48 protein-coding genes are annotated in these 81,767 nt (G+C 50.7%); 33 read left to right on the forward strand and 15 right to left on the reverse strand.

The genetic code is table 11. The features are described 5' to 3' along the window. Window positions 1–179: 179 nt before the first annotated feature. The 3 genes from ACSHX2_RS11180 to ACSHX2_RS11190 all read right to left on the reverse strand — a co-directional run bounded on the left by ACSHX2_RS11180 (window position 180) and on the right by ACSHX2_RS11190 (window position 4,201). A complete protein-coding gene (locus ACSHX2_RS11180; protein WP_435693033.1) occupies window positions 180–1,244 on the reverse strand; it encodes a TIGR00341 family protein in 1,065 nt (354 codons plus the stop codon). 166 nt (window positions 1,245–1,410) lie between these two features. Continuing rightward, window positions 1,411–3,114, reverse strand: coding sequence for an ATP-binding protein (locus tag ACSHX2_RS11185; protein WP_435693034.1), 1,704 nt, complete (start codon window positions 3,112–3,114; stop codon window positions 1,411–1,413). A gap of 7 nt (window positions 3,115–3,121) precedes the next feature. Continuing rightward, the gene (locus ACSHX2_RS11190; protein ID WP_435693035.1) at window positions 3,122–4,201 is read right to left on the reverse strand and encodes a CNNM domain-containing protein; all 1,080 of its coding nucleotides are present in this window, start codon (window positions 4,199–4,201) and stop codon (window positions 3,122–3,124) included. 282 nt (window positions 4,202–4,483) lie between these two features. Here ACSHX2_RS11190 and ACSHX2_RS11195 point away from each other — a divergent pair, with 282 nt between their 5' ends. The 6 genes from ACSHX2_RS11195 (at window position 4,484) to alaS (ending at window position 10,948) form a co-directional block, all read left to right on the forward strand. Further along, on the forward strand, window positions 4,484–4,750 hold the full coding sequence (locus ACSHX2_RS11195; RefSeq protein WP_435693036.1) for a DUF4212 domain-containing protein: 267 nt from the start codon (window positions 4,484–4,486) through the stop codon (window positions 4,748–4,750). Window positions 4,751–4,791: 41 nt separating this feature from the next. Further along, the gene (locus ACSHX2_RS11200) at window positions 4,792–6,615 is read left to right on the forward strand and encodes a sodium:solute symporter family protein (protein ID WP_435693037.1); all 1,824 of its coding nucleotides are present in this window, start codon (window positions 4,792–4,794) and stop codon (window positions 6,613–6,615) included. A 97-nt stretch (window positions 6,616–6,712) separates the two neighbouring features. Then, a complete protein-coding gene (locus ACSHX2_RS11205) occupies window positions 6,713–7,264 on the forward strand; it encodes a hypothetical protein (protein WP_435693038.1) in 552 nt (183 codons plus the stop codon). A gap of 22 nt (window positions 7,265–7,286) precedes the next feature. Next, window positions 7,287–7,418 (forward strand): GYF domain-containing protein, encoded by a 132-nt coding sequence (locus ACSHX2_RS11210; protein ID WP_435693039.1) that lies wholly within the window; start codon window positions 7,287–7,289, stop codon window positions 7,416–7,418. Next, window positions 7,415–7,996 (forward strand): hypothetical protein, encoded by a 582-nt coding sequence (locus ACSHX2_RS11215; RefSeq protein WP_435693040.1) that lies wholly within the window; start codon window positions 7,415–7,417, stop codon window positions 7,994–7,996. The genes ACSHX2_RS11210 and ACSHX2_RS11215 overlap by 4 nt, the downstream gene beginning before the upstream one ends. A 126-nt stretch (window positions 7,997–8,122) precedes the next feature. Continuing rightward, complete coding sequence (alaS, locus tag ACSHX2_RS11220; RefSeq protein WP_435693041.1) at window positions 8,123–10,948, forward strand: alanine--tRNA ligase; 2,826 nt, start codon at window positions 8,123–8,125, stop codon at window positions 10,946–10,948. Window positions 10,949–11,139: 191 nt separating this feature from the next. Here alaS and rnr read toward each other — a convergent pair whose 3' ends face one another. Together rnr and ACSHX2_RS11230 are read right to left on the reverse strand one after the other, a co-directional pair. Then, a complete protein-coding gene (gene rnr / locus ACSHX2_RS11225) occupies window positions 11,140–13,302 on the reverse strand; it encodes a ribonuclease R (RefSeq protein WP_435693042.1) in 2,163 nt (720 codons plus the stop codon). Between the two features lie 694 nt (window positions 13,303–13,996). After that, window positions 13,997–16,078 carry a M3 family metallopeptidase gene (locus ACSHX2_RS11230; RefSeq protein WP_435693043.1) on the reverse strand — a complete coding sequence of 694 codons (2,082 nt, stop codon included), beginning with the start codon at window positions 16,076–16,078 and terminating at the stop codon, window positions 13,997–13,999. A 282-nt stretch (window positions 16,079–16,360) separates the two neighbouring features. Here ACSHX2_RS11230 and ACSHX2_RS11235 point away from each other — a divergent pair, with 282 nt between their 5' ends. Further along, complete coding sequence (locus tag ACSHX2_RS11235) at window positions 16,361–17,908, forward strand: glycogen synthase (protein ID WP_435693044.1); 1,548 nt, start codon at window positions 16,361–16,363, stop codon at window positions 17,906–17,908. A gap of 8 nt (window positions 17,909–17,916) precedes the next feature. On the opposite strand, the gene ACSHX2_RS11240 is transcribed toward ACSHX2_RS11235, so the two are convergent. Next, entirely contained in the window at window positions 17,917–19,281 is a 1,365-nt protein-coding gene (locus ACSHX2_RS11240) for a mechanosensitive ion channel family protein (protein WP_435693045.1), read from the reverse strand. A 260-nt stretch (window positions 19,282–19,541) separates the two neighbouring features. Between ACSHX2_RS11240 and ACSHX2_RS11245 the strand changes: the two genes are divergently transcribed. The 3 genes from ACSHX2_RS11245 (at window position 19,542) to ACSHX2_RS11255 (ending at window position 22,621) form a co-directional block, all read left to right on the forward strand. Further along, complete coding sequence (locus tag ACSHX2_RS11245) at window positions 19,542–20,255, forward strand: GDSL-type esterase/lipase family protein (RefSeq protein WP_435693046.1); 714 nt, start codon at window positions 19,542–19,544, stop codon at window positions 20,253–20,255. Window positions 20,256–20,329: 74 nt separating this feature from the next. Beyond that, window positions 20,330–21,178: a GH25 family lysozyme gene (locus ACSHX2_RS11250; RefSeq protein WP_435693047.1), complete on the forward strand. Its 849-nt coding sequence runs from the start codon at window positions 20,330–20,332 to the stop codon at window positions 21,176–21,178. An 84-nt stretch (window positions 21,179–21,262) separates the two neighbouring features. After that, window positions 21,263–22,621, forward strand: coding sequence for a sulfatase family protein (locus ACSHX2_RS11255; protein WP_435693048.1), 1,359 nt, complete (start codon window positions 21,263–21,265; stop codon window positions 22,619–22,621). A 91-nt stretch (window positions 22,622–22,712) separates the two neighbouring features. On the opposite strand, the gene ACSHX2_RS11260 is transcribed toward ACSHX2_RS11255, so the two are convergent. Together ACSHX2_RS11260 and ACSHX2_RS11265 are read right to left on the reverse strand one after the other, a co-directional pair. Beyond that, the gene (locus ACSHX2_RS11260) at window positions 22,713–23,375 is read right to left on the reverse strand and encodes a response regulator (RefSeq protein WP_435693049.1); all 663 of its coding nucleotides are present in this window, start codon (window positions 23,373–23,375) and stop codon (window positions 22,713–22,715) included. Between the two features lie 10 nt (window positions 23,376–23,385). Next, the gene (locus tag ACSHX2_RS11265) at window positions 23,386–25,419 is read right to left on the reverse strand and encodes a histidine kinase (RefSeq protein WP_435693050.1); all 2,034 of its coding nucleotides are present in this window, start codon (window positions 25,417–25,419) and stop codon (window positions 23,386–23,388) included. Between the two features lie 686 nt (window positions 25,420–26,105). Between ACSHX2_RS11265 and ACSHX2_RS11270 the strand changes: the two genes are divergently transcribed. The 12 genes from ACSHX2_RS11270 to ACSHX2_RS11325 all read left to right on the forward strand — a co-directional run bounded on the left by ACSHX2_RS11270 (window position 26,106) and on the right by ACSHX2_RS11325 (window position 43,840). Further along, window positions 26,106–27,605, forward strand: a complete 1,500-nt coding sequence (locus ACSHX2_RS11270) for a DUF1254 domain-containing protein (protein ID WP_435693051.1) — start codon at window positions 26,106–26,108, stop codon at window positions 27,603–27,605. Between the two features lie 124 nt (window positions 27,606–27,729). Then, the gene (locus ACSHX2_RS11275) at window positions 27,730–28,434 is read left to right on the forward strand and encodes a neuromedin U (RefSeq protein WP_435693052.1); all 705 of its coding nucleotides are present in this window, start codon (window positions 27,730–27,732) and stop codon (window positions 28,432–28,434) included. Window positions 28,435–28,530: 96 nt separating this feature from the next. Next, entirely contained in the window at window positions 28,531–29,955 is a 1,425-nt protein-coding gene (locus ACSHX2_RS11280) for a DUF1254 domain-containing protein (RefSeq protein ID WP_435693053.1), read from the forward strand. A gap of 21 nt (window positions 29,956–29,976) precedes the next feature. Further along, window positions 29,977–31,401, forward strand: a complete 1,425-nt coding sequence (locus tag ACSHX2_RS11285) for a DUF1254 domain-containing protein (RefSeq protein WP_435693054.1) — start codon at window positions 29,977–29,979, stop codon at window positions 31,399–31,401. Between the two features lie 101 nt (window positions 31,402–31,502). Beyond that, window positions 31,503–33,014: a DUF1254 domain-containing protein gene (locus ACSHX2_RS11290; RefSeq protein WP_435693055.1), complete on the forward strand. Its 1,512-nt coding sequence runs from the start codon at window positions 31,503–31,505 to the stop codon at window positions 33,012–33,014. 98 nt (window positions 33,015–33,112) lie between these two features. After that, window positions 33,113–33,787 carry a tetratricopeptide repeat protein gene (locus ACSHX2_RS11295; RefSeq protein ID WP_435693056.1) on the forward strand — a complete coding sequence of 225 codons (675 nt, stop codon included), beginning with the start codon at window positions 33,113–33,115 and terminating at the stop codon, window positions 33,785–33,787. A gap of 140 nt (window positions 33,788–33,927) precedes the next feature. Then, on the forward strand, window positions 33,928–35,424 hold the full coding sequence (locus ACSHX2_RS11300; protein WP_435693057.1) for an arylsulfatase: 1,497 nt from the start codon (window positions 33,928–33,930) through the stop codon (window positions 35,422–35,424). Window positions 35,425–35,812: 388 nt separating this feature from the next. Then, window positions 35,813–37,282, forward strand: a complete 1,470-nt coding sequence (locus tag ACSHX2_RS11305; protein ID WP_435693058.1) for an alpha/beta hydrolase — start codon at window positions 35,813–35,815, stop codon at window positions 37,280–37,282. Between the two features lie 44 nt (window positions 37,283–37,326). Then, complete coding sequence (locus ACSHX2_RS11310) at window positions 37,327–38,775, forward strand: patatin-like phospholipase family protein (protein ID WP_435693059.1); 1,449 nt, start codon at window positions 37,327–37,329, stop codon at window positions 38,773–38,775. A gap of 28 nt (window positions 38,776–38,803) precedes the next feature. Beyond that, complete coding sequence (locus ACSHX2_RS11315) at window positions 38,804–39,748, forward strand: SphA family protein (RefSeq protein ID WP_435693060.1); 945 nt, start codon at window positions 38,804–38,806, stop codon at window positions 39,746–39,748. A 79-nt stretch (window positions 39,749–39,827) separates the two neighbouring features. Continuing rightward, complete coding sequence (locus ACSHX2_RS11320) at window positions 39,828–41,408, forward strand: arylsulfatase (protein ID WP_435693061.1); 1,581 nt, start codon at window positions 39,828–39,830, stop codon at window positions 41,406–41,408. Window positions 41,409–41,494: 86 nt separating this feature from the next. Beyond that, window positions 41,495–43,840 carry an arylsulfatase gene (locus ACSHX2_RS11325; protein WP_435693062.1) on the forward strand — a complete coding sequence of 782 codons (2,346 nt, stop codon included), beginning with the start codon at window positions 41,495–41,497 and terminating at the stop codon, window positions 43,838–43,840. A gap of 115 nt (window positions 43,841–43,955) precedes the next feature. On the opposite strand, the gene ACSHX2_RS11330 is transcribed toward ACSHX2_RS11325, so the two are convergent. Next, complete coding sequence (locus ACSHX2_RS11330) at window positions 43,956–44,504, reverse strand: hypothetical protein (protein ID WP_435693063.1); 549 nt, start codon at window positions 44,502–44,504, stop codon at window positions 43,956–43,958. 515 nt (window positions 44,505–45,019) lie between these two features. Between ACSHX2_RS11330 and ACSHX2_RS11335 the strand changes: the two genes are divergently transcribed. The 5 genes from ACSHX2_RS11335 to ACSHX2_RS11355 all read left to right on the forward strand — a co-directional run bounded on the left by ACSHX2_RS11335 (window position 45,020) and on the right by ACSHX2_RS11355 (window position 52,331). Beyond that, window positions 45,020–46,753: an MbnP family protein gene (locus ACSHX2_RS11335; protein ID WP_435693064.1), complete on the forward strand. Its 1,734-nt coding sequence runs from the start codon at window positions 45,020–45,022 to the stop codon at window positions 46,751–46,753. 375 nt (window positions 46,754–47,128) lie between these two features. Then, window positions 47,129–48,166 carry an SIR2 family protein gene (locus ACSHX2_RS11340; RefSeq protein ID WP_435693065.1) on the forward strand — a complete coding sequence of 346 codons (1,038 nt, stop codon included), beginning with the start codon at window positions 47,129–47,131 and terminating at the stop codon, window positions 48,164–48,166. After that, window positions 48,163–49,914, forward strand: coding sequence for an ATP-binding protein (locus ACSHX2_RS11345; protein WP_435693066.1), 1,752 nt, complete (start codon window positions 48,163–48,165; stop codon window positions 49,912–49,914). The genes ACSHX2_RS11340 and ACSHX2_RS11345 overlap by 4 nt, the downstream gene beginning before the upstream one ends. A gap of 277 nt (window positions 49,915–50,191) precedes the next feature. Then, complete coding sequence (locus tag ACSHX2_RS11350; protein ID WP_435693067.1) at window positions 50,192–50,851, forward strand: HAD family hydrolase; 660 nt, start codon at window positions 50,192–50,194, stop codon at window positions 50,849–50,851. 277 nt (window positions 50,852–51,128) lie between these two features. Next, window positions 51,129–52,331 (forward strand): putative glycoside hydrolase, encoded by a 1,203-nt coding sequence (locus tag ACSHX2_RS11355; RefSeq protein ID WP_435693068.1) that lies wholly within the window; start codon window positions 51,129–51,131, stop codon window positions 52,329–52,331. Between the two features lie 18 nt (window positions 52,332–52,349). Here ACSHX2_RS11355 and ACSHX2_RS11360 read toward each other — a convergent pair whose 3' ends face one another. From ACSHX2_RS11360 to ACSHX2_RS11385, 6 genes are all read right to left on the reverse strand, one after another. Further along, window positions 52,350–55,910, reverse strand: a complete 3,561-nt coding sequence (locus ACSHX2_RS11360) for a sulfatase-like hydrolase/transferase (RefSeq protein ID WP_435693069.1) — start codon at window positions 55,908–55,910, stop codon at window positions 52,350–52,352. 172 nt (window positions 55,911–56,082) lie between these two features. Beyond that, window positions 56,083–56,886 (reverse strand): PEP-CTERM sorting domain-containing protein, encoded by an 804-nt coding sequence (locus ACSHX2_RS11365; RefSeq protein ID WP_435693070.1) that lies wholly within the window; start codon window positions 56,884–56,886, stop codon window positions 56,083–56,085. Window positions 56,887–57,290: 404 nt separating this feature from the next. Beyond that, on the reverse strand, window positions 57,291–58,091 hold the full coding sequence (locus ACSHX2_RS11370; protein WP_435693071.1) for a PEP-CTERM sorting domain-containing protein: 801 nt from the start codon (window positions 58,089–58,091) through the stop codon (window positions 57,291–57,293). A gap of 830 nt (window positions 58,092–58,921) precedes the next feature. Further along, a complete protein-coding gene (locus ACSHX2_RS11375) occupies window positions 58,922–59,716 on the reverse strand; it encodes a hypothetical protein (RefSeq protein WP_435693072.1) in 795 nt (264 codons plus the stop codon). Between the two features lie 175 nt (window positions 59,717–59,891). Next, window positions 59,892–60,527: a response regulator gene (locus tag ACSHX2_RS11380; protein WP_435693073.1), complete on the reverse strand. Its 636-nt coding sequence runs from the start codon at window positions 60,525–60,527 to the stop codon at window positions 59,892–59,894. Window positions 60,528–60,633: 106 nt separating this feature from the next. Beyond that, complete coding sequence (locus ACSHX2_RS11385) at window positions 60,634–62,838, reverse strand: sensor histidine kinase (RefSeq protein WP_435693074.1); 2,205 nt, start codon at window positions 62,836–62,838, stop codon at window positions 60,634–60,636. Window positions 62,839–63,181: 343 nt separating this feature from the next. On the opposite strand from ACSHX2_RS11385, the gene ACSHX2_RS11390 reads away from it, so the two are divergent. The 6 genes from ACSHX2_RS11390 to ACSHX2_RS11415 all read left to right on the forward strand — a co-directional run. Then, on the forward strand, window positions 63,182–65,629 hold the full coding sequence (locus ACSHX2_RS11390; RefSeq protein WP_435693075.1) for a glycoside hydrolase family 95 protein: 2,448 nt from the start codon (window positions 63,182–63,184) through the stop codon (window positions 65,627–65,629). A gap of 405 nt (window positions 65,630–66,034) precedes the next feature. Further along, window positions 66,035–69,010 (forward strand): carbohydrate-binding protein, encoded by a 2,976-nt coding sequence (locus ACSHX2_RS11395; RefSeq protein ID WP_435693076.1) that lies wholly within the window; start codon window positions 66,035–66,037, stop codon window positions 69,008–69,010. A 319-nt stretch (window positions 69,011–69,329) separates the two neighbouring features. Next, window positions 69,330–72,737, forward strand: coding sequence for a LamG-like jellyroll fold domain-containing protein (locus tag ACSHX2_RS11400; RefSeq protein WP_435693077.1), 3,408 nt, complete (start codon window positions 69,330–69,332; stop codon window positions 72,735–72,737). Window positions 72,738–72,828: 91 nt separating this feature from the next. Beyond that, entirely contained in the window at window positions 72,829–77,889 is a 5,061-nt protein-coding gene (locus ACSHX2_RS11405) for a LamG domain-containing protein (RefSeq protein ID WP_435693078.1), read from the forward strand. A 115-nt stretch (window positions 77,890–78,004) separates the two neighbouring features. Next, the gene (locus ACSHX2_RS11410; protein WP_435693079.1) at window positions 78,005–81,109 is read left to right on the forward strand and encodes a LamG-like jellyroll fold domain-containing protein; all 3,105 of its coding nucleotides are present in this window, start codon (window positions 78,005–78,007) and stop codon (window positions 81,107–81,109) included. A 202-nt stretch (window positions 81,110–81,311) separates the two neighbouring features. After that, the coding region (locus tag ACSHX2_RS11415) for a right-handed parallel beta-helix repeat-containing protein (protein ID WP_435693080.1) at window positions 81,312–81,767 on the forward strand (456 nt) is incomplete at its 3' end.

An 81,767-nucleotide genomic window follows, 5' to 3' on the forward strand; every position in this document is an offset into this window, starting at 1 on the left:
TGGAGTGATTTCCTGGTCAATCAAGGCGTGACGAAGGAGCGGTGCGAGCACCGTGACTGAGGAATAACGCAGATTCATCAGGATAGCGCCCAGCCTTCACTTCTTCCGCATCGCGCTATTCCCCAAGCTTCAGTAAAATCACATTTGTCTCTTTTGGAACTCAGTCTGGTATAAGCCCCTTACCTCACTATGCCAGGCATCTCCCGAGGTACGCGAGTAGACGAAATGATCGGCGCACTCTGGGCCGCACGTACTGTGAGCTGCGTATCCGCGCCCATGTGATTTTTCACCATCTTTTCTAGATCATCAATTAACACCTGACGCACAGGTCTGTCTGCTAACAAAAAGATCTTCACCTCAACAATCCCGAAATCCCCGGTACGTAGACCACGTATCAAATCCACACCCTTTTCTTGTTCAGCGCGCTGATAGAGAGCTGACCAGAGCTCCTCAGGCAGCGGGTAAGAAGCTGGTCTACTCTGACCTATTTTGACCTGATCTATCAGGCGATAGGCCAAAGGAGCCATGCCGAGAACCCCAAGCACAACCAAGCCAGTAATAATCCGCTTCATGCTCAACGCCACTTTATGATCTAGATCCTTCGTCTTCAGACCGTGCAGGCGAAACACCATTGCACTCCCTAACACGATCATCACTACATTGGTAAGAAGCAGAATAAATGCACCCAAAGCCACGGACCAATCCTGCGATCCCAAGGCGATACCCGACGCTGTCAGCGGAGGTACTAAAGCCACTGCAATAGCCACTCCTGGCAGAGCCCCTGACATTTTAGGTCTCGCTAGTGCGTAAGCAGCAGCCACACCTGCAAAAAATGCGATGAACAGATCGAGGATATTCGCTGAGCCCCTACTCGCCACTTGTTGGGTAAGTTCACTCCCGGGAATCAACACGCGCAGTAAAAAACCTAAAACTAAGCCCACGACCACCCCGCGCCACATCGACTGCAAAGCAGTCCTCAGCAGATCATAATTCCCCTGCACCAAACCTAGTCCAATCGCAATCAGCGGGGTCATTAAGGGAGCTACCAACATTGCTCCGATCACCACCGCTACAGAATCTTGCAGCAACCCCAGCCCCGCGAGCAAAACGGAGCAACCTAGCATCACGCCAAAGTTCACGCTCCACGCCGAGCCATCTCGCAACTGCTCCTCCAACCCCACTCGCTCGTCATCTGACAAAGAAGGAAAGAGTTCCATCATACTCATAGCTTTAATAATGGACATTTTTCGGGGTGTTTCTTCCATGAAGGCACAGACACTAGGGACACTAATGTCACAGTCAAGCAATGCCCTCTCAGAAGGCATCACAGAGATTTCATGATTTTACGCGCCCAGTTTGGGAGCAACCAGCGCACCTCAACCGGCACTCATACCATCCCAGAGCACCCCCCTAATTCCCCATTCCCAGCCCTTCTGGGATCAGACTCGCATCGGTCGCTTCGTCAGCGGCGATCTGCATTTGGAAGCGCAGGATCTCGAGCGACACGGGTGGCCGGTACTCTTTGAGGCAAGAAAGCAGAGCCTCCATATCGCTCAAGTTCTGAGTCTTTTTGATTCGATAAGCCTTCACAGCAAGTGTCTCAGCTGCTCCAGGAGTGAGTAATTCAGGCACGTATGCTTCTAGCTCTTCGTAGTCACTGTCGGCTATTGTTAGCTTGCGGCGCTTGCAGAGGGCCTGGATTAACTCAAAGCCCTCCTTGGCATTGAGCGATGGAAAGAGCGGGATCTTCACATCTATACGCCCAGGGCGTTTGAGATCTACTTCGATCAGGTCCGGTCGACTCGACGCGAGAACCCACATGATTTTCCCTCGATTGCGCGTGTTCGACATTTCCTTCGCCATCATCGAATAAACACGCGACGAGACACCCGAGTCGCCCGACCCGCTCTCACGCTTGCCGAGTGCCTGGTCTGCCTCATCGACAAACACAATGCAGCGCCCGAGCGCATGCAGCAGGGAAAATATTTTTTCTAAATTCGCCTCAGTCGAGCCCACCCACTTATCGCGGAAGTTGCGCATGGTTACCACCGGGACGCCAGCCTCCCCAGCCAAGCATTCAGCAAGGTAGGTCTTCCCAGTGCCCACTGGCCCACAGAATAGGTACCCCATTGGCAGAGCTTCTAACTCACCCTGCTTCCAGAGTGAAATATCTTGGCGCAGCCATTGTTTCACACCATCGAGGCCCACGATATTTTCAAGGGAACGATCGGGCTCGACAAAGTCGATCAGCCCCTTGTTCTCGCGCTCCACGAGCTGCTTTTTCAGCATGGAGAGCCGCCCCTCACTCAGGGCTTCGCCATCATGTTGGGCACGTAATAATAATTGCTCTATCGCTGTACCGCTTGCCCCTAACAACCTCTCAGCGACCAATCCAGTTTCCCCCTCATATTGCTCGAGAGGCTTTGGGCATTTCACCCGCAAAAAATCTAACAACCCGACAATCTGCCCAGAGTCTGGCAATGGCACCTCGACAGCACTCACGCGGCTACTTTCTGCCACTAAGGGATGTAAGCCGTTAAGGTTTTCAGAAATAAGGAATGCGGCCTGACCGAACTCTTGAAGACGAGCTTCTGACGCCCAACCTCGTAACAATGAAGCCATCGAGCTGAGATCGTAATTCAAGAGATTAGGAATCGCTGGGCACACAAGATGCGCTTGTTTTACAATGACCGCTACCCGCGGCGCCCTGCGCCCCATGATTTGTAAGTTACGACAATACTGTAAATAATGCGTGATGAAGCGCACCGCTTCTAGTGGCTCGTGTGGCATTTCTGGAGTCTCCTCTAACGAGGGCCATTCGCGAAACTTCTCTCCACCTCTCTCTATTCTCAAACCAAAGCCTAAGTCATAACTGAGCACCACCTCAAACTGCGGGACTAAAGTCTCCTGCACGAAGTCGCTCAAACTGCCCAACTTTATCTTCCGCCCACCATGCCCTAACAGCAGACGATCATTCACATTGCCATGTAGCACAAAGCAACCAGCCGTCCTACTCTCGTAGGACGCTATCACCTCTTTTGACCAAGTAGGAAGTTCCATCACCCCTACAAGCTCACCGATCTCCCCCCCTCTCGGCAACTCTATTCTAACCAATTTTAGATTAGTTCACTTCCTTTGTCGCGTCATCCTCTATGCCCATAGCTTTAGAACGCTGGGCCCATAGCTTACGAGCGAGAACCTGCATGTCTTCATTCCGGTCTCCCTCATCGACTATTTCCATCCCGAGCAATGTCTCTACGACATCTTCCATAGAAACCACACCTTCCATCCCGCCAAACTCATCCACTACGAGCATGAGATGCTGCCTCTGCTGTGTCATCACTTTGAAAACCTGATAAATCGAATCCTGACTAGAAGTCGCATTTATAGGACGAATATAATCCACGAGAGTTTTGTTAGCGTCCTCGTTTTTAAGCTTTGCCGACATCAGGTCACTTTTTAAGACAAATCCAGTAATGTGATCTCTGTCCTTATCAAAGACTGGCACGCGGGAAAAAGGCTTCGACATCGAATCTGCTAGGAAATCATCCACCGAGTTCGATTGACGCATAGCATACACCACCGTACGCGGAGTCATCACGTCTCTCACCTTGGTCGACTGAAACGAAAGTAAATTTTTAAGAATGAGGCTTTCCTCATTCTTAAGCTCTCCCGACTGGCTCACAATATCAGCCATCGCAGCCAATTCAGCCTTACTCACTGCAGCACCATGCCCACTTCCCCCGAACATCTTCGTGATCATCTTTAGCACTGGCAGTGGCCACGGCGGAAGATAGGTAAGCACCCAGATCATAATACGTAAGACATAAGTCGTAGGAGATGCCAACGTACGCCAGAGTCTAGCACCCAAAGTCTTCGGGATAATTTCAGAGAGGATCAAGACTAACAGCGTAAGTACACCGGCAAAAATAGCTTCACCTGTATCATTATAGAGCACTTTCCACTGCGCACCCGCACCTGCAGCGCCCATCGTGTGAGCAATGGTATTTAAAGTGAGAATAGCTGAAAGCGGTTCATCCACCTCCTTCTTCATCTTGGCTAGCCGCACAGCGTACTTCTTCCCTGAAGTCAGCTCATGCTGGATAAAACCCGGAGTGATCGAAAGCAACACAGCTTCCAGAACAGAGCACAAAAAGGAAACCCCTAAGGCTAAGACAACATAAAATACTAACAGTCCCATTTTGGTAAGTTATAGAATAACGTTAGAGGTTACTTGAAACGAGCTAACGAAAAAATGCTGAGCTAGATTAAAGAGATTAGAAATCGGTTTGGAAAGTTGACTCACAGTGATTTGGTTGATCTGGCGGAAGATAGCACGGGCTCCACTCGACTCAAGTTTAAAGGATTCACTCCCTTTTTTTGCAGGAAATCATAAACACCTATTTAAATTCCTTCATTTCCTTCCTTGTCACGGATTCCCCTAACACTTAAGAGTTCTGGACTAACTTCTAAACAAATCCTTATGAAAGCTGACCACCCACGCAGGCACCGCGCCGCTTGCTTACGCCTCGTCCTCACACTTCTCGCTGTGTGGTTTTTTGTCAGCCTAGGTTGCGGAGTTCTCTTCCGTGATTGGTTAGACGCCAACATGCCTAGTGTAGGTACTGCTCCATTCGGCTTCTGGATGGCTCAGCAAGGCTCCATCATCGCCTTCATCCTCATTCTATTGGTCTATGCTTGGGCCATGAATAAGCTCGATGAAAAACACGGTTATACCGAAGAAGACTAATAGCTACTTCGAAGCTCACACTCTTTACCTACCAACTAGCCATGTCCCAAGACACACTAAATTTCATCTTCATCGGCCTTACCTTCGCGGTCTATGTCGTCATAGCCGTGCGCTCGCGCGCTTCTTCCACTAAGGAATACTACACTGCAGGTGGAGGCGTCTCCCCCTTCGCTAACGGTATGGCTACCGCTGCTGACTGGATGTCTGCTGCGACCTTCATCTCCATGGCTGGCGGCATTGCCGCATCGGGTTATGATGCTTCACGCTTTCTTATGGGATGGACTGGCGGTTTCGTGCTCCTCACTGTTCTCATGGTTCCTTACCTCCGCAAGTTCGGTAAAGCCACTGTCCCAGATTTCCTAGGTGACCGATACTACTCTAAGCTAGCACGAGGAGTCGGCGTCATCTGTGCCATCTTTATCTGCATGACCTACATCATGGGACAGATGAATGGTGTGGGCGTGGTATTCTCTCAGCTTTTTGGCATTTCACTCACTAAGGGCGTGCTCATCGGTGGCTTCATCGTTTTCTTCTACGCCGGCCTCGGCGGCATGAAAGGAATCACCTACACACAGGTCGCCCAGTACTGTGTGATGGCATTTGCCTACACCATCCCAGCCGTCTTCATCGCCATCGCCATGACTAACAACGTCATCCCTCAGTTCGGACTCATTGGCGAATACACCGCTGGCTCTGGGGATCCCGTCCCTTTCCTTCAGAAGCTCGACTCGCTCAATACCGAGCTTGGATTTGACCGATACACCGAAGGGAAAATGAGCACCATAGACATGTTCTGTGTCACAGCAGCGCTCATGTTTGGCACCGCAGGACTTCCCCATGTCATCGTGCGTTTCTTTACCGTAAAAAATGTAAAAGCTGTGCGTAAATCCGCCTGCTGGACACTACTATTCATCGGAGTCATCTACCTCACAGCTCCAACTATCGGCGCATTTGCCCGCGTCAACCTCATCGAGTCACTCCACCAGACCCCCTACAAAGAAGCTCCAGCATGGCTCAGCGACTTTGAACAAACTGACCAAATGGCATGGGTCGACAAAAATGGCGACGGTAAGATCCAGTACTATGGACCTGCCAAATCTGACTCTGGGAAAAATAGCGTATTCCAAGCAAAAAAACCTATCTACCCTGCTGACTCCGCACCTCTGGAACAACGCATTGGAGTGAATGGCGAACGCCTCCTATCCGTCAAAGCAGACATGACCAACCCGAACGAACTCTGGTTCGGTAAAGACATCATGGTCATGGCTAACCCACAGATGGCGGGTCTCCCGAAATGGGTAATCGCCCTTCTCATGGCTGGTTGTATCGCGGCAGCCCTCTCCACAGCAGCAGGCCTCTTACTCGTTCTTTCCACCTCCATTTCTCACGATTTGATGAAGAAAATCGTTAAGCCGAATCTCAGTGACAAAGAAGAAGTTAGATATGCACGTATCGCCTCCTTCGTTGCCCTCTCAATAGCTGCCTGGTTCGGGATCAACCCACCATCCACCTTCATTGCTGAGACTGTAGCGCTAGCATTCGGCCTCGCAGCATCCTCGTTCTTCCCGACACTGCTCATGGGTATCTTCTCCAAGCGGGTTAACAAAGAAGGAGCCATTGCAGGCATGATCTGTGGTATCGGATTTACTATCGGCTACATCATTTACTTCCAGTTCCTTGATGCTCCAAAGGACCAGCTCTTACTAGGCATAAGCCCTGCGGGTATTGGCTTCGTCGGAATGCTTATTAACTTCGCGGTGACCTTCATCGTCTCAGCTTTCACCCCTCCTCCTCCAAAAGAAGTACAGGAAATGGTAGAGAGCATTCATATCCCTAGCGGCGCCAGTGAAGCCAGCCACCACTAACAGTGGCGTTCATTTTTTATTCGACAAAAAGATGTCAACTTATTAGCCCTATTTCTAACAATTCACCTCGAGTTGTTAGAACGTGTGATCTCCTGCTATGGCTAAATGTAACTATTGTAATACCTCCACATTCATAGGTGGAAAGCGTGACGGCAAACTCTTCTTTTGTGACCAGTCATGTAATACATCCTATTACCTCATGCCCTATGCGGACTCTGTCCCCAAAGAAAAAATGCATGAAATGGTAATGGCTGTGTATAACGGTAATTGCCCTCGCTGTCGCAAAAAAAATGGACCTGTAGATGTACACAAAGCCTATCGAGTCTGGTCAGCAATCTTACTCACGTCCTATAGCACCCATCCCGTCCCAACCTGTAAGAGCTGCGCAGTCAAACGCCAGCTCGGCTCCATAGCTTTCTCTGGCTCATTGGGATGGTGGGGATTTCCAAGTGGCCTCATAATGACGCCCATCCAGCTACTCAAGAATACTGCAGCTATCTTTCAGAACCCCCAGAAAAATGGCCCTACTGAAATGCTGACGAAACACGTCAAATGGACCATCGGCGAGAGAATAGCTCTTGAGCAAGCACAGCAGCCAAGCCCACCACCACTCCCATCAGCTAGGCCATCTCCGCCACCATTACCCTAAAAACTTCTACTATTTTTTTCTCATGCAAGCGAACCCATGGTTCTACACGCACACAGGCCAGCGCCAAGGCCCTGTGTCTGACGATGAAATCCGCCAACTCATCATTGAGCGTAAATTCAGCCTGACTCCTGTTCACTCTGGCAGAATGACATGAGTTCCTGGGTAGCCATCAAAGACATCGAAGCCTTCCGGCCAACTTTCGAGCTGATTGAAGGACTCAAGGAGCAACCCCAAGCTCAGCCACAAAAATCCTACTGTAGTATAGGCGCCTTACTCGATGCACGGAGAGAAAGTAAGCAAAAGATTAGCATCTTCTACAAACACCCATCACTGGCATTTTTCTTAAAAATAAGCATAGCACTCTCTGCAGCTACTCTCACCTGGGCATGGTTCAACGAATACAACAAAACCCCCTACTGGAACGCCTCACTTCTCTCTATCTTCGTCACTTTACTGTTTGCTGGATCATGCACTGACAGGCCCTTAAAAGAACGTAGTTTTGCTGGATCTTTATGCGCCCTGAGCTTTGTCGTTGCCTGGTATCTAGGATACCTCACTAACCATGGAGCGAAGGTAGGTGAATCTCTCATTAGCTCAATGTTCGTCAACAATCCCTTCTCTTTTATAATACACCACATCGATGCTAGTAGAGCCGCCATTATACTCGTCACCTTTGCCTTCCCATATCTATACTTGGGTTTGATATACAAACTCCCATGGCGCTACCACTAGTTCGGTGCTATCCCCCCAGAAAACCCTTGAAACTCAGCCGCTGAGACCCTACTTCCTCGGGCACCAAATCGACAGACGAGCACGGCTCGGCTGCTCGCCATTATTCATCTATAGATAAGGGACATCATGACCGCTAACGAAATCCGCCAATCATTCTTCGACTTTTTCAAGGAGCAAAAGCACACTGTTGTGCCTTCCGCCTCCTTGCTTCCACAGTCTCCTGGCCTGCTCTTCACCAATGCGGGGATGAACCAGTTTGTCCCTTATTTCCTCGGTACTGAGAAAGCCCCCTATGATCCTCCGCGTGCTACGGACACTCAGAAATGCATCCGTGCAGGTGGCAAGCACAATGACCTCGATGATGTCGGCTACGACACTTACCACCACACCATGTTCGAGATGCTAGGTAACTGGTCATTTGGTGATTATTTTAAACCTGAAGCTATCCAGTGGAGCTGGGACTTGATCGTAGAGCGTTGGGGCTTCCCCGCTGAGCGCCTCTATGCATCGGTCTACCGTCCTGATAAATCACTCGGAGATCCGTCCGAATTCGACCAAGAAGCATACGACCTCTGGGCTAAGCTTTTTAAATCAAAAGGGCTCGATCCAGTGAAGCACGTTGTCGACGGCAACAAAGCGGACAACTTCTGGATGATGGGTGAGACGGGTCCATGTGGACCATGTTCAGAACTCCACGTAGATCTCACACCAAATGGCGACTCCGAAGGCAAGCTCGTCAACATGGACTCTGATCTCTGCATCGAGATATGGAACCTCGTATTCATTCAATACAATGCGGAAGCAGACGGAACCTTCCGCAACCTTCCTGCGAAACATGTCGACACAGGAATGGGCTTCGAGCGCGTTTGCTCGATCTATCAAGGCACCAACGGATTCAAGGATTTCTCCAAGAAGCCAACAAACTACGCTACCGACGTCTTCACCCCACTCTTTGCTAAGCTCGAAGAAATTTCTGGCAAGAAGTACCAAGACATTTACCCAGAGTCTGTCGAAGTAGATAAATCCATACTCTCTCAAGAGATGAAAGAGGCGATCGCTTTCCGCGTCATTGCCGACCACATCCGTACACTTTCCTTCTCTATTGCCGATGGCATCCAGCCAGGAAACACCGGCCGTAACTACGTGCTCCGCCGTATCTTGCGACGCGCAGTTAGATACGGTCGCACGCTCGGCTTCACTGGAGACTCCCTCTTCCTTACTCAGCTTGTCGACACGCTCGTCGACCAAATGCAGCACATCTTCCCTGAAATGGGCACTCGCCGCGAAGCAATCAAAGAAACGCTCACGCGCGAGGAAGAATCCTTCAACCGCACCCTCGACCGCGGACTCGGCATCTTCGACAAAGAAGCTGGAAAAGGAAAGATTTCTGGCGACTTCGCCTTCGAACTCTATGACACCTATGGCTTCCCGATCGATCTCACCGAACTCCTCTGTCAGGAGCGCAAACTCGAGATCGACATGGCTGGATTCGAGAAACGCATGGACGAAGCTCGCACACTTTCCCAAGCATCTCAGAAAAAAACCATCGTTCGCGCCCTCGACATTTCCTCAGACGTAGAAACCGAATTCACTGGCTACGATGAAGACTCTAGCGAAGCGAAAGTACTCGAAATCTACGAGAGCGGTGACGCTCTGCTAGTGATCACTGATCGCTCACCATACTACGTAGAAATGGGTGGCCAGCTCGGCGACAAAGGGATTCTTACACCATTCAAGGACGGTGAATTTGGCACAGCTATCGAAGTGAACTCTGTTCAAAGAATCGGCCAAGCCATCGCTCACGAGATTCCTAAATCCGAAATTCAAGTGGGTGACACTGTTGCCCTCACAGTCGAGGTTAAGCGCCGTCGCCGTATCGAATCTCACCACACTGCGACTCACCTCCTTCACTGGGCTCTACACGAAGTAGTTTCACCAGATGCTACCCAGCAAGGCTCACTAGTCACCACCGACCGCCTCCGCTTCGACTTCACCTCTGGCGCTCTCACGCCTAAACAAATTTCTGAAATCGAAATCAAAGTGAACGAAAAGATCGCTGAGAACTCCGGAGTTTTCTATAACGAAGTGCCACACGCTGACGTCAAAAACCGCAAGGACATCATGCAGTTCTTCGGTGACAAGTACGGCGAGATGGTACGTGTCGTGCAGATCGGCGGCAACGAACTCGGACTCGATGGCTACGCCATGGAACTCTGCGGCGGAACCCACCTAGACAACACCTCCGACATCGGCATCTTCAAAATAAAATCCGAAAGCGCTATCGCCTCTGGCGTCCGCCGAATCGAAGCCGCATGCGGTGTAGCAGCCTACGACTGGGCACGCAGCATTGCTGAAAAGAACGCTCATGAAGAAGAAGAGCTCAGAGCAAAACTCGACACTATCAATACCGGTTTCAAGGCTGTAGGAGCGGAAGAAGTTCACTACCCTGAAGAAGCGCGCATCATGTCAGCCATGCTTGCTGCCGGGACCTTCGATCAGCTCAACACCGTTTTCAATAACTCTCTAAAGCACATCCAGGGTCTTCGCGACACCGTGACTGCTGCAGATAAAAAGTTGAAAAAAGCTCAAGCTGGAGCTGCTGCCGCAATGGCTGATGCAGCCCTCGTCGAGCTCTTAGAAAAAGGTGGCAACATCGCAGAAATCTTCGAAGGACCAGCAAACATGCTCCAAGAGCTACTAAACGGCCTCAAGAAAAAGCAATTCACGGGCGCTGGCTTCATGATCGTCGACGACGGCTCACGCCTCCACCTCGGAGCATTCTGCGGTGCAGACGCCCAAGCCTCTGGCCTCCAAGCAGGCAAGCTCATCCAAGAGCTCGGCCCTATCGCTGGCGGCAAAGGCGGCGGCAAGCCAGACCAAGCACGCGGCGCGGCCCCCGAACGCGACAAAGCCAGCGACCTCCTCGCAGCAGCTCAAGCGAAACTCAGCTAGATGGGTAGGGCGGCTTCGCCGAAGACGCAGCCTCGGTAAAACATCTCAAACACAAAAGGGCTGATAGAACATTCTATCGGCCCTTTTTCTATAATATCAACTACTGCCCACCTCCGGTAGATTCCAGTTCACTATGGGGTGTACTTTCTAAAGTGAACCTCATCACGGGTTCTTAACATGGCATTGCGGTCTTAGGCCGCTTGCTTTTTGCCGCGCCTTCTAGGACTGCGCTTTCTCGGGGCTCTCTCCGAGCGTTGCTTGTTAGATGGGAGAGTGAAGTCTAGGCGCTGCTTCTCTGCGTCTACTTTGGCAATAACGACCTGCACTTGATCGCCAAGCTTAAAGACACGTCCTTGGCGCTGCCCTCTCGCAATATTTTTGACTGGATCAAATTGATAGTAGTCATCCTTGAGGAGTGAGAAGGGAATCATCCCTCTGAGTCCTAGATCGGGAATACTGATAGATAAGCCAATGTTTCTTACTTCAGTAACCAGAGCAGTGTAACGTTGACGCGTTTTGTTTTCCAACTGCGCGCTTAAGTAGGAGTAGAGTTTCAAGTTTTTACTATCCCGCTCAGCATCCGTGGAATTACGTTCTTTGCTAGTAATGTGAAGAGCTATGTCCTCCATACTAATATCTTGGGACTCACCAAACAGACTACGATGAACCACTAAATCAGCATAGCGGCGGATAGGTGATGTGAAATGCGTATAGAATGTTTTAGCTAAGCCATAGTGCCCTTCCGGTTTTGCAGCATAACGTGCTTTCATAAGCGATCTTAGAAAACCAATTTTCAGAACTGGCCCGATAGGGTGTTCGTGCAGACGCTTAAAGAGTTTTTGAACTTCGCTCGTCTTAGTGAGGTCGCCACATTGGATGCCATGCTTGCGTACTTCAACACGGTATTCTGCAAGCCTTTCGAAATCAGGTTCTTCATGTACTCGGTGAAGACTTGGTCGTTTTAATTTATGCAGATGTCTCGCTACAGATTCATTTGCCAAGAGCATGAATTCCTCGATCAGTTGGTGGGAAGCATCATAATCGACGGCTTCGAGGTTTTTGATACACCCTTCGTTATCTAGGTGGATCTTTGTTTCAGGAAAATCCATATCTAGCGAGCCCGCTTGAATTCGGCGTTGTCTAATTTTTGAAGCCAGTTCGTTTGCACAATGAAGCATGTGCTCAAGAGGCTTACTAGGACTACTCTCGATAACATCCATCGCTTGTTCATAGCTGTAGCGGTGCTTCGAGTGAATAACAGCCGGGTAGAAGCTTGACCGAAGTACTTTACCTTCATCAGTGATGAGAAACTCCACACACTTCGTCAAGCGATCTACATTTGGCATGAGAGAGCAGAGATGGTTGCTAAGAGCCTCAGGCAGCATCGGGATAACTCGGTCTACAAGGTAGGTGGAGTTTGCCCGTAATTGCGCTTCTTTATCAATTGCTGAACCAGCTTTTACATAGTGGGAGACATCTGCAATGTGAACACACAACTTCCAACGGCCTTTTCCAGCTCGGGTGAGTGAAAAGGCGTCATCAAAGTCCTTTGCGTCTACAGGATCAATAGTGATTACTGGATGAGATCGGCAATCTGTGCGATCTGTCAGGTCCTTTTTGGAAACTGTAGAGCCTAGTCTCTTCACCTCCTTGAGCACCGCTGCGGGGAACTCTGCAGATAAATCATACTGACGTAACACGCCTAGCATATCCACTCCTCTAGCGCCTGCAGGCCCATGTGTCTCGGTTATTTCCCCCTGTGGGATGTCACGGGATGAACTCCATTTTTTGAGCTCTACGAGTACCTTATCACCAGCCTTGGCTCCGCCTTTTCCTCTTTTCGGGGAAGGGACTTGGAATGCTTGAGAGACGCGTGAATCATCAAGGGCAACGAAATACGAAGAATCCCGATATTCTAATGTGCCCACAAACTTACTGCGATTTCGCTCAAGAATTTTTACCACTGCCCCTGTAGGCCTGGGTTTACTTTTTGAACGAGCCGCCGGGGACTGAGAACTCTTCAGTAGCTTGACCTGAACACGGTCTCCATTAAACGCAGTGCCTGTTTGATTCGCGGAAATTACGATTTCCTCTGCATCCGTTGCGTCAGGCTGGACGAATCCACGTCCTTGAGCAGTGATTTGAATACGTCCTGAGACTAGATTTCTCGCCTTTGATCGGGAGGCGTTTTTTTGCTGCGCACCTTTGGAAACACGCTCTTTTTTAGGCTTTCCTACTGGCTTCTGGTTCTTTTGATCTGATGCTTTTCTGAGCCCTAAAGTCGTAAGGATTTGGGTGAGCTTGGATGAGTTATGGCTGGGTTTATTCAACACAGACAATATAGAATGTTTCATTTATTGGGTGATTCAATCTTGAAAGTATCGCTGATCTAGCTCCAAGAAAAATTGGGTATAGAGCTCTATTGCTCTGGCGTGAATACAGCCCAACACTGGTCAAAATAGATTCAACAAGCATTATAAATGCGCTCTAGCAACTTCATCGTGCGCAAAGGACTGAATAATCAGCGGGGTGAGGTTACTCCTTAAACTAAAAAATCAGAGCGAATAACCGTGAAATAAAAACTAAAAAAGTATGTCGCTTTGTTGCTGACGACAGGCGGACGATGTCAGAACTTCCTTATATCTCAAGACTTATTTACACAGGTAGGCGGAACCACTACTTACCCCAATCCTTCTGCCTTACTCATGTAGCCCAAGAGAGGCACTCGATTATATTCTGTGGCAATAGTTGCACCACAGAATAAATGGAGTCAGCTAGAGTGTTTGATTAGAGGGTACAGCGTTGGTGGTGCAGGAAAGGATTCCAAGCTAGGATAGGCGTGATAAGTGAGCGGATTTCCATCCGTGAATGAAGAATAACGAAGCCATACGCAGAAAGGCTTTCCAGCCCGAAGGATACCAATCGTCAACAACGATCTATACTCGCAAATCTAAAGAATAAATAGCTCACACACCGACAGCGGGAGGTGCCGGAGGTGCCCTAAATATCATCTATGACAGAAAAACTATCCACGCCCGCTGGTGTGCGCTACGCCAAACCTGCTCGCTCTAACAAGGGAGTCAGCTCTGGATCGCGCGACATGAAAGCTCGGTAAGATTCGTCTACCGGACGAGAATTTCCGCGTGCGAGAATCTCGCGGCGGAAGCTCATGCCAGTTTCCGTATTGAGAATTCCTTCTTCCTGGAAGCGGGTGAATGCATCTGCATCTAACACCTCTGCCCACTTATAGGAATAGTAGCCAGAAGCGTAGGCCACTGGACCTGAGAAAAGATGAGAGAACCTGCGAGCAATCGTCGGAGACTCGGTAGCAAGTGGCGTTTTATAGCCCTTGAGAATTTCTCTATCCAATACGTCGAGATCACCGCCTTTATACTTCTTAAAATTCTGATGGAGCTCCAGATCTAGCTTACCGAGTGAGAGCTGACGCATGAAGCCAGTGGCGCTCATATAATTTTTCGCTGCCACCATTTTTTGGAATAGCTCCTCAGGTATGGTCTCACCAGTCTCGTAATGGGTGGCGAACATATCGAGCGATTCACGATCCCAACAAAAGTTCTCCATGATCTGTGATGGCAGTTCGACAAAATCCCAAGGGACATTAGTTCCCGAAAGTGAACGCACCTCCACATCACCTAACAAGTGGTGGAGCAGGTGACCGAATTCATGGAAGATCGTTTCCACTTCGCGATGATCAAGCAACGCTGGCTTATCGCCGACAGGTTTCGTCATGTTACCAATCATCAAGCCCAGATGCGGATCACGCGTACCATTCTCAACCGGCCCACCGGTCCTAAGCGAGTTCATCCATGCGCCACCGCGTTTGGTAGCACGCGGGTGCCAATCAGCATAAAAAGATCCTAACAACTCGTTAGATTCGGCATCGAACACATCATAAAACTTACAATCTTCATGCCATACCTGCACTTTACCTTCTTCGTCTTTGCCGTAGACGGAATCCACTTGAGTGATATGGATACCGAAAAGCTTAGATGTGATAGAAAACATTCCGGCCATCACTTGATCTACAGGGAAGTACGGACGGAGCGCTTCGTCATCAAAGTCATACTGTTCTTTGCGTCGCTTTTCAGCCCAATACCCAGTATCCCAAGGTTCAAGCGGAGCTGAAGCTCCACCTGTCTTCTCGGCCTTGTAATCCTGCAGTTCCTGCGTGTCGGTGAGGAATTGCTCTTTGATGCGACCGTGTAAGTCTTCGGTGAAATCGAGGGCTGCTTGACCATTTTTCGCCATGCGTCGTTGAAGCACTAGATCTGGAAACGAGGCGTGACCAAGCACTTCAGCTTTACGCTGACGTAGCTCGATAATTTCCCAGATCAACTCTGTGTTATCATAATTCCCATCGCGCCCAATCGTTCCATTGGCTTCCCAAATTTCCTTCCGTAGCGCATCATCATCCGCATACTGCATCGCTGGCCCCATGGAGGGGTGCTGAAGAGTGAAACGGTATTTCGGATCATCCTCAGAGCCGTGACCCTGCTGGAGCGCATCGAGCCGTGCAGACTCTTTTGCCATTTCTGGCAGACCTGTTAGGCGGGATTCATCTTGAATAATAAGTTCCCACGCATTGGTCGAATCTAACACATTCTCTGAAAATTTCTTAGTCTTCTGCGAGAGCTCGGCATCTATCTCAGCCACTTCAGCTTTTTTGTCCGCAGGAAGATCAGCCCCAGCCTGAATGAAATCAGCACAGGTCTCTTCAATGAAGCGCTTCTTTACGGTACTGAGCGTTTTTACAGCAGGACTATCAGCAAAGGCTTTCAGCGTTTTCCAGATGTCAGCATCCAGAGAAATTTGAGAGTAAAATGAGGAAACCTGTGGAAGCATGCCATTCATACCCGCACGCTGCTCAGGGTTGTCATCGACAGAATCAAGATGACTCAGTCTTCCCCAGCCGTACTCCAGCTCTTGAGCCGCATTTTCAAGCGCTCCAAAGGTGTTCTCGTATGTTACTTCAGATGCGTCGATTTTACGGATGGAGTCGAGCCGTTGCTCAGCTAGCTCGAGAGCTTTTGTGATATCGGCTTCGATGTGATCTGGAGTGAGTGAGGCCCAAGGAATATGATAAGAGTCGGTTAAAAAAGGGTGCTGCATAAAGTGAAATTTGATTTAGCTTCACTAAAGCCGCTTCAGCGCATTTGTCACCGAGAAATATCTACTCATACTAAATAGCTCTCCGATCACTTGGCATACGAGTTGCTGTTAGTTGAATATGAACCCATCTCATGATGTGTGTCAGAGCTGTCAGCATTCACAACTCCACTTTTGTGATTCAGTAGATTACAAAATATCGCGTCAATCCTTGATAAGCCTTAGAATTTCCGCCACTCTATATTTGAAGCCCACCCCCAATATTTGCTATCCAAGCTAACGACCATGAGTAATGCCCCAACGAACGACGAGAAGCCTACATCTGAACCAAAATCACGCATCCTTGTCGTTACTCCTGAGATTACTTATCTGCCCTCAGGAATGGGCAATCTCGCGCAGCGATTAAGTGCTAAAGCTGGGGGGATGGCAGACGTGTCCGCCTCGCTGGTCAAAGCTCTCTACGATCAAGGAGCTGACGTCCACGTCGCCCTGCCGAACTACCGCAACATGTTCAACACGGACATGAAGGAAATTTTCGACCGCCAGTATGAGCGTGTCTCAGATGCACTTCCTGACAAACGCATTCACCTCGCTGAAGACCGCGTCTTTTACCGCCGCAGCAAGGTGTATGATGTTGCTGAAAATCATACCACGGCACTCGCCTTCCAGCGCGAAGTCATCAACAACATCATCCCTCGTGTAAAACCAGATCTCATCCACTGCAATGACTGGATGACTGGTCTCATACCAGCTGCGGCCAAGCGACTCGGTATTCCCAGCCTCTTTACCTGTCACAACATTCACTCCGAACGCCTCACCATGGCCTACATGGAAGAAAAAGGGATCGATGCAGCAGACTTCTGGGAGTACCTCTATTTTACAGAACAGCCAGACAGCTACGATCACGCGCGCAATGATATTCCTGTCGACCTGTTAGCCACTGGCATTTTTGCCGCAGACCATGTCAACTCCGTGAGCACTTCCTTTTTATATGAAGTAGTGGAAGGGCGACACGAGTTCGTACCAGATGCCATTAAAAATGAACTGGCAAATAAAGTCTACGCAGGCTGCGCAAGCGGCATTCTCAATGCTCCAGATGAATACCTGAAGCCAGAGTCTGATCCGTTTTTAGAGCACCACTACAATGCCGACACCTTCGTCAAGGGCAAGGCTATGAATAAGGCTAAACTGCAAGCAGCTTCAGGGCTCGCCATAGACCCCGATGCTCCTATTCTATTCTGGCCATCGCGGCTCGACCCAATGCAAAAAGGCTGCCAGCTATTAGCCGACATTATGTACGACACCATCGCTGATTATGCGCATCTGAACCTACAGGTTGTTATTGTTGCCAGCGGTTCCTTCTCACAACACTTCAAAGACATCGTGGCTTTACATGAGCTTGAAGGCAAAGTCGCTGTTTGTGATTTTGACGAAAGCCTCTCACACCTCGCATACGCTGGCTCAGACTTCATGCTCATGCCATCGCGTTTTGAACCCTGTGGGCTCCCTCAAATGGTAGCTCCTAAATATGGCTCCATCTCCATCGTCCATGATACGGGTGGACTACATGATACCGTATGGCACATGCACCACGATGGTAAGCTCGGAAATGGTTTCCGCTTTGAGCACTACAGCCCTTCAGGCCTTCGCTGGGCGATTGATGAAGCGCTTAAGTTCTATCAGTGGGATCCGGCCATCAAACAGAAAACGATTCGCCGTGTGATGAGAGAGAGTGCTCTAATGTTTAACCATGAAAACACCGCAGCAGCCTATATCCAGCGCTACGAAAAAATCCTCGGCCGAGAAGTTGTAGACACTCCGTACAACCAATAGCACGCAGGCTAATCCGTCACTTTGTGCATCACAATTTCTTGCTGTGGTTTAGGTATGGAAATTCCTTCTTTAGCAAAACGCTCTTTGACTTCCTTAGTGAGGTCCCAGTGCACTGGCCAGTAATCTTCGGTCTTCACCCACGGGCGCACAAAGAGGATCACTGCGGACTCTGATAGATCTTGAACTCCCAATGCCACCTCCGGCTTTGGCAAAACCAAGGCATGCGCTTCTGCCATTTCCTTAAGTAAGTTCGACGCTTTCTGAATGTCATCTCCATAACTAATCCGGAAAAGTAAATCCACACGTCTTACAGCACGTGCGGTATAGTTGGTGATCGTGTTGCCCCAGGCTTTTCTGTTAGGGATCACCAGCTCTTTGTTATCGATTGTCACTAAAGTGGTATTCAAAAAGCTCATCTTCTCCACTTTCCCTTTCACTCCGTCGATCAAGATGAAGTCATCCACATCAAATGGCTTGTAAACCATAATCATCAGCCCGCTCCAAAAGTTTGAAATACTATCCTGAAGAGCAAAACCAATAATCACACCACCAGCACCTAATGCTGTTAGCATGGATGCTACGTGCACCCCTACTGCCGCCAGAGCGAGCAGAAACCCTATAAAAAACACTACAAAGCCTATGGTCTTTTGGATAAACCGACGCAGCATCACTGAACCTCTTCGATGACGACGCATGATACGTCGAGTGAGACCTGCCATGAGTTTGCCTAAAAGGGCAAAAATGATGACTATAGAGAAAAATCGAATCGCCTTCTTAACGAACTTTTCACTTCCCTCCCGACTGTCAAACCACACGCCAAAATCAGCTGCGATAGCAGTCACACGGTCCGTAGTACTCTTCGCCACCACATCCTTGGTATCCACGACAGCATCCACGTAAAGTCTTTCAGTTTCAACATTCCCTCCCTTTTTCTCGAGCGCTCTCAAAATAGTTTTGATATGCTTCACCAGCTTTACTTCATGCTGGCGGTTCTCGTACTGCTTTTCCCTAAGCTCTATTCCTCGCTCACTATTCTGCTCCTCATCGGACAAGCGAGCGACCTCTAAGTTGTTGTTGGAAGATGCAATAATTAACTGCTTGAGTGTATGCATCCACTCTTTGAGTTCTAGCTCCAGCTCATCTTTCGTAAGTGGACGCAACATCATCTCGAGCTCACCTGATGACACCTCCACTCCTCGCTGATCAGCAGTGAGTGTATAATGCAGCGAGTTAGGATCTGCCGCTGCCTCAGCGATTACCGCACGGCCCACAGGATCCCCTTCTTGCGTAGGTAGTTGCTCGCCAGTTTTCTCTAGGGCGGATAGGCTGCCAAGCAAGGAGAGCCAAATGACGGATAAAATGGATAACTTCATTATTTACTTCGTATGGTACTTCTCAATCTCTAACTTTCCTCAGAAAAAAGCGACAGGGTGATCCTGTGAAAAACGGCAAAAGCCAAAGCTGGATAGTTCATAATTATATCGTGAGCCCATCATTAAGTGGGTTGCGACAACAGCGCTATGCTGGAAGCAAGGAGAGCACAATGCCAGTGAAAAAACACACCTATTACCCTCCTATATAGCTACAAGCCAGGAGCATTTGAAAGATGACCAGCAAATATAAAGTACAAGCTATGATGAAATACCTCGCTCTCTTTCTTGGAATTCTATCCCTCCCTCTCTCGGCGGAAACATCCCTCTCCACCACAGCTGAGAGTCGCACCCAAAAATGGTGGATGCCCAGACACCAAGAAAAATTAGAGCAAAAAAAGGTCCTCGGAGACGTCCAGCTCGTCTTCATTGGCGACTCTATCACCCACGCTTGGGAGAACAAGGGTAAGGACGTATGGGAAAAAGAATACGCACCCTACAAGGCTCTTAACCTGGGCTATAGTGCAGACCGCACGGAGAATGCTCTCTGGCGAATTGAAAATGGCGAAGTCGATGAAATCTCACCAAAAGCCATCGTCATCATGATTGGCACCAACAACGCTGGACACCGTGACGAACCCTCGGAACAAACCGCGTTAGGCATCAAAGCGATTCTCGATTTGTTAGAAAAAAAGCAACCTGAAGCCAAAATTCTCCTACTCGGCATTTTCCCACGCGGCGCCACCCCTGAAGATCCAAAGCGTATACTCACCGACGGCACTAACAAAATCATCGAAACATATGCCGACAACAAACGCATCTTCTACCTCAATATCAACAACACATTCCTCGAGGAAAACGGAACGCTCTCCAGAAATGTCATGAAAGACCTGCTCCACCCGAACCCAGACCAATACCAAGTCTGGGCAGATGCCATCCGTCCACAGCTAGGCCAGCTCCTAGCGACAAAACACTAGATCCGTGTATCCCCATGCATTTTCACCTTACTTCTTCCCTCTAACAAATAGATCGTGTAGGCTACGAAATCGCTATGACATTCCGACACTTTCTCCTGCTCTTGGCGGCAGTACTACCACTTCTATCCTGTGCTACTCCATACGGTCGAGTGAGCTTTAAATCAGCACCTCAAATCATCAATGTCTCCGAATATGATCCTAAAGAAAAGCAGCGCTCTGGCCGCAGTTACACCCCTTCGAATCAAAAAGCACTGGTAGACAATGGAGCCCTAGGTCTCATTGCCCGTGCAACCAAAGGCAGCCACTACGACACTAAATGTGGCGAGTTCCTCGCGGGTGCCGAACGCCAAGGCATGCTACTAGGATCGTACTGCTTCGTGGTCCCTAACCAATCAGCACAAGAACAAGCGAGCCGCTTTCTCGGGAGGTTAAGTGCAATCAAGAAAAACTATCGACTACAAACGCAACGTATACTTTTAGTAGCAGATTTCGACACGAAGTGTAGCGCTAATTTGATGGTAGGGTTTGTTGATCAAATCTATCGTCGCACCGGTATCCAGCCCGTCGTTTATCTAGAAAATGGACCTCAAATTCGCAAAACATTAAATCGCGCTAGTGAAGCTCAGAAACACCGCCTGCGCAAATGCCCCTACTGGCTAGCCCTCTACAGCAATGGCTATACAAATTTAGAAAACCCTCACAAACTAGCCCACGCTTCAGGAGTGTGGCATGATTGGAGCATGTGGCAATATGGTGGTGTGTTTTGGGAGAATGGACGCTCAAAGATTCACAATTACAATGGTGGCAACTGGAATACTCCAAAGTACTTTGGCAACATGGACCGCCCGATGGAGCGCAATGGCTTCAATGGCAGCACTAGCCAACTCTATGCCTTCTGGGGAAAACACTCTTGGGCTTGGTAAGCACAGAGATCTCGCTTGCTGAACAGCTTCTTATCATTTACCCATATACAGTAAGAAACCGATTTTAAACTCAGTACTACAGCTATGCGATTCAACTTACTACACCTTGGCCTCTGCCTACTCGGCGCGGCTTCTCTCCAGGCCGCACCTGATCAACCCAATATCGTCGTCATCATGGCCGATGACATGGGCTATGGTGATTCCGAAACCTACGGCAATGACCTCATCAAAACGCCTAACATGAACCGACTCGCCAAAGAAGGCGTCAAGTTCACCGAGTTCTATTCACCCGCTGGAGTATGCTCCCCCTCACGTTCCGCTATTCTTACCGGTCGCACACCCTATCGAAACGGTGTCTGGCGTCACCTTTCTGGCAACCACGATGCACACCTCCGTGCCAGTGAAATCACCTACCCTAAACTCCTCAAAGCTGCCGGTTACGATACCTGCCACGTAGGTAAATGGCACTTACTCTCCAAACAGCAGTTCAACAACCCTGAGTTCCCTCAGCCAGGTGAACACGGCTACAACTACTGGATGTATACCCAGAACAATGCCATCAAGAGCCACAAAAACCCGAACAACTTTTTCCGCAATGGCAAAGAGGTTGGAAATACTGAAGGCTACTCTGCACAGCTCGTCGCTGGTGAAGCAGTACATTGGCTAGAAGACCTACGCGATAAAGAGAAACCTTTCGTACTCTCAGTATGGTTCCACGAGCCACACTCCCCAATTGCTACAGATTCTCGCTTCCAAGACCTCTATAAAGGCCAAAAAAACAGCAAGTACATGGGCAACATCACTCAGATGGACAACGGCATCGGCATGGTTCTCGACGCTCTAGATAAAGAAGGGGTCAGCGAAAACACTATAGTATTTTTCACTTCTGATAACGGCCCAGTACCAGCCTACGGCGGCTCCTCCGGTGGCTTGCGCGGTAATAAGCGCAGCGGCTACGAAGGCGGCATCCGTGTTCCGGGCATTGTTCGTTGGCCAGCTAAGATTAAGCCGGGCACAGAGAGCAACGTACCAGTCATCGGTACCGACATCTTTGCCACTGCACTAGAAGTAGCAGGAGTACCTGTTCCGGCCGACCGCACTATTGATGCTGTTAGTATCCTTCCTGCCTTCGAAGGAAAACCAGTGGATCGTAAGATCCCACTTTTCTGGCGCACTCACGTATCCACTCCTCAGGACAGAGTCGCTATGCGCGTCGGCGATTGGAAAATCGTAGGTAATGAAACACTCACAGAATTCCAACTCTTCAACATCAAAGAAGACAGGAATGAGGAGAACGACCTCGCTAAAAAAATGCCTGAGAAGACTGATGAGCTTAAAGCGCAAATCATCGCCCTCTGGGAAAATATCGAAGAAGAAGGTCCTAGCGAATGGTGGAAAAACGAACGCCAGAAACCATCAAAAGGTGGTAAGCTCAGCTACTAAATAGACAGCCTCATCAATTTTCAGAATCAGCACTCGATGAGTGCTGATTTTTTTATGCACACTAAACATTCATAAGGTGAAAAACTCTATTCTAATCTCTCGGTAGGATTCCTGCACGGTAAGCTTTATCGATCGCAGCAGGAGCATTAACGACGTTAAGCTTTTCATAAATACGGCGAATATAAGTGGCCACACTGCCGTAGCCTATCCCTAGAAGGTCACCGATTTCTTTTTTCACCAATCCCTGACCAAGCAGCTTGAGAATTTCTAGCTCTCTCTCAGAAAGTGACTTCTCCACCTCAGAGCTTTGTGGTGCTTTTTTCCATTGGTCGAGGATGTAGACGGCCACCTTTGGATCGAGCGATGCACCACCCTCTTTGACCGTACGGATGCTGTCTTTGATTTGATTCACAGTGGATGACTTCAGCAAATAACCAGCAGCACCCTGCTGCAGAGCATGAAAAACATCTGCTGGAGCCTCGGACTGAGTCAGCACAATCACACTCGCACTTGGGAGATATTTCTTAAACCACGGTAATGCCTCCAGACCACTCATGCCTGGAAGATTAAGATCGAGTAGCACAATATCAGGAAGCGCCCTACTTCCTAGATCAGGCAAGCTTCTTAAAGCTACCTCCGCAGCGCCAAAGGTTCCACACAGGTGCATATCAGACTCAAGTTTTAGAGCCATTTCAATGGTTGCCCTATACTTAGGATGGTCCTCTACCAACATGACTTTGATCGGTTCTTTCATGGTCTCTTTTTTAAGAATTTAAAAAACCGAGTAACTTGTGCAACAAGTATCCTCGGCGATGCAGGGAGAGATGAATACAGAGCCCTCCTCCATTAGGATTTATTAGGCGAGCGCGGGCTCCCATCAGGCGAGCTCGACGCTTGAGTGACTGCGGCAACCCCTTACTACTAGGATCAGAAATCCCCTGCCCATCATCACAGACGGTTATTTCAATGCGTTTGCTATTAGCTACTAATTTGGTGCTCAGACTAGTGGCTCCCGAATGACGACAGATGTTAATCAGACATTCTTTATAAAATAACAATAAATCAGATCGGGTTCGCGGATGTAACTGCTTTAAACAAGCTTCACCCTCCACGCTGAACTCGTGCTTCAAGTGAACAACCACCCGTTGCGCAATTCGCTCCATGTCTCCCTGTAAACCAGAGGCCGAGAAATTACCTTCATATAAATTACTATAGTGTCGGACCACATTGCCCGTTTCCTCAGTTGCCTCACGAATCGTTTTTAGAATTTCATCCAGCTTAGCCGGCTCACTTAGAGAGTCGCGTGCCATATCACTCATCAGACCAATACAATGAATGTCAGCTCCAAGCTCATCGTGTAGATCCGCAGCGAAACGCTGGCGAATCTGACCAACATACTTCATCCGAACTAACCTCCCAATCAAGACGGTCAAAATAATCACAACGACTAGCAAAGCTGCTAACCAATACATCCGCATCAAGTTTTTTTGCTGCAGAACATAGCGATCTGCTGCTTCAGCCGCAACTTTCGGACGCTCTTTTTCCAAATTATGACGCCGCGCCAATTGATTCATCCATGTGCGAATCGATAAAATTTCTCCGTAGAAGTTTTTACCATCAGTGACATTAGCAAGCGGCCGCGTATACCCTCTAACCTCAAAGTCCAGATCAACATTCTTATCTTTAGCGATATTCATTCCATTGGATAACACCACTATTTCTGAGAAACCCACAAGGGACCTCAACCGAGACCCAAATCTATCAATATGAGGGATCAGCGCAGTCAGTCGAAGGTATCGCACTTCTGTTTCCTCAAAATTCAGCATGATAATAGGATCTGCATCAAAGACAGTCTCTACACGGTATTCGCAAAGCTGAACTGCATCTGAGAAATCAGGGTTATTGGCACCCTCGAGAATACAATATTCAGGAATACCAAAGGTCGGATGAATCACTTCTGGAACATTATCACTCAAGTCTACCGTATGAAGATGCACCTGACTCACTAAGCAGCTCTCTCCTAGGTCAATGGTCATTGAGGGCTGAGACCCATCATCTACAGTACTTACAAAAGACTTACTATCGGCCCCACCCGCAGCATCCATCAAGTAGGGTAAAGAGCCATCTACCACCGTCTCTTTGACTCGTGCACGCAGGGTAAATTGCTCCTGAGTAGATACTTTTACAGGCTTGCGCAAAGCAACATTCTCTTCGCCACTAAACACCATCATTTCAGAAAGCTGGAGCTGGTATAAACCATCCCATGCACGGGAGGTGAGTTTAGTTGCCTGAAACCTAACCCATGAAGCAGAAGTGACAGGAAAACGCACAATCAAAGGTTCGATCCGTGGCAATAACTCATCCTCAGCGGTAAAAGAAGCCACCACCCGACCTTCCGAATCACTACCATCGCCAACAATGATTTGGAACTCCTCAGGAAAGCCATCGGCCATCAGGCCAAATGTTGAATCTCGCCAGATCGTAGGGACTAAAGCCACCTGATCAATCAGGGTGCTTTCTCCTAAATCAATCTCTATCCATTCATTCTGATAAGGACCTTGACGCGCATGTGACCGCCAGCCCAGTGGCCCCATACTTCCTCGCATACTACATCTAGCAAGTTCATCTAACTCATGATCTATATCCTCCAGCCGTTGCTCCAGCTGAGCAAGAGACATCACTCCCGGATGCTCATTCGCAGCAAGAACACTGCACAGCTCTGCAAAGACCAAAGATACTAGCAGATACATAGTGAAGCGCATAGATAACCATCTAGCATTATTACCATGAGAAGTCATGCGGAAGCTCAAAACGCCCTGTCTACCAAACTGTGGACATACAGCTTTTGAAAACTGTGTAGGATTCAAATCACACAAGGCGGATCTGAGTGGTTCTGCAGTGTGTAAAAGAGGTTTTTCGTATTTACGACGATGGAGTATTCCTAAGACACTTATTCCAAATCTCACTAAACAGGGCTTTCTTCGGAGGGCCCTGTTTTTTTTGATGAAATAGCAGCGTGCCCATCTCGCCTATCTATGAATCATGGTTTTTGACTAAAGATCTTATATGAAACTGTTAGGTCACACCTAGATTTCAACAGCTTATTCGAAACCACGCGTTAGCTCATCCTACGTCTAACCTGACCGTCTAGCTACTCAATTTCAGCTGCTCAGTTCAGTCTAACACACCGACTCGTCTCGGATTGTTCCTACTTGTAATTCGTTCGATTATATTCTAGCAATTACCATAAATTTACAGTCAACGACTCTCGTCTATCACTCTAACAGTTAATGATCGTAACTGCTTCCCACACTAATGCTCCATGCCAGCTCATACACCTATGTGTCTTGAGCTACACACAGTGTCAACTTCGTGCCAAAACTGGAACTGACCACTCACCTGAAAACCTGTATTACACCTAGCTCGTTCTGAGCCTACTAGACTGTATCAAAAATACGAACAAGAACACTCTATGAAAGACACTATGAAACCAAGCAGCCTGAGGTACGCCGTCATCGGTGCTCTCGCTCTCAGCAGCTCCGCATTCGCCCAGATTTCAAAGGAATCCATGGATGCCATCGCCATCCCCGATAAAGTCGAAACCGCTATCGGCGATTTAGAATTCTTCGATGGCGTGCCGACTGATTCCACCATCGACACACTTTACGACAACCTCGACCGTATGCGCGGAGTCGAAGTCTACCTCAACCACTCTGGCGCCGGCTCACTCAATGCCATGCGTAAGGGCAACGCCAGCATTGGCGCGAATGCATCGAACAAGGTCACCATCACCGAGCAACTGCTCAAGCCCGAGTCACTCTACCTGACTGGCAATACATCCACCCTGTATGCCCTCACCTACCTCGACCTGAAAACCGATGGACCTTTAGTCGTTGAACTCCCTCCCGGCATGCTGGGCTTTCTCGACGATGCCTGGTTCCGTTTCGTCGAAAACCTCGGTGCGATCGGCCCAGACAAGGGCAAGGGCGGCAAGTACCTGCTACTCCCCCCAGGCTACAGCGGTGAGGAGCCCGAAGGCTATTTCATCGTTAAGCTCCCCACCTACAACAACCTGCTTTTCCTCCGTGGCTCGGTTGCCAAGGGGCTGGAGCCAGCCGTAGAAAACATCAAGTCCAAGCTCAAAATCTACCCACTCGCCAAAGCCGACACCCCACCTGCCACTGAGTTCTTTAACATATCCGGCAAAAGCTACAGCACCATCATCACCCACGACCTCAGCTTTTTCGAAGACCTCAATGCGCTAGTACAGGTAGAACCTATCGACGCCATCGGACCGGAAATGCGCGGCCAGCTAGCAGCCATCGGTATCGTCAAAGGCAAGCCATTCACTCCCGATTCTCGGATGAAGAAGCTCCTCAATGAAGCCGCGACTCTTGGCAACGCCACCGCCCGCGCCATCACCTACCAACCACGTATCGACGGCGTCTTCATCTACCCAGATACCGACAGCTCGTGGACCACGGCCTACGCTAACAAAAACACCTCCTTCGAAGCAGACGGCACGATGAATCTGGATGCCCGCCCACTCTTCTACTTCAATGCGACCGGCGTCACCCCAGCCATGGCCACCAGCCACGCAGGAGCAGGCTCTGATTACGCCCTCGCCTATCTAGACGCTGACAAGAACGCCTTCGACGGTTCAAAAACCTACAAACTCAACCTGCCGCCGAACGTTCCGATCAATAACTTCTGGGCAGTAACGGTCTACGACACACAAACGCGCTCACTCCTTCAAACCAGCCAGACCTTCCCCACCGTCGGCAGCCAGACTGAAGGAATTCAAAAGAACGAGGACGGTTCCTACGACATTTATTTCGGCCCTAAAGCACCAGAGGGCAAGGAAAACAACTGGCTAGAAACCATCCCTGGCAAGAGCTGGTTCACCTACCTGCGCATGTATGGCCCGCTTGAGCCATGGATTAACAAGACCTGGCGTCCGAGCGAGATCGAATTGGTGAAGTAATCCATCCACATCGGCCCCATCTATGAAGCTTCACAGCATTATCCCACTTGCCGCACTCATCGCGTGCGGCACATGCGCTAGCGCCCAGACGCAAAGCAGCTCCGACACTTCAATCTCGGACCTTGTGAAACTCAAGCAGAACCCAGTCAGTGGCTTGCGTCAGGTGGGACTCGATGTGACGATGAGCCCCGATGTCCCAGGCACCGGCGGCACGGAAGCTTCCTACTCCGCCCAGATCGTCTGGCCATTCTCGTTAGGCGAGGACTGGAAGCTCATTACCTACACCATCCTACCGGTCCTTCAGGCACCGCTGGGAAATGGTGATTACGAAGTCGGCCTCGGCAACACCCTGCTAAACATGTTTGTCTCGCCAGCAAAGCCGGACGGCAAACTCGTCTGGGGCGCTGGCCCCACCGTTCTACTACCGACTCGCACAGACCCGCTTCTCGGCTCCGACAGTGTCGGTATCGGTCCGTCTGGGGTACTCTACTATGCCGAGGAAAAATGGGGCGCCGGCGTGGTACTCCAGAACGTTTGGTCACTAGGTGGCGATGGAGCGGATGAAGTGAACGCCTTCGGCGCCCAGTACTTCCTCAACTATAACTTACCAGATGGCTGGTTCCTCTACAGCAATGCCACTATCACTGCCGATTGGGTCAGCCCTTCTAGTGACAGATGGACCATCCCGGTCGGCGGTGGCGTCGGCAAGGTATTCACCGTCGGCAAGCAGTCGATAAGCACATCCATCCAAGGACTCTACAACGCCGTCCGCCCGGACAACGCGGCGGATTGGGGCATCAACTTCCAGTTCTCCTTCCTCTTCCCCTAATAACTAGAAAACACCGCCTGACTCGAGCCAGTAAAAAACTGGCCCAGTAGTCAGCTCAAAAAACACCATATTCAACCATACTAAACATTTATCACAATGAAACCAACTACCATAGCATACACAGCACTCGCTGCGGTCTCGCTCACCTTCACGGGGACAGCCGCCGACATCTCGACCGCTCCTTCCCCAACGGAAATCAAAACCATCGCCGAAGAGGGCTTCGTTTACGGTCTACCGATCGTGATGAACTACGCCGTGATGAATGAATACGCCGTCGACAAGGATAGCAGCCAGTTCAAGGCACCATTCAATCAGCTCAAGAACGAACCTCGTGTTTACACCTACAAGGACACTGCAGTCATCACACCGAACAGTGACACTCCCTATTCCTTCACTTGGCTCGACCTACGTGCCGAGCCGATCGTCCTGACCGTGCCTGCAGTCGAAAAGGACCGCTACTACGCCGTCATGATGTGCGACGGAAATACCTACAACTATGGCTACATTGGCAGCCGCGCCACCGGTAACGACCCTGGCAGCTACATGGTCGCAGGCCCCGACTGGAAAGGCAAAAAGCCAGATGGTATCAAGCAAGTCTTCACTTCCAGCACCCCTTTCTCCATGGCCCTATACCGCACCCAGCTCTTCGACCCTGCGGACATGCCAAACGTGATCAAAGTACAGAACGGCTACAAGGTGGAGCCGCTTTCCGCGTTCCTCAAGCAACCCGCACCCGCCGCCGCACCGAAGATCGACTTCAGCCCGGCGACCACAGCTGGCGTCAAGGAGCACTTCTGGAGCTATCTCGACACAGCGCTCGAATACGTCCCGGAAACGGACATGGACAAGGACATCCGAGCCAAGCTCGCCACTATCGGTATCGGACCTAACAAGACCTTCGACTTGAAAGACCTTTCCCCAGAGCACCAGAAAGCCATCGTCGAAGGAATGAAGTCCGGTGATGAAAAAATCAGCACTTACCTTGCCTCGGGGATGACCGACGTCAACGGCTGGCAGGTTGGCTCCCTCCCGGGTGACGAAGCCCACTACAACGGCGACTGGCTCATGCGTTCCGGCACCGCCAAAGCAGGTCTCTATGGCAACAGCGCAGCCGAGGCAGTTTACCCGCTGACCCGTGTAGACGGAAATGGCGAAACGCTCGATTGCAGCAAAAACAACTACACCATCACCTTCCCAGCAGGCCAGTACCCACCGGTGAATGCCTTCTGGTCAGTCACCATGTATGATGGCAAGTCGCAGTTTCTGATCGAAAACCCGATCAACCGCTACCTCATCAACTCACCGATGATTCCGAACATGAAGAAAGGCGAAGATGGCTCTCTTACTCTTTACATCCAGAAAGACAATCCAGGCGGCGACCTTGAAGCCAACTGGCTCCCTGCACCAGACGACACAGTCTATCTTGTAATGCGTCTCTACTGGCCAACCACCAAAGCCCCTTCTGTCCTCCCAGCAGGTAGTGGAAGCTGGAAACCACCAGGCATCGTGAAATCAAAATAAAATCAATCAACACTCATAACAATGAAAGCAAATACTATAGCCTACACCGCACTCGCTGCGGTCTCGCTAACCTTCACGGGGACAGCCGCCGACATCTCGACGACTCCTTCACCGGCGGAAATCAAAACCATCGCCGAGGAGGGCTTCGTTTACGGACTGCCCATCGTCATGAACTACGCTGTGATGTACGAATATACCGTCGACAAGGGCGGTAGCCAGTTCAAAGCTCCGTTCAACCAACTTAAAAATGAGCCTCGCGTTTACACTTACAAGGACACTGCCGTCATCTCGCCGAATAGCGATACCCCCTACTCCTTTACCTGGCTCGATCTCCGCGCTGAACCGGTCGTCCTCACTGTGCCTAAGGTCGAAAAAAACCGCTATTACGCGGTGATGATGTGCGACAGCAACACCTACAACTACGGCTACATCGGCAGCCGCGCCACTGGTAATGATCCCGGTAACTACATGGTTGTCGGCCCCGATTGGAAAGGCGATAAGCCGGATGGCATCAAGGAAGTCTTCACTTCCACCACGCCCTTCTCCCTCGTCGCCTACCGCACTCAGCTCTTCAACCCAGAAGACATGCCGAACGTGATCAAGATTCAGGACGGCTATCAAGTGAAGCCGCTTTCAGTCTTCCTCAAGCAGCCTGCTCCTGAAACCGCACCAAAGATCGATTTCCTCCCAGCCACTACCGGCGGCATCAAGGAGAACTTTTTCCAGTATCTGGATGCAGCACTCGAGCTAGTCCCGACCACCGACGAGAACAAGGACATCCACGCCAAACTCGCATCCATCGGCATCGGCCCTGGCAAGACCTTCGACTTCAAGGACCTCAGCCCGGAACACAAGGCCGCCTTTGTCGAGGCAATGAAGGTCGGAGACGCACAGGTCAGCAAGTACCTTGCAGACGGCACCAAGAAAGTGAACAACTGGAACATCGGAGCCTTTTTCGGTGACCAGGAATTCTTCAGCGGTGACTGGCTCAAGCGTGCTGCAGGAGCCAAGGCCGGCATCTATGCCAATGACGCCATCGAAGCTACCTACCCCTACACCCGTGTGGATGGAAACGGCGACACGCTGGATTGTAGCAAGTCAAACTACACCCTCACCTTCCCCGCTGGCGAATACCCACCAGTCAACGCCTTCTGGTCGGTAACCATGTATGACGGAAAGTCCCAGCTCCTCATTGAGAATCCGATCAACCGTTACATCATCAACTCCCCGATGATGCCGAACATGAAGAAGAATGAAGACGGTTCATTGACGCTCTACATCCAGCACGAAAGTCCTGGAGCTGATAAGGAAGCCAACTGGCTCCCCGCTCCAAACGACACAGTCTATCTCGCCATGCGCCTCTACTGGCCTAAGACAGAAGCTCCTTCGGTCCTCCCTCCTGGCGACGGCAGCTGGAAGCCACCAGGCATCGTTAAAGTAAAATAATAGGACCTTTCTATTTCAAACTTCGCTGGCCGGATCACTCGGTCCGGCCAGCGCATTCAGCAGCGAATTCTTAAAATCTAAATTCTCACGACTCAATCACAATGAAACCAAACATCATCACACTAACACTCGCTGGCGCACTATCGCTGGCCACAGCACACGGACAGGCAGATCCTGCTCGCGAAGCCGCAAAAACAAAGGCAGCCTCCATCCCGGACACAGTCCAGACGGTCGCCGGAGAGCTCACATTCTTTGACGGCGTACCAACCGGCGACACTAACGACCTGGTCTACGACTACCTGACCCGTTCACGTGCGCTCGGTGTCTACCTTGATAATGTAGGCGCAGTATCCATAAGCACCGTGCTTCTCGGCATGGCTGAACAAGGTGCCGACGCTCCAAACAAAATCGCCATCTGGGAACAGCTGATGGACTCTCGGACTCCGGTCATCACATCAAACACATCCACCATGTATGCCTATGCTCCCACCGATCTGGCAAAGGATGGTCCGACAGTCATCGAGATCCCACCAGGCATGCTCGGTTTCCTCGATGACGCGTGGCAGCGCTTCGTCGGCAATATGGGTCTCACCGGACCGGACAAGGGCAAAGGCGGCAAATACCTCGTCATCCCTCCCGGCTATGAAGGTGAAATCCCCGACGGATATTTCCTACTAAAGCCAAAGACCAACAAGAACTTCCTCTTCCTCCGCGGATCTATCAAAGATGGTCTCGATGCTGCGGTTGAGAATTTTAAAACAGGACTCAAAGTCTATCCGCTAAAAGACGCTGCTAATCCTGCGCCGACCGAACTGATCAACATGTCTGGCAGATCATTCAGTACGATCTTCCCAAGCAACCTGGAGTACTTCGAAATCCTGAACGACATCGTCCAGGCAGAGCCGATCGAAGCGGTGAACCCAGAAGTTCGCGGCTACATGGCAGCCATTGGCATCGTCAAAGGCAAGCCCTTCAATCCCGATGAAAATATGAAGAAGCTGCTCACCGAAGCGGCAACGCTCGGCAATGCGGCTGGTCGCTCCATCACCTACGATCCTCGTATCGATGGTGTGAAATTCTATCCCGACTCGGATGAAAGTCAGTGGGTGACCGCCTACGCAAACAAGAATACCTCATTCGAAGCCGAAGGGATCATGGACCTCGATGCCCGTGTCTTATTCTATTACAATGCTGGAGGAGTAACTCCAGCCATGGCGACTCCTCATCTTGGAAGAGGCTCGGACTACGCCTTGGCCTTTCTTGATCAGAACAGCCAGCCCTTCGACGGATCGAAAACCTACAAGCTGCACATGCCACCAAACGTGCCGGTTAATAATTTCTGGGCAGTCACGATGTATGACACCCAAACCCGCTGCCAGCTCCAGACCAGCCAGCTGTTTCCAACGGTCGGCAGCCTGACCAAAGGGATCGAAAAAAATGCGGACGGCTCTTATGATCTCTACTTCGGACCTAAAGCTCCCGAAGGAAAAGCAGGTAACTGGCTAGCCACCAACTCCGGAAAAAGCTGGTTCTGCATCCTCCGCATGTATGGACCGCTCGAACCATGGATCGAAAAAACCTGGCGCCCAGGCGAGGTCGAACTCGTGAAATAATTTAAATCGCTCTTGAACCCCGCGAGCCGGACCTAATAAATCCGGCTCGCGTATTCAGCAGCGAAATTCAACATTCGAACGAACCGACCAAAAACACGATGATGTACCTGAAGAAAATCACTCACCTCACCACGACCCGCCTCGCACTTACGATGGTCGCAGCTCTCCTGATCAGCCCGGTCCAAGCCGGACTTGAGGAAGGGGTCGCGGCCTTTGAAGCCGGCAATCCGCAACTCGCCGCCACGGAATTTCGCACGGCAGCGGAAAAAGGTGACGCCGATTGCCAATTCAACCTGGCTCTAATGTATGAACAGGGAATGGGGATTCCCAAAGATGAGAAAGAAGCAGTTGTTTGGTACCGCAAATCCGCCGAGCTAGGGAATTCAAATGCGCAATTCAATCTAGGCGTTTTGTACGAACACGGGCGTGGCACCGCCGTGGATTTCGCGCAGGCCAATCAATGGTATCGCAAGGCTTCGGTGCAAGGCGATGCGCTTGCCATCGGAAATCTGGGCATGCTCTATGTGCGCGGCCAAGGAGTGAAGGCGGACAAGATCGCTGGCGTGGCACTGTTGTTACGGTCCGCCACCATGGACAACTCACCTGCGAATCATGCCAAGCGGAATATCACCGCAACCAAGGGCTTGAGTGTCGAAATGATCACCGAGGCACAGAGTCTTTCGGACGAGCTGGGTAAAGCCAAAGACCTTCAGGTCCCGCTGGATCAATATTTAAAAACCAAGGCTACCACTGCCGCCGGTGAATCAAAATAGGCTGGAACGCCTCCTCTAAATTAAGCACACTGATATCACAACGCCGATCTAAAATCTAACAATTCAACCTAACAACTATGACACTAAAAACAAAAACCCTCCCATTCAGTCGGGCACTGCTGTCTGGGGCCGTCGCTATAATGGCCACGATCGCTTCTGCGGGTGCCGCCGAAACAAAAAAACCGAACATCCTAGTCATCTGGGGTGACGACATCGGTGGATTCAACATCAGCGCCTACAACTTGGGCCTAATGGGATATCAGACACCGAACATCGACAGCATCGGCAAGCAAGGCGCCATTTTTACCGACTGGTATGGTCAGCAGAGCTGCACCGCCGGCCGCGCCGCCTTCATCACCGGCCAGTCACCAATGCGCACCGGCCTGACCAAGGTCGGCCTACCGGGTGCCCCCGAAGGCATGAAAAAGGAAGATCCTACGATCGCTACTTTGCTCAAGGCCCAAGGCTACATGACCGGACAGTTCGGCAAGAACCACCTCGGTGACCGCGACGAAATGCTCCCGACCGAGCACGGCTTCGACGAATTTTTCGGTAACCTCTATCACCTCAATGCCGAGGAAGAGCCGGAGTACCCGGACTATCCAAAGAGTCCTGAGTTCAAGAAAAAGTTCGGCCCACGCGGCGTCATCCACAGCTTTGCCGACGGTAAGATAGAAGATACCGGCCCGCTCACCAAAAAGCGCATGGAGACCATCGACGGAGAAGTGAACGTCAAGGCGCTCGACTTCATGGAACGTGCGGTCAAGGCCGACAAGCCGTTCTTCATGTGGTGGAACTCCACCCGTATGCACATCTTCACCCACCTCAAGCCCGATGCGGTCGGCAAGACAGGCCACGGCATCTACGCCGACGGCATGGTCGAGCACGATGGCCACGTCGGCCTGCTTCTTGACAAGGTCAAGGAACTCGGCATCGAAGACAACACCATCATCATGTATTCCACCGACAACGGTGCGGAAACCTTCACCTGGCCTGATGGCGGCACCACCATGTTCAAGGGTGAGAAGAACACCAACTGGGAAGGCGGCTACCGCGTCCCATGCATGATCAAGTGGCCCGGCACCATCAAGCCAGGAACACTCGTCAACGGGATCGGTGCGCATGAAGACATGCTCCCCACCCTTCTCGCTGCCGCTGGTGACAGCACGGCCAAGGAAGACCTTCTCAAGGGCCGCCAAGTCGGTGATATGAATTACAAGGTTCATATCGATGGCTATGACCTCGCTCCTTACTTCCGCGACGGAGCCGATTGGCCCCGCAATGAGTTCATCTACTGGACCGATGACGGCAGCGTTGCCGCCCTTCGTTACGACAAATTCAAGATCACCTTCCTTGAGCAAAAAGCTCACGGGCTTGAGGTCTGGATCCAGCCATTCGCCGCCCTCCGCGCTCCGATCCTCACGGATCTACGCGCCGACCCCTTCGAACGCGCCAGAGATGAGCACGCCATGGGGTACAACAAATTCTTCGTTGAGCACATGTGGGTCTTCGCGCCAGCGGGTGCCTACGTCGGCCAGTGGCTGCAGAGCTTCAAGGAGTTCCCGCCGCGCCAAAAGCCCGGTAGCTTCAACCTGGATCACGTCATGGAAGCCGTGATGTCTGGCTCCAAGCAGTAATCCTGAGATTCATCATTCCATGGCCTGCTCCGAATCAAATCGGAGCAGGCCATTTTTTGTTAGCCTACCAACAACGACGAGCAGTTTCGACAGAAGATCTATTATGAATCCCCCAAAAAATGGCTGAATAGTCATCAGCATGAAGGGACAGTTAGCACACAATATTCCCCTTCAAACCCCATGACCTTTTGATGCGGTATGATCGTTCATCGAATGCTACATCTAGAGTACAAGGAAGACTGGAAAATCACGAAATACATGAAAGAATCCTGAAATGTCTTTTCTCAATGCGAGGAAAAACTAAAAGACTAACGTTAGGTTATCAATTTGCGGCGCACCCAATCTAACAGACCCATCTTGCGCCGCCGCAAAATCACCGTCTTCTATCATGCACAAAATCGCCAAACATTCTTTCAACATTGCTCGCAGAGCCATTGGCTACGGTCTTATAGGTTCCGTCATCGCTCTCCTTTCAGTTGGAATCTACACCCTAGAGAAGCGCCCAGACCTTAGTGTCTGGCACACTGTGGATCTCGATGAAGAATTCACCCGTGATTCAGACGTCACCGACTTCGCCGGCTACCTAAAATTAGAAGACCGACTCTTCCAGCAGCTCGAACAAGAAGTCTATCAGAAAACCGGAAAGGCGAACGACGATTCAATCAACCGCTTCCAACACGGCAGTGCCACCGACCCTACGGCTATGGCACCCAACTGGAACCGTAGTTTCACCCTCGACACCGAAAACCCGACAGCCGGAGTACTCCTCCTGCACGGCCTCACGGATTCCCCCTATAGCCTCCGTTCATACGCGGAGAGCTTCCACGCCTCTGGCGCCAGCGTAATAGGCCTGCGCATCCCCGGCCACGGAACAACTCCCTCAGGCCTAGTCAAGGTGAGCTGGCTCGACATGGCAGCGGCTGTCCGCCTAGCAGCAGAACACCTGCGTGCCACCGTGGGTGACAAACCTATTTATGTGGTAGGCTACTCTAACGGCGGCGCCCTAGCCGTCCACTACTGCCTCGAGACGCTCCATGACCCCACGCTCCCTAAGGTCGACAAACTCATACTCTTTTCACCCGAGATTGGTATCACTCCGACTGCAGCCATGGCCGTATGGCAGGGGCGCTTGGGCCACTGGCTCGGACTCGAAAAACTCGCGTGGACCTCGATCAATCTCGAATACGACCCCTACAAATACAATTCCTTCGCCGTCAATGCTGGCCACCAAGCCTACCTAATCACCAAAGAAATTGAAGGGCGCCTCGCTAAAATGTCAGAGCAGAAACAGCTCGCTGACTTCCCACCTACCCTCGCGTTCCAGTCCGCAGTCGACGCCACTGTCTCCGCCCCAGATCTAGTCACACGCCTGTTCGACAAACTGCCACAACGCGGACATGAGCTAGTGATCTTCGACAGGAACCACGGCAAGCGCATCAAAAACGTCTTGGCTCCCAATGCGGTCAAGGCTCTCACAGAACGGCTGAAAGGTGCCAGCCAGTCATTCACTCTAACTATTCTATCCAACAGAGACACCGAAAACACCACAGGCTCAGGTGAAGTCTTGATTCACCGCCGTCCAGCCAATCAGAATGAAATAGAAACTCTCGATTCCGAAATAAGCTGGCCCTCTGACATCTTCTCGCTCTCCCACATAGCTCTCCCCTTCCCTCCCTCGGACCCGATCTATGGCAACGGAGGATCAGCCAACAACATGACTTTAGGTAACCTCGCACTCCGCGGTGAGAAGGGCGCCATCCTCATCTCCCCCAACGAGATGCTCCGCCAACACTGGAATCCATTCTTTCCCTGGGTCCAAAATTGCGCACACGCACACTTCGAACTTCCCACACCATGATTTTTATCCACTTGAGAAATTTTTAACCAAATCCTCACCATGTTATGAAAACTACCTCAAAAAATCTAGCCACACCGGCCCTAGGTGCGCATCCTACCGCAGTGGATAGTAAGCATTCAGCTCCTAACATGAGCTCTAGTACCCGCTCGAGAATTCAGCGTTGGATGGTAGCAAGCCTTAGCATAGCTGGCCTAAGCGCATGTTTAACCAGCTGCGCTTCCTACGGTGTCATTAAAAATGAGCCAATTACCGAAGCATCCAGCTCGACCCAGCCCTACTCCATAAAAACTTGGGCATCCACTGATTCTTCTGACGATATCATTTTCGTAGTGGCATTCTCTGGTGGTGGCACACGTGCTTCAGCCATGGCCTACGGTGTTCTCGAGGAACTACGCAATACTCAAATCGACAACGGAGCCCACCAAAAACGACTACTCGACGAGGTTGACTATATCTCATCAGTTTCTGGAGGAAGCTTTACCGCCGCTTATTACGGGTTATACGGCGAAAAATTATTCACCCATTTTGAGGATGAGTTCCTGCGAAAGAACGTTGAGGGCCACCTAACAAAAGGATTATTCAACCCCTTCCACTGGTTTGGTTCTAAGGGCCGGACCGAGAGAGCTATCGACTACTACGAGAAAAATCTGTTCCATAATGCGACCTTTGCCGACATGCATAAGCCGGATCGCCCAATGGTTGTTATCAATGCCTCGGACCTTGCCCAAGGTGTACGCTTCTCATTCATTCAAGATTATTTTGATTTTCTAGGTTCGGACCTTTCGACTTTTCCCGTCGCTCGAGCAGTTGCCGCATCATCCGCTGTTCCTGTTGTTTTCAATCCCGTCGTAGTCGAAAATTACCCTGACACCTCTTCCCAGCAATACCAATGGCCACCCAATGCCAAAGAGAAGGCTAAACAAGACCCCAATTTCCGCATGCTCTACCAGGGTCTACAGTCATACAACGATAAGGATGCACGACAGTTCATCCACTTCGTCGATGGCGGCATCACCGACAACACAGGGATGCGAGCCATGAGCGACATTATAGATATTTCCGGCGGCCCAGGCACATTAATAAAAAGGAACCAGCGGAAGCTCCCTAAACATGTCGTGTTCCTCTTAGTCAATGCATCCACCCAAGCTGCGAGTAGCATGGATGACTCTACCAAACAGCCTTCCATGCTCACTGCTATGAACGCAGCGACCAATGTCCAACTGCACCGCTATAACACGGCAAGTACTGAGCTCGCTAAAAACCAACTTTACCAATCAGCGAAGGTTCTATCGAGTCCAGGCCACTCCATCACTCCTCACTTCATAGAAGTTGACTTTCAAGATATACCTCAACCAAGCCTCAAAGTATTTCTTAATAAAATCCCCACCTCCTTCAGCCTCAACGACGAACAGGTCGACACATTGATCAAGAGTGCCCGCAGTCTACTGCGCGAGAATCCAAACTACCAAAAGCTCCTAAAAGACATCCGCTGAACTACGGTCAGCCCACAATGCTTAATAAATGAAGGCTACCCCACTCATACTTGCTAGCGCACTTGCAACCACCTCCTTACAAGCCGAGGAGGGTGGCAGCGGCCACTACCTCCCTGGTTCCATGGCATCCTTTGTCGATGGAGCTCCACCGCAAGAAACCTTCATTGCGCGCTATAATTTTTTAAGTTGGTCGGCGTCTGCAGATGCTCAACGTGTCCTACCGATCGCCGACTTAGTGACGACTGGAGCTGACATTGAGAGCTATGCAAATGGCCTAACCTTACTCTGGCGGCCAGCATTCGGTCAGCTTAATGATGCATGGTCATATTCCATGAGCGCTACGGTTCCTTATGTAGATTTGAGTATTGAGGCAGATGTGCATACAGCACTTGGGACGGTCAAAAGATCTGATAGCATCTCTGGCATTGGAGACATTGTGCTCATGCCCGTGCTGTTGAATCAGAACTTTAACCCTGACTTCAATATCAACTACCGCTTAGGACTCTATGTGCCGACCGGCAACTATGAAGTTGGCCGCCTTGCCAATACAGGCAAGAACTATTGGACCGTCGAACCGACTGTAGGCTTTATGTATTTCGGTCAGAAAAATGGTCGTGAAGCCTCCGTCTTTATTGGAGCTGATTACAACTTCGAGAACCCTGACACCGATTATAAAACAGGAATGCAGGTTCACCTAGATGGCACGCTAGCACAGCATTTCCCCTTATACGGGGGCTTTGCTGGAGCAGGCCTGAGTGGTTATTGGTACGAACAAGTAAATGGGGACTCAGGAGCTGGCGCAACCTTTGGAGATTTTGAAGGTCGCACAGCCGGCTTCGGCCCCGTCATTTCCTACACTAAAAAAGTGGCTGATATCGATGTAATTGCAGAAATGAAATGGCTCCATGAATTTGAAGTGAAAAACCGACCACAAGGTGACTACGTGTGGCTGAAAGTACTCTTTAAATTCTGATAGAAACACCCTGTTAGGAACCTACACAACAAGATCGAAAAAACTCTCACATTGTGACTTCAGAATAATAAATAACCTCATGAAAAGAAAACACCTCCTCCTTAAAGTATCCGCAGTATTGACGGTGAGCTCCACTCTTGTGACTGCCGCGCCCTTCGATCGCTCGGTCAAAACCAAAGAGAACTTCGAAGCCTCCATCCCAAGACCCGAGCAAGACAAAGCCGTCGCCGAGAAACTCGCCGCTCTCGAAGCCAAAACTGGCAAGAAGCCGAACATCCTCTGGATAATCGTCGATGACATGGGCTACGGCGATCCCGGGTGCTACGGAGGCGGCGGAGCCATCGGAGCCGCCACTCCGCACATCGATAGCCTCGCCCGCGAAGGCCTCAAGCTCACCTCATGCTACTCGCAGCACACCTGCACGCCCACTCGCTCCGCCATCCTCACAGGTCGCATCCCCTTCCGCACCGGCCTCACACGCCCGATCCTTGCCGGCGACAAGCTGACCAAAAATCCCTGGGCCGATGAGAAGTCACTCGCCGCCCTGCTTTCCGATGCCGGCTACTACACCCTTCTAACAGGCAAGTGGCACATCGGAGAAGCCGAAGGGATGCGCCCCCACGACGTCGGATTTGACGAATACTACGGCTACTACCCCGCCCAAAAGGAGATCACCCAAGGCAAGGACGCCCGCCGCTACCCCGACCTCGTCAATAACGAGGAACTTCACGAAGCCTTCGAAGGCATCAAACCAAACGACCATCTCATCCACGGCTTCAAAGGCGGCAAAACCGAGGAACTCAGCCAGGTCAAAACCACCGATGACATGGGCCGCGCCGACAAGGCGCTTGTCGACTTCACCATCTCGAAAATCAAGGAGGCCGCGAAAGGCGAAAAGCCCTTCTTCATCGAACACTGCTTCATGAAGGTCCATTGTGATAACTTCCCCAACCCCGATCTCGGCAACCTCAGCGCCGCCCGCTACGCCTACAAGGAAGCCGTCGCCGAAGTCGACCTCCACACCGGAGAAATCATGAAAGCCCTCTCCGATGCCGGCGTGCTCGAAAACACCTTTGTCTTTTTCACCTCCGACAACGGCCCCCAAATGGACGGCTGGCCCGACGCCGGTTACACTCCATTCCGCGGAGCGAAAGGCACCACCTTCGAAGGAGGTGTTAGAGTCCCAGGCATCGCCTATTGGAAAGGCATTATAACTCCCGGCCGCGAAAGCGATGATCTCTTCGACCTCATGGACCTCTTCGGCACCGCCATGAACCTCGCTGGAGTTTCCAACGACGAACTACCGGACGACAAATTCTACGACTTCATCGATCAGACCTCCTTCCTCCTCGCCGATGACGGCCAGTCCGCCCGCGAAGCCGTCTACTTCTGGTGGGGCAGCCAACTCACCGCCTGCCGCATGCGCGAATACAAGGCCCACGTTAAAGTGATCCTCCCACAGGCCCCGCACATGTACATCGACCTCTCCACCATCCAGGACGTTGGCCTCGCCCCATGGCTCTTCAACCTCTACATCGATCCCAAAGAGGAAATGACCGTCGGCCACCGTCGCAACGCTTGGCTCGCCAGCGTCGCCGGCAAACTTAAAGCCCACGGAGCAACCTTCAAAAAATACCCCCCGAAGAATATCGGACTCTAACCGAGAATGACCACTCGGATCCACTCGTCACTGTCCTCACCCTCACGCATCCTGCAAGAATCCCCCTATTTGCACACCATTAGACTATGAAATCTATCCTCTTCACCTCATTGGCTCTCTGTACTTTCCTGGCGGCAGAAACTCCTACCGACGGCACCGTTCTCCCATTTCCTGAGCTCCCCTCAGCCAGCATCACCAAGCCACGTCTGCAGGACTCGACAATGAAATGGCCTGCACAGCCAACTCGCCTACCCGCAGACCCTCCGAACATTCTCGTCATCCTCATTGATGACGTGGGTTTTGGCATCGCAGACACTTACGGCGGTGAAGTCCACACGCCAAATCTCAGCAAACTTGCCAACCAAGGCATCAAATACAACGCCTTCCACACCGTCGCAATTTGCTCGCCCACGCGTGCATCTCTCCTCACTGGACGCAACCATACACGCGTCGGCTCCGGCACCATAGCCGAGCGCGCCGTCGCCTTCGATGGCTATACCGGCGTTATCCCGAAAGAAGCCGCGACCACTGCGGAAATCCTCAAAGACTACGGCTACCACACCTCTGCCTTCGGAAAATGGCACAACACCCCATCTACCGAGACTACGTCCATTGGCCCGAAGAACCGCTGGCCGAATGGCTACGGCTTCGAGTACTTCTATGGCTTTCTCGCCGGTGAAACCTCCCAATGGGAACCCCGCCTCTACGAAAACTATGACACAGTAGAGCCTCCTCACGACGATCCCACTTACCACCTTACCGAGGATCTGACTCGCAAGGCTCTCAAGTGGATCGACGAACAACAATCCTTCGCACCCGACAAGCCCTTTTACATGTATTGGGCACCCGGAGCCGTCCACGGCCCTCACCACGTAGCCAAGGAATGGGCGGACAAATACAAAGGGAAATTCGACACCGGTTGGGACGCCTACCGCGAGCGGGTCTACCAGCGCCAGCTCGAAATGGGTATCATTCCACCCGACACCAAACTCACTCCGCGCGATGAAACAATGGCATCATGGGACAGCATCCCTCAGGAACAACTCGCCTTCCAAACCCGTTTGATGGAAGTCTTCGCCGGTTTTGTCGAGCACACCGACAATGAAGTCGGAAAACTCATCACCGGCCTCGAAGAGCGTGGCCTGCGAGAGAACACCATCATCTTCTACATCTTCGGCGACAACGGCTCCAGCGCCGAAGGCCAGCAAGGATCCATCAGCGAACTACTCGCTCAAAACCAGATCCCCAACACCATCGCACAACAAATCGAAGCCCTAGAAAAAATCGGCGGCCTCGATGCCCTCGGCTCGCCGAAAACCGACAATATCTATCACGCCGGCTGGGCCTGGGCTGGCAGCACGCCGTTTAAGAGCACAAAACTCGTAGCCTCGGACTTCGGCGGCACCCGTAATCCACTCGTCGTCTCATGGCCCAAGGGCATCAAACACGACGACGCAATGCGCAACCAGTTCACCCACGTTGTCGATATCGCACCCACCATTTATGAAATCCTCGACATAAAACATCCGAAAGTAGTCCACGGCTACGAACAGATGCCTATCGACGGAACCAGTCTAGCCTACACATTCTCCGACGCCGCTGCGGAGAACCAGAAGAAAGAACAATTCTTCGATAACAACGGCAGCCGCGCCCTCTATCTGGACGGCTGGTACGCCTCCACCTTCGGACCGCTCTACCCATGGCTCAATGCTCAGAAAGGACTCGCCGACTGGGACTCAGCCAAGGACGTCTGGCAACTCTACAAACTCGATACAGATTTCTCCCAAAGCACCGACATCTCCGCCGAAAACCCGGACAAGCTCGAAGAACTAAAAGAGCGCTTCCTCACCGTCGCAGAGGACAACAATGACTTTCCCATCGGTGCCGGAATCTGGCTACGCCTCCATCCCGCCGATCTCCACAAAACGAGTTATACCGCGTGGAACTTCAATGCCAACACCCGCCGGATGCCCGAGTTCACCGCTCCAGGCCTCGGCAAGGAAAGCAACCAAGTTGTTATCGATCTCGAAACCAAAGCTAACTCCAACGGTGTCATCTACGCCCTCGGTGGCGCAGGCGGCGGCCTCTCTCTCTACATGGAAAACGGCCACCTCATCTATCTCTACAATATGATGATCATCGAGCAATACACCGCGAAATCTGCCGAACCGCTCGCCGCCGGAAAACACAGTATCGAGGTGGACACCACCATCTCCTCCCCCGGAAGACCTGGCACCGTCACCATCAAGGTTGATGGCAAGCAAATCGGCGAAGTTGCCCTCGCCAAGACCGTGCCGCTCGCTTTCACCGCCAGCGAGACCTTCGACGTCGGCGTCGACCTTGGCTCCACCGTTTCCCTCGACTACCTCGACAAACGTCCCTTCGAATTCGACGGCACAATCCACAGCGTCAAAGTCAATCTCACCAAATAAAAAAAAGAGGATCTATTTTGCTCAAATCTCAGTTTGGTATTGAGCCATCAAGCTGAAAGAGCGGTGGCCTGGGCGGAACGAACCCACCGCAAGCCTTAGAGTCTATCGCTAGAGATTAACGGTATCTTACCACGCGGCGTGCAGTGCGGCGTGCAACACCTGCATAGGATACTGGTGTGAGAGGACGACCGATAATGTCGATAAATAGTGAGCACTCACCTGTCGCCTTTGGAATTTCACCTTCTAGAACCTTGATGTCGTAGGTCAGACTATCTTCTGCGAGCACTGGATTACTCAGCTCAACCACGATGTCCGTGGGTTCTTCTTCACTGAAAATGGCGATGGTAGCATTTGGGTTATCGGCCTCGAAGCTGTCTGCGCCATTACCCCAGTTTTTAGTGAAATCCGCTGTAGTAATCTGACCGGCGATACGGTCTGGACGGTCAGAGAAAAACACAGTGTTCGCGTCGATGCCTTTCAAAGTCATCTTGCCGTCAGCAAAGGAAACATCCTTGGCGTTATGCACGAAGAGATACTGAACCTTTTTACTTACTGTTTCCGTTGCTGCTGTCGCCTTATCCTCGGCCTTAAGTGCTAGAGGAACAGTGACGACAAGTGCGCATGAGAGAGCGAGGAGTTGACTTAATTTTTGAGATATTTTCATGGTTTAATTTGGTTAGGGAAAATGGAAGCTATTACAAGACCTCTCCCCAGTTTTAAATCAATGAGTTGGAGACCGAACATAGAGGATAACGTCCTAATATCACAGAAACCAGCAAGCATTATCCTGCCTCTCAGCGATCATTTCTGCAAGCTCATTTCCGCTAGGCGACAACCTGCCCTAGATTGAATGTCTCGACCGTTTCGCATCTAAAACCTCACTCGATTTTGTATTAATCAGCTCCATCGATAGCAGCTATATGGTGTTCAGATGCCCCTTCCCAGATGCCCCCTATTCTCTCGACGATTTACCTCGACCGATCTGGAGACATGGAGCCGGATCGATCAACTTTCTGGAGAAGAAGCCGTAGACGTCTCTACCACCATGAAAGCAGACTGCATTAGATTCCTAACCCGGAAATCCATCGGAGTGAGAACAGCTCCATACATAGCTTGATACGAAAACATTTCCCACCACGACACATCCCATCTTAAGCTTCGTTTAGTAGAGTCCTCAGCATGTGGAAATATCCTTTCATCGTTCTCATCCTAACACTCAGTAAGTTCGCCCTTGCTGGGAGTCTGCGTGTCGATATTTCACACCTCTCGGGAGCTTCTCCTCTACGCCTGCATTCGCTTAGCTACCAGCAAGCAGAAACCTACTCTATCACCCGTCTAAGCTACCTGCTCAGCCAGTTCTCCCTACAGAAAGAAGATGGCTCGTGGCTCGAACTCTCCGATCAATTTGCCTACATCGATGTCTCAAAGCGGCGTACCAGTTTCTCACTCAGTGAGATCCCCAGCGGCGACTATAAGGCGCTGCGTTTCTCCGTCGGTGTGCCCAAAGAGCAAAACCATGCAGACCCAGCCCAGCTTTCTGCAGAACACCCGCTCAACCCAAACATCAATCAACTTCACTGGGACTGGACAGGTGGATACATTTTCATGGCCATCGAAGGCAAGTACCGTACGCCCGATCAGAGCCTCAGCGGTTTCGTCTACCACCTTGCCAACGATGCCAACCTCAGCTCAGTTCAGCTCGCCAGTCGCTTTCAAATCAAGAACAACACGGGAATCACCCTGCAGATGGATGCTGCCAAGTTATTCAGCCAGCCACGTAGCCTGTCTTTTGTAAGCGATGGAGCCTCGACCCATTCACACCCAGGCGACTCAATCTCCAGTGCTCTTATCGCCAATCTCCAAAGTGCCTTTAACGTCGCTCAAGTCACCTACCCACCAAGCGAAGCACCACAGAAAGCCGTCGCCCCACTTTACCTTCCGGAAAAATACAAACCGTACCGCTTCGTCATGAGCAAGCGCTTTCCCATGCCCGCTCTCCCTCGTGACAATCCCTTGTTAGAAGAGCGCGTCGAGCTGGGAAGACGCCTATTTGGCGACACCCGGCTCTCACGTGACCTCAGCACCTCCTGTGCCTCCTGCCACCATCAGGAAAATGCCTTTACCGATAACAAACCCCTCTCCCGTGGGGTCGAAGGACGCGAGGGCTCGCGCAACTCCATGCCGCTCTTCAACCTCGCCTGGAAGTCCTCCTTCTTCTGGGATGGCCGCGCCAATAGCCTGCGCGAACAAGCACTCATGCCGATCCAAGACCATCTAGAAATGGACGAGTCGCTCGAAAATATTGTCGCCAAACTTTCCCAATATCCGCCGGTCGTTGACGATTTCAAAAAAGCGTTCTCTGGCGAACCTGCGATCACTCCAGAAAAAGTCAGCCTCGCGCTCGAAGCCTTCCTGCTGACTCTCACCAGCTACGATAGTAAATTCGACCGCGCTATGGACGGCAAAGGCTCGCTCACAGAACAAGAGCAACGCGGTATGCAACTCTTCTTCACCGAGTACGAACCGCGCAGTGGCAAGCTCGGCGCCGATTGCTTCCACTGCCACGGCGGAGCAAACTTCTCCGACCACCAATTTCATAACAATGGCCTCAAACCCACTGCAGACCTCGGCCGTTTCAGCATCACAGGAAAGGAGCGAGACCGCGCCACCTTCTCCACCCCCAGTCTGCGCAACGTCGCCCTCACTGCACCCTACATGCACGATGGTCGCTTCGAAACCCTCGAACAAGTCATCGACCATTACAGCGGCCCCATGCACCAGAGCCCGACCCTCGACCCCAATCTCGCCAAACACCCTCAAGCAGGCCTCCAGCTCACAGCCGAGGACAAGGCAGCACTCGTCGCTTTTTTAAAATCCCTTTCCGACCCGAAGTTCGCGCCACATTCCCCGTAGAGGGATAAGCAGGAATTCTCCGGGTGTTATCGGTAGGCTCATGCGTGTAACGTTATAAAAGTGATATCAATGATAGACGACGACCCACACATCTTGCGGTCTACCTCCTAACGATCAACGAAAAGCAAAGAACCGAGAACATTATATTGCCACCTCTAACATTTACTCTATACCTTCTGTTAGTTTCCCTAAAAATCACTCGCACGTTGTGCTTTCCCCATGCTCACCTCCCACACCACCAAGTCTCAATTCCAGTACGATATCGATTTTCAACGGATCGAAGATTTCTACTCAAGGCAAAGAACAATATCCGCCTAGCAAACGACAAAACTCAAGATGTAACGGTTAAAAAACTGGTACACAACAACTACGAAGATGCCGAAATCTGCATTTGAAATTCTAAATATTCGCGCGCAAGTATGCATTGCGGCAACTCCCGTGATCGTTCTTGGAAGCGGCGCTTCCATTGCAGCTGGGATCCCAGGGATGTCCGAGTTGCGTGATCAGCTTCTTTCCATTCCTGCCCCCGCAGGTCTTGAGAAGCCCAAGGCTGACCTGTGGCAAAAATTCAAAGAAATACTGCAGGGCACGGATTTGGAATCCGCCCTCCAAAAGGTCAATCTTCCCGAAGAGCTTGATGATTTAGTAGTGAAAGCAACCTGGGATTACCTCCACCCCTTCGATCTTAATGCGCTCCAGAAGTTGCTAACCGAGCGATCTTCTTACCCGCTGACTCAGCTCTTCCAACACCTCCTCCGGAGCACGAACCGTGACATCGATGTAGTAACTCCCAACTATGATCGCATTGCCGAATACGCTGCCGATCTTGGCGAACTCTATCATGAGACCGGATTTTCCTATGGCCATGTCCGCAGACGGTTGGGTGATGCACGCCAAGCCGTCCATATCAAAGGTGCCGAGCAATCGCGGGTGAACATCTGGAAGGTTCACGGCTCGTTTGATTGGTTTAGAGATCAACAGGGAGTCATCCATGCTTTACCAATTTCATATGCTTGTCCAGATGGCTGGTCTCCAGCTATCGTCACTCCTGGATTGCAAAAGTATCGCAGGGTTTATGATGAGCCATTTCTTTCGATCAAGGCGGCATCAGATCGCGCTTTCTCCAACGCAGGTGGATTTTTCTGTTCAGGCTTCGGATTCAACGATGCACACATTCAGACGAAACTAAAGGAGCGATGTCGCAGCAAGAAGGTGCCATTGGTTTTGATCACTCATGGACTTACTCCAGCGGCAAAAGCCTTTTTTGAGGACGATTTTTGTAAGGAGTATCTCGCAGTTGAAGCAGCCCCAGACGGGTGCCGTATTTATTGTCCTGAGTTTCCCAATGGGGAAATCGTGTCAGAAGGAGAATTTTGGCAGCTAGAATCTTTTTTAACCCTTATCCAATCATGAGCTCAATTTTTTCTTACCAAGACACAGACACTCTAGGCACGGTTCGTTCAGTCGATACCGCAACGGTCATCGTTCACGTTCCAATCGCTGAGAATCTACGCAAACTGCAAGTCAATCGTCTTGCCGTTCTGAGAAGCAGCAAGCCAGGTCAGCACCTAATCGGAATTATCCAGAAGATAAGCAGAACCTCAATCGAAGGAGAACAACCTGCCGAAGATGACGATTCGCCTCCACCCACTGAGTTGAATCTTGTACGGATCGCGCTCATTGGCACCCACCTCGAAAAACGGGGCACTGACGCAAATGTTTTTGTGCGAACTCTCGAGGCGGTGCCGGACATAGATGCCAAGTGCTTTGCTCTCGAAGGCGAGGTCTTGACTCGGTTCATGGAAATCATCGCCAGCATCGGAGAAAACACAGCGCAAAGGCTTTCTCTAGGCACCTACACTCTGGATGAGACCGCCGAGGCGTTTCTTAACGGCAACAAGTTCTTCCAACGCCATGCAGTGATCGTTGGCGGCACGGGATCTGGAAAGTCGTGGACGACAGCCAAGATCCTTGAGCAGGTCAGCAAACTGCCAAATGCGAACGCTATCATCTTCGACCTACACGGCGAATACGGGCCTCTGCAAGGCGATGGTTTCCGCCACTTCAAGATAGCAGGCCCTTCCGATTTGGATGCTGGTCGCAGCCTCGAAGACGGAGTGATTCACCTCCCATACTGGCTGCTTAGCTATGATGCGATGGTGTCAATGTTCATTGATCGGAGTGACAATAATGCGCCCAATCAAGCAATGGTTATCAGCCGCTCTGTTATTGAGGCAAAGCAAGCTTACTTGAGTGCAAAGGACGAAGAAACCTTGATCGACAACTTTACGATCGATAGTCCAATTCCCTTCGACCTTGCGGCCGTCTTATCAAAGCTTGAAGAACTCGACACTCAAGACGTTGACGGTGCAAGAGCAGGGACAACCAAGGCCGGTGAATTTAAGGGCAAACTAGGACGATTAATACAGAGGCTTAAAAACAAACAGACCGACCGTCGGTTAGGATTCCTGTTTCAAGGAGGAGAGCTTACTCTTGATTTCGATTGGCTAGAAACATTGTCTTCCGCCCTCATTGCCGGCAGCAAGGATCAGTCCGGTGGAAGGGGAGGGGTGAAGGTCGTCAACTTTTCCGAGGTTCCTTCAGACATACTGCCATTGATCGTTAGCCTCGTGGCGAAACTCGCTTTCTCGATCCAACAGTGGACCCCAAACAAGGATCGCCACCCAATCGCACTTTTTTGCGACGAAGCTCACCTCTATATTCCAGAAAGAACAAGCACAGATAGTTCAGGGGAAGTTTCGGTTCAGATTTTCGAACGAATTGCCAAGGAAGGACGAAAATATGGCTTGGGGCTAGTTGTCATTAGCCAACGACCATCAGAAGTGAACCGTACGGTAATGAGTCAGTGCAACAACCTCATAGCCATGCGACTAACCAATGGAGATGACCAGAATGTTGTGCGCCGTCTACTTCCCGACAGCTTAGGTGGCTTTGGTGACCTCCTTCCGATTCTAGATACAGGTGAGGCACTTGTCGTGGGGGATGCGGCTTTACTCCCGACCCGCATTCGCATAGCTGAGCCTGATAACAAGCCTGATAGTGCTACCGTGGCATTTTGGGAAGAATGGGCAACAGAGGAAGGAAAAGATTCAATTTCTTCGGCTGTGGCCAACTGGCGGAGGCAGTCTATTCAGTTATGATTATAAGAGGCCATTCGCGTCGCCCCCGAAATTCGGCGCATCGAAAATCCCGTGGATAAATAGAGTCTCGAAATTCAATGATTTAAGAATAAGGCTGAGTGTCGGAATTTGACTTTTTGAAACAAACACCCTCATCCAACTCCTAGAAGCTCAAAATGTCATCGTTGAGTTCTCCTGGCTTGAATTTCAACTAATCTCAATCCCTTCTCCCAGCCCTTAAGAAAAAGATTTCCGATAAAGTCTGGACGCCAAGCGATCATTGGCAAGCATTCCCACCATGAAGCCCGAGCAAATCAAAAACATCTTCTGGGACGTCGACGGCGTCCTCGCGAACCTCAACTACGCGTACTACCATTTCCTAACAGAGCACCCTAACTACCGGGATCGTTATGCAGGGCTGAAGTGGGAGCAACTGTCTGAGGTCTTGCCCATCATTCCGGAATACGGAGCGTTGGAGTTAAAAACCCACCCGGAGCTAGGGAAAAAGATGGACCGTGACTTCTGTGCTGATCAGGCATTTTTCCGTAACCGGCCGCTCTACCCCGAAGTCATCGAGACCCTCAAGCGACTCAACAAGGCTGGCTACCGTCAGTTCACCATGTCGGCGACTTTCGATGTCGAAGCCAAGACCGCCTACCTCAATGATGTCTTGGCCCCGGTGACGGACTTCCTCACCATCGAATGCGTCCAACACGGCGAGTTCATGCACGACACCGCCAAGCAGGACAGCCTTCGCGAGTGCTACAAGAAGTACGATCTCAACCCGGAAGAGACGATCTTAGTCGACGACCGCATTTATAACCAACACGCGGCGATCGAATCCGGCGCCCACCCGGTGCGCCTGCGTTGCGAATTCACCACCGACCTTCCCGAGGAACTTGCTTGGATCCCCGAGTTCAAGAACGTGGCAGCCGTAGCCGACTGGCTCACGGAATGAGCCTCACCATTGGGCGCTAAAGAGCCCAAAGATGGCCTCCAACTCACCTCTGAGGACAAGGCTACACTCGTCGCCTTCCTTCTACTCCCTCAGTAATCCGAAATTAAGGAATCACTGACTCTGCCGTAAAAAAGGGCCGAAAATATTTTAGATTGAACCTAAAACCCCCTAAAAATAGTGGGGGAAATAAATTTACTCAGCTGTGCATATGAAGCTTAGATAGACGCTAGGTCTCGAGAAAAACGCGTTCTCACATCTGTAATATCTAAAATAAACCATGAAATTTCATAGCTCATCTCCTGCACGTCTTCGTCGTATTTCTCTATCGTTAATAGCTTGCGCGGGAATCTCCGCGGTCACAGCTGAGAGCAATTTCCCTCAATTCTCATGGGATCACGCGCCAGTGATGTTGCATTTTGGAAGCCAGACACGCATGACAGATGCGCAAGTCCAACTCACTGCGAAGCTCTCCAACTTCGTTTGTTTGGAAAAAAACCACGGAGTACGCACCAACCGGGACAACGCTGAGAAAGTGGCGTGTGAAGATGCCCTCCGTATCAAGGCAGCAAATCCAGATGCCAAGGTTCTGATGTACTGGAACACTCTCATTGCCTGGCCATTCACATCATATAACCGAGACTTCGCGGAATCAAAACCGAAAGACTGGACCCTGCGCGACATGAAGACGGGTGAGCCGCTGTATAAAACAGAAAACAACGGTGGCGTGGTGCAATACAACTTACTCAATCCTGAGGTCCAGGAGTGGTGGGCTCAAACAATAGGTGGAGCAGTGAAAGAATTTGGCTTCGACGGCTTCTTCATGGATGCCGTTTCCCAATCCAAACGCCCAATCTGGCTTAAAAAAGGCTGGGGGCCGGGCAAAGAAAAAGAACTCGACCAAGCAGCCTCGAATATCATGCAACGCGCAAAAGTGGTGATGGGTGAAGACAAACTTCTCATCTATAATGGCTTCCGCACGCATGCCACAGAGTTCGACGGCTTCACAGCCGGTGGCGGGGAGTTTCTTCCCTACACAGACGGAGCGATGATCGAGCATTTCGACTCGATTTCTTCTAAGAAGAAGGAAGATATGGTGGCTTATTGGAAAATGGGTGCAGAAGCTGCCAAGGCTGGAAAAATCGTGGTCTACAAAGGCTGGCCAGATCAGGACATCAACTGGCTGAACAAAGAATTCATGGCTCTAGACGCCGCCGAAAAAGAACGTATCGCTCGCGAGAAGTTAGTCTATCCCCTCGCCTGCTTTCTCATTGGCGCACAGGAAAATGCCTATTTCTGCTACGGCTGGGGCTACAATATCAAGGATGGTCAATTAATCGAATACCCAGAATATTCTAAAAAACTCGGCGCGCCAAAAGGTGAAGCCAGCCGCGATGGCTGGGTCTTCAAGCGCGACTTCGCCCACGCCAAAGTCACCGTCGACCTAGAAAAACGCGACGCGAAGATCGAGTGGCTCGACTAAGCCCACCTTCTCACAGCACTACTTCAACTCGATTCGATAAAATTCTTTCGCTTCTGCAGAGGCTGGAATGAGATAGGTGGTCGAATTTCCGGAGGCTGCGGCGGGAACATCCGCATCCACGACAGTACTCCAATCCTGGAGATCCGTACTACTGCGAATTTCGAAACTCGTTCCAGACTGTGATGGCCAGGTAATGCTGAGTGAGCCATCTGCTGCTGATGTGGCTTCGAGGTAGAAATAGCTGCCTGGATCTAATGGATCGAGACCAAGCGCCACTTCATCACCATCATCCACATTGTCGTTGTCTGAATTTGCATTTTCAGAGCTCGTTTCTCCTGCATCCTGAATGCCATTGCGGTTCGGATCCTCAGTGTTGTCGGCTAACTGATCCAGGTCAGTATCGACAGCAGGTAGCTCAGGCATGATGACTGGGTGCGGGTCGCCGCTGGCTGATGGAAGGCCGAGAGCGGCGATCGATGAGTCTTCACTTCTCAATTTAGGATAGGGAGCTCCCATGCGCTCAAGTTCTGCAACCATCGAGCGGGCCAAGGTCATGACCAACTCTGGCTCGTCGTCTGACAAATTGACTGCCTCGTAAGGGTCATTTGCCAAGTCATACAATTCGTAACTCCCCAAGGGAAGATTCGTAGAAGTGACGGGAGAACTCGTCGTGTAACTGTAGATCAGCTTCCAGTCATCCTCATGGTAGGTTGTAAAATAGCTACTACGGCTCGAACACGGAGCATGTGTGATGAGACTCTGTGGTCGATGGTTGCCACTTTCACCACGCAAGTATGGGCTCAGGTCATGGCCATCAATAATCAGAGGATCTCCATCGTCATCAGTATCAGGAACTGAAATGCCAGCCATAGATAAGGTTGTTGGGTAAAGGTCCTGAATCACAACGATGTCATCCTCTCGGCTTCCAGCAGCGATTGGAAGTGCTTGCTGGAATGGGTTCGAAGTGTCGCGCTTGGCCCAGGATACGATCAGAGGCACGCGGACACCGCCTTCATAGCGCATCCCCTTTTCACCACGTAATGGGTTCGTTCCAGTGAGAGTCGCTGGATTCTGTGGCCCGCGTGGACGTGAGTCACTGCCATTGTCACTTGTAAAAATAATCAGCGTGTCTTCAGCGACACCGAGTTCCTCAAGCTTAGTCATCAGATCACCAAGACCCTTGTCCATCCCCTCGACCATCGTCGCATAAGCCAGCGTATTGTAGTTGTCAGCAAATTGCGGGTAGTTGGCGGTGTAACGTGGATCGGTCTGGTGCGGTGCATGGAGCGCGAATTGCGAGAAGTAAGCGAAAAATGGCTCACCATCCGAGACGCTGGATTCTATGCGTTCCATCAATTCGTGCGTAATGGCCTCAGTCACATAAAGCGGCTCATTCGCCACTAGGTGATCGCTCGGGTAGGTCTCAGGATCGAACTCGTTGTAAGTCATGTCCTGGTACTCAGCCACAAAGTCTGCAGTAGCTCCACTAGCGGGCAGGCCAAAAGCGGTAGAGTCATTCGAGTAACAGTCTCCGTGCGCGCCGCCCGTGTTCGCCGAAATATTAATTTGAAAACCATAGTAGCAATCGTCATCCGAAGCCGCTGGTGTTTCGTAAATGCTCGTAGAGGTCGTAAATTTACTACCCATGTGTCCTTTGCCAGACATTATCGTGCGGTAACCAGCATCACGGAAAACCTCCGCGAGTGTGCGGTCAGAATATTGGAGGCCTGGATTACTCGGCATCTGGATATTGTGTAAGTTATCGTTTTTACGACCCAGCCACTGGATCGTTCCATGACGGGCTGAGTTCTGACCTGTCATCAGACTACAGCGGCTCGGCGAACACACCTGCTGGGCATAGGCCTTGCTAAATACCATCCCGCGCGATGCGAGTTCCTCCATCCACGGGGTGTAGAAATGGGCATTGCCTACATCGTCGCTAAAGCTATCGAGACCGACAGTGGTTGGATCGATAGGGCTCAGCACATTCCCTGCTGCATCATAATTGAAATTTACCGAGGTGTCCTCCACTCCCATGTCGTCTACCACGATCACGAGAATGTTTGGGGTGTCAGGTCGCAGGCGCACAGTGAGCTCGGAGCTCGAATCACCATCTGTGTTTGTGGCTGTAAGCGTGTAAGTCGTGTCTGCATTCACAGTAACTTGCGTGCTACCGCTCAAGCCCACGCTGCCGATACCTTGGTCGATGACTAAGCTATCCGCATCCGCAACTTCCCAGCTCAGGGTGGTGGTGTCACCAGCATCCACGACGAGCGGGCTAGCAGAGAAATTGACAATCGTTGGTGGGATGAGAAGCTGAAACGCTGAGCCAGTGAGCACGACATTGTCGATCGTGTGCGCGCGATCGAGATCGTTGTTTCGATTCTCACTTGTCTTGAAAGTGAGTTCAAAGGTGACCGTGGTATCAGTTAAGCCCTTGAGGCCTGAAAGTGAGACTGATTCACTTTGATCGAAGTAGTCTGCATCGTTCACCGAGTCTAGGCTGTTGGTCTCGACATTGGCGCTGCCAGTCGAAATGGAGAGCTCCCAATACGGCGTGATATCGTTCACGTGGGCAGTCTCGTTAAATCCATGATCAAAGCTCAAAGCGTCCAAGTCTACTGACATCCCTGCTGGAATAGTGACGTCAAAACGCATCACAGGGTAAGCCGTTGGGCTGTCGCCGTCTGTGCGCACCCCAGCTTCGGCACGATCATTCTGGAAGGCTGAATCGCCAGCATCGACATCAAATATCCAGTTGCCTGCGGTCACGCCAAAGCCGAAATTATTGGAGTCGACCACGCCATTGGCATCGTCGAAATCGTAAACGATGGTAGAAGGAGCCGTCGGGAGGATGTCGAATGTGAGGCCCGCAATAGTGGGGTTAGAGGAACTCTCAGAGGCGGCGAGAGTGAATGTGCCTGTCGTCCCCGTATCTAGGGTGATATCGAAAAACACCATACCGATGCTTGTGACTGTCGGCAGTGAAGCGATGTTCACCGATGGGTCTGCATTCCCAGTAATGGAGTCATCGAAAGACAAACGCAGCGCCGAAGGATCATACTGTGAATCGAGATTGCCGGCCAACACACCCAATCGGAAGCTCACTGCATCTGTAGTATTCACAGAGAACTCCAGCATCGGCAAATCCGTGGTACCTGACGTGCCATTATTCATGAGATAGCCAGCTAGTTCGAAGTCCGTGCCTTCCACAGCTTCGGCTGGATTATCCATCGCATACTGGCTGGTATTCTTACGCACGAGGGTATTCCCGGTATCGACAGTCACAGAACCGACAAAGCTCGGCAGCGATTCCACAGACACTCCCGAGTCGCCATAGTCCGCACTATTGTCTTCTGGGCTGTCCCCTCCAAAAATGAGGTAACCAGCGGTACCGTAGCGATCGTCTCCATCGGCGTCGAAGCTCTTCGCCACACTCGTGGTGTAGAAAGCAGCTACCTCAGCTCCCGTGAGGTCATAGCCATCGGCACCCCCTACAGAAGAAAGAGCCACAGCCGCATGTGCTGAGTGGATGACCGCGAGTGAAACGGCAGATACGATCGAAAGAATCTTGTGCATAATTGGTTTTGAAAAAATGGGCTGGCTAGTTATGGAACCGAATGGAGTCGCAAACAGGACTGCTAGAATTGGATTTTTTAGGGAGTCCCTCCCTCTTTAAAAATAGCTGCCGGCCTATCAGAAGACAGTCCGGCAGCTAGAATGGATAAATCGCTCGATGAGCGAGAAAGTATTATGCTCTACGGCGACGAAGGAGAAGTCCACCAAGTCCACCAAGAAGCATCACAGAAGAAGATGGTTCAGGTACTGCAGCGACATCAAAAGTGACACCGTTGAGAATAGGGTTACTAGTGTTCTCATCTGCAAGGATGGTGAATGTTCCTGTAGTACCCGCATCGAGATCTACATCAAAGAAAACCATACCCATATCTGAAGTGATAGTACCTAGCGTACCAACTGAAGCAGTTACAGGAGTAGTGACTCCGTCATCAAAGAGCAGGCTAAAGCCAGAAGCTTGAAATTGTGTACCAGCGATATTTCCGGCAAGAATCCCTAAACGGAAACTCATCTCGTTAGAGTTAGTCACACTAAAGGAAAGCATTGGAAGACCAGTTGTTCCTGCTGTTCCATTGTTCATAAGATAACCGCCATTTGCAAAGTCCCCGCCACCGTCACCGAGCGATGGGTTACTGAAACCAAGCTGTGAGTCGTTTTTACGAACAAGTGTCACTGCAGTATCTGCTGTGATGCTATCTACAAAAGTAGGTGTTGACGCTTCAAAAACGCCTGCAGTATTGTATTCAGCTCCATTGTTCGTACCGGTTCCGCCAAATACATAGTAACCGTCGGTACCATAGAGGTCGTCTCCGTTAACGTCGAAAGTCTTCGCCACAGAGGAGTCGTAGAAGCCAAAGGTTTGAGCTCCTGTAATATCATAGCCGGAGCCGTTTCCTACAGAGCCGATCGTAACCGCTGCATTTGCAGCGGAAATAAGCGCTAGTGAGCTAGCGAGTAGTGTCGTTGTTATTTTTTTCATAGTGTGTTGAGGTTTAATCTCAAATGTGAGCTCACATGTACTTGAGTGAATCCCCGAGGGGTGAGCTTCATTCCATTTGTACCTCATTTGAAGAAATTGAGTCTACTGGCCATCTGACCAGTACGGCCTACAGCATGCGTTTATGCCTTGGGCGGTGTGTCCAATGTCGAAAGTCAGAATTTCATCGCGTGGTCGCGATAGTTGTTGGGACAAAATCACCAGATTTTGCTGATACGACCTTGGGCTTTATGACTTTCAACACCCTAAATCGGGAGAAAGTATTTCCGCAGAGCCATGTCTAAATCTCTGAGAAGAAAGCTTTCCTCCTAAAGATTAACAGCCGGACCACAAAAGTAGTCCGGCTGTTAGTGTCTTAGGTTTCCTCTACACAACAGAGAAAATGTTTAGGATTTGCGGCGAAGTAAAAGTAAGGATCCGAAACCACACAGAAGCATGGCGGAAGAAGAAGGTTCAGGAACGGCATCAAAGGTGACACCTGCGAGCGATGGGTGGGAAGTACTACGTTGCCCCTCGATAGAGAAAGTACCGGCAGTGCCGTCTGTAGTGACGTCAAAGAAAACCATGCCGATAGTGTCGGTCGTTGCAGCAACACCAGTCACTTCAGTTGCGGCCCCCCCTGCGAAAGATACGCGAAAACCAGAAGGATCAAACTTACCTGTAGCGTCATTATCTTGACCTGACATGATACCAAGACGGAACGTTGTCACAGTAGTGTCGACATCAAAAGTGAGAAGCTCATACCAATCGCCATTAGTGGTACTCGTATTCATAAGGAGAATGGCTCCATTACCGAAGTCTGCAACATCAGCGCCAATGGCAAGTGTTGCATCATCGTACGCTGAAGCATCATAGTTGGCATTTCTGTGCGTGACTGTAGCCGCGTCATTCGCAGCGATCGTTGTCACGAACGAAGGGTTCGAGCTAACCCAGTTGGTTCCCGTTGAGAACTCTTCGCTGTTGTGTTGCGTGTTATCTCCACCAAAAACGAGGTAGCCAAGTGTACCGTAGGCATTGTCACCATCGGCATCGAAAGATTTTGCAACATTAGTCGAACGGTAGCTCTGGGCTTCTATACCAGTAATATCATAATCCGTCCCGTTCCCCACAGCGGAGATAACAGCCGCATTCGCAGCAGACAATAGTGCTAGTGAGCTAGCGAGTAGAATCGTGGTAGTTTTTTTCATTAGAGGTAAGGTGTTGTCCTTAGTGGCTGCTCACTAGAACTAGAGAAATACCTTCAATAGGTGAGCACGGTGAATTTCTACCTAATCCAATTCAATTCCGTCTACTGGCCATCTGACCAGTGTGACCTCTAGCATACGTTTTTTGTGGCGGAGTGTCGAAGATCTGAAAGGTAGAAAATCAAAGCTAACATCGCGTGGTCGCGATAGCTGGCTAAAACAAAATCACCAAATTTTGCTGATGTGACCTTAAACTTCATGACTTTCGACAGCGTGAAACGGGAGAAAGCATTTTCTCCTGACGATGTGCCAACCTCTGAGAAGAAACCTTATCTCCAAAAAAATAACAGCCGGACTACTCTCATAGCCAGGCTGTTACGTCTTAGGTTCTCTCTACACAACAGAGAAAACGTTTAGGATTTGCGGTGAAGTAAAAAGTAATGATGCTAAACACCATTAAGTATGCTTGAAATACGGGTTTAGGTCCGACACCAAAAGTGATGGATGTGTGAACATTGTTAATGTTATACCTGATCCAACTCGATTCCATCTACTGGTCATCTAACCAGTTTTCCCTCTAACATACGTTTTTTCGTGGAGTAATATCGAAGGTCAGAGTTAACATCGCGTAGTCGCGATAGCGGGTTAAAACAAAATCACCAGATTTTGCTGATGTGACTTTGGACTTTATGAAATTCGACAGCATGAATCTGAGAGAACGCGTTTTCTTCTGACGGAGTCTCAAAGTCTAAGAAGAAACCTTCCCTCAAAAAATGGCAGCCGGATTCCCCCAGGAACCGACGGTCACTTCTTAGGCTCTAAAGAGAAAATATTTAAGGAGTGCGGTTAAGGATGACAGAAGATCCAAAAACATCAATAAGCACGGCGGAAGATGATGGTTTAGATGCAGAATCAAAGGTGATACCTGCCAGAGAAGGGTGGCCAGCCCCTCGTTGCCCTTCGATCGAAAAAGTCCCTGCTGTACCATCGGTAGTGATGTCAAAGAATACCATGCCAATGGTATTTTGAGTTTCAGAAATACTTGTCACTGCAGTTGCCTTTCTACCTTCGAAAGACACCCGAAAACCAGAAGGGTCGAACTTACCAGTATCATCATTATCTTGACCAGCCATGATACCTAACCGAAATGTTGTTACGGTCGTGTCGGTCTCAAAAGTGAGCAGCTCATACCAATCTCCACCGGTAGTGCTCGCATTCATGAGAAGAATGGCTCCATTACCGAAATCTTCGACATCGCCGTCTATCGGCAATGAAGCATCATCGTACGCAGTTGCATCATAGTCATTATTTCTGTGAGTGATCGTAGTTGCGTCATCAACAGAGATCGCTTTCACAAAAGAGGGGAGCGAGCTAACCCAGTTGTTCCCAGCTGAGAACTCTTGGGCATTCTTCTCCTTATCGTCACCACCAAAAATGAGGTAGCCAAGTGAACCGTAGGCATTGTCTCCATCCCCATCGAAAGATTTTGTCACATCGCTGGAGCGGTAGCTCTGAGCTTCTATCCCAGTGACATCGTAATCCAGGCCATCGCCCACTGCTGAGATTTCAGCTGCATTCGAAGCGATCACTAGTGAGCTAGCAAATAGAGCCGTAGTCGTTTTTTTCATAGCGGTGGGGAGTTTATCGTGGTGGCTCACTACACCATGGAAAAGTTTCCAGTGGCTGAGCACTGTGATATCCTTAGCTTAAATAAACCACGCGCGTCTACTGGCCAAACAACCAGTCTCCCCTAACACATGGGAAAAGCTTCTCTCCAACAGCTCTTGCAGGCCATGATGAGCACTAAATAATCCCAGAGCGCAGCGCTTTGGCTACGGCACCAGACTGCGACTGCACTTGGAGTTTACGGTAAATGTTCTCCAAATGGAATGCCACAGTACGCCGGCTGATCCCGAGTCGGCCGGCTATTTCTTTGACCGAAAGATCCATAGTGAGGTGCTCGAGCACTTCGATTTCGCGAGCAGAGAGTTTGAAGCTATCAGTCGTGGGAGCCTTGCGCATTTCATCGAGCACTATTTTAGCGACATCTGGGCTGAGGGCCGCTCCTCCGGCGAATACCTGCTCCAAGCCATCAATGATTTCTGCACCACTTGCTGTCTTTAATAAGTAGCCCGCTGCACCAGCATCGAGTGCTTCAAGAACCTTCGCTTTTTCTCTAAAAACAGTAATCACTACCACTGCCACGTCTGGCGCAATTTGAGTTAAGTTTCGGATACCCTCCACCCCATCCATCCCAGGCAGCCCAAGATCCATCAATATAAGGTTTGGATGCTCAGCTGTCTCGAGAGCTTCGAACATTTCAATGCACGAAGGGAACACATGGCTACAGCTAGTACGCTCACCAGTATTGAGTAAACTGCGTAATGTTCGGCGAAAGCCAGCGTCATCTTCGACGACCCATATGTTGATTGGTAGCATGTTAATGGCCACGAGGCTATGAGAGTCAATCGGGTCCTACCAGTAAGAAAACTTACGCTTTTCGTCAGTGCTCACAGGCTTTCAGATAATTGGCGAGAACGAGAAACTAGTTTGAGGTCCTGTAGGAATGACTCGCCTCATTGGTGAGTGAGGCCAGCGGGAGCTCGAGAACGATAGTCGTACCTTTTCCAGAGCTGGAAGAAAGCTCCATCTCCCCACCCATTTCTTGCGCTCGCTTTTTAAGGCTGGAGAGCCCCCACCCGGGGAATTTCTCGGTGGCATCAAAGCCGCAGCCGTCATCACTCACCGCCAGTTTAAGCTTCTTCCCTGTGATAGATACGGCAATGTGCACTTTACTCGCCTGGGCGTGACGCGCGCAGTTATGCACCACTTCTTTAAAAAACATGATGAGGTGCCGCTTAAAATTGAGAGAGACAATCTGGTCAGGGCAGTGTTCGGGAATTTCAATGGAGAGCTCAGCGTGATTTAAGACACGCTCGGCTCGCTCAGCGAGTTTTTGCAAAAGCACAGGCAGGTGGATAGTGCTCTGGTCGACTAACCAAATGACTTCTCGTAAGGAAGCATAAGCCTCCCGACCGAGTAGCGATAAGTCCTCTAGGCCTTCCTTAATCTGCTCATCTTTTGCTAGATTTTCCAGCTGCTCAGCCATGATAGAAATGCTACCCAGATTACTCCCCACTTCGTCATGTAGGTCAGAATGAATCTGCTGACGCAAACGTAGTTGCGCCATTTTCCTACTGCGACGCATCCAATAGACGAAGGCTAAAACACCAAATAAAAGTAACACTCCGAAACTGATCAAGGAACGCTCTCGGATGATCTGCCATCGCTCGCTCAAGCGTGAGTGTTCTACCTCAAAAGTGGCAAGGCTGGCAACGTGTGGCTTCCCTGCTGCCAATTGATCAATCCATTTGGGCAATGGCAGCACCGTGCGACCATCGACTCTGCCGTCGACTAGAACAGAGAGATCGGGAACATACTCTACATCACCATGACGTAGGCTGATATTCCTTCCTTTTGATATGTTGAGGCCGTTAAAAGAAAGCTCGATTTCGCCGAGCGCTAACACTGGCTGCCCCTGATAAACCGGAAAGTCATTGAGTTCTATTTCCAGTGCGTCGACCTTTCTACCTAGGTCCGTCACTCGGACCATGTTGTTGCCCGGGTTCCCTGCGAATGACCTATCTTCTACAGGTAAGCGCCGGTAATTATTTCTATCGTGCTTTTTTTGGAGCCGGACAAAGCGAATAGACTTGGGAAATCCATAGCCGGGAACATCGATCCCATCTGGGCTTTTTCCAGGGAAGAGACTGACCCAGCCCAACTGCTCTAGTTTGTCCAATTCTATTCTGAGTACAATCGGTGAATCTAATTTAGAAACAGAAAGTGGCCAGACCAAGTTTCCATCCGAACCATTCTTTGAGGACAAAGGCATCCCCAAAGTGTGGCGTGGAGAGGACAAGTACTCAGCCCCCCAATAAGGAGCAGATTCAAAGCTAGAAGAGACGGTGACTCGTCTCGGTGAATGTACTTCGTTTGTTCGAATAAGGTGCGCTCGCGCGAGCGAGAAGAATTCTAGTCCGTTGTCCTCTGCACCTGAGAAAACTTCGAGACGTAATCCTGATCGCAGCCCATCTGTGGCAACTAGGGCGTACTGAGAAGGAAACTTGAACACAACTGGCCGCATTCCTGGATCTGGAAAATCCCTCTCAGTCCAGTCGACATACACTCTTTCAACTTCCCCTTTAGAATTGACGGAAGAAATACGAAAACGTTTGGGAAAGGCATAGCCTTGAAGTTCCGCAGAACGTTCATCGATGGCGGGCACTAAAACTATACCTAAAATCCGACGCGTCTTGACGCCATTATCGAAATCTAGGGTCCACAATGGCAGCTCTGGCACACCTTTCACCGCTGGAAGGTAGTCGCTGTGGTATCCGAATTGGTCAAACTGTTTAGCTGGCTGTAGTGGCGCCAATGCCTCCAACGCCTGAGTCTCTTCTGAGATAAGCTCCTCTAACTTCTCGATGCGAGCTGGGATCTCATAAAAAGGAACTTTGCTAGAGTTCAAACCCCATTCCACTTGCGAAGGATTCAGCGGGTCTGAGTATCCTTCAGCAGCCTCTATTCCATCAATAAAAATGGTCAGAATACAAAGGCCACAGAATAGAGGTAGCCTCAGGCCATGTCCTAGCCAGGAAGCTCTCACCCTAGGCCGTATTGTCGTGCTGCACTCCCTCATCTCTTTGTTGAGTAACAAATTCTTCGCAGCAGGAGAAAGAACATTCATGAGAGAGACATGGCAGTCTCCCCTATTTCACTATAAAACAACGTTAGAAATACAGGATCAAAAAGGTCCATCTCGAAAAAATCTACAGTAAACTGGAAGTCCAGTCGCCGGCGAGAGCAGCAGCTGAGGCCATACTCTCCGAGCTTATTTCGGCTGACTACCAATGAGCAGAGTGAGGAGTCACACCTCCGAGTCGCAACAATGTAAAAGAAATCTTAAAAAACGGGCTATATGGCCAGTTACCTTGAGCGGACAACTCCGCTAGCGTCACGCTTCCATGTATGGTGACACATGGGCCTAGAGAAGGTAAGCAACCATATAGCATATGCATATATATAAGAGATTGAAATCACATCTACTGGTGATCGGATTGATCGCAGGGACGGCCAGTCAGGCATGGGCTCAAGTGCCCTCGAAGCAACAACTCAACGACTACCGCGTCAAACTGCTGGCTGAATCTGCCTGCGAGCTAGCGGGAGAGGCTGCCGCTCCAGAATCAACAGACACACTGTGGTATCGCCAACCTGCCCGCGACTGGAACGAGACGCTTCCAATCGGCAACGGACGCCTTGGAGCCATGGTCTATGGCGGAGTGAATCGAGAATGGATCCAGCTCAATGAAGATTCACTCTGGTCGGGAGCCAGCATTGATTTCTACAGACCGAACGGCCCCGAATTGATCAAGCAAGCGCGCGAACTGATATTTTCAGGCAAATACAGCGCTGCTGAAAGGTTGATCAAAGGCAAGTTCTTGAGCCCGCGCTTTCCTTCAGGAACACATACCTATCAAATGCTCGGTGACCTGGAGCTAACATTTCCAGAAGCGAAAAAGGTAACCAACTACCGCCGTGACCTAGATCTCGATCAGGCGATTGCCCGTGTGCAATATGAGGTGGATGGTGTCAGCTATCTGCGGGAGGTTTTTTCAAGCCCCATTGATCAGGCAATTATCGTACGCATCAGCAGTGACCAGCCGGGGAAAGTGGATTTCGATGCGAAGCTGCACCGCAAGTACCATTCCAAGGTGGAAGCTCTAGGCAAAGACGGCTTGGTAATGTCCGGACAGGTTCAGAGCATCAATGGAAAACCCAGGGACACCAAAGGATTCCCATCGCACAAAGAAGGCGTTCACTACGCGTCTCAGATGAAAATCATTCCCCAAGGCGGGTCGGTCACTGCGCTGAATGGAAAGCTGCGCGTGGAGGGTGCTAATTCCGCCCTGATACTGCTGACCGCTGCCACAGATTTTAGAGGTGAAGACCCTCTCGCGCTAAGCGGAAAGCAATTGGCCGTTGCTGCCGGAAAAAGCTACGAGGCTCTGCTCAAAGACCACTTGGTAGAGCACCGCCGTTTGTATCAACGCGTAGATCTGGATTTGGGTGGGGACGAAGCGGCGAAGAAGCCCACTGATGTTCGCCTCGCTGCGGTGCAGGCAGGCACGTCAGACCCACATCTCATTTCACTCTACTTCCATTATGGGCGTTACTTGCTCATCTCGAGTTCCCGCCCGGGAAGCACGGCAACGAACCTTCAAGGCATTTGGGCAGAAGGCTACAAACCACCCTGGAACGCGGATTTCCACATCAACATCAATATTCAGATGAATTACTGGCTCGCCCAGTCCACCAACCTTTCTGAATGCCACGAGCCGTTTTTTGATTATATAGAATCGCTGGTGCCGACTGGTCGGACTACCGCCAAAACGATGTTTGACTGCGATGGCTTCGTCGCGGGCCATACCTCCGACATCTGGGGAAATACTTGGCTCTTCGGCAACCCACGCTTCGGCATGTGGGTCACTGGACCAGCGTGGTGCATCCGACAATTCTGGGAAAATTGGCTCTACACCGGTGACCGCGAATTCCTCGAGAAGCGCGCCTATCCAATCATGAAAGAGTCATGCCTGTTCTTCCTTGATTTCCTGGTGGAAGACCCGGTGACAGGCAAGCTGGTATCTGGTCCTACCACCTCTCCTGAGAACAACATTAAGGCCCCAGACGGCAGTAAGGGATCACTTTCCATGGGACCTGCCATGGATCAACAGATCATCTACGAACTCTTCACCCATGCTATCCTAACATCTGAAATCCTGAATAAGGACGAAGCCTTCAGAAAGAAGCTGATGGCCTTCCGTGAAAAATTAGCTGACCCGGTTAAAATCGGTTCTGACGGACGCGTACTAGAATGGCAAGAAGGCCTCAGCGAGGCGAGCAAGGGGCACCGCCACATCTCGCACCTCTATGCGCTGCACCCATCCTGGCAGATTTCACCCGGCACCACTCCAGAATGGGCCGACGCGGCACGTAAGACGATTGACCACCGCCTAGCGAATGGCGGAGGGCATACCGGGTGGAGCCGCGCTTGGATCGTGAACTTTTTCGCTCGCTTACTTGATGGTGACAAGTGCCTTGAAAACATTGAGGCACTGCTAGCGAAGTCCACACTTTCGAACTTGCTCGATGTGCATCCACCTTTCCAAATCGATGGAAATTTCGGAGCTACAGCAGGAATCGCTGAAATGTTGCTTCAGTCCCACGAACAAGCCAATGAAGGCCACCCGGTTATCATCCTTCTACCAGCCTTACCAAAGGCATGGGCTGACGGCTCAGTAAAAGGTCTGTCTGCTCGCGGTGGTTTCGAAGTCGACCTAACATGGAAAGACGGCAAGCTCGTGGATGGTCAACTCCGTTCTAAGCGAGGCAACCCGTGCGTCTTGCGCTATGGCGACAAGACCTTTGATGTGAAGACTGAGGCTGGTCGAACTTACGATTTTAAAAAGCTCAATTGGTAGATTCGTTCTCTCATTTCACATCGCATCAGCTACGAGGCTCAGGATCCCCTATCATCTACCTAGGCTCTAACATCTCAAAAAATAGCATCTCTCTTTAGTAGCTATTAATAGGATTCTATCAGTTCTTATTATCAATCAAACCAGCACCCATCGGAGCGCTGGTTTTTTTGTTACTCCCTAGCCATTCCGCTCAAATCCGAAGCTGGTTTTGATGTGTGTTAAGCGGCAATTTCCCCTCACACAAAAATTGCTAGATAACGAAACCTGATAAAAATCAATTTCGTAAATCATCTAAAACCCATGAACGAGATTGACCTCACTATTGTGGATCAATAGGTTAGAAAAATGCGCGTATCTCCCCCATGTCTTAGATCGGATTCCGCATGAAATCCATTCAAACACAACATGAAAAAAACAACCTACTTGACCAGTGCCTGCATGGCGGCACTTGGTCTCACTGCACACGCTGGAGTTCTCTATCAGGACTCATTCGACAATGACGGACTTTCTACCAATACAGGCAAAGGTGGAGGAGCAATCAACAGAACGATTAAAGGTCATTCTTGGACCGATGATGGTGACGCCACATTCTTGGCCATTGGCACAGCCTACACTCGCAGAGCTCTCCTTTACTCAGAAAATACTTTTCAGTCCGACACGGGATTTAAACTAACAGTCCATTTCACAACAGGCTCAGTCGGAGATTTGGCAGCCCACAATCTCTCCTTTGGACTCATCAGTGATGATACCAATCTATCCAGCTATTCAGGCTTCAACCCCTTCCAAGCTGAAACCAGTCCCTACGCTATCGGCGCCAATGTCACAGCCGGCAGCGGCACAGCGAATCGAGGCCTTAACACCTCAAACGGCTCCACCAAAACCAACTTGGACAGCTCCGGAACCAGAGCTCAATTTGTGCCCGGCGAAACCTGTGAAGTCACTCTAGAAGTCGGCATCGGCGGCTATTGGTGTTACCGCATCAATGGCGTCTACGAATCCTCTGGAGTTCTAGCAGAAGGCTTTGACCTGAGCAAAAACTACCATGTCGCAGTATACGGTCAGGATGACCATGGTGGTGGTAAATCTATCCAGTCAATCACACTAGAAACTGCCTACGCGGCTGGTGAACGCGCCGCTGGTATGCGCGGCAGCTGGAATGGCGGTGAAGGAGATCTTGAGAACATCAAAGATTTCAAAACACTCGATTCGGTTGGTATCAACTTCTCCGATGGAGCTTCGCTCTCAGCTCAGCATTTCGCTCCGCATAAATTGTTAGAAACGATCGCTCTTGAAGGAGTCAATGGAGCAGGCCCCGCGATCGACTTTGTCGTAGCGCCGACTTGGGGCGACCTTAGCCTAGACGAGCCAGAAGATGACACTTTCTTAGCCGAGATTTTAGAAATCAAGGCAGCTGGCTTCAAAGTAAAGGGCTACACGAACTGCGAAAGTTTTGTCGGAACTAATGGCGACAGCTTACAAGAGTTCGTCGACCGCTGGAAAGACTACTGTGATAACGATGCCACGATGCAGGCATTCATCAATAGCCAGCCCTTCCACACTGGAATTTGGAATAGCTCTACTCAGCAGTACGATGACGCTTCCGATACTTACCCTGATCGTAAGTATCTCTTCTGCTACGCCGAGTTCGTTCTAAAGGACTACTCGTTACGCTATGGCCCTCATTTTGGTTCATGGATTTTTGACGATGGCGGAACTATGGAAGAAAATGGTGACAATGCTACCAGTGGACTCGTTGAAGAACAGCGACTCTACCAAGCCTTCGCGAATGCCGTGCACGCAGGTAATCCTGAATGCCCAATCGCATTCAACAATGGTCGTAGCACTTTAAATTACGATGCATTCCCATACGCGCACCCTGTCCGTTTCGAAGATTTCACCTTCGGCCACGCCTTTGGTGGGAATAATGACCACGCAAGCAAAACGGGTTCACAGTTTAACAATAACTACAAACACGTCACTCGCATGACCGAAACCAATGGTTATGTGCACGATGGCGGAAACTGGACCTGGGATGATAAAATTGTCGGGAATTTCCACTCAAAGTTGAGCACTACAGCTTGGAAATACGGCACCAACCAAGCATGGGAAGAAGCAGACTTTTTCCAATGGAATCTAGAAGCCATGCAGGCCGGCGGTCACATGACTTGGAATGGCTCTATCTGGAGAAGTAATCCTACTCTCCAAGCCTGGTCACTCACCTTACTCCAAGGGCTCGATGACCATCTTGCTCAATACCAAAGTCCAGGAGCACCAAACTGGGCTCGCGCTTACACCGTGCTCCCAGACGCCGTCATGGGTGAACCTTATTACCACGTCCTCGAAGAAGGAATCGACCTCTGGGATCCAGAAGGTGATGAGATTAATGCCGTCTGGTTTCTCGGAAATAAACCTGCTTGGTTGAGCATTGCTGAAGACCCTAACAATGATGGGCATTGGGTTCTCAGCGGCACTCCTACTGAGAGCGTCACGACAGATCATGAATTCACTATCCGTGCGAGAGATGTGAATGGCCAAGCACGCTCACGTGGAATCGATCTAGTCGTAGGAGAAGACCTCAACGGTGATGGTGACCTTAACGCAACCTACAGCGCTGCTCTGTTTGATAACGAGTCTCACCCGACTTCTAACACCAGCATCAAAGATGAGGGAACGAACATCGGATACATCAAAAACGGCACTTGGGCTGCCTACCATGACTTCGACTTCGACATTGGCGCTGCCAGCATCGAAATATCTGCCAGCTCTGCCACAGCAGGAGGGACTATCGAAGTTCGCTTGGACTCCCCCACTGGCGACTTGATCTCATCAATCGATGTAAGCAGCACGCAAAGCTATAGCAATTATTTGTCCTTCGGCGGTAATATCCACAGCTATGTGTCAGGCGTGCATGACCTCTACTTTGTCTTCACGGGCGGTTCTGGTTACCTGTTTAATGTGGCAGACTTTACCGTAAACGCAGGACCTCCTAGCGATATGGGATTGAACTACAATGCCGCAGGCTTTGATAACGAGTCAGCTCCGTCGAATAACAACGTAGTGAGAGACCTAACAACGCACATTGGCTATATCACCAATAACTCTTGGGTCGCGTATAACGAATTCAACTTCGCGCTACCGGCCACGAGCTTCGAAGTGTCCGCATCCTCTGCGACTTCTGGTGGCACACTGGAAGTTAGAGTCGGCTCTTCTACTGGGACACTGATCTCCTCAGTCGCTGTTCCTAACACTGGCGGGTGGAGTAACTTCACCAACCTAACAGGTCAGATTAGTAACGCTCCTTCAGGAGTGAACGATCTGTACTTCGTGTTCAAAGGTGCGACCGGATTCCTGATGGATGTCCAATCATTCAAAGTCGAGTAATCTAATAATTCATAACACCCCATCTACCAAACCAGCACTCTTCGGGGTGCTGGTTTTTTATTGTGTCAATCTCGTCTCCATCCCAGAGCCGCTATAGCTTTCTGGCAGTTTCACTGCATCAAATTCCACAAAATACTTCGGCGTTTTTTGGGGCTGATGGAATTTTAATCGGCGATCATATTTCACATCTTCATGCGATAGACGGAGCTCCTAATTATCGACAGTCTACACAACCTCCCAATGGCGTTTATATTCTGTAATTTGCATGAATATAAGTGCGTTACCTCTCGTCATGACTATTAAATTACCCTTAAAAAAAGTGAAAAAAACCTGCTTATTTAATCCGTTGGTCGATGCCGTAAAGGTTCTCTTCATTACCGTAAGTTCACTCGTTTGCTCGGCGGGCTCTGCAACTGCTGAGGTTGCTCAGTCCGGAGACAATCCGATTGTTTTTGATCAGACGGCGACAACGGATAACCTGGTTGTCTTGATGGCGGGAGGCTCCGCACATAATGACGAGTTGACGGTCCGCACCGCTGGGACTCTCAAGCATTTATGGATCCAAGACTTTGATGATACTTCGGACTACATGCAGTGGACGATCTCTCTTGATACCGCTGCGGACTACCATGTCGATGCCTTGCTTTCAGCTAATGCTGGAGAGACGTTTAAGGTGAGTGTCGTCGAAACGGGCGAATCACTCGACTTCTCTAAGGATACCGGTGGATGGACGAAGCAGGATGCTGGAATCATTTCGCTACCAGCGGGAACTAGCACCCTGCGCTTGGTTCGCACCTCGGCATCTGGAAATGTTCTCATGAAAGCACTAGAACTGATCCGCGAGAGTGATCGGGCTGCGTATGAACAACGCATCGCCGACTTCAAGGTGGATAGCACTTGGTTCAGCCAGGCGGGCTATGGCCTGATGTTTCAGTATGGAGCTTGGGGGTATCCAGAAAGCGGAGACAAAAAGAGCATCGAAGACCAGGCCAACGATTTTGACGTGCCGGCCTTTGTCGAGATGGTCAAGGGAACCGGAGCGTCCTATGTCATCTGGTCGTCGACTTGGAGGGAGTATAAAATTAATGCACCGATTGCCTCGGTGGACAGCTATTTCGGTGATAGTTCCCACACTTCAAGCCGCGACCTGATCGGTGAGGTGATGGACGCACTGGATGCGGAAGGGATCGATTTCATGCTCTACTATCATCGTGGGGAAGCAAATGAGGCTCCATGGTTTCTCGATGAAAGTTTTCCGCGCACAGAGTTTACGCAGCGAGGCACTGGTGACCGTAGCATCTTTTTTGATAGTTGGACGACGATCATCGCTGAGATTGGAAACCGTTATGGGGACAAGCTCGACGGCTGGTTTATTGATGGTGGAATGGTTTACTACCCTGCGCCTTTCGAGCGTTTTGGTGCTGCGGCGCGAGCGGGGAATCCGAACCGTCTCGTTTCCTACAACCCATGGGTGGCCGTTCGTATGACGGACTTCCAAGACGTGATGTTTGGTGAAGATCATAAGGGAACCACGATTACTGGGAGTGCGGACGCAGGTGGTGACGGGATTTTGACCGATGGTCCCAGTGAGGGCCTTCTACAACACGGGATGTTTACAATGGAGAACACCTGGGGCGTTTACCTTGAGGATCAAGCAATTAATACATCGATCACGGCTGCAAATGCGCTGTCCTATGTGGAGAATGCCAAGGCACTCAACGTTCCATTGAGTTTCAATATGATGATGTGGGAGGATGGGACTGTCTCACAGGATTCATTGGACATTCTTGCTGGGATAGCCGAGACGTATCGAGACCCTGTGGCCTCTTGGGCCTTGGACTCGAGTTCTGGAACGGTTGCTGTCGATTCGTCTGAAAACGCATATGATGGCACGGTGGCCAACGGAACATGGGTCACTGGTCTGGATGGCAGTGCAATTGATTTCAATGGCAGCAGCTCCAGCGTAACGCTTCCGGCGGCAGCCTTCGCCACGATTGACGATCAAATCACTGTAGCGATGTGGGTGTATGGGGACACGACACAGGCAAGAAACGATACTCTCTTGTATGCCGCCGATAGCTCAGGAAACCGAGTCATTAACATCCACCTTCCTTGGAGAAATGGTAACGTTTACTGGGATGCCGGGAATACGGGCTCGAGCTTTGACCGTATCAATAAGGGAGCCTCAGCTTCAGCATACAAGGGCCAGTGGAATCACTGGGTGTTCACTAAAAATGCCAATACTGGCGCGATGGCAATCTACCTGAATGGTTCTCTTTGGCATAGTGGGACAGGTAAAAGCAGCAGCATGGCAAACATCGCTGCAGTCAAACTTGGCAGCGCCTTGAATAATAGTTCTTACGATGGCATCATCGACGAGGTGCAGCTCTACGATAGAGAGCTGAGTGCCACCGAGGTCTCCAACTTAACTTACAGCTACACTACCAGCAATGGCACCCCGAAAGTTTGGCTCGTGAGCAACGGGATTGCACCTACGGATGCGGGTTCACTAGCCGATGCCGATGGCGATGGATTAGCGAACTGGGAGGAATACCAAAATGGCAATGATCCCCTAGTGGCTGACAATCCTGCAGGCATCCGTGTGACGGAATATTACCTAACTTCAGGTGACTTCAGCGGCACGAGCATGACACTGACACTCGATCAGAACTTAACTAATGATTACTTCATCCTCGTTCGTGGCTCACGTGACGGCAATGGGCAGTCTATGCCTGATAATGATTATGTGTGCGTCACCGGTGTCCCTTATGGGAGTAATCGCTATGCGGGAAGCATGGTTGGCAGTGGTAATAACAACCTAATTAAATTAGAACGTTCGGCATCCAACTTCGATTGGGAAGGAGTGGTCACAGTTGTGGAATGCACCAATCCAACTAGCTCAAATGGGTTCGACCTAATCGACATCGTTTCGACAGAAATGGTCGGTTCCATTGGATCGGATACTTGTGCAGCCTGGAGCGATATCAATCAAGTTGCTCTCTTCGGTGGCTATCGTGGCGGTGGTGTCAACTATGTCGGCACACCTACCAGCACTTACGATAATGCGAGCGCGCACATGCGCTTGTATCCAAGTGGTAGCAACACCATCGAGTGGAGCCGCAATGCCGCAGGCGAAACATCCATTGATGTGATTGCGACCACCTTCGTGGTGGAGTGGGGATCGGAATGGAACGTGCAACATGCCACCGTGTCCGGTTCCAACGGCGGCAACGGAGCCAATACTACAGGCGAATACACTACCGTGGCAATCGACCCAGTTGCTCGCGATAACACGTGGGTCTGGTCAACAGGCACACGTGCGGATGCCGGTATCGGTGACGGTGCAGAAGCCTGTCTTGTCACCTTGGGTGACGGCGTCAACCAGAACGCCACAGAGAGCACTGTCGCAGTCGGTTCCGAATACACCGATGCCTACTGGTTTGACGTCTACACCATGACTCACCCTGACCTGAATGTGGATTACCGCTTCAAGGCAGACGGTGACTTCGGTAGCACCGACCTAGCAGTGACAGTCGATACAGCAAGCGCAGGTGCCCGCTTCGGCTGGGTCTACAACGGCTGTAATGGCAATGGGAACTACTTCCCGCGGCCGAAGCTGTGGAGTCGTTATACGGCCGATGGTGAAATCACGCTTAGCCGCGGCTGCTCCGGCCAGAATTTCCCAGCCTGGGTTCAGGGAATCAATTTCTCTGGCCTCAACGACTAATTTCTATGCTGAACCCAGCAGCCATCGTGCCTGCTGGGGCACTTGTCGACTAGAACAACAACCCCAAAAAAACCAAAACAAAACCTAAACAATGAATTATAATCGATTATCGATAATATCGGCATTTCTTCTCATTGGAGCGAGCTCTCAAGCGGATGTCCTTTATTGGGACGACTTTGATAATGATGGTCTTACCACCAATGCCGGAATTGGAGGTGGTGCGGCCAACAGAACGATACAAGGTCACTCTTGGACAGATGACGGAAATGCCACGTTCGCCACCGCAGGCACGACTTACACAAGGCGAGCGCTCATGTATTCGGTAAACACGTTTCAGTCTGACTCAGGTTTCACGCTGACGGTGAAATACACGACTGGCGCGATTGGTAACCATGCCGCGAATAATTTTTCCTTTGGTCTTGTTAGCACAGACACAGACATCTCGAGCTACTCTGGCTATAACCCATTCAGCGTAGACACTAGCGTCTATAGTTTTGGAGCCAACCTGACTGCGGATGCCGGGGAGGCCAAGCGCGGACTGAACTTCACCAACGGATCGGCTGTAACCACCTTAGATCAGTCTGGAACAAGAGCTCAATTCAAGGCCGGTCAAAGCTCAGAAGTCACCATCGAGGTTGGGTTAGATGGCTATTGGTGCTATCGAATTGATGGTGAATATGAGGCCTCTGGAGTGTTTCTGGATGGCTTTGATTTTACCAAGGAATATCGCATCGTAGTCTATGGTCAGGACGACAATGGCGGTGAAAAGTCCATCCAGTCCATTTTACTAGAAAACGGGTATGCTCCCGGCGAACGTGCAGCGAGCATTCGAAGCAGCTGGCAAGCAGGAGAAGGCTCTCTCGATGAAATCGCGGACTTCAAAACGCTCGACTCATCGGGTATTGCTTTCACGGATGGCGCTGTTTTGTCTGCCCAGCATTACGCCCCACAAAAACTTCTGGAAAGTGTCGCCTTAGGTTTAACAAGTGTAGGAGGAGACCCCATCGATGCACCTGTTCCAACTTGGGGAGATCTGAGTCTTGATGAGCCCGAGGAGGATGCATTCTTGGAAGAAGTCCTAGAGGTTCGGGCTTTGGGTTTCCAGGTGGGAGCTTATACAAATTGCGAGAACTTCGTCGGAAGTAATTCTGACTATCTCCAAGACTTCGTGGATCGCTGGATCGATTATTGTGACACGAATCCGGAAGTTCAGGACTTCATTGCAAGCCAGCCTTACCACACCGGTGTATGGAATTCGACCACCGGCGAATACGAAATCGCCTATGAAAGCGACGGTGTCACCGAGACGTATCCATACCGGAAATACATGTTTTGTTATGCCGAGTATGTGCTTAAGGATTATTCCTTACGCTACGGCAAATATATTGATTCTTGGGTGTTTGATGACGGTGCCACGATGAATCAAAACGGCGACAACGCTACCAGTGGGCTTGCCGAAGAACAACGGATTTATCAAGCATACGCCAACGCTGTGCGCGCAGGAAATCCTGACATTCCGGTTGCTTACAACAATGGACGTAGCACCATCAACTACAATTCCTACCCCTTTGCGCACGCCACACGCTTTGACGACTTTTCGTTCGGACATGCTTTCGGCGGGAATAACAACCATGCCAGCAAAACAGGCACCCAATTCGGTAGTAATTACAAACATATCACTCGGATGGCCGACACCGACGGCTACATTCACGAAGGTGGCAATTGGGACTGGGACGATCAGATCGTCGGAAATTTTTACTCCAAGCTTTCCACATCCTCGTGGAGATATGGCACTGTCCAAGCTTGGGAGCAGGATGACTTCAATCAGTGGAATCTTGAGGCGATGCAAGCTGGCGGCCGTATCATCTGGGATGGTTCGACCGCGAGGACTGGCCCTCCGCTTCTAGGCTGGGCCTACACGCTACTCAAGAACCTCGATGACTATTTGGCCGAATTCGAATCGCCGGATACCCCAAACTGGGCAAGAGCCTATACCGTCTTGCCAGATGCGATCTTCGGTCAGGCTTACTACCACGTGCTCGTGGAAGGAGAAGACTTCTGGGATCCCGAAAATGATAAGATCTCGAGTATATCTGCAATATCCAGTGGTTACTTTTCCGAAGTGCCATCGTGGCTCACTATCAGCGAAGATGCCGATGAGCCTGGTCGATGGATCTTGAGCGGTATGCCTACCGAAGGTTCGGCAACCACGTTCGAGTTTGCACTGGAAGCGACTGAGGCGAATGGTTTCAGCGGCTCTCGGACAGTTGAGCTCCAGGTCAATGAGAGTTCTTCGACTCTCGTCGATCTTGGAAATGGAATACCTGTCTGGGTCTCAGATCCTCTACCTGCGGTTGAGGCTTACCGCTACAATGAATTTAGCCAAACTTTGGTTCGAGGCGTCGACTTCGGGGATTTTGATGAGGACTCGCTTGTCATTACGCTCGAAAGCGAATTGCCATGGCTAAGCTTGAAGGAAGTGGCTCCGGATATCTGGACCTTAAGCGGAACGCCTGGGAGCTCTGACCTCGGGATTGATACGATTCAATTGGCTCTGAGCGACGGAACTCAAACTGTTTACACAGACTTGGAGATCACAGTCGCTGATACCCGCTTCATGACGATGGAAAGAAATTCAATCAGTGGCGGAGCAAACTGGACTGCCGTGACCTCTGAGACTGAAGAGGATGACCTCACCTACAGCAATTCAGGAACCAATTATAGCTACCGCGCGTTGACGTATTCGGCTCAGGCTTTCCAGTCAGATGGCGGGTTTACTCTGACGGTGAACTACACGACAGGTACTACTGGTGTGAGCCTAGCTCATAATTTCAGCTTCGGGCTGATCAGCACTGATAGTGACCTTTCGACCTACGATGGCTATAATCCTTTTCTCGTCGACACCGGTGTTTACAGCCTTGGAGTCAACTTGACCGCAGTTGCAGGAGAGAGCTCCAGAGGGTTGAATTTCACGAATGGCTCAACGGTCACAACCCTTGATCAATCGGGAACGAATGTGGAATTTGTTGCAGGCGCTTCAACGGAGGTAACTCTGGAAGTTGGTCTGAATGGTGCCTGGAGTTATTCGATCAATGGGATCGAAGAAGCATCCGGTGTGATTGCCGAAGGCTTTGACCTGACCAAGAGCTACTATGTCGCCTTCTATGGGCAAGATGACAACGGCAATGGGAAATCAGTTCAGTCGATGGCTTTGGACTTGAATGAGGTTCCAGAGCTTGGACTTGTTGCTGAGTGGTCGATGGATGATGGAAGTGGAGCGGATGTAGCTGACTCTTCTGGTCAATCCTTCGATGCGACTGCGACCAATGGCACATGGGTCACTGGCCTAGAAGGTGGTGCGTTGGACTTCAATGGTAGCAATTCCAGTGTAACGCTGCCGAAAGAGGCCTTTGCTTACGTGAACGATGAAGTCTCTTTCGCCTTCTGGCAATATGGAGACAATTCACAGCCCAATGCGGACACTCTCTTGAGTGCAACTACTTCTGCAGGTGAGCGGGTGCTTAATATCCATCTTCCGTGGACAAATGAAACTGTTTACTGGGACGCCGGAAACGACGGTTCTAGTTATGATCGTATCAGTAAAGCTGCTTCTGCCTCTGAGTATAAGGGGCAGTGGAATCACTGGGTGTTTACTAAAAATGCCATCAGCGGTGAGATGCACATCTATTTGAATGGTTCGCTCTGGCATAGTGGAACCGGGATGGACAACGACATGACCAGCATCGCGACAGCAATACTGGGGAACAATGAAGCGGGGAATTCCTATGATGGCATACTTGACGAAGTCCAGCTCTACGATATCGAGCTGAGTGCCAGCGAAGTGAACGATCTGGCTTACAGCTACACCACAAGTAATGGCACTCCGAAAATCTGGCTCGTGAGCAACGGGATTGAACCTTCCGATGCGGGTTCACTGACCGATGCCGACGGTGATGGATTAGCGAACTGGGAGGAATACCAAAATGGTAATGATCCCCTGCTGGCTGACAATCCTGCGGATATCCGTGTGACGGAGTATTACCTAACTTCAGGCGATTTCACCGGCACGAGCATGACACTGACACTCGATCAGAACTTAGCTAATGATTACTTCATCCTCGTTCGTGGCTCACGCGACGGCAATGGAGAGTCTATGCCCGATAATGATTATGTGCGCGTCACCGGTGTCCCTTATGGCAGCAGTCGCTATACGGGAAGCATGGTTGGCAGTGGTAATAACAACCTAATTAAATTAGAACGTTCCGTTTCCAACTTCGATTGGGAAGGTGTGGTCACTGTTGTGGAATGCACGAATCCAACTAGCTCCGCGGGGTTCGATCTAGTCGACATTGTTTCGACAGAAATGGTCGATGACATTGGAACGGATACTTGTGTCGCTTGGAGCGATATCAACCAAGTCACTCTCTTCGGTGGCTATCGTGGTGGTGGTGTCAACTATGTCGGCACGCCTAGCAGCACTTACGATAATGCGAGCGCGCATATGCGCTTGTATCCAAGTGGCAGTAACACCATCGAGTGGAACCGCGATGCTGCGGGCGAAACATCCATTGATGTGATCGCGACCACCTTCGTGGTGGAGTGGGGATCGGAATGGAACGTGCAACATGTCACCGTGTCCGGTTCAAACGGCGGCAACGGAGCCGATGCTACAGGCGAATACACTACCGTGGCAATCGACCCAGTTGCTCGCGACAATACGTGGATTTGGTCAACGGGCACACGTGCGGATGCCGGTATCGGTGACGGTGCAGAAGCCTGCTTGGTTACCTTGGGTGACGGCGTCAATCAGAACGCAACAGAGAGCTCTGTCGCAGTCGGTTCGGAATACACCGATGCCTACTGGTTCGACGTCTATACCATGACTCACCCTGACCTGAATGTGGATTATCGCTTCAAGGCAGACGGTGATTCCGGCAGCACCGACCTAGCAGTGGCGGTCGATACAGCAAGCGCAGGCGCACGCTTCGGTTGGGTCTACAACGGCTGTAATGGCAATGGGAACTACTTCCCGCGGCCGAAGTTATGGAGTCGATATACGGCCGATGGTGAAATCACGCTCAGCCGCGGCTGTTCTGGCCAGAATTTCCCAGCCTGGGTTCAGGGAATCGATTTCTCTGGGCTAAACGACTAAATGATAAGCTAAACCTGCACCCTGTCGGGTGCAGGTTTTTTTCTTAGAGAGAATCTTTCCTCAAAACCAAATTTAACAGCTCAATCGAGCACCGATCAATTTATCTAGCACACAGATGTTCCACATTAAAAATTTAAGATTCAGCGCTGGCTTAGCGGGGATCCTTTTTTCCCTCGGCTTCGCCGTTTCCAATGCAACTGCTCAGGTCGCTCAGTCCGGCGACAATCCAATCATTTTCGATCAGACAGCGACAACAGATAATGTTGTCGTCTTGATGGCGGGAGGTTCCGAGCACAATGACGAGCTGACGGTCCGCACCGCTGGGACTCTCAAGCATTTATGGATCCAAGACTTCGATGATACTTCGGACTACATGCAGTGGACGATCTCTCTGCAAACCGCTGCGGACTACCATGTCGATGCCTTACTTTCTGCGAATGCTGGAGAGACGTTTAACGTGAGTGTCGTTGAAACAGGTGAATCACTCGACTTCTCGAAGGGTACCAGTGGATGGACGAAGCAGGATGCTGGAATACTTTCGCTGCCGGCGGGGACAAGCACCTTGAGACTGGTTCGCACATCAGCGTCTGGAAATGTTCTGATGAAAGCACTCGAGTTGATCCGCGAGAGTGATCGGGCGGCGTATGAACAGCGCATCGCCGATTTCAAGGCGGATACCACTTGGTTCAGCCAAGCGGGCTACGGCCTAATGTTTCAATATGGGGCCTGGGGCTATCCAGAAAGTGGAGACAGAAAGAGCCTTGAAGACCAGGCCAACGATTTTGACGTGTCGGCCTTTGTCGAGATGGTCAAGGGGACTGGAGCTTCCTACATTATCTGGTCGGTTAGTTGGTGGGAATATAAAATCAACGCACCGATTGCTTCGGTGGATAGCTATTATGGTGACAGCTCCCACACTTCGAGCCGCGACCTGATCGGTGAGGTGATGGACGCATTGGATGCGGAAGGGATCGATTTCATGCTCTACTATCATCGTGGGCAAGTATCAGAGTCTCCATGGTTTCTTGATGAAAGTTTTCCAAGCACAGAGTTTACCCAGCGGGGCACTGGGGATCGTAGCGCCTTTTTTGATAGTTGGGTGACGATCATCGCTGAGTTTGGAAACCGTTATGGGGAAAAACTAGACGGGTGGTTTTTTGATAGTGGAATGGTCTACTACCCTGCGCCTTTCGAGCGTATGGGTGCTGCGGCGCGAGCGGGAAATCCGAACCGCCTGGTTTCCTATAACCCATGGGTGGCCGTTCGTATGACGGACTTCCAAGACGTGATGTTTGGTGAAAACCATAAGGGAACCACGATTACTGGGAGCGCGGACGCAGGTGGTGACGGCATCTTGACCGATGGTCCCAGTGCGGGACTGCTGCAACACGGGATGTTCAAAATGGAAAACGACTGGGGCGTCCACGTCGAGGACCAAGCAATCAATACATCGATCACGGCTGCCAATGCGCTGTCCTATGCGGAGAATGCCAAGGCACTCAATGTGCCGATTAGTTTTTGCATGATGATGTGGGAGGACGGTACTGTCTCACAGGATTCATTAGATGTCTTAGAGGCAGTGCGCTTGGCGAATTTGTCTAACCTAGTGGTGACGACTGCGACATCCAGCACAGCGCCGACGGTGAGCACTAACGATCTTGCTCAGACGTACTACTTAAGTAGCTCGGCTACGGGTGGCAATGGTGTCGGAACGCAGCACGCGCAATTGTTTAACGGCACGACCGATAATACCGCGAATGTGACGATGGACAGTAGCAATACTTTCACAGTGACGCTCGATACATCAGTCAATACCAACGGCTATGCAATCACCGGAATCGATTCTGTTTTCGGCTGGGATACCGCGGCGAGCGGGCGCTCCAACCAGGGGTATTCCATCGTGCTGACCTTTGTAGATGGTTCCACTGCGAACCTAGTTGAAGGCACTCATTGGGAACCCAATGCGCCGACTGCAGAATACTGGACGCAGGTTTCCTTCCGAAATGCGGACCAAGGGGTGCTCAATAGCGACACAGTGACTGTGAACTCGGAGACAACGGGAGGCACTGGCGTCATCGCATCTGGAGTCAAGGCCGTCACCTTCGTAATGACGCAAGATGCAAATGCTGGCGGAGCAGTCGTGGCGCGCGAGATTGACATTTTGGGTGTCCCAGTGATCTCGGAGGGGCTGATCGCTCAATGGAAGCTTGATGATGGCAGCGGGTCAGTCGCTGCCGATGAGACCGGGCGCTTCCCTGGGACGATTACCGATGCCACCTGGGCGTCTGGTCAGACGGGAACCGCTTTGGATTTTAACGCAGGCAGTTCGCGAGTCACAATCCCGGCTGAAGCACTCGGCTACCTAAGTTCAGAAATCACGATCGCGATGTGGGTCTATGGTGATACGACTCAAGCGCGCAATGACTCGGTCTTCTTCGCTGTGGATAGCTCGGGGAATCGCGTGCTCAATATCCATCTCCCATGGACTGGTTCGGTTGTTTATTGGGATGCTGGCAATAGTGGCGGATCGACGTTTGACCGCATCAATAAGACCGCTTCCAGTGCTGATTTCAAAGGACAGTGGAACCATTGGGTTTTCACCAAAGATGCCTCTCATGGCATTATGGAGATCTATTTGAATGGAGCCCTCTGGCATAGCGAGACAGGCATGGTTAAAACCATGAACGGTATCACGGCGGGCACCTTTGGAGGTCAGATTTCCTCGCTTTCCTACGATGGTTTGCTCGACGACGTGCGGCTTTACAACGTCGCGCTCACAGATGCGGAGGTCGCGGGTATCTACTACTCGTCGGTGGTGAAGGACTATGCTTCATGGCTAACATTCTACCCCTCGCTTAGTGATACCGCTTACACAAGTGACCCGGAGGCCGACGGCGTCGAGACCGTCTTAGAATACACGCTCAACGGAGATCCGATGGTAGCCGACATGGAAATCCTACCCCAGCTAGACGCCTCTGGTGAAAACTTTGTATTCTCCTTCACCCGCTTGGTCGCCTCTACTTCCGACACCGAGCAAGTGTTTCAATACGGGTCTGATCTCAATGGCTGGACGGATATAAATATCACTGCACCAACTGGAACTGGTGTGGCTTTCGGCGCGACCATCGACGGCCTACAGTCTGTCACCGTAACCATCAACAAGAGTGTAGCGGTGGATGGAAAACTCTTCGGGCGACTGCTGGTAACGGCGAATCCTTAACACCGCATACACACCGCATCTGGTCGATTCCATCTGACGGGCAGCGGTTCCGATATAGAGAGTAAAAGAAGCAAGCTGGGTATCACCAGCCAAGAACGCCGCTGGTTTTAATGCATTATCCTAGAGTTGCTGTCGTTCGTATGATGCGTGCCTGCATAGAGGGGCCATGACGTAAACGCGTCATATCCAATACATCAAATTTATGAATATTATTCATTATATGTCCCTAGCCATCAAAAAGAACCATAGCTTCCCCAACCCCAAAATACCCTATAACTTGAACTATTTGAGGACGTGTATTCTATGTTCCTCACTACTTATCGGAGTATCCGCTCAGGCGAATACTTATGTGTCCACCAGTGGATCCGACTCGAACCCCGGGACTCTCGCAGCTCCGTTTGCCACCATCCAGCACGCAGTTAACCAGTCTGTTCCTGGTGACTCGGTTATTATTCGTGGTGGTAGTTATCACGAAGCCGTAGATTTATCCGGCATCGCTGGCACCGCAGCGCGCCCAATAACTATAACCAATTACCAGAGCGAGGAGGTCGTCTTAGACGGCCGGATAGAAATCGAAACTGCATGGACTTTGGAAACAAGGAATAGCGTTAGCCTCCCGGCAGGCAATGATACGCCATCAGCAGACATTCCGGGGATC

It is taken from the genome of Rubritalea sp., assembly GCF_051252225.1.
In the GTDB taxonomy this organism is placed as follows: Bacteria; Verrucomicrobiota; Verrucomicrobiia; order Verrucomicrobiales; family Akkermansiaceae; genus Rubritalea.

Coding starts and splice junctions, on each gene's coding strand:
- ACSHX2_RS11195 (WP_435693036.1), top strand. CDS start 4,484: ATGAAAGCTGACCACCCACGCAGGCACCGCGCCGCTTGCTTACGCCTC.
- alaS (WP_435693041.1), top strand. CDS start 8,123: ATGACCGCTAACGAAATCCGCCAATCATTCTTCGACTTTTTCAAGGAG.
- ACSHX2_RS11395 (WP_435693076.1), top strand. CDS start 66,035: ATGAAAAAAACAACCTACTTGACCAGTGCCTGCATGGCGGCACTTGGT.
- ACSHX2_RS11350 (WP_435693067.1), top strand. CDS start 50,192: ATGAAGCCCGAGCAAATCAAAAACATCTTCTGGGACGTCGACGGCGTC.
- ACSHX2_RS11235 (WP_435693044.1), top strand. CDS start 16,361: ATGAGTAATGCCCCAACGAACGACGAGAAGCCTACATCTGAACCAAAA.
- ACSHX2_RS11230 (WP_435693043.1), bottom strand. CDS start 16,078: ATGCAGCACCCTTTTTTAACCGACTCTTATCATATTCCTTGGGCCTCA.
- ACSHX2_RS11345 (WP_435693066.1), top strand. CDS start 48,163: ATGAGCTCAATTTTTTCTTACCAAGACACAGACACTCTAGGCACGGTT.
- ACSHX2_RS11305 (WP_435693058.1), top strand. CDS start 35,813: ATGCACAAAATCGCCAAACATTCTTTCAACATTGCTCGCAGAGCCATT.
- ACSHX2_RS11200 (WP_435693037.1), top strand. CDS start 4,792: ATGTCCCAAGACACACTAAATTTCATCTTCATCGGCCTTACCTTCGCG.
- ACSHX2_RS11355 (WP_435693068.1), top strand. CDS start 51,129: ATGAAATTTCATAGCTCATCTCCTGCACGTCTTCGTCGTATTTCTCTA.
- rnr (WP_435693042.1), bottom strand. CDS start 13,302: ATGAAACATTCTATATTGTCTGTGTTGAATAAACCCAGCCATAACTCA.
- ACSHX2_RS11250 (WP_435693047.1), top strand. CDS start 20,330: ATGACATTCCGACACTTTCTCCTGCTCTTGGCGGCAGTACTACCACTT.
- ACSHX2_RS11180 (WP_435693033.1), bottom strand. CDS start 1,244: ATGTCCATTATTAAAGCTATGAGTATGATGGAACTCTTTCCTTCTTTG.
- ACSHX2_RS11255 (WP_435693048.1), top strand. CDS start 21,263: ATGCGATTCAACTTACTACACCTTGGCCTCTGCCTACTCGGCGCGGCT.
- ACSHX2_RS11370 (WP_435693071.1), bottom strand. CDS start 58,091: ATGAAAAAAACTACCACGATTCTACTCGCTAGCTCACTAGCACTATTG.
- ACSHX2_RS11360 (WP_435693069.1), bottom strand. CDS start 55,910: ATGCACAAGATTCTTTCGATCGTATCTGCCGTTTCACTCGCGGTCATC.
- ACSHX2_RS11405 (WP_435693078.1), top strand. CDS start 72,829: ATGAATTATAATCGATTATCGATAATATCGGCATTTCTTCTCATTGGA.
- ACSHX2_RS11385 (WP_435693074.1), bottom strand. CDS start 62,838: ATGAATGTTCTTTCTCCTGCTGCGAAGAATTTGTTACTCAACAAAGAG.
- ACSHX2_RS11335 (WP_435693064.1), top strand. CDS start 45,020: ATGTGGAAATATCCTTTCATCGTTCTCATCCTAACACTCAGTAAGTTC.
- ACSHX2_RS11280 (WP_435693053.1), top strand. CDS start 28,531: ATGAAACCAACTACCATAGCATACACAGCACTCGCTGCGGTCTCGCTC.
- ACSHX2_RS11365 (WP_435693070.1), bottom strand. CDS start 56,886: ATGAAAAAAATAACAACGACACTACTCGCTAGCTCACTAGCGCTTATT.
- ACSHX2_RS11310 (WP_435693059.1), top strand. CDS start 37,327: ATGAAAACTACCTCAAAAAATCTAGCCACACCGGCCCTAGGTGCGCAT.
- ACSHX2_RS11260 (WP_435693049.1), bottom strand. CDS start 23,375: ATGAAAGAACCGATCAAAGTCATGTTGGTAGAGGACCATCCTAAGTAT.
- ACSHX2_RS11380 (WP_435693073.1), bottom strand. CDS start 60,527: ATGCTACCAATCAACATATGGGTCGTCGAAGATGACGCTGGCTTTCGC.
- ACSHX2_RS11295 (WP_435693056.1), top strand. CDS start 33,113: ATGATGTACCTGAAGAAAATCACTCACCTCACCACGACCCGCCTCGCA.
- ACSHX2_RS11270 (WP_435693051.1), top strand. CDS start 26,106: ATGAAACCAAGCAGCCTGAGGTACGCCGTCATCGGTGCTCTCGCTCTC.
- ACSHX2_RS11330 (WP_435693063.1), bottom strand. CDS start 44,504: ATGAAAATATCTCAAAAATTAAGTCAACTCCTCGCTCTCTCATGCGCA.
- ACSHX2_RS11300 (WP_435693057.1), top strand. CDS start 33,928: ATGGCCACGATCGCTTCTGCGGGTGCCGCCGAAACAAAAAAACCGAAC.
- ACSHX2_RS11265 (WP_435693050.1), bottom strand. CDS start 25,419: ATGACTTCTCATGGTAATAATGCTAGATGGTTATCTATGCGCTTCACT.
- ACSHX2_RS11285 (WP_435693054.1), top strand. CDS start 29,977: ATGAAAGCAAATACTATAGCCTACACCGCACTCGCTGCGGTCTCGCTA.
- ACSHX2_RS11210 (WP_435693039.1), top strand. CDS start 7,287: ATGCAAGCGAACCCATGGTTCTACACGCACACAGGCCAGCGCCAAGGC.
- ACSHX2_RS11215 (WP_435693040.1), top strand. CDS start 7,415: ATGAGTTCCTGGGTAGCCATCAAAGACATCGAAGCCTTCCGGCCAACT.
- ACSHX2_RS11375 (WP_435693072.1), bottom strand. CDS start 59,716: ATGAAAAAAACGACTACGGCTCTATTTGCTAGCTCACTAGTGATCGCT.
- ACSHX2_RS11410 (WP_435693079.1), top strand. CDS start 78,005: ATGTTCCACATTAAAAATTTAAGATTCAGCGCTGGCTTAGCGGGGATC.
- ACSHX2_RS11240 (WP_435693045.1), bottom strand. CDS start 19,281: ATGAAGTTATCCATTTTATCCGTCATTTGGCTCTCCTTGCTTGGCAGC.
- ACSHX2_RS11205 (WP_435693038.1), top strand. CDS start 6,713: ATGGCTAAATGTAACTATTGTAATACCTCCACATTCATAGGTGGAAAG.
- ACSHX2_RS11190 (WP_435693035.1), bottom strand. CDS start 4,201: ATGGGACTGTTAGTATTTTATGTTGTCTTAGCCTTAGGGGTTTCCTTT.
- ACSHX2_RS11325 (WP_435693062.1), top strand. CDS start 41,495: ATGAAATCTATCCTCTTCACCTCATTGGCTCTCTGTACTTTCCTGGCG.
- ACSHX2_RS11290 (WP_435693055.1), top strand. CDS start 31,503: ATGAAACCAAACATCATCACACTAACACTCGCTGGCGCACTATCGCTG.
- ACSHX2_RS11315 (WP_435693060.1), top strand. CDS start 38,804: ATGAAGGCTACCCCACTCATACTTGCTAGCGCACTTGCAACCACCTCC.
- ACSHX2_RS11340 (WP_435693065.1), top strand. CDS start 47,129: ATGCCGAAATCTGCATTTGAAATTCTAAATATTCGCGCGCAAGTATGC.
- ACSHX2_RS11320 (WP_435693061.1), top strand. CDS start 39,828: ATGAAAAGAAAACACCTCCTCCTTAAAGTATCCGCAGTATTGACGGTG.
- ACSHX2_RS11245 (WP_435693046.1), top strand. CDS start 19,542: ATGATGAAATACCTCGCTCTCTTTCTTGGAATTCTATCCCTCCCTCTC.